Raw genomic sequence first — 113,019 nt, forward strand, 5'->3', positions numbered from 1 at the left:
CCTTGAACCCGATCGGAAACGACCGCTTCCCGGTCCGAGTCCGACCCACCGGCACACTGATCTCCACCACTCACTCCGTTCCCCACACCCCCACCAGCTGTCTCACGAACAGGCTGGCAGGGAGCGTGTGAACGAAGGTGATGTTTCACAATCGAGGTGTCTGCGTCAGCTTGTCAACTGCACGAGCGTACAACGCGGCGCTGGACGTTGCGCTCTGGTCAACCGTCGGACGATCGCGCTTTGATCTGCTCGTAGAAGGCCCGCATGTCCGGACCGATTTCGGCCAGCTCGATGCAGGGCACCCCGGCGTGCCCTGCATCGAGGTAGGCGAATCGCATCGCACCGCCCATGTCGCCCCGCTGGATCACCGCGTTGCCCGACTGTTCCGCGTCATCCACGGCGGCGTCGAAATCCGCAGGCTCGAAACAGATGTGGTGGATACCGGGGCCGCCGCCGCGCAGGAACTCGGTGTAGATGTTCTCGCCGCGTCGAGGCTCGATGAGCTCGAGTTGCATGTCGCCGATGTACGACAGTGAGATGTGCGCGGTGAAGTCGGCCGGTGCGTCACGGTAGGTGCAGCCGTCTCGGAACTCGATGTCTGGCATTCGGGTCCATTCGCCGGCCCCGCACAGGCGCGACAGCAGACGTTCGGTGGCTTCGATGTCCTCGACAACCCAGGCGGTCTGGGTGATCGGTCCCCACTGCGATGCGGTCATGCCCCACGGTACCGACCCGGGTGTGGCCGGTGACGTCACCCGAGGTGACGCAGGACCGCCGGTGTCCACGAGGGCCACGCCGCATCCCCGATCAGGACGCCCTGGGTGAACTCGGCGACGGGCAGGGGCGCCACCGCTGACGAGCTGTCGTACACGGTGGCCTCATCAGCGCGGGAGATCGCCTCGGCCGCAAGCGGCCAGAGACGACGATGACGGGCGATGATCTTCTCCTCGGGAACGGAGTGCCCTCCTGCCGCAACACGGTGCGCGACACGGAGGACCGACAGTCTCTCCGGAACCGCGAGTACATGGAGGATCACGGTGAAGCCGGCCGCGTGGGCGCGGCCGATGAGCTCGAGCTTGGACGGATGGGAGAAGACGGTCTCGGTGATGAACGAGCGTCCGTCGGCGATCATCCTGTCCCGCGTCGTTGCAGCGATCCGGGCAGCCTCATACGATTTCGCCTCGGAGTCATCCGGCCATCTCTGTCTGGCGATAAGATCGGCATTGATGAACGGGCTTCCGCGCAGCAACGGGCCGAGTGTCAGCTCGACGAATGTGGATTTGCCGGCCCCGTTCGGACCGATGACGAGATCGAGACGTCTCACTCCTCGTCGACGATCCGGGTTGTGCCATCAGGTCGGTACTCGATCATCCGGCCGTCGTCGTCGAGGGCGACCGTCGTGGTGCCGCGCTCCTTGAGTGTTTCGCGATAGTCCGCCGTGGCGAGGTGTTCGCCGACTCGAGCACGGATGGCCGCATTGAAAGCCCGGCCCTCGGGCTCCGTCAGGTCCGTGGTCGGTCGGTCGCCGTTCACCGCGGATTCGATTCGGGCAACGGACGCGGATTCGTGGGAGGTGAGCGCGCGGCCCACGCGGGCCCAGTACTCGAGCTGCTGGCGTCCGGTGCGGTGCTGTCGCCTGCCCTCGGCGATCGCACTCTCGACCAGATCGGCGTCGAAGCGGGTGACCTTGTCTGCTGAGCGGGTCATGATGCCTCCAGAGTGCGGTGTGCGCTCCACTGTAGCAATCTGCTACAGCGCCATGCGACCACACGAGGCGCGGGTGGGCTCAGCTGCGGACACGCCTCCTCGGCCGTTGCGGTTGCCGTTCGGCGACCGCTCGGGCCAGCGCCTCGCGGATCGCGCGCACCGCGGGATGCCCCGCGCGGCCGTCGCGGACGGCGGTGTAGAGGATGCGCAGCGGGTCGCCGGGGAGGCCGACGAGCTGAGTCCCCTCCAGATGGTCGGCGGCGATGAGGGCCGGGACGAACGCAACGGCGTGTCCGGTCCGGACGAGATGGGCGTGCAGCAGCGGGTCCGGTCCCTCGAACCGGACCCGCGGCTCGAAACCCGCACTGCGACAGACGACTCGTGCCCAATCCCCGCTGGCGCTGCCGGGCGGGTCCAGCGCCCACGGTGTGGAGGCGAGCTCGGCGATCGTCGTCGGCGCGGTACTCCACGGTCCGTCCGACGGGATGGCCAGGTAGATCGGGTCGGTGACGAGGTCGGTGCGGTCGGCGCCTTCGCGGACCGGATCGGGCAGTCCCGGGTACTCCTCGCCCAGGATGACGTCGAACTGACTCGACAGGAGTCCGCTGAACGCGGTGTCGACGTCGCGCATGGTGATCTCGACCTGAAGCGCCGGATGGCTCTGTTCGAGCAAGGTGAGCACGGCCGGAGCGATCTCGAGGACGACCGTCTGGAACGACGCCAACCGCAGTGTTCCGCGCACGCTCGGCTGCGCGGCGGCCAGATCGGCCTCGGCCCGTTCCAGCTGGGCGAGCACGATCTCGGTGTGGGCGACCAGGGCGAGCGCATCGTCGGTGAGCCGGACCCTGCGTCCGACGTGCTCGAGGAGTTGAACCCCGGTCTCACGCTCGAGCATCGACAGCTGCTGGGAGATCGCCGACGGTGTATACGAGAGCGCCTGCGCCACCTGTGCCAATGTGCCGCGCACATGCAGTTCGCGCAGAATCCTCAGCCGCGTCACATTGAGCATCGCCCACCTATCGATTGATTAGCAGAACTGATCATATAGCGGCAGAAACATTAACTGGACTGATTGACGGCACAGGTCGATCCTGGATGTATGAATCTCACGTCGCGCGCATCCGGTGGCAGCGGTCCCGCCGCCGCGATGATCTTGGGTTCGTGCGTGTCGTTGCAGTTCGGAGCGGCGATCGCCGTGCACCTGTTCCCGACGATGGGTTCCTGGGGTGTGACGGCTCTGCGGCTCGGTTTCGCGGCGATCATCCTGCTGATCGCGGTCCGACCACGATTCCTGCGTTGGACCGGTACGCAGTGGCGTTCGGTCATCTACTTCGGGGTCGCGCTCGCCGGCATGAACGGTTCGTTCTACTGCGCGATCGAACGCCTGCCCTTGGGTGCAGCGGTCGCGATCGAGTTCCTCGGACCCCTGCTGTTGTCGGCTGCGCTGTCACGCCGGGCGGTCGATCTCGCCTGGGTGTCGCTGGCGTTTCTGGGCATCGGTCTGCTCGGCGTCGAGAGTGTCACGCAGGCCGACTCGCTGGACCCTGTCGGCGTGCTGTTCGCCCTCATCGCCGGATCGTTCTGGGTGCTCTACATCCTCACCAGCGCGCGCGTCGGGCAGCAGGTGCCCGGGGCCGGCGGATTGGCGATGGCTCTGGTGCTCTCGTCGCTGTTCGTGCTGCCGATGGGAGCCTCCGGCGTGGCGCATGCCGCGACCGAACCGGGCCTACTGGCGTTGGCGTTGGGCGTCGCCCTGATGTCGTCGGTGATTCCCTACACACTGGAACTCGCTGCGCTGCGCCGACTTCCGCGCAACGTCTTCGGCATCCTGCTCAGCCTCGAACCCATCGTCGCCGCACTGGCCGGCTGGACTCTGCTCCATCAGCCGACCGGTCCGCTGCGCCTGGCGGCCATCGCGTTGGTCATCGTCGCGAGTATCGGGACTATCGTGACGGCGCCGAAGGCGGTGCGGGCGCGCGAGGACGCGGACGTGCTGGAACCGGTGTCGTAGGTGAGACGGGTCGGTTATCCGGGACGCGTCTGGTCTGCGCTGCGCCGCACACCTGCGCGACGGGTACCGGCGCCGCGGAAAGGAAACCCGACCCACCCGCGTTGCACGTCACATGACCACAACCGCCGAGTACGACCCCGAACTTCTCCGCATCGTCGCCGATCACAAGCAGTCCATCCTGATCACGCTGCGCAAGGACGGCCGCCCGCAGTCGTCGAACGTCGTGCACGTGTGGGACGCCGAGTCCGGCACGGCGTCGGTGTCGGTGACCGCCACGCGTGCCAAGTCCCGCAACGTCGAGCGTGATCCCCGCGTCAGCCTGCACGTACTGGGTGATGGCTTCTTCTCCGGTTATGCCGTCGTCGAGGGCATCGGGGAACTCACCCCGGTCGCTGCGGCACCGGACGACGAGACGGTGCAGGCGCTCGTCGACTACTACCGGACGTTCGGCGGCGAGCATCCCGACTGGGACGACTATCGGCGGACGATGGTCTCCGAACAGCGACGCCTGTTGCGGATTCGGCCGCAGAAGATCTATGGCATGACACGCATGCCCGGCTGATCGTCGCCTCGCGGCGACGGGACTGCGGCCAGGAGGGTCGGGGAGTGTCGGATCACGCCTCGGGGATGTCGAGCCCGAACTTCTCGCGCGTGATCTCCTCGGGCTCGGGGCCACCGCGAACCCCGGTGTCGAGGGCATCGATGGCGTCGAGCTCGTCGGCGTCGAGTTCGAAGTCGAAGACGTCGAAGTTCTCCGCGATCCGCGACGGCGTCACCGATTTCGGGATGACCTGACGACCCTGCTGCAGGTGCCAGCGCAGCATGACCTGGGCGGCGGACTTGTGGTGGTCGCGCGCGATCTTCGTGATCGTCGGGTCCTCGAGGGTCGAGCCGTGTGAGCCGTCACGGTAGAACGTGATCCCGCCGATCGGCGACCACGCCTGCGACACGATGCCGTGGGCGGCGTTCGCCTCCAGGAGCGCGGACTGCCGGAAGTAGGGATGCACTTCGATCTGGTTGATCGCCGGAACCACCGACGTGGCGTCGAGAAGACGTTCGAGGTGATCAGGCATGAAATTGCTGACCCCGATCGCCCGGACCTTGCCGTCGGCCAACAGACGCTCGAGCGCCTTGTAGGCGTCGATGGTCAGATCGAACTCGCCGGGAAGTGCCTGATGCAGGATCAGGAGGTCGATCTGTTCGAGATCGAGCTTGCCCGCCGCCTTGTCGTAGGCGTGCAGGGTGGAGTCGTAGCCGTAATCGGTGATCCAGACCTTCGTCTCGATGAACAGCTCGTCCCGATCGATGCCCGACCGTCGGATCGCGTCGCCGACGCCCCGTTCGTTGAGGTAGGCCGCGGCGGTGTCGATGTGCCGATAGCCGACCTCCAGCGCTGTCTCGACCGCGGTCGTCGTCTCCTCCGGTGGAGTCTGGTAGACGCCGAAACCCAATGCCGGGATGTGGATTCCATTGTTGAGTTCGATCTGCGGTATCGCCATGGGTTTCACGGTACGCCGGTGGGGAAGTCGGTAGGAGTGTCTATCGGGACGTGTACTGGCAGTACCTCCCACGGGCCCGCCGACGGATCTATCGTGTGAACTGCGGCAACGAAAGGATTTTCGACGATGACATGGACCGATGACGAACTGAAGCGAGTGGGCGACGCCGATGAATTGCAGGTCTCCTCGTACCGATCGGACGGCACGCTCCGGCCGTTCGTCACGATCTGGGTGGTGCGCACCGGCGACAACCTCTACATCCGGTCGGCGTACGGACGTGAGAACGGCTGGTACAGGCGGGCGGTGACCAGCGGCCGGGGTCAGATCCGGGCCGGTGGAGTGGAGAAAGACGTCACGTTCGTCGAACCGACCGAGGACGTGCACTCGGCGTTGGACGATGCGTATCACGCCAAGTACGACCGATACGGAGCCAAGATCGTGGGAACGGTCGTGGCTCCGCACGGCGTCGGGGTCACCCTTCGCCTCGATTCGGAGGACTGAACGCCGAACACCCTCGCGCGGCCTCTCACACTGCAGGCGGCGCCCCGGCGACGTCGTCGGTGATCCGCTCGCGCGACAGCAGGAACCAGCCCGCGATCGCGGCGAGCACGAGAGCGATTGCGGCACCATAGAATCCGACGGCGATGGCGTCGGCGGAACTGTGCAGGATCTCCGCCTTCGGGTTCAGGCTGTGGTGTGCGGCGACGGTTCCGGTGTGTTCGCGGGCGAGGACGACCGCGCCGATGATCGCGACACCCAGCGTGCCGCCTAGTTGCCGGATGGTCTGCACGATTCCCGAGGCCTGCGCGCGGTCGGCGGCGGTGACCCGGCCGAGCGCGTCGGTGTTGACGGGCGAGAAGATCAGGCCCAGGCCGAGTCCGGCGATGATCATCCCCGGCACCTGGATGCCGTACTCGAGCCGACTCAGCGACAACGCCCACAGCACGACGCCGACGGTGGCGATGAGCAGCCCGGTCAGCACCGGTCCGCGGACCCCCGATCGGTCGTACCAGCGGCCGGCGAGTTGGGCGCCGACGGCGATGGGGATGATCAGCGGCAGTGCGGCCACACCCGCCATGATCGGTGAGTACCCCAGCAGATCCTGGACATACAGCGTCGAGAACAGCACGATGGCCAGCAGTCCGAACTGCACCGCGAACAGGACGACGAGATTGCCGGAGAACGCTTTTCGCACGAACAGGCGCACATCGACGAGTGGTTCGTCGGACCGCGTCTGTGTCCACACGAAGAATCCGGTGATCACCACCCCGACGGCGAGTAGCCCTAGGGTGGTCGGCGATCCCCAGCCCCATTGACTCGACTGCTGGATCGCGTAGACCGACAGGGCGAGCCCGGCGATCATCAGTGCCGCGGAGATGGGTTGAATGCGCAGTGATGGCTGGCGGGTGTTGTCCGGTTTCGCCCGGGCGACGAGGACGAGCGCGAGCAGTCCGACGGGGACGTTGAGCCAGAAGACCGCGCGCCAGGTGACCCACTCGGTCAGTGCGCCACCGAGCAGCGGTCCGATCGCGAGGAAGATCTGACTGATTCCCACGTACACGGCCATCGCGCGACCACGTACCGACACGGGGAACGCGTCCATCACGATGGTCGCGCTGGCCGGCATCATCAGCGCCGCGCCGATGCCCTGGACGGCGCGGGCGATGATCATCCACTCCTCACCGAAGGAGCCGACCGGCGCCAATCCGCAGAACGCGGACGCGACGAAGAAGATGGTGACACCGAGTCGGAAGGTGGTGACGGGACCGATCTTCGCGCCGAGTTTCCCGCCGAGCGCGACCATGGCCGCCATCGCCAGGACGTAGGCGTTGACCACCCACTGCTGGCCCGACGCGGTGAGCGGCAACTCGCGCGTCATCGTCGGTAGCGCGACGGTCACCACGGTCTGATCGAGCATGATCATCGACAGACTGCCGGTCATCGCGACCAGGGTCAGCCAGGCGTGACGGGTCGCGCCCGTCGTCGTGGAGGTGGTGGTCACCGTGTCCTCGCTCTCGGTCGATCCCGTGACGATCGGTGTCGCGGGGTGATGGGATCAACCGAACAGCAGGACCCTCACAAACCGCTCACATCGACCATCATCGGCCAGATACGAGTCGCGCAAGGGGCGATCGAGCAGGTGACGCGGAGGTCAGAATCCTTCGGGCTCGCGCGGTGTGTACGGCGCCTCGAGTGCGGCGAGCTCGTCGGCGTCGAGCACGACGTCCAGAGAGGCGACGGCGTCGTCGAGGTGTGCCGCCTTGGTGGCGCCGACGATCGGTGCCGTCACCGCCGACTGCTGACGAACCCAGGCCAGGGCGACCTGCGCCCGGGAGACACCACGCCTGTCGGCGATCGAGGCGACGGTCTCGATGATCGTGCTGTCGGACTCGGCGTCCTGCCGGTACATACGGACGGTCATCGCGTCGGTCTCGCTGCGCGCGGTCGTCTCGCCTGCCGGTCGGGTCAGCCGCCCCCGCGCGAGCGGACTCCACGGAAGAATCCCGACGCCCTGGTCCAACGCGAACGGATGCATCTCGCGTTCCTCCTCGCGCTGGATGAGGTTGTACTGATCCTGCATGGAGACGAAACGCGTCCAGCCGTGCAGGTCGGCGGTGAACTGCATGGTCGCGAACTGCCAGGTCCACATGCTCGACGCGCCGAGGTAGCGGACCTTACCGGCCTTGACGACGTCGTGCAGCGCCTCCATCGTCTCCTCGATCGGAACGTCCGGATCGAACCGGTGGATCTGATAGAGGTCGACGTAGTCGGTGCCCAACCGGGCGAGGCTGGCGTCGATGGCACTCATGATGTGCTTGCGGGACAGCCCTCGCGAGTTGGGGCCGTCGCCGGTCGGGAAGAACACCTTGGTCGCGATGACCACCTCGTCGCGGCGCGCGAAGTCGGCGACCGCGCGTCCGACGATCTCCTCGCTGGAACCGGCCGAGTAATAGTCGGCGGTGTCGAGCGTGGTGATCCCGGCCTCGAGCGCCGCGCGGATCAGAGGTCGCGACGACTCCTCGTCGAGTGTCCACTCGTGCGGTCCGCGCCCGGGATCGCCGAAACTCATGCAGCCGAGGACGAGCTCGGAGACGGACAGACCTGAGGTACCCAGACGCTGAGAGTCCATGGCGCCCTTCCTGATCAGTGGCTACTTCTCGTAGCTGTAGAACCCGCGTCCGGACTTCTTGCCGAGGTAGCCGGCGTCGACCATGCGGCGCAGCAGGGGCGGCGGGGCCAGATGCGGCTCGGCGAACTCGTCGTAGAGCGAGTCGGCGGCGGCCAGGGTGATGTCCAGGCCGATGGTGTCGATCAAGGTCAGCGGACCCATCGGGTAGCCGCAGCCACCCTTCATCGCGGTGTCGATGTCCTCGGCCGAGGCATAACCGGAGTCGAGCATGCGGATCGCCTGGCACAGGTAGGGAATCAGCAACGCGTTGACGATGAATCCCGAGCGGTCTCCGGCGCGCACCGGGTTCTTGCCGAGCGTGTCCTTGACGTAGGCCGCGACCGCGTCGGCGGTGGCAGTGGCCGTGGTGAGCGTGGAGATGATCTCGACGAGCGGCATCACCGGGACGGGATTGAAGAAGTGCACGCCGACGACACGTTCGGGGTGCTTGGTCGCCGCGGCCACCTTGATGACCGGAATCGACGACGTGTTGGTCGCCAGGATCGCGTCCGGGCCGACGGCCGCATCGAGGCGGGCGAAGATCTCCTGCTTGAGTTCCAGGATCTCCGGCGCCGCCTCGATGACGAGTTCGCGGTCGGCGAGTTGGTCGTAGTCGACGGTGACGCGCAGGTTCGTCAGAGCGGCGTCGGCCTCGTCGGCGGTGATCTTGTTCCGAGCCGCCGCGCGGGACAGGGACTTCGACACCCGTTCGTATGCGGCGTCCGCGAATTCGGGCTTGGCCTCGACGATCACGACGTCACTGCCGGCCCGGATGCACACTTCTGCGATCCCGGCACCCATGGTGCCGCCACCGATCACACCGATCTTCTGCACGATCACACCTCCCACATGGTCTGACCGACACGGTAGTACGCATCGTGCGGTCCAGGCAGAATGGCCCCCATGATCCGCATGGCGACCATCGGTACCAGCACGATCACCCGCTCGTTCCTCGACGCCGCCGCCTCGGTGCCGGCCGTCGATGTGGTGACCGCGTACTCACGCGACGCAGGTCGGGCGGCAGAGTTCGCCGCCGACACCGGACTCGCGTCTTCCGCGTCCGATCTCGACGAGCTCCTGTCGTCGCCGGAGATCGATGCCGTGTACATCGCCTCACCGAACGGCGCGCACGGCACACAGGTGCGCCAGGCGATCGACGCGGGCAAGCATGTGCTCGTCGAGAAACCCGCGGTACCGACGAGCGCGGAGTTCGTCGATCTCGCCGACGCCGCGTCGTCGAAGGGCGTGGTCCTGCTCGAGGCCATGCGCAACTGTTACGACCCGGGGCTGTCCGATGTCGCCACACTCCTCCCGCAACTGGGGACCCTGCGGCGTGCGTCGTTGGCGTACTGCCAGCGGTCGGCTCGCTATGACAAGGTGCTCGCGGGCGAGCGGGTCAACATCTTCGACCCCGCGATGGCCGGCGGTGCACTGCTCGATCTCGGCGTCTACACAGTGGCGGCGATGATTGCGCTCTTCGGGGAGCCCGAGCGGGTTGTCGGGGCATCGATCCCGATCCCCGGTGGCGCCGACGGTGCCGGTGCTGCATTGGCGGTCTACGACGGCGGCTTCGTCGTCGACCTGTCGTACTCGAAGATCACCGCCTCCGATCGGGTCAACGAGATCCAGGGTGAACTCGGCACGCTGACGTTCGAGCACGTCGCCCAGCCGACTTCGGCGCGGGTGAGTCTGCTCGACGGCATGGTGAGTGACCACACCTTCGACGGGCCGTCGAACAACATGGTCCACGAGGTCCGCCGGTTCGCGGACCTCGTGGACACCTCGGGAGACGCCTCGGCCGATCATGCGCGGACGCTGGCCACTCTGCGTGTCGTCGAACGGATTCAGTCGGCGGTCTGAGCGGCGTCCTCTCCGGTCTCGCCGGGCTCATCGCGCTCGTCGGCCAGCAGACGTCGACGCGAACGGCGGAACGCCCAGACGACGACCACGAGGGCCACGGCCAGCAGCGGATAACCCATCGAGATCCGCGCGACCCCCAGCCAGCCGGTCGAGTCGGCGTCGTAGAGGTGGTCCTGCACGACGAACCGTGCGGTGAACATGACGGTGAGAGTGAGGGTGGCGATGTCGTGCGCACGTCGGACCGGCCGGTCGGTGCGCCACGGATGGTTGTTGCCGTGCAACGCATTCCACAGCAGTCCGGTCAACGGCCGACGTGCGACGACGGTTGCGGCGGTGATGACGGCACCGGCGAGACTCGCCCAGATACCGATCAGGAAGTAGCCGTCGGCGGAGCCGGTCGCCCCCGCCACGGCGCCGGCGGTCGCGACTCCGATCACTCCGCCGAGCGCGGTCATCAACGGTTCGCCACGGACCACGCGCATCACGGCTAGCACGATGGCGACGGTGATCGCGATGCCGATCGTGATCGGAAGCGGGGCAATGCTGTTGGCGACGACGAACACCACGACCGGGACGGTCGAGTAGATCATGCCGGTGGTGCCGCCGAGCTGGTCGAGGATCTGGTGGCCGAGGTCGCTCCCGCCGGTATCGGGGGTGGTGCGGTCGGTGGTGTCGTCGGGTCGGTTCACGTCGATCATGCGGTCCGTCCTCCCAGATGGCGAGCGAGGAAGCGCTCGATGGCGTGGTGCAGGGTGATCTGGTTCTCGGGGTTGACGAATCCGTGGCCTTCGTCGTCGGCGACGAGGTAGTCGACGTCGACCCCGCGGTCGCGCAGTGCGGTGACGATCGTGTCGGACTCGGCTTTCACCACCCGCGGGTCGTTGGCGCCCTGTGCGACCATCAGGGGCCGCACGATGTCATCGACCCGGCTGATCGGTGATCGTGCACGCATGTCCGCCGCCTGCTCCGGGATGTCCGGGTCGCCGACGTAGCGGTACCAGTTGTTCGCGATACCGGCGCCGAGGAACGCGGGTTGGGTGCGCATGAAGTTCTCGAGGTCGGAGATGCCGACGTAATCGACGGCGGCGGCGAAGACCTCGGGTGTGAAGGCGGCACCGACGAGCGCGGCGTATCCGCCGTAGGAGCCACCGAAGATAGCGACCCGGTCGCGGTCGGCATATCCCTGTGTGACCGCCCAGTCGACGGCGTCGAGCAGATCGTCGTGCATGGCGCCGGCGAACTCGCCGATCGCCGCCTGCGTATGCGCTCTGCCGTAACCGATGGACCCCCGGAAGTTGACCTGTAACACCGCATATCCGCGGTTCGCGAGCAGTTGCACGGTCTGCTGGTATCCCCACGAGTCGCGAAACCACGGTCCGCCGTGGACCAGGAGGACCATCGGGAGGTCGATCGGTTCGACGCCGATCGGCAGGGTCAGGTAGGACGGCAGGTCGAGTCCGTCGCGCGCGGTGATGGTCACCGGCATCATCGGGGCGAGCGCGTCCGGGTCGAGATGGGGAAACGGGCGGAACAGCTGTCGGCGTTCGCCCGTGCCGTGGTCGTACAGCCAGGTGACGCCGGGATCGCGGTCGTGGATGAAGCTGACGACCCACCGTCGGCCGTCCAGATCCGACGACAGTTCGCCGATGTCTCCATCGGACAGTGTCGCGAGTTCGGCCAGTACGTCGGCGAACTCGGGGTCGAGCGCGTGGATCACCTGCCGCTCGCCGAGGTAGCGCACCCCGATGAGCGCGTCGGTGGCGCGGTTCCGGATCAATGCGGAGGACATGCCCGCCACGGCGCGACGATCGGCGTCGAGCTCGAGCGTGGGATGGCTGTCGACCTCCGTCTCTTCTCCGGTGGCGAGATCGACACGGACCAGGCGGGTACGGTCGCGGCCGCGGTTGGAGCCGACCCACATGCCGGTGCCGTCGGGGGTCATCGTCGCGAGTGTGACGCCGTACGGGTTGTCGTCCCCGTCGTAGGAGGTGATCGGCGTCAGGGTGCCGGTGGTCGGGTCGCGGCGCGAGATCTCGAAGCGGCGGTCGTCGGTGATCGCGGTGCAGAACAGTTCGCGGTCATGGCCCGGTACCCAGGACTGCCCCACTCCGGGGCTCTCCGCCACGAGAGTGAGTTCGCCTGATGCCACATGGATCTCGTACAAGTCGAAGCGGCTCACGTCGCGGGCGTTGAGGAGCAGCGTCATCACGCCGGGCCGCCCGGACGCGGGTTCGAGAGCGAGTGCCCGTGCCCCGGGGTGCGGGGTGAGGTCGACCGCGGGAGCGCCGGGAGTGTCCAGGTCGACGCGGAACACGTGCCAGTTCTCGTCGCCACCGGTGTCCTGCAGATAGAGCAGCCACCGCGGATCGTCGGTCCACCGGTAGCTGAGCACACTTCGCGTGTCGTCGGCGGTGACGCAACGACTTTCGGCGATGGAGCCGGTCTCGTCGGGGTCGAGGTCCTCGATCCAGACGTTGAGCCGGTTGCGCCACGGCGCGAGGAAGGCGATCCGCGTGCCATCCGGTGAGATGGTCGCGCCGGTGCGGCGCGGCGGTGCGAAGAAGTCGTCGATGGTGATCCGCCGGGGCAAGGTGTTCGTGTGCTGTTCCATGCCTCCGACACTGCCCGGCACATGCCACGGCCAGTAGTACGCGCAGTCATCGATCGTCGATGACTTTCCGGCGTGACCCGTGATGACAAATGTCAGATGCCGAGGTCAGCGGTGCAGAGCCGGTCAGATCCAACCGAACTCGCGGGCTTTGCGTGCTGCCTCGTACCGATTGGACGCGTTCAGCTTTGCCATCGCCGACGACAGATAATTGCGGGTCGTCCCCGGCGAGAGGTGGGCGCGGGTCGCGATCTCGTCGACGGAGGCGCCGTCGAGGGCGTACTCCAGGACGTCGGCCTCACGCGCCGTCAGCACCGTCTCGCCCGCGCTGATGGCCTCCGCGGCGAGTTCGGGATCGACGTACCGGCTGCCGCCGTGCACCGTCGAGATGACCTCGGCCAGGGTGGCCGCCGACGCGGTCTTCGGCAGGAAGCCGCGAATGCCTGCGGCCAGGGCGCGCTTGAGATAGCCGGGTCGGCCATGGCTCGTCACGATCACGATCCCGGCGTCGGGAGTGATCTCGAGTAGTTTTGTGGCCGTGTCGATTCCGTCGATGCCGGGCATCTGCAGGTCGATCAGGGCGACCGCCGGGGCCTCGCCCGAATCGGCGCGGGTACGCCAGATGTCCACGAGTTCTTCTCCCGAACCGACGTGGGCGACGACCTCGATCGTCTCCTCGAGATCGAGCATCGTCGCCATCGCCGCCCGGATGAGCGTCTCGTCGTCGGCGAGCAACACCGGGATCATGTGTCCTCCCACTTCACCTCGAGCACGAATTCGTCGGCGGTGCACGACCGCTCGAGGCGGGCACCCACCTCCGCGAGCCGCTCGGCCAGGCCCCGGAGGCCGGATCGCTCATCGACCGCGTCGGCCGAGGCCGACGATACCCCGTTGTTCCTCAACGTCATTCCGGACGAGCCCATGACGAACGTGGCCGATGTCGCGGACGAGTGCTTCACGATGTTCGTGGTCGCCTCACGGACCACCCATGCGGCGACCTCGTGGAACTCGACGGGCACCGCCGACGGATCGCCCTCGACGACGAGCTCGCATCCGGCGGCGGACAGCAGTGAGCGTGCGCCGGCGACCTCGCCGTCGAGATTGATGTCGCGGTAGCCGCGGACCAAGGCGCGCATCTGTTCCATCGACTCGACGGCCAGGGTCTTGATCTCATCGATCTCGGTGCCTGCGCGGTCGGCGGCGCCGGCACGTAGAAGTGTCGATGCCAGTTCGCTTTTCACCGCGATGGCCGAGAATCCCCGACCGACGACGTCGTGCAGGTCGCGCGAGAATCGCAGACGTTCCTCGGCCACCTGCAGCTTCGCCTCGACGACCCGTGCACGCTCCAGGTCGTCGACGACGGTGAGCGCCCAGCGGGTCAACAGGGTGGTACCGACGAGGAAGGCGGCCACGACGAACGTGATCCCGGCGACCTGCAGCATTCCACGAGGACCTGCGGCGAAGGCCACCCCGGTCGCGACGCTGGTGCCCAGGGTGATCCACCAGCAGTGCCGGACGAACGGGACGATCGACAACGCGGCGAGCATCGCGACGTAGATGCCTGCGCTCCGGGCGGCATCGACGTCGGGGCCTGCCGACATCGCCCTGGCGGCGATCGCATAACCCACCCAGACCGCGACCAACAGTGCGGTGGCCGTCGGCAGCATCCATCGTCGCGGCCGGCCGCGGACGATGGTGGCGAACTCCGGCTGGGCCTCGACGGCGAGCAGGGCGGCGGCGCCGGCGATCAGCACGCCGGGCACCGCCCACGGTCGGGCGGTCGTGACGGCCAGGATGATGGCGACCCCGAGGATGGCGGACTGCAGCGTGAGACGGGTGTAGAGCCGGAACCGTTCAGGCCCGGTGAGCTCGCGCCACCAGCCCGTCACCGCCGTCACCCGCGATCGTCCCACCGGAAGCTCGTCGAGGTGAGGGCGAAAGCCAGAACCGACCATAGGACCAGTGTGGCAACCGGCTGGGCGATCTCGCCGAAGGTGCCCGCGAAGTCGAGGGCCGCGTCGCTCGACGATGCCGTCGCCGACGTTCCTGTGGTCCCCAGCGAGATCAGGTCGGATACCGCGGCGAACGGTGTCCAGCCGGCGACGCCGGCCAGTCCGTCGGGCAGGATCGAGCGGATCGATTCGAGTCCGATGGTGGCGAGCACCATCACCGGCAGCGACGTGATCTGGGCGGCCTCGGCGTTCTTCGTGACGGCGCTGGTCGCCAGCGCCAGCACCGAGAACACGATCACTCCGGCGATCAGGGCGACAGCGACCAGAATCGGGTTGACCGGTGCGGGCGCACCGAATCCGTACACGATGGCGGCGACGATCGCCGTGCCCGCGGCGGTCAGCAGGATGCCCGGTACGGCCGGGGCGGTGAGGATCTGCCAGTCGGCTGCCTCACCGGTACGGAGGCGCTTGAGCACACCTTCGCCGCGGCGCGTGGTGACCATCGACAGCACGGAGTAGTACTGCACGAACAACAGGGCGGCGTAGGCGAACAACTCCAGGGTGGTCGCGGCGAGAGTGGTGGTGACGTCCGCGTCGCGACGCGCGAGGAAGAAGGTGGCGAGTGGAATCCCGATGGGGAACACGGTGCCCATGGTGACGAGCGTCTTGTTGCGGCAGAACTGGCGGAACTCCGCGGTCGCGAGCGCGGTGAGCGGCCGACGTCGTGGGACGTCGACGGCGGTGGAGCCGGTGGTGGTGGGGCCGGTGGTGGTCATCGGTGTGCTCCGATCGGGTTCGCATGGGTGGTCGGTGTCGTGGCGATGCCGGCGGCATCTCTGTCGGCGTCTGCGTCCCCGGCGATGTCGAGGAACACCGATTCGAGAGAGGCCGCCCGCGCTTCGAGGCCCTGCAGGGCGACGCCGTGATCGCGTGCCCAGGTGAGGAGCGTGTCGAGGTGGGCCTGAAGGTGGTGGGTGGCGATGGTGACCCGCGCACCGGTGTCGATGACGGCGCCGGGGAAATCGGGCAGCACCAGGCCGGGATGATCGAAAGCGATCCTGGCCGGGTGGCCATCGACGATCTCGCGGAGGGTCCCGCGACGGGAGATCGCACCACGATGCATGATCGCGATGCGGTCGGCGAGCGCCTCGGCCTCATCGAGATAGTGGGTCGTCAACACCATCGTGACGCCGTCGGCCTTGAGGTCGGACAACAGCTTCCACGTCTGACGCCTGCTCTCCGGATCCAGACCGGTGGTCGGCTCGTCGAGGAAGAGCAGTCGAGGTTGGCCCAGCAGCGCGCAGGCGAGGTCGACGCGACGCTTCTCGCCGCCGGACAGCGAACCCACCCGCACGTGCGCGCGATCGGTGAGATCGACCTTGGCGAGCACGTCGTCGACCGTCGTGGGGCGTGAGCACGTGCCACGCCACATCTGCAGGGTCTCGGCGACGGTCAGTTCGGCGGGGAGCCCGCCGGACTGCAGCATGATGCCGACCTGCGGCCGGACCAGGGCTCGATCGCGGAGGGGGTCGAGCCCGAACACCTCGACCTCACCCGCGGTCGGTGCCGTCAGGCCCTCGAGCAGGTCGAAGGTCGACGTCTTGCCTGCCCCGTTGGTGCCGAGCAGGGCGAAGACCTCGCCCTCGCGGACGTCGATGTCGATGCCCCGTACTGCCTCGAAAGCCGAGCCGCCCTTGCCGTAGGTGCGCCGGAGCCCCGTGGCGGAGATGACCGTCGACTGATGTGTCGTGTGGGGTTCGAGGTCGACCTCGAACCTGGTGGCGTGTCTGTTTCGCATGCATCGAGCATCGTCGGACGGCATCGTGGGAGGTAGTGGGCGCAATCATGGATTCGTGCTGACAAATGTCACGGCTGGTGGGAGAACCCTTCGTGGCTTCGTCGCTGCGCTCCTCGCACCTCAGGGATCGGGGGGAGACGCTGCGCTCCTCGCACCTCAGGGATCGGGGGGAGACGCTGCGCTGTTGGCACTTCGGGGATCGGGTGGCCTTCCCCGGTTTTCGCTCCCTGAGGAGCGAGCTTGCGAGCGTCCATGCTCCCTGAGGAGCGAGCTTGCGAGCGTCACGAAGGGCCGGGACCAAATCGGGGGGACCCGTTGTTGGAAGGGGTGTCGCCGCAGCCAGCGGCGCCGAAGGAGGAAACGTGAGCAACGAGTACCGCAAGACCGACGAGGCCGTCCGCGGTCTCACCGACGCGCAGTACCGCGTCACCCAGAAGGACGGCACCGAGCCTGCCTTCCACAACGAGTACTGGGACAACCACGAGCCGGGCATCTACGTCGATGTCGTCTCTGGGCAACCCCTGTTCTCCTCGACCGACAAGTACGACAGCGGGACGGGATGGCCGAGCTTCACCCGTCCGATCGATTCCGATGCGGTGACCACGAAGTCCGACCGGACGCTGTGGATGCGCCGCACCGAGGTCCGCTCGTCGGGGGCCGACAGCCACCTCGGCCACGTGTTCGGCGACGGACCGCGAGAGGCCGGTGGACAGCGCTTCTGCATGAATTCGTCTGCGCTGCGGTTCATTCCGGCGGCCGATCTCGAGGCGGAGGGCTACGGCACCTACCGCACGCTGTTCGACACCACCGACGATCAGACCGACACCACGACCGAGAAGGATGCCTCATGACGACCGACACCGGACAGATCACTCGACGCCCCGGCACCGAGACCGCGGTCCTTGCCGGCGGGTGCTTCTGGGGAATGGAAGACCTCATCCGACGACAGCCCGGCGTGCTCGACACCCGGGTCGGATACACCGGCGGGTCCAACGATCACGCCACCTACCGCAACCATCCCGGTCACGCGGAGGCCGTCGAGATCGTGTTCGACCCGACGCAGACGTCGTACCGCGACATCCTGGCGTTCTTCTTCCAGATCCACGACCCCAGCACCAAGGATCGTCAGGGCAACGACATCGGCACCAGCTATCGGTCGGCGATCTTCCCGCTGACACCTGAGCAGGAGACCGTCGCGCGCGACACCATCGCCGACGTCGACGCGTCGGGTCTGTGGCCGGGCAAGGCGGTGACGACGATCGAGCCCGCCGGACCCTTCTGGGAGGCCGAGCCCGAGCACCAGGACTACCTGCTCAACTTCCCGAACGGGTACACCTGTCACTTCCCGCGGGCCGGCTGGGTCCTGCCGAAGCGCGAGGACGCCACTCGGTGACGATCGGCTCGCCGCCCCAGATCGGCGGCGGCGAGCACCCCGACTGCTTGTCGGGTGGGGGAGCCTGCCCGACGAGCGTTCAGGGCACCGGCGTAGGTGCCAGACTGTTCCCCCGCGGGATGGTGGCGCAGTTGCTACGCGTCGGTACATCGCCGAATCGCTCTGCCAGATACTGGAATGCCTGTGGCTCGAAGGCGGCGAACGCCTGCTGGTGTTTCAGGCCGTCGTACTGGGCGTAGGTGACATCGACTCCACGCGAACAGTATTTGTGCGCCAGCCCGATGACGTCGCCGGTGATCATCAGGGTGTCGCCGATGGCGTTGTAGTGGCCGACGGCCAGGAACAGGGGCGCGCGCGGCGTGCCCTGACTGCCCATGATGTTGTCGTTGATGGCACGCACCACCTGCGGGACGTCGAGCAGACCCGTGTAGGGCCTCCGGACCATGTCGGCACTGGTGAGTCCCGGGTATTTCGAGGCGAATTGGGAGATGCACAGGGCGCTCACCTGCTGCGCGGTCTGCTCACCTCGGGGAGACAGGAAGCTCGATGTGTCGAGTGCGTAGGTGCGCCGATAGGCGACGATCAGCGCCGGGATCACACCGGCCCAGTCGGGGCTGCCGTTGATGTAGGGCAGGTTGTGTGCGAGGTCGACGGGCAGACCGCCGGCGGCCACGCCGATGATGCGGAGTTCCGGAGCGTACTTCGGGGCGATCTCTGCGCCCCACTGCGTCGGGATCGAGCCGCCGGAGTAGCCGACGAGTCCGACCGGCGTCGACGTCGGTAGTCGGAGAAAGCGTTGGGCGGCACGGATTCCGTCGAGTGCGGCGTAACCGGACTGACGTCCGATCGTCCACTCCAGCTTCTCACCTTCGTAGTCGGGCACCACCACCGTGTAGCCGGCAGCGAGATAGCCTGCGATGACACCTTGTTCGGCGGTTGCGGTGCCGTTGGTGTAACCACCGGACAGCGTGTACGACGGATCGCACTGGGAACCGAGGGCGTCGTAGGCCATGTGGTACGAGACGAGCTTCGTCGGTCCCGGCGTAAGGGGTCGCAGGACCGTCGCGACGGTCGCCACACCCCGGCCGAACTGATCCGTCGTCCGGTAGAGGACCTGGCTGCCCGTGATCGGCGTGGTCAGCGTCGGCGTGCGGAACGACATGGGCCGCGACCGCAGCACCGTGCCCGGCGCGGTGCCGGTCAGCGAACCGCCGAAGCGGTAGAACGGATCGGCCGACGGTACGGGTGAACCCGGACCCGGATCCGCCCGGGACTCGGGCACATTCGCGGCGACGATCGCGGTCGTGACGAGGAGAACGGCGACGATGACGCGACGTATCCCGACGCGGAGGGCCGATGGCATACGGCAATTCAATCATCGTCGGTCACCGATGGCGGCCACTTCTCGCGGAGTTCTGCGACAGCAGGGTGGCCGTGTCGCACGATCGGTCGTATGGTGGGGAGATGAGCGAATCGAACAAGAGTTCGACGACCGGTGACGAGGACGTCCTCGGTGCCGGCGCCGGCAACACGACCGAGAAGGATCCCGACGACTGGGTCACCGGCGATGAGCCGATGACCGGTGCGCAGCGCAGCTATCTCGACACCCTCGCACGAGACGCGGGTGAGACGCTGTCGGCAGACCTGACCAAGGCCGAGGCCTCCGAGGAGATCGAACGCCTGCAGGCCAAGAGCGGCCGGGGCTGACCGACGCCTCAGATCACCGGCGTTTGGCGAGCCGGCGAGCAGTCCGGCGGCCGCCCCAGTGTCGGCGCCGGCGTGCGCGGCGCACCGCGGCGGCCCAGGCGATGCGGGACAGTGCGGCGGATTCTCGGATCAGCGTGCTGGGTTCGTTGGCAATGAGGTCGACCGCTTCGCGGCCTGCGATGGCTGCGACGTGTCGTTTCGTCGCGGCGTCGGCCTTGTCCGTGCTCCCGCAGTCGTAGGGCGGCTGAGGGTCGTATTCGATCATCAGCTGTGCCGCGCGGGCGATGTCGTCGCCGGCGACCTTGCCCACGAGCCACAACGCGGTGTCGATTCCGGCAGACACTCCGGCCCCGGTCACGATCTTGCCGTGGTGCACGATTCGTCGATCGGATACCGGCAGGGCACCGTACGCCTCGAGTGCGGCCATTGCCGACCAGTGGCTCGTGGCCGGTACCCCGTCGAGAATCCCCGCGGCCGCCAGGATGACGGAGCCGGTGCACACCGACGCAGTCCAGAGCGTGGTCGCATGTACTCGGCGCAGCCAGTCGAGGACCCGCTCGTCCTCGGCGATCGTGGCGGTGGCCGTGCCCGATCCGCCGATCAGGATGATGTCCGGCACCGGTGTCTCGTCGAAGGTGTGGGTCGCGGCCAGCACGAAGACGCCGCTGTCGGCGGTCACCGGTCCCTGGTCTGTCCAGACGAACCGGAGTTCGGCGCCGGGAATGAAGCGCAGCACCTCATAGGGTCCGACGATGTCCAGGGCGGTCATGCCCGGATAGACGACGATGGCGATCTGCATGGTGGTCTCCCCTTATGAAGCGTCAGATGAGTTCTGGGATGTCTGGGCGATCTGGAAGTGCTGGCGGTAGCGGCCGGGTGTGGTGTGGACGCGGCGGGTGAACGCCCGATGCAAAGTCTCCGGCCGAGAGAACCCGACGCGCTCGGCGACTGCAGGGATGAGGAGATCGGTCGTCGCGAGCAGTGTCTTCGCCGCTTCGACGCGCAGTGCCTCGACGAGAGTCGCGGGGGTGACCCCGACCTCGCGGCGGAACACCCGGGCGAAGTTGCGTGGACTCATGTCGACGCGCGCCGCCAAACGCTCGATCGTCAGATCCTCGGCCAGATGATCGGGAAGCCACCGCTGCAGCTCGACCAGCGCCGGTGTTCTCGCGGGTGGATTTCGCAGGTGCACACTGAATTGCGATTGCCCGCCGGTTCTGCGAAGGAACACGACCAGCCAGCCCGCGACGGCGTGAGCGAGGTCGGCGCCGTGGTCGGACTCCACGAGCGCCAGAGCGAGGTCGATGCCGGCCGTGACGCCCGCCGACGTCCAGCGATCGCGGTCGTGGACATAGATCGCGTCGGCGTCGACGTCGATCCGTGGATTCTCGGCGCGCAACGATTCGCACGCTGCCCAGTGAGTCGTCGCGCGGTAACCGTCGAGCAACCCCGCCCGTGAGAGCAGAACCGCGCCGGAGCACACCGATGTGGTGCGGCGTGCTCGCGCCGCGAGTTGTCGGAGATCGCCGAGAGTCGATGAATGATCCTCGGCGAATCGATAGACGCTCACGCCGCCGACGACGAGCAACGTGTCGATGTCCCCGCATTCGGCCGCAGCCCGGAACGACGTGTCAACACCGACGGTGATGCCGCTCTCCGATCGCACCGGGTGGCCGTCGTGCGACGCGAGGACGGTGCGGTACCCGGGTCCGCCGCCGAGCAGCGTGGCCGCCTGGAACACATCCGTCGGTCCGGCCACATCGAGCAGGGCGCAGCCGTCGAAAACGACCACGACCACCACACGGGACGAACCGACGACGTGCACACGATGATCGTCGTCGGACATCGAGGTGTCCGCAAGGACAAGGTTCTGACGATTTCGGCCATCACCAGGGTTCAAGCGGACGCGAAAACGCCGCCACCCGGGGTGGGAGTGGCGGCGTTCGCTCGAGGAAGGCGGTCGGCGTCAGTTCACGCCGACGACCTCCTTCGCGATCTCGGACAAGCGGGTCTCCGCTGCCGAGACGATGCGCTGGCGGTTCTTGTGCGTCTCCTCGTAGGCGAGCACGGTGCGGATGTCGGCGGGCTCGGTGAGGTCCTTCAGCGCGGCGGTCGCCTGGGTGACGTTGAGCTCTGCGTAGTCCTCGATGGGCAGTTCCTCGGGCTCGACGATCCCGGCGGCCTCGCGGACCTGATGGATGCCGTCGGCGACGCTCGATGCGCCGCTGTCGCGGGCGCTGTCCTCGACCGCCTCGAGTGCCGCGTCGCGACCCGCGGCGACGGTCCGTGCGGTCGTCTCACCGACGCTGACCACCGACTCTCCCGCGCGAGAGGCCGTGTCGGCGACCTCGTCGACGGCCTTGCCGACACGATCCCGCAGATCGTCGACGGCTGCCGGTGTCCGGCGGACCGCCTGCGCCACCCGGTCGATCCCTCGGGATGTCGCGATGGCGGGGAAGGTCAGGGCGCGTGCCGCCACGCCGCTGGCCCACTGGGACGGGCTGCGCCGCAACGCCGTCGGGCCGCCGAGGGCCTCCTCGGCGAGAACGGTGGTGATCCACTCGACCGTCTCGGTGTGGGCGTCGATGAGCCGGTCGGCCAGCGCCACCAGTTCGGTGTCCTTCTGACCGGTCGCGAGGGCCTTCAGATACATCGCACGTCCGGCGAGCTGCTGCTCGAGCGCGAGGTCACCGAGCAGCGCCTCGTCGAGTGGCTGTGTCTGTTCGGCCAAGCTCTTCACGGCGGCCCCGACGCGACCGATGATCGGGCGGACGACGTCGACGAGGCCGTCGCGGTCGCGCAACGCCTTTTCGATGTCGTGCGCGCGAGCGCGCCCCTTGTCCGCATTGCCGGCGAGTTCGTCGCGGATGGCGTCGGTGCGTGCCTGTCCCTGACGGATCTCTGCCGTCTGGATCTCGACATTGGTCAGCGCGAGAATCGCGCGAAGCTGTTGATGGATGGTGGTGGTGGAAATCGTCATCGGGAATCGCTCCCTTCGTAGACGGTCTGGCTTCCTACGCCCACAGCGTGCCCGCCACGACGACACTCAAACACCGTGTGCTGGAATTCCTGGGCTTATCGTTGAGAAAGGCTGTCGGAGTGCGACTTTGGCGATCTGTGTCGTGTGTCACACGCAAACCCCGCGTGTCGGCCGAGGTGGGTCCGTGCACGACGAGACCGCCCCACACTGATCGGTGCGGCGGTCTCGTCGTGTGAGAGGGACGGCCTCAGGCAGTGCGCCTCTCGGCGAGTGGCCGCTCGTAGCGGCGAATGAGGTGGGGCCCGGGGGCAGAGATCCCGAGGCCGTCGCGTGATTCAACCGGCTCGGTGCGGGATCTATTCCTCCCTGTGCGGACAGGAGCCGCGAGTCCGCCGGGGCACACCGGTCAGCACTGACCGCTACGCTGACCGCATGCGATGCGTGGTCGTGGGTGGGGGACTGGCCGGGCTGGCTTCGGCGGTGTGGCTCTCGGAGGCCGGTCAACAGGTGACGTTGCTGGAACGGAGAGGGTCGTTGGGTGGCAGGACGATCTCGATGCCGCTGGCCGCCGTCGACGACGTACCCGACAACGGTCAGCATGTTTTCGCCAGCGGATACCAGCACCTCATGCGCTACCTCGACAGTGTCGGAACGCGCGAGCACGTGGCCTTTCCCGGTCATATGACGATCCGTCTGCCGGGTGGCGACAGCCGACGGTCGGCATTCGGCGGTGTGGCCGGACTTCGCGCCGCACTCGGTGATCTGCCGGATGTCACCGGCCTCGATCGCCTACGGACCGCGCGGGCGCAGGTCACATTGATCCGTCAGGCGCTGAGGCAACCCGACTGGCTCGACGACGTCACCGCGGACGAATGGTTTCGCCGGATCGGGATGCCGCAGACCGCGCGGGACGCGCTGTGGGACGGCATCGTGATCGGACTGACCGGCGACAAGCCCGACATCTCGTCGGCGAAAGTGCCGGCCGACCTGTTGGTCACGGGAATCCGCCGTGCGCGGGAGACGAAGACGCCGATCTCGATCGGCTACCCGACCGTCGACCTGGACACGCTGTTCATCACGGGAGCCGAAAAGACCTTCGCCGACTCCGGTGTCGAGATCCGGCATCGAGCCGTCGTGTCATCGATCGACGTCGTCGACGGCGCAGTGGCCGGAGTGACGCTGGCCGACGGAGGGCACGTCCCGGCGGACGCGGTGATCTGCGCGGTCCCCGTGTGGAACGTGCGCGGGCTCCTCGATCAGGTGCCCGGCCACGACCGGATCTACGCGGCCTGCGACACCCTGACGCCGGTGCCGATCGTCAGTGTCAATCTCTACCTCGACCGGTCCATCGGGATGTCGGATTGGGGCGAGATCCTGCACGGCGGCGAAGGGGTCCTCGAACAGGTGTGGGATCGCCAGCGCATGCACGGTCGAGACTCGAGCGAGAACCACCTCTATTCGACGACCGTGTCAGCGGCCTACGAGCTCACGACGAAGTCCAACGCCGAGATCATCGACGAACAGATGGCGATGTTGCGGCGCTACTATCCGCGGGCCGCGGATGCACAGGTGATCCACGGCCACGTCGTCCGGATGCCGAAATCCACCTTCGCCCAACGTCCCGGCACGGCCGGAATCCGTCCGGACCAACGCACCGCGGTCCGTGGCCTCGCGCTCGCCGGTGACTGGACCCGCACCGACTGGACCACGACGATGGAAGGCGCTTGCCAGAGCGCCTCCCGCGCGGTCGACGTGATCGTGGAGTACGCGAAGTCTCGGTAAGGCACGGTCAGTGTGGGCACGGCTCTGTCCGGCGCAGTCTCAGTAGGGCACCACCACAAACCTCAGTAGGGCACCACCAAGAACGCGAGCACCATCACCTGCGGGATGAGTGCGCCGACGATGTCGATGGCGATCGGCCAGCGCCGAGTGCTCCGGATCGGGTCGTCGAGGATGTCGAGAACGTCGACGATCCGGATCGGATCGGCGGGTGCGGTGATGGTCATCGGGACTCCTGGGCGGGATCGTTGGTCTCGATCCACACAGTGCTGCCCAGGACTTGGAGCCCACTTGGTGTCCTGCTGAACCCCAGGTCACACCGGTGATCAGTGTTGCTGCTGGGTGATGTCCGTCCCGCGCGGCGTGATGGCGAACACCGCCGCCGCGACCGCGAGGAGGACGATCCCGCCGATCAGACTCGTCGTCTCCAAGGACTCGGTGAACGCCTCCGCGGACCGGTGGGCCAGTTCCACGGATCCGGTCTCCTGCGCGATGCCCATCGCCGATCCCAACGATTCGCCCGCCGCGTGCGCGAGTTCGCCGTCGACGCCGGGAAGGGGAGTCGAGGAGAGCGTTGATCGATAGAGCACCGATGCGATGCTGCCGAGAATCGCGACGCCGAGGACGTTTCCGAGGTCGTAGGCGGTCTCCTCCAGGGCGGCCGCGTTCCCTGCTTTGGCGTCGGGCGTTCCGGCCATGATCATCGCCGAGGCGATCGCCAACGATCCGATCCCGAACCCGACGAGCGCCTGCGCCGCCGCGATGAGACCGAACGGGATCGTCTCCGATCCGAGGTACAGCGACGCCATCCCGAGTCCCGCGACGGCGATCCCTCCCGCGAGCACCCGTCGGGCACCGATCCGGCGGGCCAGCGGCGCCGCGATCACCGACGACACCATGGCGGCACCGGCGATCGGCAACAGCCGGATGCCGGCCTGGATCGGGGTGTGGCCCTCGACGAGCTGCAGCCACTGGGCGAGCAACAGCAGGGCCGCGGCCAGCGCGAACATCGATCCGAGCGCGGCCAGGATGCCGGCGCTGAACGGCCGACGACGGAACAGTCGCACATCGAGAAGGGCGTCGGTGCGACGCAGGCATCGGCGGACGAAGACCGCCAGTACGGCCACCGCCGCCAGCAGCGCCAGCCAGGCGACCGGCGCGGTGAGGTCGGACTCCTTGGCGAACCGCTTGATCGACCACACCAGCAACACCATGCCCGTGATCGACAGGATCGCGCCGACGACGTCCCAGCGGGCCGGTGACGGATGCCTGGACTCCGGCAGGATCAGCCAGCCGGCGAGCAACGCCAGCGCCATCAGCGGAACGTTCACCAGAAACGCTGCGCGCCAGGAGAAGTACTCGAGGAGAACCCCGCCGGCGATCGGGCCGACCGCGGCGCCGAGGCCCGACACCGCGGCCCAGAGCCCCAGGGCGGTGGCGCGTTCGGCCGGGTCGGTGAACACGCTGCGCAGCAGAGACAGTGTGTTGGGCATGATCATCGCGCCGCCGATGCCGAGCAACGCGCGCACCGCGATCACCTCCCCGGGCGAATCCGCGACGAGGACGAGCGCAGACGCACCGCCGAACATGGCGAAACCGGTGAGCAGCATGCGCTTTCGACCCCACCGGTCGCCGAGAGAGCTCATCGACAACAACAGGCCGGCGAGGACCAGCGAGTAGATGTCGACGATCCAGAGCTGCTGGTCCGCGGTGGGGCGGAGGTCGCGCGCGAGGTCGGGGAGGGCGACGTTGAGGATGGTGAGGTCGACGGTGATGACCAGCAGGCTCGCCGACAGCACGGCGGCCGACGCCCAGCGCCGTCGATACGAGTAGCCGGTGTCGGGTGCGCTCGTCGTCGTCATCGGTCATCTCCTGGTTCGGTGAGCGCGGCCAAGGCCGTGGTGAGGTCGTCGACGTCCATCGGCGTGCCGTACAGCAGTGCATGCATGGAGACGCCGTCGGCGAACGCGGTCACGGCACGGGCCGCGCGTGCGCCGACGTGGGGCGAGAGGAGGGCGACCATGCCGTCCGACCAGCGCACCGCGAGGGGCCGCAGCTTCGGATCGACCGCGGCTGCCGAGATGAGGGCCATGTCGGCGCGGATCAGATGGTCTTGGGAGATGTAGTCGTGGAGGGCTCGGGCGAAGACGGCGGGAACCGGTCCGTGCTCGGCGAGGGTGTCGGACACCTCGGCGAGTCCGACGTCGATGTCGTGGGCGAGGTGTGCCAGCGCAGCGTCGCGCAGGTCGTCGAGGGTGGCGAAGTACTGCGTCGTCGATCCGAGCGGGACCTCCGCGCGATGTGCCACCAGCCGATGGGTGAGCCCGGCCGACCCGACCTCGAGGATCAGGGCGGCCGCGGCCTCGACAATCGTCCGGCGACGTTCCTCCGGGTTGCGGCGACGGGGTCGCGGCGTGTCCGACATGCTCATCCTCTCCTGTACATATGTACATGTACAAATGTACATCAAGGCGGCGCGATGTCGAGAAATCGGTCGCGATCAACGAAAGTCGCTCGCCCACAACAGTTGTTGCAATCGTCTGGGACGGTTGACCCGGTACCGTCGGCGATGTCAGAGTCGAATGCGGCGCTGTGAGAGCGACAACAGCGTTGCCATCCCCGCGGTCGTTATCCTCGGCGAGGATCTCGGCCCTTGAGGTCGAGGTCAGGACGCGTGAACACACAGTCGGTACGAGAAGATCAGGGATTCGGGGATTCATGAGATTCGGTTTCGCCATGCATGGGAGTCGTGGAGACGTCCAGCCCGGTGTCGCGGTCGCGCAGGCGCTCGCCGACCGCGGGCACGAGGTCACGGTCGCGGCACCCGAGGACATCGTGCCGGCAGTCGCACGAACCGGGTTGTCGGCGCGGGTGTTGTGCCCGGACAATTCGGAGTTGCTGCGCAGTCCGCTGGTGAAGCAACGCCTCAAGAGCAAGAACCCGTCGGTGCGGCTCAAGGCCCTCTCGGAGATCTCCGCATTCGGCGCGGACACCTCCGAGCAGGTGATGGGTGAGCTCGCGCAGGATGCCGATGTCCTCGTGACCGGACTGCTCGCGCAAGAACGTGCGGCCACGGTCGCCGAGGGCAACGACACTGCCTTCGTGCCGCTGCACTACTGCCCGATCCGGTCGAACGAGACGGTCGATGTCTTCGGGGCGCCGCGCTGGGCCCGCCGGGCGCTGTGGGCCATCGGCGACCACGTGAACTGGTGGACCGTCCGCGGCCGCGACAGCGACCTGCGCAGACGTCTCGGCCTGGCACCTGCCGGACAGCCATTGCCGCAACGACTTCACGCCGCGGGCACGCCGGAGGTCCAGGCCTACGACCCGGCACTGTTCCCGGGGCTGCCGAACGAGTGGGGACCCACCCGACCGTTCACCGGGGCGTTGCTGCCCGACGCGGGCACCCGTCGTCGTTTCAACGGCGACGACGGCCGGGCGACCGAGGCGGCGATCGTCTGGGCCGATGCGGGGCGCCCGCCGGTGTACGTCGGATTCGGCAGCATGCCTGTCGAGGCCGGCCGGATCGACGGGATCGTCGGTTCGCTGATCGGCTTCGGGCTGCGCGTCATCGCCCATACCTCGCAGGAGATCACCGCGCGCGACGACGTCCTGCACGTCGCCGACGCCCTCGACCATGAACAGCTCCTGCCGCACTGCCGTGGCGCAGTGCACCACGGCGGTGCCGGCACCACGGCGGCCGTCGCCCGCGCCGGGATCCCCGCCGTCGTCGGCTGGATCAGTGCCGACCAACCGATGTGGACGGCGGCGCTGCGGCAACTCGGCGTCGGCGATGGCCGCCGGCTGCGGCTGCTGGGTGCCAACGACCTGGCGATCCTGCTCGACGACGACGTGGCGGACGCCGCGGCCGCACTCGCCACCACCCTGACCCCGCCGGACGTCGCAGTCGCACGCGCGTGCGACGTGCTGGAGGCGGCGGCGAGCTGACCGTCGGCCGACTGCGCAGTGATCGGCGCGGGGTTTCTGCGGCCCGTGTCGATCGACCTCGGCCGATCGCGACGCGGGGCTAGGCTGGACTGTGTGGTGAGACCTGCATCACACAACCGATCGAGGGCACACCGTGCGATCGAGGTGACAGGAGATGGGCGAGCACGATCCGCAGACGACCCAGCGTGATGTCGCGCCCGACATCGCCGCAGAACTCGTGGCCGCGGGATTCGCCGATCCGGAACTGATCGGGCACGGCGGATTCGGCGCCGTCTACCGCTGTACCCAGCCCGGACTCGATAGGGCCGTGGCCGTCAAGGTCCTCACCGATCACCTGGATGAGGAGAACCTCGAGCGGTTCGTCCGGGAACAGCGTGCGATGGGCAGGTTGTCCGGCCATCCCCACATCGTGAACATCCTCGAGGTCGGTGCGACACCGGGTGGCCATCCGTTCATCGTCATGCAGTATCACCCGCACGACTCGCTGGACGCGCGCATCCGCAAGCACGGACCACTGGCTTGGCAGGACGTGGTCCGGCTGGGGGTGAAGGTGTCCGGTGCACTCGAGACGGCACACCGATCCGGCACGTTGCATCGCGATGTGAAGCCGGGGAACATCCTGCTCACCGAGTACGGTGAACCGCAGCTGACCGACTTCGGGATAGCCCGGATCTCGGGCGGATTCGAGACCGACGCCGATCTGGTCACCGGGTCACCGGCGTTCACCGCACCCGAGTTGTTGACCGGTTCGGTCCCGTCCGTCGCCTCCGACATCTACGGGCTCGGGGCGACCCTGTTCTGTGCGCTGACCGGGCACGCCGCTTTTGAACGACGCAGTGGAGAGCAAGTCGTGGCGCACTTCCTCCGGGTCGCGGCCGAGCCGGTGCCGGATCTCGGTGAGGCCGGTATCCCCGCACCGTTGTCGCACGCGGTGGAATGGGCGATGTCGCGTGAGCCCGGCGATCGCCCGACGACAGTGGCCGACTACGGGGAGGCGCTGCGCGACGTCCAGCGCCGGCTCGGTGTCGCCGTCGACGAGATGGCGCTGCCGCTCGCCGGGTCCGACGACCCGGTCGCGACCGTCACCGAGCGGCGCGTCCGATCCGGCGTCACCACCGCCCCGCCGACGCCGTCGACCAAGTTCCGTCCGCCGCTGCGCCCGAAGTCGCAGGTGCCGCGTTCGCGCCTGATGGACACGTTGCGTGCGGGCGAAGGACGGCGTCTCGTCCTCATCCACGCGCCCGCCGGATACGGGAAGACGACCGTCGCCACGCAGTGGGGCGAGGAACTGGTGCGCGACGGTGTGATCGTCGGATGGCTGACCGTCGACGCCGACGACAACGACCTCGCGAGATTCCTCGCCAACCTCGTCGAGGCGGTCCGACGGGTCGATCCCGTGGTCGTCGGCGACCTCGCCGACATGCTCGAGGAGCACGGCGCACGTGCGGATCAGTATGTGCTGACGACATTGATCAACGAGATCCACTCGCGGCACCAACGGGTGGCGCTGATCGTCGACGACTGGCACCGCGTCACCGACCCGGCGTCTCTCGCCGCGATGGACTTCCTGTTGGAACGCGGATGTCACCACCTGCAGATCATCGTCACCAGCCGCGCACGGTCCGGTCTGCCGGTCAGCCGGATGCGGGTGCGCGACGAGCTCGTCGAGATCGACATCGCCGGACTGTGTTTCGACGAGACCGAGGCACGGTCGTTCCTCGTCGACATCTCGGGTGTGGATCTCGATCGCGCCGAGGTGAACGAACTGTGGAACTCGACCGATGGATGGGTGGCCGCGCTGCAACTGGCCTGCCTCTCGTTGCGAGGATCGGACTCGCCGGCGGAACTGATCAGCCACATCTCCGGCCGACATCACGCGATCGGGGACTTCCTCGCGGAGAACGTGCTGTCCACGTTGGACTCCGATCTGCTGAACTTCCTGCTGGCCGTCGCACTGCCCGAACGGATCTGCGCCGGACTCGCCACAGCGCTCAGCGGTGAAGTACGCAGTCAGGCCATTCTGGAGGACATCGAGGAGCGAGACCTGTTCCTGCGCAGAGTAGATCAGGAAGGCGAGTGGTTCCGGTTCCATCCGCTGTTCCTGGACTTCCTCCGTCGACGGCTCGAACGCGATCAGCCGGAGTGGATCGTGTCCTCGCACCGCACGGCGTCGGAATGGTTCTCCGCCCGCGGCCTGCTCGACGAGGCGGTCGATCACGCCCTGGCCGCCGACGACACCGAGCGCGCGGTCGGCCTTGTCGAGGGCGGTGGCGGTCGGTTGATCGAGAACTCGCAGATGACGACGCTGCTCGGTCTCGTCGACAAGCTTCCGCCGGTGGCCGTCGTCACCAGTCCCCGGCTGCAACTGCTGATCGCCTGGGCGAATCTCCTTCTGCATCAGACCGATCGCGCGCACGCCGCGCTGGAGCGCGTCGACGTCGCCATCGACGACGGTCATCGGCTGTCGGAGTCGGAGGTCGCCGACATCCGGGTCGAGGCCGACGTCGCGGAGGCATGTACCCGGGCCACCGCGGACCGTCATCAACGCCTCGACGAACTCGTCGACGAATGTCTCTCCCGTCCAGATACATTGGCGCCTTTCGTGGTGTCGGCCGCGGCCAACGTCGCGACGATCAGCTCCACCTTCCGGTTCGACTTCGACAACGCGCACCGGTGGCAGGAGTGGGCGGCCCGCTATCACCAGCAGAACACCGGCCCGTACGGAGTCATGTACGGGCACGCCCTCGACGGCCTGGCCTCCTTCGAGCAGCTCGATCTCGACCGGGCCGAGGACTGCTTCCGCAATGCCCTGCGGGTCTCGGTGGGTGCTCGATCCGCCACCCGTTCGCAGGGTGCGCGCCTGGCCTGCGCCGTACTGGCCGAGGTGCTGTACGAGCGCGGTCAGCTCGAGGAGGCCACCACCCTGCTGGACGAGAGCTTCAAACTCGGTGCCGAGGAGGGGGTGATCGACATGATCAAGGCGCGCTACCTGATCGGAGCGCGACTGGCGCTGGCACGCGGGGACGTCGACATCGCAGCGGGGCTTCTCGACGACGGGATCGACGTCGCCGAGAGACTGCGTGCGCAGCGACTGCGTGCGTTCATCGAGACCGAGCAGGTCATCCAGGGGCTGCCCACGCGCAGGACCGTCGAGGCGAGGGTGCGTTTCGACGGACGATCCGCCGTCGGTACGGGGATCGCGGCCATCACCGCGCAGCTCGACGAGGAGACGGCGATGCGGTTACTCGCCCGCAGCGGCGCCGACTCCGGTTCGGACGAGCGGGATCTCGCGTGCCGGTGGGCGCGCGAGTGGGTCGAGCGACTCGAGGGGACCGGACGCGAGCGTGCCCGATTGCGCGCGGAGCGCGCACTGGCGGTGTGTCTGTCCGCCGCCGGGCACCGGACTGAGGCGCTGCGTCATGCCGGCAACGTCCTCGTCGTCTGTGCGCGGGTCGGCATGGTCCGCTACCCGACGGACGGGGGTGCCGTGTTCCGTTCACTGGTCACCGACATCCGGTCGGGAAGGTCAGGTGCGAACCCGGACTCGTCGCTGTTCGGCGTGCCCACCGACTTCCTCGATCGCGTCGTGCGGTCGCCGCGCTGACGACGTCCCTGTCCGTCGGGCGCTCACACCTGCGGGTTTGCCCCGTGATGCCATGGATGACAACCTCAGATGGGCGCCCCCGGCGGGGCGCACGACAATTCCACAGCGCACCGGCACGAGTGTCCTGCGCCGAGAGATCCCTTGCGGTTTTCGGTGTTTGATCGATTTCCGCCTGGGAACTCCCGACGCACGACATCGGATGCCCATGAGGGAAAGGATCAACGCAGATCGTGGTAACTCAAACAGCAACCCGTTCCGTCGACGTGTACCGCACGCGGCTCGCCGAGCACAGCCAGATCGAGCCGCGCCCGCATCCCGTCGTCTGGGGCAGCATGAACAACCCGGGACCACTGTCGAGCCCGGAACTCCGTCGCTACGACGAACGGGGGTATCACACAACGACATCCGTGCTCGACGACCGTGACATCACACGGTGTCTCGACGACGTGAACGCGATCACGGATCGTCTCGGGGAGGACGATCGGGTGATCCGCGAATCGACCAGCGGAGATGTCCGGTCGTTGTTCGCCGTTCATCACCTCAGCGACGTGGTCGCTGAGATCTGTTCTCGCGAAGACGTTGTCGGCGTGGCCCGACAGATCCTCGACGACGATGTGTACATCCACCAGAGCCGCGTCAACCTGAAGCCGGGCTTCGCCGGTGGGCCGTTCTACTGGCACTCCGATTTCGAGACCTGGCACGCGGAGGACGGTATGCCGTCGCCGCGTGCGCTCAGTGTGTCGATCGCGTTGACGCCCAACCATTCCTACAATGGTTCGCTGATGATCGTCCCCGGGTCACACAAACGATTCGTCAGCTGCGTCGGCGAGACCCCGGACGGCTATCACGAGGAGTCGTTGGTGTCCTATCGGCCGCCGTTCGGCACCCCCGAGGAGAGTGACGTCACCGAGCTCGCCGATGACCTCGGCATCGACACCATCACCGGTCCGGCCGGTTCCGCGCTGTACTTCGACTCGAATTGCTTGCACGCGTCGTCGGGCAACATCACCCCGTATCCGCGCAGCAACCTGTTCGTGGTGTTCAACGCGAAGTCCAACGCGTTGCATGATCCGTTCGGCGCCGCGTACCCACGGCCGGAGCATCTCGCCCACCGCTGACGCGGTGACCTGCTGACATCCGGGGGACGGCGCAACCGTCCCCCGGAAGGGGCTGTACAGGAGGTGCGGCCACCCTAAACTGGGTCAATGGTGGATACGTCGGCATCCGCCGGCGGCGGTGACGGATCGGGACGCATGGCCCGTCGAGAGGACGAGAGCGGCGATGGTGCGATCGGTGCGACGGCCGATGCGCTCTACGCCTTGATGTCGGACTTCGTCCGGCAGATCCCTCGCGACATCAGCATGACCGCGGTGTCCACCCTCGCGATGCTGCGCAGTCGCGGCCCACAGCGGGTGACCACGCTCGCCGGTGCGCAGGGTGTCGCCCAACCGACGATGACGGCGATGATCTCCACGCTGGAGAGAGCTGGATTGGTGGTACGACGGCACGACCCCGACGACCGTCGTGCCACCCTCGTCGAATTGACCGACGCCGGCGAGGCATACGTGGTCGATCGCAAACGCCGGAACATCGCGCGGATCGCCGATTACCTCACCGGTCTACCCGAGGAGCACATGTCGGCACTGGTGGCGGCGCTGCCCGCGCTGCACCGGCTGGATGCGCTTGCCCGACATCGCGTCTCGTGAGTGGTCTCGATACGCTCGCTCGTTCCTCGCGCGCTACTCGACCAGCGGATGCGTAGCTGCTCGTTCCTCGCGGGCTACTCGACCAGCGGCGGGTTCGGCGGGTCCGTGGGATCAGGCCTGTGCCGCCGGGGTCAGGTCGGTGGCGTCGGACTCGGCCTTGGCCGCGGCACGTTTGCGGGCGGCCGGGATCGACAGGGTGATCGCCACGCCGATGAACGCGGCGATCGCGCCGATGAGGAAGCACCACTGGAACGCCGAGTGGCTGGGCACCTCGACGGATCCGTAGCTCACTGTCGAACTGGTGAGCACCAGGGCCATCACCGCCGAGGCGCTCGTGGTGCCGATCGACCGCATGAGGCCGTTGAGGCCCACGGCAGCACCGGCTTCCTGCATCGGCACCGAACTCATGATCAGCGTCGGCATCGCGGCGTATCCGATGCCCACACCGGCCGAGCAGATCACCGAGGCGACCGCGAGTTGCCACGGCGCGTTCATCAGCAGGAACGCGCCGAAGTAGCCGAGGCCGAGAACCGCAGCGCCGATGGCCATCGTGAACTTGGCGCCGATCTTGTTGATCAGCGTGCCGGACACGGGTGCGAACACCAGCATCATCAGACCGCCCGGCGCCATCCACAGACCCGCGGCCAGCAGCGTCTGGCCGAGCCCGCCCATCGCCTTGGGGATCTCGAGCAGCTGGGGCATCACGACGGCCTGCGCCATCATGCCGAAACCGATCGCGATGGCGGCGACGTTGGTCAGCAGCACCGAGGGCCGGGCGGTGGTCCGCAGATCGACCAGCGGATCCGAGTGCCGGAGTTCGAAGACGCCCCACAGCAGCAGGATCGCGAGACCGCCGACGAGCAGTCCGAGCGTCGTGCCCGATCCCCATCCCCAATCGTTGCCCTTGGAGACGGCGATCAGCATGCCGGACAGGCCCAGGGCGAGGCCGACGGCGCCGACGATGTCGAAACGTCCGCCGTTGCTGTCGTCGACGTGGGGAACGAGGAAGGCGACGAGGAGCGTCACCACGACCGCGAGACCGGCGGCCACCCAGAACAGTGCGCGCCAATCGAAGGACTGGGCGACCCACGCCGACAGCGGCAAGCCGATGGCGCCGCCGACGCCGAGCGTCGCACTCATCGCGGCGACAGCCATCGAGGTCAGCTTCGGCGGGGTGACCTCGCGCATCAGGCTGATGCCGACGGGGATGAAGCCCATCGCCAGACCCTGCACCGCACGGCCGATGATCATCGGGATCAGCGAGCCGCCGAGTGCGCAGATCAGCGATCCGACGACGAGCAGCGCGGCGCTGCCCAGCATGATCCGCTGCTTGCCGAACATGTCGCCGAGTCGCCCGGCGATCGGCATGGCCACCGCAGCGGCCAGGAGCGTCGCGGTGATGACCCACGATGCGTTGGAGATCGAGGTGTTCAGCAGACGTGGGAGCTCGGGCTGGATCGGGATGACCAGGGTCTGCATGAGCGACGCCACGAGGCCGCCGAAACAGAGGACGGCGACGACGGCAACCGCGGCTCCGCTGTGCTCACCGTCGGTCAGTTCCTCGGCGACGGGCGTGTGGACCCGGTCGTCGGGCTGGTGGCTGCTCATGTGGCATCCTCTCGTTGTCGATGTGTAGCGTACATATGTACGATGCACATTCCAAACTTTGAGTAGATTGTCCGATATTCGGCAAGGGAGGACGTTGGGGATGTCGCACGCCGGGGATGCCTCGTTCTGGCCGTCGCCTGTCTATGGCGATCTGGCCGAGGAACTGCTGCGCTTCAGCCGACGAAAGACCAATGTGATCGACGGAGCGGTTCTCGAACTGTCGGCCTTCACGATCCTCTGGACGCTCGCCGACGGCCACCCGCGCACCCTGCGCACCCTGAGTGAGGAACTCGAACTCGACCAATCGACGGTGAACCGCCAGGTCAACGCGGCAATCAAACACGGGTATCTCGAGCGCTTCGAGGTCTCCGGACAGGTCAGTCGGCTCATCCGGCCGACGCGCGCGGGAGTCGAGGCCTTCGAGCACGACGGGCGGCTGCGCGCAGAGCGGCTCATCCAGGTGTTCTCCGATCTCGCGCCCGGTACGCCCGAGTCCCTGCTGCATGAGATGCGTGCCTTCAACGACGCGTACGAACGGACGACCGCACGGTCGGACGACCGCGCGAGAAGGCCGCAGGCGCTGTGACCGGCAGCGCGGACGCCCGCACCTATGCGGTGACGGGTGCGGCGTCGGGCATCGGCGCCGCGACGGTCCAACGGTTGCGCGCGGCCGGCCACACGGTGATCGGCGTGGATCTGCAGGACGTCGAGGTCGTCGCCGATCTGTCGACGTCCGAGGGCCGACGGCGGGCGGCGGATGCGGTCCTCGAACAGTGCGGTGGACGGCTCGACGGCGCGGTCATGGCGGCAGGGCTCGGTCCCCGTCGTGGCCGTGAACGGATGATCGCCGAGGTCAATGTCCTCGGCGTCACCGAGTTGCTGACCGCGTGGCGCCCGGCGCTGGCCGCTGCGGATGCCGCGAAAGTCGTTGTCTTCGGCTCGAATTCGACCACCACGACACCCTTCGTCCCGCGATCGGCCGTCCGGCGGCTCGTCGACGGCGACGTCACACGAGCGGTCCGTCAGATCCGTCGCCGCGGAGCACTGGCCGGACCGGTGGCCTATGCGGCGTCGAAGATCGCGGTCACCCGGTGGAGTCGCCGTACCGCAGTCTCCGACGACTGGACGGGCGCGGGCATCCGGCTCAACGTGATCACACCGGGGCCGGTGATGACGCCGCTGCTCCAGGCGCAGCTCGACAGCAACACCGGGTCACAGATCCGGTCGTTTCCGTTGCCGATACGCGAGTTCGGGACGTCGGATCAGATCGCCGACTGGGTGATGCTGATGCTGTCGTCGTCGGCGGACTTCCTGGTCGGCAGCGTCATCGTCGTCGACGGTGGTACCGACGCGCTGATCCGCACCGACGACTGGCCGCGGGCCCTTCCGATGCGCGCGGTTCCGCGATTCCTCTGGACCATGTACCGCGCGCCGCGTGCGGGACGGGTCGCGCAATACTGAGCCCAGACATCGTTCGGGCGCAGACGGCCGGAACGTTCGGATGAGGCAGATGAGGAGATCGGCATGACGAGTTTCCGCGAGGCCATCGATGCACGTGACATGGATGCGGTCGAGGCGATGCTCGCCGACGACGTGGTGTTCCGCAGCCCGGTCGCCTTCAAGCCGTACGAGGGCAAGGCCATCACCGCCGCGATCCTGCGCGCCGTCGTCGAGGTCTTCGAGGACTTCCATTACGTGCGCGAGATCGGCGCGGCCGGCGACGTCGACCATGCGTTGGTCTTCGAGGCGAAGGTCGACGGTCTCGCAGTCACCGGCTGCGACTTCCTGCGCTTCGACGAGAACGGCCTGATCGTCGACTTCATGGTGATGGTCCGTCCTCTCCGCGCCGCAGAGGCATTGGCCCGCGAGATGGGTGCTCGGTTCGAGGAGATCGCAAAGGTGGCGGCGCAGAACAGCTGACGCTCGCCTCTCCTGCTCGCCCCAGCCCGCCTCGCGCCGACCCTGCCCCTCGCCTCGCGCGGCCCTGCCACTCGCGCTGACCTCGCCCCTCGCGCCGACCCTGCCCCTCGCCGACCGTGCCCTGAATTTCGCCGAGTGGGTCCGGCCTGGGCACGATGGGCGAAATTCAGGACACGGTCGGCGCATGTCGGGATCACACCCGGCAGGACAACTCCATGGTGTCGGAGGCCTTGCCGGGGAAATTGACGCTCGTGTATCCGTTCTCCGGTGACCGGACGTGATCGAGATACGGTGCGGTGTCGGGTGCTTCGGTGTTGTCGGCGACGAGCAGCGCTCCCACCGGGATTCGCGGCTCGATGACCTGCAGCACCGGGAGGTACATCTCCTTCCAGCCATCCATGAGGACGAACCCGATCTCGCCGGGCACCGTGGTGAGCGTCTCTAGGGCGTCGCCGGCCAGGACGGTGATGACGTCGTCGAGGCCGACCTCGGCGAACGTCGCCGACGCGGCTGCGATCTTCTTGGAGCTCAGTTCGGTGGTGTACACCTGGCCGATACCGTTGTCGCGCACGGCGGCTGCGAGATGCAGCGTCGAGATCCCGTAGGACATACCGAATTCGACGACGACGGCGGGTCGCGTGGCGCGGATCAGCGAGTACATCAGACGCCCGGCCGTGGGGCTGATCGGAAGATAACGGTCCTCGGCGGCGTCGGCCCGCTCGGCCGCGCTGCCCAGCGGCTCGTGGCCGGTGCGGTCGCGTCGTGGGCGCGACTGATTCGCACGCTGTGCGTCGGCGGCATCGTAGAGGGCGGAGGTCTTCGCAGCGACCTCGCCGCTGTCGAGGCTCGTGGTCATACGACCACGCTAACCATCGGGGCTGACGATGCCCTGTGTGTTCACTGTGACCGCGTCCCGACCTCGCCTCGCGCCGACCCTGCCCCTTGCCGACCCTGCCCCTTGCCGACCCTGCCCCTCGCCGACCGTGCCCTGAATTTCGCCGAGTGGGTCCGGCCTGGGCACGATGGGCGAAATTCAGGACACGGTCGGCGAATCGGAGTCCAGATCCCGCCACCCGGCCAGTACACGATGGACCTGCTCGGCGCCGCACAGCGGATCGGGTGGGTCCGGCAACTCCGTCGGGTACAGCAAGAATGGTGTGCTCTGCGGTCCGCCCATCCCGCCGTGGGAGCCGACCTGTTCCTCGAAGGCGGCGACCTCGTCGGTCTCCGGCCAGTACGCGCCGCCGACCATGATGTCGGCGACGTTGTCGAAGGAATCGGTGCGACGGATCTTCTCGAGCGCATCAGTCCCGAAATGGCGCAACGGGTCGACACCGGTGACCGCTCCGCTGCCGACGTCCACGCTGCCGTCGGCGCCGTGCACCGACGACCCGCCGTCCGGATCGGCGACGAGCAGGAAGCCGATGCCGGGATGGCGGCGAAGTCCCTCCACCAGTCCGGGGTAGGCGTTCTCGATCTGCCCCGCATGTGCGCGTCCGCTGATGCTGGGAAAGCTGATGAGCCCGAGATTTCCGGAACCGAGTACGACCGCCTCGTCGGTGGGTGCGACGTTCTCCTCGTCGGCGGCCCCTGACCCGATACTCGCCGACGCGTAGAGCCGGCCCTCGCCATGTCCGGCCGCCGACGAGGAGTCGTCCGGTTCGGCGTGATCGCGGACCCCGCTGAGCCGCTGGACGACCTGTGCCAATGTCTCGCCGTACCGCCGACTGAATGTGGCGCCCTGACTCTGGCCGTGATCGGACAGGAACACCACCCGATAGTCGCGATCGGCCTGTTCGACGACGGCCAGGAGCAGCCGGATGGTCTCGTCGATCTTCGTCAGTACCGCAAGGGTTTCCGGGCGTGAGATACCCGAGTGATGTGACACCTCGTCGTAGCCGATGAGGTCGGCGTAGATGATGCTGCGGCCTTCGATCAGGTCACGGACGACCGCCGCGACCGTCACGTCGGTGGCCACGACAGTGGTGAAGGCGCGGACGAACGGATAGACCCCGCCCCGGGAGACGCGCGGACGGACGTCGCGCCGACGTTGACGCCACGACTGGCGTAGTTCCCGTTGGATCTCCGCGATCATCCGGACGACGGTGCGCAGGGCGCTCGACGGATCGAGAAAGTACGACCCGTATCCCGCACCCCCGCCCAGGCGCGCACCGCGCATGCGGCTGACGACGAGAACGTTGTCGTCGGCCCCGCCGGTGAACAGGTTCCCGCGGCTGGCGCCGTCGACGTCCAGCAAACCGGGTATGTCCGCGCGTTCGATCTCGCGGATCTCGTTGCTGCGCGGATTGCTGAACACCGCGATGGCGCCGGTCGACTTGTCGAGCCAGCGGAACGCGGGCACGTTGTGGTTCGACCCGTGCAGGATGCCGAGCTGCGACGCCCCGGTCTGACTGCTCCAGTCGGTGTGCCACGGGATCAGGCGATGGGTCTCGCGGACCAGCTTGGCCAGTGTCGGGGTGACGCCGTCGGCGATCGCCCGCCGCAGCACCTCGTGACCGAGGCCGTCGATCTGCAGACACAACAGACCCGGGGCCGCCGACGACACGCTCCGCCGTCGGCGGAACCGCTGTCGGCGCACCTGCATCAGGCGGTACGACGTATCGGACCGCGACGCGACGACACCGCCGACGACGGAGCTGAACAACGACAGCAGTGCCGCCATGATGAACAGGTCGACGGTCCGATGGACCGAGGCCACCGGCACCACGACCAGGGACAGCATCAACAGCAGACCCCCCGCCACGAAGACGAGGACGAACAGGACGACCGGACCGATCCACGACATCGCCCGCACGACGACAGGCCACAGGATCGCGTTCAGCAGTCCGAAGACGAAGGCGAGTGCGAGGGCTGCCGGCAGCGTCGTCGAGTGACCGTCGACGTCGACGGTGGACAGGGTCACCCCATCGAAGACGGCGTCGAGCACGAGCAGGGCCAGCGCGGACGTCAGCCACAGGATGACGAGCTCGATGACGATGCCGACGACTCGGGCGGTGCTGCGCATGGCGTCCTTCCACTTGCTCTGGGATGGTAATGGCATGGGCGGTGCCGAGGACGACCCTGTGTGCGCGCCGAGTGGTGTCCGCTGGCTCGGACATGCCTCCACCCTGATCCGCGACGCCGGTACGACCGTACTGACCGACCCCGTCCTCACGTCACGGGTCGTCCATCTCCGACGACGACGCGGGCGCACACCGGACGACCCGGCCGTCCGTTCGCCCGACGTCGTGGTGCTGTCACATCTCCACGCCGACCACACGCACCTGCCGTCGCTGCGCATGATCGCCGACGACGTCCCGATCGTCGTGCCGCGTCACGCTCCCGATGCCGTGCCCGCCCTGCGCGAGGTCGGCGGCCGGTTGATCGAGGTCACCTCGGGCGATGAGATCCCGATCGGTCGGGTGACGATCCGCGCGGTGCCCGCCGACCACGACGGCCGGCGGTGGCGTCGTGGACCGCACGCCTGCGCCGCGCTGGGGTATGTGGTGACCGGTGATGCGACAACCTATTTCGCGGGTGACACCGACATCTATCCCGATCTGGCGGAGTGGGTCGGCGACGTCGACCTCGCACTGCTCCCGGTCGGCGGGTGGGGACCGACGCTCGGTGCAGGACATATGGATCCCGGGAGGGCGGTGGTCGCCGCGGAGGAGATCGGTGCCGGCCACGTCGTGCCCGTTCATTTCGGCACCTTGTGGCCGATCGGCCTCGGACGTGTGCGGCCGGATCGGTTCTTCGCTCCCGGAGGCGAATTCGTGGACCGGGCGCGCGCCCGTGACATCATGGCCACCGAACTCGAGCCGGGCGGCGTACTGGAACTGCCGTCGGAGTGAGAGGCGCTGGTGTGACGGGCGCCGGTGTGAGGGGTGGCAGTGAGGTGTCCCCGGGTGGACCGTCACCCCCGGTGGATCACCCGGCCGCCGACGACGGTCGCGCAGATCTCCGCGGCAGCCGGGTCGTCGGCGAGTTCGGCGGGTGTCTGACGGGTGATCGTGAGGTCGGCGAGCGCCCCGACCTCGAGTCGGCGCGGCGCGGCAGGCTGATCGCCGGCACCCCAGAACAGCCGCAGTGCTGTCGTCGTCGACACCGTCTCCCCGACATCGCGCCCCGAATGGCACTGTGCAGCAGCGGCTATCGCCTGCCAGGGGTCGGGTCTGCCGAACGGCGCGTCGGTTCCGGCCGCGACTGCGATCCCCGCGTCGAGCAGACTGCCCAGCCGCCACAGATCCGGACGATCCTCGTCGGGCACGTCCGTGTCGTACTGGTCGGCGCGCTCGAGCGGGAAGTTCGGTTGGGTCACCACGATGATCCGCCGGCGACATAGCCACTCGAAACAGTCGGTCGGCGCGATCGCCCCGTGTTCGATCCGGTCACCGTCGAGTACACCGGCGTCGTCGAGCGCGGTCATCGTGACGATGAGTTGCAGGCGGGTCACACAATGCACGGCGACGGGTTGCCCGACAGCGTGCGATCTCCGGATCCTCTCGATGAGGTCCGGGAGGGTGGGCAGCCGGTCGTCGTCGAGCAGGATCTTCCTGGGTCCCAGGCTGAATCGGTCGGTGCCGGCGCACGACGATGCGGACTGGGTGGGCACGCTGAACGCGGGCATCGCGATGTCGGGATCGGCCATGCAGTGCACGCGTTGAATGATGTCGCCGGTCGCGACGGCCTGGGCGAGGCCGTCGACGGACGACTGCGACATCCCGGGTGTCGCGTCGGTGAAGCCCGTGACCCCACGCTCCGCCGCGGCCCGGCTCAGGGTCGTGAGATCGGGTGGGGTGGAGGGGAGTACCTCGCCGAGCCACTCATCCATCCGCCACAGACGTCCGGTGGCGGTGCCGTCCGGCGAGCGTTCGACACCGGGCAGCGTGCAGCTCTCGACACCGACGGCCCGGCATGCAACAGAGTTGAGCATCCAGAGTGCGCCGGAACGGTGTTGGATACGCAGCGGCCGATCGGGGACCATGGCATCGAGGTCGCCGCGGGTCAAGGATCCGGCCACCGACTCGTGATATCCGTAGCCGCGCAACCACTGTCCGGAGGGGGCGCGGAGGTCGGCCTCCCGCAGCAGATCTGCGAGATCTGTTCGCCGGCGTACAGTCGGCGGTCCCACGTGGACGGAATCCAGTGTCGCGGCGAGTGATCGGAGATGAATGTGATGATCGTGCAGTCCGGGCATGGCCCAACCACCGGAGGCGTCGACGACCTCCTCGTCGTGGCGGGGCCGCAGCGTCGGACCCACCTCGACGATCACTGCGCCGTCGCAGCGGATGTCGGTCTGCTCGCCATCGGGCCGGCCGGCGTGGCGGATCAGCACGGTCGACGACCCGGATCGGGCGGGGCCACCGGCACCGAGGCTCCCGTCGTCGTGCAGCACGCCGACCACGACGATCCCTCCGCTGTCACGTGATGCTCACCGGGACAGTCGAGTCCGGCCGCCGCGAACGCGCGGGCCGTGTCCACCATCGACACGTCGATCAGTTCCCCACCACCCGCGTAGGCGGAAGCCGCGACGGCGATGGCCGCGACCGCCCCGGTCAGCGGATCGGCGATGGCGTCGGCGCAGAACACCGGTCCGCCCTCGGATCGGCCGACCAGACCACCCGCGACCGCGGCATCGTCGCCGAAGTCGATCTGCATCGGCCGGGACCGGCCTCCCCCGGTGATGCTCACCCAGATCTGTCCGGTCGGATGCGGCACCTGATCGGGGGAGACTCCGAGTCGTTCGAGGGCGCGCGGACGTGACGCCTCGATCACGACATCGGCGCCGGTGAGCAACCGGGCCAGTTCTTCTCGACCGGCCGACGACGCGAAGTCGATACTGCGGAACTCCTGTCCGCGGTGGAGCCAGGCGAAGAAGTCGGGGTCGCCGACCCGGGCGCCGTCGGGGCGGTCGGTGCTCTCGACCTTGATGACGTGTGCACCCGCCCGGTGCAGCACCGCGCCACACAGCGGTCCCGCCCACAGGGCCGACAGGTCGACGACCGTCGCGCCCGCGAGCCTGATCGGGGTGGGATCGGCGATCCGAGTGACCCGAAACGGCAGCGGCGCTCGCGGGACGCCGGTGACGTCAGGTAGGTGTGCCGAGGCGATGCCGAGCATCTGGGCGCGCTCGACAACCGCGACCGACGAGGTCCGACGGACGTAGCCGGCGACGTCACGCCAGGCGTCACCGGTGCCGGCGTTCTCGGTCAGCGCGGGCACCGACGCGACGTCGTCGGGTCGGCTCAGCGAGATGGCGCACCAGCCGTCGGCCGAAGGGAGGAGCCGGGTCATCCCGCCCGCGGCGACCTGACCATTGCGTCGCAGTCCCCGCAACGCGGCCCGCCACGCGATGACACCGGCGGCGTCGAGGTCCACCGGAGTGCCGGTCAGCCCAGTCGTGATCGCCAGCTGGGCAGCGAGTTCCTCGAGCACTGCGAACGCCGGCGCGGGAGAGGCGTCCGGCGCGCCGTCGGAGGCCCCGGTGAGGGCCATCCCACCGCTCGCGGCCCAGGCGAGCACGGCGCACCCGGGCACGGCGTCGATCGAGGGCTCGCTGCGCGGCAGCGACGGCCAGTGCGCTCGTAGCCACCCGTCGACGATCTCTGCCGGCCCGCTCACGCGAAGATGGGTGGCAGTGCGAACAGGACGACGACGCCCCAGACCACGTGCGTGCAGATCGGTGCGAGTACGCCGTCGGTGCTGCGGCGCAGGATCGCGCACACCCAGCCCAGGATGATCGCCGCGAAACCGAGCATCACATTGCCACTCGCCAGCGTCGCGAATGTGTAGAGCACCGTGGAGATGACGACGGGGTGCAGTCGTTGCGCAGCGGAGTAGACGGCGCCGCGGAAGAAGATCTCCTCGGCGACGCCGTTGCCGAGGGTGATCACGGTGACCGCGACGAGACTGCCCGCGTCGCGGAAGGCGAGGACGTCGGTGACGAGACCGGCGAGTGCGGGGATCTCTCGGGTGATGAACGCGCCGACGACGAAGGCCGCACCGACGAGCACACCGACGGCGATCCCCAGTGATGCTGTGCCTGCGGTCGACGGGGTGCCTCGAAAAGCGAACCGTCCCACATGGATCGGCCCGGACAGGAAACCACCGACCAGCCAGGTCGCGGCCAGGGCGACGGTCAGTGGATAGAACGAGCTGTCGCCGGGCTCTGCGGTGAGGGAGAAGCCGAGGATCACCGCCCCGATGACGAGGAAGACGCCCACGACGACTCGCCGCCGCATCAGCCCGCCGTCGTGATCGCGGCGGGTGTCCGGTGCGGAGGTGAAAACTCGTCGGACGAGTACGTCGATGCTGTCGGTCATCCTGTCAGCAGGGATACCATGCCTCGGGCCCGTCGTGCAGCGGAGCCGATCACGGAATCGACGTGACGCCGGACTCGCATGAGGTCCCCGCCTGCCCAGGTCGGGTCGGTCTCGGCCAGATGGTGGACATCGGCGAGGTCGCACACCGGTCGTGGTGCAGGTGTGCGCACGGCCGCCGTCACCGCCGCCCGCATCGGGGTCAACCCGCCGTCGGGTTCGGGCACGAGATCGCGAATGGACTGCTCGGAGGCGTTCATCGGCTTGTTCAGCGAGGTCACCAGATCGGCGGTCAGCGAGGTCGGCACCGGCACGATCCGTCCGGCGACCTGCCCGGTCAGGCGGGTGCTGAGGTAGGGCAGGGGCAGCCGGATCCGTGGTTGCCTGATCGCGCGCAGATACTCGGTGAGAACCGAGTGGTAACGCGCACCGACATCGGGCCCGGAGATGTCGTAGGCGCCGGCCGGGATCTTCTGATCGGCTACCGCAGTCAGGTAATGCAGGACGTCACGGATGGAGATCGGGTCCATCGGGTTGTCGGTCCAACTGGGCTCGGGGATGACCGCGAGCCGGTCGGCGACGTACCGGATGATCTCGAACGACGTCGAGCCGGCGCCCAGGATGACCGCGGCCCGCAGCCACACCACCTCGGGGCCGTCGGGGAGATCGAGAGCGTCGGCGACGTCGGCACGGCTGCGCAGGTGCGGGGACAGATCGTCGCGATCACCGGTCGGTACGAATCCGCCCAGGTAGACGATGCGGGAGACGTCGGCGTCGCGCGCGGCGAGCGCCACGTTCTGTGCCGCCTTGATGTCGCCGCCGTCGAAATCGGACTGCCCGATCCCGTGCACCAGGTAGTAGAGCGCGTCGATCTCTCCCGATTTGAGCAGCGCGTGGCGCGTCGACACCGGGTCGTCGGCGTCCATCTGGATCGCGGTGACGTCGTCGTACCAGCTGAAGCGGCGGAGCGACCCGACGTCGCGGCTGCTCACCACCACATCGTGACCCTCACGCAACAGGGCGCAGACCAGCCGCGAGCCGACATAGCCGGACGCGCCGGTGACGAACAGCCTCATCAGTACCCCCCTGACACAGGACGAATTGGTCGTCTCATACCCCGACGGTACGGGCGGCAAACGCACCCGGCAGAACGACGGCGTCCCGTGCAACGTGATCGGGACGTCGATCACGGGCCGATAACACGCCGGGTGGGTGACATGATCGGGCCATGTTGATCACCGTGGACGACCTCACCGAGGCCATGCTGTCCGACAACCCGCCGGTCATCCTCGATGTCCGGTGGCAGCTCGGCGACGATCGTGGCCATGATCACTACCGTGAAGGTCATGTTCCCGGGGCGGTCTTCGTCGACCTCGATCGTGAACTGGCCGCGGCGCCCTCGCCGCAACGCGGTCGGCATCCGCTGCCGGACATCGCCGACCTGCAAGCGGCGGCGCGGCGGTGGGGGATCGACGACCGTTCGCCGGTCGTGGCCTACGACGCCATCGGAAATCTCGCGTCCGCGCGCGCGTGGTGGCTGCTGCGCTGGGGCGGCCACTCCGACGTGCGGCTGCTCGACGGCGGGCTCGGTGCCTGGCGGGACGCCGGCTTGCGTCTGTCGTCCGGCGACACCACGCCTCGCACCGGGTCGGTCACGCTCACTCCGGGGCACCTTCCGGTCGCCGAGATCGACGAGGTCGCCGCAACATCCGCTCGTGTCGTCGACGCCCGTGCGGCCGAACGCTATCGCGGCGAGGTCGAGCCAGTTGATCCGCGCGCCGGTCACATCCCGGGGGCGATCAGTGTGCCGACCGCGGGCAACATCGGTGCCGACGGGCGATTCCTCCCGGCCGACGACATCCGGAAGCGATTCGCGGACAATGGAATCGGCGACAGTGACGAGGTGATCGCCTACTGTGGATCGGGTATCAACGCGGCCCACGAGATCGCGGCGCTGGAGATCGCCGGCATCCGCGCAACCCTGTTTCCGGGCTCGTGGTCGCAGTGGTCGTCGGACCCGGACCGTCCCGCTGCGACCGGGTCGGAGTCCGCTGGTTGAGCCCTCGTGCGAGCTTGCGACCGGGTCGGATTCCGCTGGTTGAGTGGCGTCGTGCGCGCCGGGGAGTCCGGGTCGGTGTGGGGTGTTTCGTCTGCTGGTTGAGTGGCGTCGTGCGCGCCGGTGAGTCGGGTCGGTGTGGGGTGTTTCGTTCGCTGGTTGAGTGGCGTCGTGCGCGCCGGTGAGTCGGGTCGGTGTGGGGTGTTTCGTTCGCTGGTTGAGTAGCGTCGTGCGAGCTTGCGAGCCCGCCGCGTATCGAAACCACCACCCAACCACACACCGAAACCTGAGTACCGTGGCCATCGGGACGACATCCGACGACCGAAGGAGGTTGGACATGGCACGGACAGTGCTGTTCGTCATGACCGGATCGAATCGATGGACCCTCAAGGACGGGACCACGCACCCGACCGGCTTCTGGGCCGAGGAGGCGGTTGCGCCGCTCGAGATCTTCCGGGACGCGGGCTTCGACGTCACGATCGCCACTCCGGGTGGGGTGCGACCTCCCGTCGACGAGGGGAGTCTCTCCGCCGAGAGCGCGGGGTCGGAGGAGGCCGCGACGCATTTCCGGGACGTCATCGAGAGCGCGCCGGAGTTCCAGAATCCGATCGCGCTGTCGGCGGTGAATCTCGCCGACTACGACGCGGTCTTCGTGCCCGGCGGCCACGGACCCATGGAGGATCTCGCCGTCGACGCCGACGCCGGCACGATCCTCACCGCGGCCAAGCAGGCCGAGGTGCCGCTGGGCATCGTGTGTCACGGTCCGGCGATCCTGCTGTCGGCGGTCGACACCAACGGGCAGAGTCTGTTCGCCGGCCAGACGGTGACCGCGTTCACCAATGCCGAAGAGCAGCAGGCCGGACTGGCCGATCAAGCGCCGTGGCTGCTGCAGGACCGTCTCACCGACGCCGGCCTGAAGGTGATCGCCGACGAACCATGGGCGCCGCACGTCGAGACCGACGGCTCGCTGTTCACCGGACAGAACCCGGCGTCGTCTGCACCTCTGGCGACCGCCCTCGTCGAACGACTCGGAAAGGTGAACTGATGTCTCGTCCACCCCTGCCCGACGGGGCGAAAGAGCTTCTGGCCAAGCCGAATCCGTCGGTGATGGCGACGCTGCGCAAGGACGGCGCGCCGGTGACCGCCGCGACGTGGTACCTCCTCGACGGCGACCACGTCCTGGTGAACCTCGACAATCAGCGTGCCCGTCTCGGCCACCTCCGGCGCGATCCGCGGGTGACGCTGACCGTGCTCGCCGACAACTGGTACACCCACGTGACGCTGATCGGCCGGGTCGTCGAGCTCCGCGACGACGTCGACCTCGCCGACATCGACCGCATCTCCCGTCACTACACCGGCAACGACTACCCGGTCCGCGACAACCCGCGCACGACGGCGGTCATCGAGGTCGAACGTTGGTATGGCTGGGGAGAACTCAAGGACAACGACCAGCCGTCGGGCTGAGTGGCGACCTACAGTCCAGCGCGTTCCAGCGCTTCGTCGAACTCCTCGGCGGCGGCCTTCTCGCCTTTGCCCGCGGCCAAGGCGCGCTGGTAGACGGCGAGCAGGTCGTCGCCGTGTGCCGCGTAGCGTCGCGCCCACCGTTCGCCCTCGGCGCGCCAGTAGCCGATGATGTCGTACTGGTCGCGGTCCCAGCCTCGTACATTGCGGAGGTGTTTGCGGACCGCGCGCGATTGCGCCGCTTCGCCCGCGTACCAGCAGTAGCCGTGTCCGGCCGGTACGTCGAGGCCGGCGACGGCATCGCCGAGAACGCTGGGGGACAACCCGTTTCCGCTGCCGACCAGTGGGATCACGCGGGTGTCGCCGGAGAACCCGACGTACTCGAGGTCGTCGTGCTCGGCGACCTCGACGACGGCGGTGACCGATTCCGGCCGCGGGTGCGTGCCGAGAATCCGGGCCAGTGCGGGCAACCCGCTGAGGTCGGCGACCAGGAGGTGCCAGTCGGCGGCGGGGTCGGGTCGATACCAGCCGCGCGCGTAGGCCATCGTCACCTGGTCGCCGGGTCGCGCGGCCTGCGCCCACTCGGTCGCCGGGCCACTGTCGTGGACGACGAAGTCCACGGACATCGTGCCCGCCCGGTGGTCGACCTCCCGGACGGTGAGGGTGCGTCCCTCGGGAGCCGGGTCGACGTCGTGGAACGCCCAGACCCCGTCGACCTGGGTCATCTCCGGGGGCGTGGATCGGCCGGGTGTGGGGAAGTAGATGCCGACGACCTCATCGGGCAGATCCGGCAGTCCGAGGCGTCGGAGGTCGGGAACCTCGAACCGGACCCGCCGCAACCGCGAACCGACATCCACTGTGGCCGTCACCTGTGCGAAAGAGAAACTCATGACGACACCACGCTACGTGGGCGGTCGGTGGCGCGCGCGGAGCGACGTCCGCTCTGACGTGACCCTCATGCGGAGTCTCGGTCGGTGACGCATGACATAGGGCGCGTCTGGCCGTCGGGTCTACCCTCAGTTCATGTCGAACAACGACCCCGCACCTGCGCGCCCGACGAGAGTTGTGATCGCCGGTGGCAGTGGATCATTGGGGCAGCGCATCGCCGACGATCTGTCGAGTCGGGACATCGACGTCACGATTCTGACCCGGTCGCCCGATGGCAGTTCACCGCATCGACAAGTCGGGTGGGACGGACGGACCGTCGGTGCATGGTCCGCTGTACTCGACTCCGACGAGCCGACCGCTCTGATCAACCTCGCCGGCAAACTCGTCGACTGCCGTCCGACCGAGAAGAACATCGCCGCGCTGCGGCGCAGCCGCGTCGAACCCACCCGGGCGCTCGTGTCGGCGGCGGATGGGCTCAGGAAACCGCTCGCGCGGTGGATACAGGCCGGCACAACCGCGATCTGGAGTGATGCCGGCGATGTGTGGTGCACTGAGGACACCCCGATCCCTGAGGGACTGCCACAGATGACCGGTGTCGCGGTGCCGTGGGAGAACGCCGCCGCCGGCGCGAACGCCGATCATTCGATCATCCTGCGGACATCGATCGTCCTGGACACGGATTTGCCTGCACTGCAACGTCTGACGACGCTGACGAAACTCGGACTCGGCGGGCGGGTGGGTACCGGTCAGCAGTGGTTCAGCTGGATCCACCGCGATGACTGGCTCGCGATCGTGCGGGCCGGCCTCGGGCTCGACCCCGAGGTAACGCTGCCCTCGGGGGTCGTCGTCGCGGCGACGGACAATCCGGTGCGGAACGTCGACCTGATGGCGACCCTGCGCCGTCGATTGCATCGACCGGCAGCGCCACCGACTCCGGCCCCGCTGCTCAGATTGGGGGCCGTCGTGCTGCGGACCGATCCGCAGCTCGGGCTGACCGGTCGTCGAGCACGGTCCCGCGTACTCGGTGAGCGCGGCTTCGTCTTCCGATATCCGGAACTCGACGGCGCACTGGCCGACCTGATCGGCTGATCCGTGTGGCGATTCGGAGCGGTCGCACCCCCCGACGACAGCCACCCTCGGTTCGAAACATCACCGTGCTTTCGAACCACGGTGATGTCACGAAGTCCGGGTGGCTGTCGGGCGACGGCGCGAAAAGTGACACACCGCTCCCGTTTCCGCTGGTCAAATCGGGCACTCGATGAGTTCGCACCATATCCGCGATCCCCGGCCGTGGCGGGTCTAGCGTCGAAAGGATGAAGGGCAAGAACGGCGTGTTCCGCACCAAGGACGTCGAGACCGTCATCCACCAGAATGACGACGGCAACGTGACCGAGGGTGGCCGTCTCCGAAAAGCGCTGCGCGCCCGCGACCTGATCGGGTTCGGCGTCGGCATGGTGATCGGCACCGGCATCTTCACGCTGACGGGCCTCCAGGCGAAGAACAGTGCCGGGCCGGCGATCATGATCTCGTTCGTCGTGGCCGGGGTGATCGCCCTGTTTGCCGCATTCTGTTATGCCGAACTGTCATCCGCGGTGCCGACGGCCGGCTCGTCGTACACCTATGCGTACACGACACTCGGCGAGATCATCGCCTGGATCATCGGCTGGGACCTCATCCTCGAGTTCGCACTCGGTGCCGCAGTGGTCTCGCGTGGATGGTCCGGCTATCTGCAGGAGGCGCTCCATCTGCCGACTGAGTTCTTCGGCGAGTCGTCGTCGGTGAACCTCGGCGCCGTCGCCATCGCGCTCGTTCTGGGAATCGTTGCGACGGTGGGCATCAAGGAGTCCGGGTGGGTCACGAACGCATTGGTGCTCCTGAAGGTGTCGATCTGTGTGTTCATCATCGTCGTCGGGGTGTTCTTCATCAAGGCGGCCAACTACTCGCCGTTCATCCCGCCCGCGGAGCCGACCGGAGGAGAGGGCGGCCTGCGACAACCGCTCTGGCAGTGGGCGACCGGTGTCGACGCCACCGCGTTCGGTGTGGCCGGAGTGCTGTTTGCGGCCGCCGTGGTCTTCTTCTCCTACAGTGGATTCGAGATCGTCGCCAATCTCGGTGAGGAGACCCGCAACCCGGCACGGGACATGACCCGCGGACTTCTCGGGACGCTGGTGCTGTGCACCGTGCTCTACGTCGGCGTGTGCTTCGTCCTGGTGGGGATGGTCAACTACGCCGACCTCAGTGAGGGCGCACCGCTCTCGGATGCGTTCAACCAGGTGGGACTGAGTTGGGCAGGCGTCCTCGTGGGAATCGCGGCGATCTGCGGCCTGACGTCGGTGATCCTGGTCGACATCGTCGGGATGTCACGCATCGGCTTCGCATTGTCGCGCGACGGCCTGATCCCGCACTCGCTCGGGCGTATCCATCCTCGATGGAACACGCCCTACCGCATCACGATGCTCACCACCGCCGTCGTGGTGTTGCTGGCCGCGTTCGTGCCGCTGTCGGCGCTGGCCGAGATGGTCTCGATCGGCACGCTGTTCGCGTTCCTGGTCGTGTCGGTGGCGGTGCCGATCCTCCGCCGGACCCGTCCGGAGATGAAGCGGCCCTTCCGGGTCCCGTGGTCGCCGTTCCTGCCCATCGTGTCGGCGGTGTGTTGCGCCGGACTCATGGCGAATCTGGCCATCGAGACCTGGCTGCGGTTCGTGGTGTGGCTCGCGCTCGGGCTGGCCGTCTACGTGTTCTACGGACGGTCGCATTCGGTCCTGGGGAAGTCCACTCCGGCACCCGCCCCGACACCGTCGTCGGACCCCGTCTGAGTCGCACTCCTCCGAGGTTTCGAACCGCCGCGCACAGAACCATGTCGCCGGCGGTGCCATCGTCGGACACTGTCTGCATGAGCGCATCATTTCGCCTGCGGACCGTTCCCGCGGGACCCGTCGACTCGGCTGCTCTCGTCGACTACGAGGTGCAGTGGTACCGGCACGGCGGCGGTTCCGATCGGGACATCGCCGACATGTTCGGGCTCTCTGCCCGGGAGTACTTCGGTCACCTGCTGGGTGCCTTGGAAACCCATGCCGCCCATCTGCCGCCGACAACGGTGACCGGCATCCGTTCGGTCGCCCGCAGACGGCTCTGGCTCGCGTCGTGACGGCACCTGACGGGTGGGCACTCGATGGGCCGGCACTCGACGACATGGGCTGGCGGCAGCAGGCTCGCTGCGGCGAGGAATCTGCGCACCTGTTCATCGTCGACAATCGTGAGTCCAAGAATCAGCGGACGCACCGTGAGGCCCTGGCGAAGGTGCTGTGCCGGAGTTGCCCGGTGTCCTCCAGATGTCTGGAGTATGCGATCGGTGCGGGCGAGGAGCAGGGAATCTGGGGAGGACTCGGCGTCGCCGAGCGGGAGGCGCTGGTCCGCGCACGCGACTGCCGAGCCGACCGTCGATCGGCCTGACTCACCGGCACCTCGCCGTCTAGCACACCGCGAGGACGTCGACGAACTTTCTGTTCAGTGGGCGAGAAAGGGTGGCGAGGAGTCTGACTTCGGCGTTTGATGTGAGGGTTGTCGAACGACGAGGAGTGATGCATGAGCGGGGTTCCCGTGCTCAGCAGCGATGATGCCGTCGCGGTCGCCGCAGAGCTCGGTGAGGTCTTCGCGAAGGGCGCGGCCGATCGGGACCGCGACAAGATCCTGCCCACCGAGGAGATCGGCCGGCTCGCCGCCGGCGGACTCCTCGCCATCACCGTGCCCACCGCGTTCGGCGGCGCCGGACTGCAAGCGAGCACCGTCGCCGAAGTGTTCCGTCTCATCTCCAAGGGAGACCCGAACATCGGGCAGATCCCGCACAGCCACTTCGTGTTCGTCAATCAGCTACTGCTGCAGGGCACCCGCGACCAGCAGGCGCGCATCCTCCCGGAGGTCCTCGCCGGAGCGACCCTCGGCAACGCGCAATCCGAGCGCGGAACCAAACACATCCGCGAGTACACGACCACCTTGCGCCGAGATGGCGACGCCTGGCGACTCGACGGCACCAAGTTCTACTGCACCGGTGCGCTGTTCGCCGACTGGATTCCGACGCTGGCCCACCTCGGTGAGGACGGCCCGCTGCACGTGGCCTGGGTGCGCCGCGACGCGGACGGTGTGGAGGTCGTCGACGACTGGGACGCGCTCGGTCAGCGGACCACCGCCAGCGGCACGGTGCGTCTCACCGACGTGCTGGTCACCGACGACCTCATCACCGACTTCTCGGTCACCTTCACCGGTCCCACGACCTATGGTGCCTTCGCGCAGCTCCTGCATTGTGCGATCGATGCGGGGATCGCCCGGGCGGCACTGGAGGACGCCGCGGAGTTCGTGACAACCAAGAGCCGGCCCCACCCGGACGCCGGTGTGGAGAGCGCCGCCGACGACCCGTTGGTCGTGCATGCGTTCGGCGAGATGGAACTCGCCGTCCGCGGCGCCGAAGCCTTGCTCGCGGAGGCCGGACGTGCCGTCGACCACGCCGACGCGAACCTCGACGAGGCGACTGCCGCGGCGGCCACGCTGGCGGTGGCGGCAGCGCGCGCGGCGACGACGAAGACCTCGGTCGACGTCGCGAGCCGACTGTTCGAGGTGGCGGGCACCCGCTCGGCCGTGGCCAAGGAATCGCTCGACCGGCACTGGCGCAACGCGCGTACCCACACCCTGCACGACCCGGCATCGTGGAAGGTGCAGCACCTCGGCCGCTGGGCGGTCGACGGAACCCTGCCACCACGGACCGGACAGCTCTGACAACGACGAAGGAAGTAAAAGAGTCCATGAGCGCCTTGAAGTTCCACTGGTTCCTGCCGACCAACGGAGGCGACGGCCGCCACGTCGTCGGGGGCGGGCACGGTGTCTCCGCGGGCACCGGGGGACGTCCGGCGTCCGTCCCGTACCTCGGTCAGATCGCCCGCAGCGCCGAGCAACTCGGCTTCGAGGCCGCGCTGACGCCCACCGGCGCGTGGTGCGAGGACGCCTGGATCTCCACCGCGATGATCAGCAGCCTGTCGGAACGACTGAAATTCCTGGTGGCATTCCGCCCCGGCGTCATCGCGCCGTATCTCGCCGCCCAGATGTCGGGCACGTTCCAGAACCTCTCCGGCGGAAGGCTTCTCCTCAACGTCGTCACCGGCGGTGAGGATCACGAGCAGCAGATGTTCGGCGACTTCCTCGGCAAGGAGGAGCGATATGCACGCGCAGACGAGTTCCTGGAGATCGTCCGGCGGCTGTGGACCGGCGACACCGTCACGTTCGAGGGAAAGTACCTGTCGGTGAACGACGCAACTCTGCAGCACATCCCGGATCCGCTGCCCGAGATCTACTTCGGCGGGTCGTCGGCGGCGGGGATCGCGGTCGCGGCCAGGCACGCCGACGTCTATCTCACCTGGGGTGAGCCGCCGGAAGCGGTGGCCGAGAAGCTCGACAGGGTCCGCAAGGCCGCAGCCGACGTCGGTCGGGAACTGAAGTTCGGCATCCGGCTGCACACCATCGCGCGGGACACGTCCGAAGCGGCGTGGGCCGAGGCCGACCGGCTGCTCGAACACATCTCCGACGACGAGATCGCCCGTATCCAATCCGGTCTCAAACGTAGTGCCTCCGAAGGTCAACAGCGAATGCTCGAGCTCAACAAGGGTTCCAAGGACGGCCTCGAGATCCACCCGAACCTGTGGGCGGGGATCGGCCTGGTCCGCGGTGGCGCCGGAACCGCGATGGTCGGCTCCCACACGGAGATCGCCGATCTCATCGAGGCGTATCACGCGGTCGGGATCGACGAGTTCGTGCTGTCGGGATACCCGCACCTCGAGGAGTCGTACTGGTTCGGTGAAGGAGTGCTGCCCGAGTTGACGCGTCGGGGGCTGTGGGAGCATCCCGCGCCCGTCGTCGGGCGGGCCGCGGTGCCGTTCGGCGCTGCCGCACCGGCCGCCCGGGTGGCGGCATCGTGAGCGGCGTGACCACCGCCGTCGTCGTCGGAAATCCCAAACCGGCCAGTCGGACACTCAGCGCCGCAACGTATGTCGCCAACCAGCTCACCGGGGCGGAGCCGGACCTGGTGGTCGACCTCGCCACGCTGGGGACCGCAGTGCTGGACTGGTCCGACGAGACGGTCGCCGGCCTCGTCGGGCAGGTGGGCAAGGCCGACCTCGTCGTGTTCGCGAGCCCCACCTACAAGGCCGCCTACACCGGTCTGCTGAAGCTGTTCCTCGACCGGTTCGCCGGGGGAACGGGGCTGTCCGGCTTGGCTATTCCACTCATGCTCGGCGGTAGCCCTGCGCACTCCCTCGCGCCCGAACTGGCCTTGCGTCCGGTGCTCACCGAGATCGGCGGGACCGTGCCGGGTCGCGGACTCTATGTGGTGGACTCCGCGTTCGACGACCCCGACGCCTACGCCGACTGGCTCGCGGCGACGACCCCCGTCGTCACGGCCGTGCTGGGAGCGCGCCGATGAGCAACCTCTGGACCAATCAGGATCTCGATCCGACCCAGCTGCGCAAGGCCTTCGGTGTGTTCCCGACCGGTGTGGTGGCGGTCGCCGCGGAGGTCGACGGGCAGCTCACCGGCCTGGCGGCGAGCTCCTTCACCAGTGTCAGCCTCGATCCACCGCTCGTCTCGTTCTCGGTGGCCAACACGTCGAAGACCTGGCCGGATCTGCGTCGTGCGGCGCACCTCGGGGTGACCATCCTCGCCGACCATCATGGCGACGTCTGCCGACAGCTCGCGGGACCGGTCGATCAGCGCTTCGACGGGGTGGCGATCAAGGCGTCCGACGTCGGTGCGGTCACGCTCGACGAGGGTATCGCCCGATTCGACACGACCATCTATCGCGAGGTGGAGGCCGGTGACCACATCATCGTGTTGCTCGAGTTGCACGCCGTCGAACATCCCGACGCCGGTAACCCGCTGATCTTCCACCGGAGTGCATTCGGGCGTCTGGCGGTCTGAGGTCCGGCGGTCTGACAGAGCCACCCCGGATGTGCGAAACCACCTGATCCACAACCGCGGTGGTGTTCGACAATCGAGGTGTCTGCCACGCGTCGGCTTGCGCCATCGCCGAACCGGTCAGTCGTCGGCCCGATGAAGTTCGAGGACGCTGATCTCCGGCGGGGCGCCCACGCGAACCGGCGGGCCCCACGCCCCGGCGCCGCGTGTGGTGTAGAGGGTGGTGTTCCCGATCGTGTCGAGGCCTTCCACCGATGGTTGCTGCAATGGCACCAGATACCGGATGGGCCAGATCTGCCCGCCGTGCGTGTGACCCGACACCTGCATGTCGACGCCGAGGTCGGACGCCTCGAGGGCCTGACGCGGTTCGTGCGCCAGCAGCAGGACGAACCGCTGCGGATCCCGGCCGGCCAGAGCCGCGGGGAGGTCGGGTTCGTAGGGTTCGGGTGCGGTGTAGTCCTGGATGCCGGCGATATCGATGGTCGCGCCGTCACGTTCGATCTCGACCCGCTGGTTGCGCAGCGTGCGGACGCCGAGCCGCTCCCACTCGTCGAGCCAGGCGCCACCGTCGTCGGAGTAGAACTCGTGGTTGCCGCTGACGCCGAACACGCCGAGCGGAGCCGACAGCCCGGCCAGCGGGGCGAGGTCGGCGCCGACGTTGGGGATCGTCCCGTCGGTGAGGTCACCGGCGATCACGATCAGGTCCGGACGCTGGGCGTTCACCTCGTCGACGACCTTGCGGGTGAACGACGCCGATCGTGCCGGTCCGACATGGAGATCCGAGATCAGCACGACCCGAGTGCCGTCGAACCCGTCCGGTAACCCGGCCAGATTCACCTGCTGCGTCACGATCTGTGGCCGAGCCGCCTCGAACACGCCGTAGGTGGTGGTCGCCAGCGCACCGACGACGACCACGGCGGTCGCGACACGCACGAACGTTTTCCGCGGCCGGTCCGTGCCCTCCCCGGAGATGTTGCGGCTGCGGTTGACCAGCCGGTTGAACAGCCGCAACACCAGCGAGATGACCGCCACGATCGCCAGCCCGAGAACGAGGTAGAGCACGGCGGCCATCCAGGTGAGGCCGATGAACGCCGGGATGCGGAACCAGGTCGGATCGAGGATGCGGCCGGTCGCGACGCCGATGAGGGTCAGTGCCCACAGCACGACGAGAAGCACGTCGGTCACCACCGACCACGGGCGCGGCAGACCGGTCGCCCGGACCAGCCGTCGGTGGAGCCAGAAGGTGATGAGCGCGAAGAACAACGCCGCGAACAAGAGCATCGACACCACGTCGACGGTAATCGGTCGCGGGATCGGTGACGGTACTCGCAGGTCAGGGGGTTAGGACGAGCGACAGGACCGTGACCAACGGCGCGAAGGAAGCGCAAAACCACGCCCCTTCGTGACGCTCGCAAGCTCGCTCCTCAGGGAGCGGGTGACGACTGCCGGTCATGCGGGCTCAGGGAGCGGGTGACGACTGCCGGTCATGCGGGCTCGGGGAGCGGGTGACAACTCCCGGTCATGCCGGCCGCCGATCACGCGGCAGGATCAACCATGCGGCGACACTGGCCGCCACGAGGAAGAGGGCGCCGACGGCGAGCCCGATCTGGTAGCCGTCACGCGCGACGGTGGAGTGCGCGGCGATCGTCACCAGGACGGCGAGGCCGATCGTGCCGCCGAGCTGTCGGGAACTGTTGAGAACGCCCGAGGCGACCCCGGCGTCACCGGGGTCGACACCGGCGGTCCCGGCCGCACCGACGAGCACCATCGACCCGCCGATGCCGGTCGCCGCGAGCAGGGACGGCAGCAGGATGCCGGTCCAGAAGTCGAATTCAGCGGGCATGCGCGCGAACACGGCAAGCCCCGCGGCGCCCAGCAGCCCGAGCAGGGCGATCGAGTGGCGGACGCCGATGCGCGCGGTCAGCTTGCCCGACACCACGATGCCGACCCCGACGAAGACGCAGAACGGTAGGAACAGCACGCCCGTCAGATCGGGCGACACGTTCCACACCGTCTGGATGTAGAGCGAGCAGAAGTAGAAGGCGGCCAGCTGTCCGGCCGCGAGCATGAATCCGAATACGTTGGCGCCCAGAATACTTCGTGTCGCCAGGACGCGCGCCGGCATCAGCGGATGGCTGCCGAGTCGCTCGACGACGCCGAAGGCGATCAGCAGGACGACGGCGACCGCACCGCCGATCAGGGTGCGGGCCGATCCCCATCCATGATCACCGGTGGACGACACCGCGTACACAAGCGCTGCGACGCCGCCGGTCACCAGCAGTCCGCCGGTGAGATCGAGGCGGGTTCGCTCGCCGCGCGGGGTGCCCCGGGGTACGCCGCGCAGAGCTGCGATGAGGGCGACGGCGACGATGGGCACGTTCACGAACATGACGGCGCGCCAGTTCCACCAGTCGGTCAGGACACCACTGGCGACGACGCCGACCGCACCGCCGACCGCGCCTGCACCGCCCCACAGGCCCATCGCCTTCCGGCGGCGAGCCGGATCGGCGATCGTCGTCACGAGGGCGAGTGATGCGGGAGCCAGCAGTGCGGCGCCCAGTCCCTGCACGGCGCGGGCGGCGACCAGGACACCGGGGGTCGTCGCGAATCCGCCGACCACGCTCGCCACAGCGAAGACCGTCACCCCCACGAGGATGACCGCACGCCGACCCCAGACATCGCCGAGGCGACCACCCACCAGCATGAAGCCGGCGAAGCACAGCAGGTAGGCATTGACGACCCATTGCAGCCCGGCCTCGGTGAAGCCGAGATCACTCTGCATGGCAGGCAGGGCGATGTTGACCAGCGACATGTCGAGTGCAACGAGGAACTGCAGCGCGAAGACCGTCACCAGGAGCGCGGTGACACGGCTTCGGTTCGGGGTGGTGGTGATGGTCAACGACAACCTTCCGCTCGTACTTGTACGAATTGGTACGCGTACGAAATGTACTCCATGTCGTATGTCGAGCCAAGCCCTCGTGATGTATGCGTCAAGATGGATGGATGCCACCGACCCCGTCCCTGCAGCGCGACGACATCGTGGATGCGGCGATCCGCATCCTCGAACGAGACGGCGTGGACGGACTGAGCATGCGGCGCCTGGCGGTCGAGTTGGGGTCGAAACCGATGACCCTGTATCACTACGTCCCGAACAAGTCCGTGCTGTTGTCGCTGGCGTTGTCGGACATCGCGGCGCGGATACCGTGGCAGTCGCCGACCGGACCGCCGCGGACGCGGATGGTCACGATCGTGATGGACATGTACGACAAGCTGGGCGCTATCCCCTGGGTGGTCGCGATCCTGCGTCTGGGCACGAACGTGGGCACACCCGCCCTGGCGCTGGCGGACGAGTTCTTCGCCGCCGCATCCGAGATCGGTCTCGACGACCAGGACACCCTCGATCTCTGGCGGTCCACGTGGTATCTGGTCGTCTCCGAATTGCACTGGCAGGACGTGATGAGTCGCCGGGGCGCCGACGATCGCTCGTGGTACGAGACCATCGATCCCGCCGAGGTGGCCGACATGCCCCAGGTCTCTGCGCTGCTGCCGAGGTGGGGCGAGCTGTCGCGGGCGTTCGACCTCCACCGCGCCGTGGAGGCGCAGATCGACGGGGTTGTGGCCAGGGTCCGTGGGTGAGGGTGGCGGTCAGACCGTCGGTGCGAGTTCGGCGAGTCTCGGCAGGACGACGTCGCGCCATCCGGGGCCCATCCGTTCGAACGCCGCGGCCATCCGCGTGTCGTCGAGGTCGAAACCCGAATGTTCCAGCAGCAGACGGGTTCCGTGCCCCTCGGGGTGCAGCGACCAGGTGAGCGTCCAGTTCTCGGTGAACGTGTAGACGAAGCGCGACGGCCGCTCGGCCTCGAGGACGCGGCACGGTTGCGCACCGAATCCCGGCATCTCCAAGGTGAATTCGTGGCCGACGACCGCGGCGATGTTCCCCGGCGCCCACCATCGCGCCACCAGCTCGGGTTCGGTCAGGGTGCGCCAGACGGTCTCCGGGGACGCCGCGATGAACTGATCCACGCGAATGGTGGAACGGTGGGTGGTCATGTGTCGAGATCCTCTGCGATGTCGGCGATGTGGGACAGTCGGTGCCGCCAGAACCGTTCGAACGGGTGCAACCAGTCGCTCAGCTCGGCGAGCGGTTCGGCGGTCAGGTGATAGATGCGTCGGCGTCCGTCGGCGCGATCGGCCACGAGGCCCGCCTCCCGGAGCACGGTCAGGTGTTCGGTGACCGACGAGCGACTGAGCTCGAACTGCGATGTCAGCTCTCCGGCCGCCGTCGGCTGTTCGGCCACGAGCTCGAGCAGTCGACGGCGGACGGGATTGGCCAGGGCCAGGAAGACGCGATCGTCGGACATGGCGACAAGTTATGTCGGAAACTTCCGACATGTCAAGCGGCGTCCCTGGAACGAACACGGCCGGAAGCGTCGAAACGTCGTCGGCCTGCGCATTCGGCCGGTACCGTCCGTACCATGAAGCATCTTCTCCGTGGTCTCGTCGGGTTGGTCGCCGTGCTCTCGATAGGTGGCCTCGTGCCTGCGGTCGCGGGGGCGACGCCCTCCTCGGGAATCTCGGCCGTCACCCTGGCGGAGGGTGACATCCCCGCCGGCCTGTTGCCGTTCGTCCCCGACGGTGTCCACGTCGCGGTCCGCGAGATCACGATCGAGCCCGGCGGCACCACGGGCTGGCACTACCACGACGGCGATCTCGTCGGCCTGGTGCGGGCGGGCACGCTCACCCATCCCGGCGCCGACTGCAAGCCGGTCATCTACAACACCGGCCAGATCATCAGAGAGCCGCACGGCCAGGCGAATACGCATGTCGGGCGCAACCTCGGCTCGACGCCGGTGATCCTGGATGTCCTGTACCTCATCCCACTCGGCAAGCCGCTGTTCGAGGATGCGCCGGCTCCGGGGTGTGACACCCCCGCGTCTTGATGGCATGGCTCTCCGAGCCGCGTCGGGTGGTCGCGAGCCTGGCCCTGGGAATTGCCGCCGTCGCGGTTCTCCACGGCCTGGGTGGCTTTCCGTCCGGTCTCTCTTTCGTCGACGCCGGCGTCTTCGGTCTGCTCGCGTATCTCGTTGCGTACCTGGTGATCACCGTCGCCGCATTCTCGCGGGCCTCGACGCCCGAGATCCACGACTGGGCGCGACGGGAGAACCGTGGCACCGTCCTGCAGCGGTATGTCCTCGGGACCGCGCCGGGGCCGGGGGTGTCGCTGTTCATCGCGGCGGCAGCCCTTGCCGTCGCGATGATCTGGATGCCGGGGCATGGCGGGACCACCCTCGCCGAATCGCCGCGCATCGGTGTGGCGGTGGCGTTGATCATCGTGGCCTGGCTGTGCGTGGTCGTGTCCTACGCGGTGACCTTCCACGCGGATGACTTCATCGACGAGGGCGACACGGGACTCGATTTCCCGGGTGACAGCGATCCCGATTGGGTCGACTACGTGTATTTCTCGGTGGCCGTGATGACCACCTTCGGGACGACGGACGTCTCGGTGACGTCGCGCGAGATGCGACGGACGGTGACGGCCAATGCGGTGATCGCGTTCGTGTTCAACACCGTGATCATCGCGGCGGTGGTGTCGGCGCTGACGGGTTGAGGCGACGGAGCAGGATCGTCGCGCCGAGGGCGATCGCCCAGATCACGACGATCACGATGGTCAGTCCGAGCCAGTAGTCGCGGTCCAGGACACTGGAGTTGGCGGCGCCGTCGTCGGCGGGTCGCGGCAGGATCACCGGAAGTGCTAGCAGCACGACGACATTGGTGAGGGCGAGCGCGATCAGGACGGATCTGCTCCACCATGGCGGCAGCCACCGTCGCAGCACCCACGAGACGGCGAGGGCGACGGGGGCGAGAACCGCGTCGTGCAGGAACAGTCCCACGGCCAGCCAGATCACGATCGAGATCTGGTCGGCCGTCGAGAATCCCCACATCAGCGATACCCCGTAGGCAACGGCACCCACGCCGATGACGACGAGGGCGACGCGCACTAGTCGCTCCACCATCACAACACCTCGATCCGCGAGACCCACTTGGTCTGCATGACTCCGGGGAGGTCGGGTGCGATGAGCCGGCACGGATACCCGTGGTCGAGGTCGAGGGTGTTGCCGTTGAGGCGCAGTGCGAGGAGCGTGAGCGGATCGTGCGACTGCGCCACCGGGAGGGTGCTCACGCCGTACTGTCCGCGTTCGAGTGAGATGACGCGGACCGCGGCGCCGCCCTGTATGTCGACGAGGGCGGCCAGGTCGACGAGTCGGACCCCGGCCCAGGTCGCGAGCGCGCTCCACCCCTCCACGCAGGCGATCGGGAGTTGGACGGTGTGCTGGGGGAGGGCGGCCAGCTGGGCGAGTGTGAGGACGGTGGTGCGGCCGCCGCCGGCCACCGTGAGGCGGAAGTCGCCGCTCGATGCCGCGTCGACGACCTGCGCCGCCTGCGCGGTCCGGTTCACCGGCAGTCCCTGCGGACCGTCGCCGCTGCGCGGCGCCAGAAATGCGATCCGGCGCAGTGGGGTCACGGTCTGGCCGGCGAAGGCCACCGCGCTCAGGCCGGCGGCGATCCCGGTGACGGCCAGGAGTCCTCGCCGCGTCAGGACGGGTCCTCGGTCGCGTGGTGACGCGGAAACAGTTGCGATGTCGGATGTCTCGTCGATAGGGCCGCTGAGCGCCGTGCGGATCACGGGGAGCTTGACCGCGATGTGCACGGCGAGTGCACCGATCACGACATAGGCCATCGCGTGATGCGTAGTGGTGAAGAAGAACTTCCACGGGTACCACTGCGCGATGTTGAGCAGTCCGGTCATCAGCTGGAAGATGGTCGCCGACACCAGGACCGCGATCGATGCGCGTTCCAGGACACGTACCGGGGAGCCGAGCAGTGGTTTCTCGAAGAGCTTCGGGTACACGACGGCGAGTTTCGCGAGCAGCAGCGGGATGGCGACGCAACCGGAGATGACATGGACGCCCTGGGTGATGCGGTAGATCCACACCGGGCGGGAGACCCATGCGAACCACGACGGCGGATGCTGGATGCCATGACTGAGCAGTCCGGTCGCGAAGCAGATGGCGACACAGACGCCCAGCGCCAGTCCGATCCGCGCGGTGACGCGAGGACTGCGTAAGCCCGTGTCCGGCAGGCTGTCCTGATCAGGTGGCACCTCCCCGCGGGTCGTCATCGGTGGGACATCTCCACGACCTGACGGCCCGATTCCTCCCACGTACGACGCACCGACAGGCCGCTGGCGTGTGCGACGTCCTCGGCACCGAGGAGCCCGATCCGGGCCCACGGGAACCACGACCCCGTGACCTCGCTCGTCTCCACCCGCACCATCTCGCGCTCGACGTGCTCGACGGCGGGATCGATCTCCACCAGGATGGTGCCGCCGGGTCGCACGATCTCGCCCGCCCGGGTCAGGACCCGAGTCGGATCACCGCCGATGCCGACATTTCCGTCGATGACGAGCGCGGTGGTCCAGCGTCCCTCGCCCGGAAGAGGCTCGTGGATGTCGCGCTGCAGGACGGCGCGACCGCGGCGCCGCGCCATGGTCACCGCGACGGCCGAGCTGTCGACACCGAGGGCGATCATGTCCCGCGCCGTCAACGCGTCGAGCAGTCGGCCGGGTCCGCAGCCGAGGTCGATCGTGGACCCGACGCAATGGTGTGCCACGGCGGCGTCGAAGCGCAGGTCGGCGGCATCGACGTCGACGGCGCACCATCGGTTCACCGGCCAGTGCTCCACCGAGCCGTCGGAGTGTCGCAGACGGCAATCGCCGGAGGTGAACACGGCGTCGAAGGGATCGGAGCCGAGTGGCTGGGCGTCGACGCTCATCGGACGGATCGCTGTCCGCTGGCGACCGCAAGAGGCGTCTCCTGGTCCAACAGGGCTGCGGTACGGGCGAACTCGCTGTCGGCAGGGCACATCCGGACCACCCGATCGACGTCTCCGGGCTCATCGACATCGGACAACGTGTCGAGCGCGACGACGTCGAGACCGTAGTCGCGTAACGCGGAGCGTGTACGGACCCCGGTGTCGGGACGGGACATCGGGATGGTGGCCAATGTGCGGGAGCCACGGGCGAAGACGGTTCCGAATGCCCACCAACCGCCGTCCGCGGCGTCGCCGAGGACGCAGCGATCGCCGGCCGGATCGAGTTGGTCGAGCGCCTCCGCAAGCTGGTCGACACCCACCTGCGGTGTGTCCATACCGATCTGGACGACACGATCCATGCCGAGGGCCGCGGTGGTGACGTGCGCATGGACCAGGCGCTCGGCGAAGGACTCGCCACGTTGGCAAAATACCGTGCACCCGTCCAGTTCGGCCTGCAGTTCGTCGCGTCGGACCGCGGCGCGGAGATCACCGGTCTGGGCCACGACCACGGTGACACCCGTGGCCCGGCGTGCGGTCCGGAGGGTGTCGAGGAGGCCCGCAGCCGCGAGATGTGCTGCGCCGCAAAGGCCGTATCGAGGTGCGAGACGGGTTTTCGCCACGCCGGGGACAGGTGCCTTCGCCACGATCAGGATAGCTGCGCCTCTCATGACAGCACCGCGACGAAATCGCGTGCGGCGCGGGCGGAACCGCGGAGCGAACCGGACACTTTCGACTCCCCGGCGGTGCGCGCCGAGTACGCGACGTCGACCTCGGTCACCCGCAATCGGTGTTGTGCCGCGCGAAGGAGCAGTTCGACCGGGTAGCCACTCCGCCGGTCGTGAACGTCGAGATCGATCAGCACCTGCCGACGGATCGCCCGCATCGGTCCGATGTCGTGGACAGGGAGGCCGTATCGGTGACGGAGATACCAGGCGACACCGAGTGAGCCGGCCCGGGCGTGGATCGGCCACACAGTATTCCCGACCGGACGGCGCCGACCCGCCACGAGGTCTGCGTCCATGGCCAGTGGGGCCAGCAGTGATCGCAGGTCACCGGGATCCATCGAACCGTCGCCGTCGAGCGTGCAGATCACGTCACCGCTCGCGGCGAGCACCCCGGCCGTCACCGCCGATCCGTATCCCGGCCGGGATTCGGCGATCACCCGCGCGCCGGCACGCCGGGCGAGTTCCGCTGTGTCGTCGTCGGACCCGTTGTCGACGACGACGCACTCCATGCCGTCGGGCACCCGCGACACGACATCGCGGATCGAGCCCGCCTCGTTGCGACACGGGATGATGACGGAGACGTCGGACATGTTCACCTCTCTCACGCTAGGTGCGGGGAGGTGTGGGGTGTAGGGGTGCAGTGATGACGGAAGTGTGACATCGGGTCACCAGACCTCCACTTCGGCGGCGATCACCAATACCGTTGCCGTATGGCCGAAACCATCACCGGCGAGCCTGCGACGCAGCCTGCGCAGATGGACGACGTCGACGATGTCCGTGTCGTTCGTGACCTGGTGAGCGTCGCGATCGCGGCGGGTCTCGTCGCCGCGGCGATCGTGGTGCCGTTGGTCGTCGATCCGTCGCTCATGGCCCGGATCTTTGTGCGTACTCCGCCACTGCTGGCCAGTTGGCTCCCGCACACCGGGCCGGGGACGATCCCCGCGATCGTCCTTGCCGTCGCCGCGGTGGTGGTGATGCCGGCTGCGGCGCAACGACTCTCTTTCGGCGCATTAACCGTCGTGACGTGGATGTGGGCGCTGGGATGGACCATGTCGCTGGCACTCGTCGACGGATGGCGCCGCGGTGTCGCCGGACGACTCGTGCGGCCCGACGAGTACCTGGCCGAGGTACCCGGAGTCCACGGGGTCGGCGAGATGTTGCGGACGTTCTCGAGCCGAATCCTGGACGGCCAACCGGATTCGTGGACCACGCATGTCTCGGGCCATCCACCGGGCGCGTTGCTCACGTTCGTCACCCTGGACCGGATCGGGCTCGGCGGCGGCGCCTGGGCCGCGATCTGGTGCGTCGTCGTGGGCACGAGTGCGGCCGCCGCGGTCCTCATCACGGTGCGTCGCATCGGACGCGAGGACTGGGCGCGCCGGTGTGCGCCGTATCTGGTCCTGTTCCCGGGATGGGTGTGGGTGGGTGTGTCCGCCGACGGCTACTTCATGGGCGTCGCGGCCTGGGGAGTCTGCCTGATCGCGGTGTCGGCCACTGCTTTCGGTGGCCGTGCCGTCGCGGCCGCGGCGGGAGCGGGCCTGTTGCTGGGGTTCGCGATCTTCCTCAACTACGGGCTCGTCCTCATCGGTGCGGTGGTCCTCGCCGTGCTGATCGCGACGCGTACGGTCCGTCCGGTGCCCTGGGCCTGCGCTGCCGCACTCGTGGTGGTGGGTGCCTTCTGGGCGGCCGGATTCTGGTGGTTCGACGGCTACACGCTCGTCGTGGACCGCTACTACCAGGGCATCGCCAGTGAGCGTCCGTTCGCCTACTGGGGGTGGGCCAATCTCGCGGCCACGCTGTGCGCGCTGGGACCGGCGGTCGCGGCGGGACTCGGCCGTCTCGGACGGCGTGGGGTGTGGCAGTGCGCGGTACGTGAGTGGCGGCTGTGGCGGTACACGCCGGTGCTGCTCGTCGTCGGTGGCCTGGTGGCGATTCTCGCCGCCGACCTGAGCGCGCTCAGCAAGGCCGAGACCGAGCGGATCTGGCTGCCCTTCTCGCTGTGGGTGCTGGTGTCCACCGGACTGCTCCCGCGTCGGTACCAGCGTTTCTGGCTGATCGCGCAGGCCGCGGTCGCCCTCGTCATCAACCACCTGTTGCTAACCTATTGGTGAGTGAGAGCTGGTCGATGGTGCACATTCTGGTAGCCGACGACGACGTCGTCGTCGCGGACGTGGTCCGACGGTATCTGCAGCGGGACGGTATGGACGTCACCGTGGTCGACACCGGGTCGAAGGCACTCGAGAAGGTCGGCGACGGAACGGTCGACCTGGCGATTCTCGACGTCATGATGCCGGAGGGCGACGGCATCAGCGTGTGCGAGCAGATCCGGCGCGGTGTCCACGCCGAACTCCCCATCATCATGTTGACCGCGCTCGGAGAAGAAGAGGACCGCGTCGCCGGGCTCGAGTCCGGCGCCGACGACTACGTGGCCAAACCGTTCAGTCCCCGCGAACTCAGTCTGCGCGTGCAGTCGGTGCTGCGCCGGGCCACCGCCGCCCATCCGGTGCATCACACCGAGATCCGCGACGGCAACATCCGCGTCGACCCCGCGTCGTGTGCCGTCACCGTCGACGGCCGGGAGATCTCGACGACGAAAAGGGAATTCGATCTGCTCATGTACTTCCTCGGTCACCCCGGGGTGGTGTTCACCCGGGAAGAGTTGCTCGATCACGTCTGGGGATGGACGTTCGGGGACATCTCGACGGTGACGGTGCACGTGAAGCGGCTGCGCGCCAAGCTCGGAACGGCGGCCCGCATCGAGACGGTGTGGGGTCGCGGATACCGGTGGAACACTGCCGGCGACGGACCCGGGGCGGACACGGCATGACCGCCGAGAACCTTCGAATCCTCGGCGTTGCCCTGATGATGACCGCCCCGATAGCAGCCGTCGGCGCAGGCGTCATCTACCTGATCCGCGGTATGTCGCTGCGTGTCAACATGGTTGCGATCATCCTCGTCCCGATGATCTCGACCTTCGTCGCCGTGTACGGCGTCAGCGGGTTCATGTTCACCGAGGACAGTTCGCGGGTGGCCGCGGTCCTGGCGGCGGTCGCCCTGGTGACCGCCCCGCTGGCATTCCTCCTGGGGCACCTGCAGGCGAAACGCACGGTGTGGGAACGACAGATGCGAGACCAGGAGCGGGCCGCCGAACGATCGCGCCGCGAGCTGATCGCATGGGTGAGTCACGATCTGCGGACCCCGCTGGCCGACATCAAGGCCCTGGCCGAGGCGTTGGCCGATCAGGTGGTCACCTCGCCGGCGGAGGTGGGTGAGTTCGCCCGCGAGATCGACACGAACACCGTACGGCTGTCGCAGATGGTCGACGACCTCTTCGAGATGTCGCGAATCCACTCGGGCGCACTCGCCTTGGAACTCGAGCCGGTCGATGTGCGGGAGGTCGTCGACGAGGTGACGACCGCGTTGGGTGGGGCGACCCGCCGCGCTGCGGTGTCGCTGACCGTGATGGCACCGGCGGAACCGGTCACGGCCACCGCGAGTTCGACGGCTCTGTCGAGGGTGTTGACCAATCTGGTGATCAACGCGGTCGCCCACACCCGGCGAGGCGGATCGGTGGAGGTCATCGTCTCCGGGACCGTCGCCACCGTGTCGATCGCCGTCGAGGACGACGGTGTGGGGATTCCCGAGGAAGACCTGCCGCGCATCTTCGAGGTCGCCTACCGCGGTACCTCGTCACGGACCCCGGTCAACGGGGAGGGACTCCCGGTCGGATCGGGGATGGGCCTGGCGATCGCCCGCGGTCTGATCGATGCCCATGCCGGCGAGATCATCGCGTCGAACACCGAGCGCGGCAGCCGATTCGAGGTGATTCTGCCCGTGGTCCGGCCGCGGAGTGTCCCCACCCGGTCAGCCGGCGTTCGCTGACTCCCGCAGCGGTGCCGAGGCGAACTCGCCCAGCCCCTGATCGGGCGCGATCCGCGCCGCGAACCCCAGTACGTCCCGCGCCTTGGCCGGGTCGGCGACGATGTGCCGGATGTCCCCGGCCCGCAACTGCCCGGTGTACACCGGTTCCGGACCGCCCGTCGTCCGCGAGAGGATGTCGGCGACCGCACCGATCGTGACGGGTTGTCCGGAACAGACATTCACCGCAGAGAAGCCCTCGATCCCCGACGACACGGCGGCGAGGTTGGCCTCCGCGATGTCGTCGACGTGGATGAAGTCGCGCATCTGCCCGCCGTCCTCGAACACCAGCGGTGCCTCGCCGGCGGCGAGGCGCGAGCGGAAGATCGAGGCGACCCCGGCGTACGGGGTGTCCCGCGGCATACCCGGCCCGTAGACATTGTGATAGCGCAACGCGATCACCGACCCGCCGGTGGACAGCGCCCACGCGTGCGCATAGTGCTCTTGGGCGACCTTGCTGGCGGCGTAGAGGCTCTGCGGCAGAAGAGGCGCGTCCTCGCCGGTCAACTCCCAGCTGATCGGCCGGCCGTCGGGGGATCGATACTCGAAGTCGCCCATGCGCGCGTCCTCGGCTCGGCGCGTGGGGATCTCGTGGACCGGATCGCCGTCGGCGGTCAGCAGTCTTCCGGGCCCGTAGACCACCATCGACGACGCCAGGACGAGGCGGCGGCATCCCGTGCGGGTCATGGCGGCGAGTACCGCGGCGGTACCGAGGTCGTTGTGCCGCGCGTAGAGCGGGGCGTCCGAGGCGTCCACACCCATCCCGACCATCGCCGCCTGGTGGCAGACGACGTCGACGCCGTCGAGGAGGTCGGCGAGGGCCGCCGTGTCCGTCACGTCGATCGGGGTGACCCCGTCGGGGGGCTGTGCTGAGAATCCATGTGCCTCCGGGATCATCGCGTCGACCGCGATGACCTCGAATCCGCGCTGCCGCAGCAGATCACGGATGTGGGAGCCGATGAATCCGGCGGCCCCGGTGAGCATCACCCGGGGCACGTCGCCTCCTTCAGTGCGAGTTCGACGTCGTGATCGCCGGTTGCGCACTCGCATCCGTCGTCGGGGTCGATCGAACGGAGCGCGGAGACGAGCAGTGCCGCGAACGACGGGAGGTTGCGGGCGAACTCCGCGAACACCTCGTCGGCGGTCACCCCGGTCCCGACGGACACGCCTGCGTCGAGGTCGGTGACCAGACATGCGGTCGCGTAACAGATCTGCAGCTCCCGGGCTAGAACGGCCTCCGGGTGGCCCGTCATGTTGATCACCGACCATCCTTGAGCCGCGTACCACCGACTCTCCGCGCGGGTCGAGAACCGGGGGCCGTCGATCACCACGAGCGTGCCACCGTCCCGGACCGTCGACGACCCCTCGACCATGGCCGCACGGAGGGCGGGACAGTACGGGTCGGCGAACGACACGTGGATCGGCTGCTGCGACGTCGCACCCACTCGATCGAAGAATGTCTGATCACGGCCACTCGTCCGGTCGACAAGCTGATCGGGCACCACCACGGTGCCGGGGCCGTACCCGGGTTCCAGACTGCCGACGGCCGAGGCACTGACGAGTTTGCGTACGCCGAGCTCGTGCATCGCCCAGAGGTTCGCGCGGTAGGGGAGCCGGTGGGGCAGATACTCGTGCGCCACGCCGTGGCGGGGCAGGAACACGATCCGGCGACCGTCGAGTCGGCCGACGGTCAGCGGCGCAGACGGATCGCCGAACGGGGTGGTCAGGCGATGTTCGGAGACATCGGTGAAGGAACTGTCCTCCGCCAGCCAGGTGTAGAAGCCGGAACCACCGATGACCCCGATCGCGCCGTCGGGGTGCTCGTCGAGATCATCCATGCCTCCATCGTGGGCGCTGGGTCCGGTGCGGAACAGGGGTCGCCGGGCTCGGTCATACTTTCGTCACCGGTCCGAGGTGAATCGCCCCGCCCCCTCGGTTGCCGCCCACGTGCCCAGCAGGTGCAGCGACTCCTCCGCGACGGATCCGGGCACAGCGGTGTAGATGGTGAGGGTGAGTCCCGGATCGTCGGGCAATTCCATCGCCTCGTAGCCCAGTTCGATGTCGCCGATCGCACGGTGATGAAAGGTCTTGGTCCCGGAGATGTGTCGCCGCACGTTGTGGGCGGCCCATCGCGTGCGGAACTCGTCGCTGTTCATCGACAGCTCGCCGATGAGCTGGGCGAGGTCCGGATCGTGGGGGAAGCGTGCGGATTCGGTCCGGAGAATGGCGACGTTGGTGTCGGCGGCCCGCACCCAATCCGTGTACAGCTCGTGTGCGCCCGGATCGAGAAAGATGAAACGCGAATGATTCACTGGGCGTTCCCGGCCGCGGTACATCTCCGAATACAGCGCGCGGGCCAAGTGATTGGCGGCCACCATGTCCTGGGCCGGGTTGCGGATGAACGCCGCTGCGCCGGTGATGGCGTCGAGCATCGTCTGCAACCCGTCCCGAACGGTCCCCGGACGGGATCGCGCCGGTCTCCGGCGGCGTGGTGACGGGGAGGCGGCGCGCGCCAGGTCGAAGAGATGTTCGACCTCCGCGTCGTCGAGTTCGAGCGCGCGGGCCAGAGCGGACAGGACCGAGTCGGACGCACCGGCAAGATCGCCGCGCTCGATGCGTGAGTAGTACTCGACGCTCAGGCCGGCCAGCGTGGCGACCTCGCTGCGCCGCAGGCCGGGCACACGACGATTCGACCCGGCGGGCAGACCGACCTGCTCGGGTCGAAGTCTGGCCCGCCGGGACGTGAGGAAGTCGCTGATCTCCGCCCTGTTGTCCACCACCTGACCCTACGACGGCCTGTCCCGCCCAGGGGTGCCCTGCGAGTACACCCCTCGACAGGGCCTTTCCCGACGTGCCGACAGGCGGTTGCATGGATCATGTGCCGGTTGCGACGCGTCCGGACGATGAGAGGAGAACGTGTGCGTGGAGTGATTCTGCAGGGCCCCGGTGAGGTCATCGTCGAGCATCGCGACGACCCGACGATCGTCGAACCGACGGACGCGATCATCCGGGTGACGGCCGCCTGCGTGTGCGGATCGGATCTGTGGCCGTATCGCGGCATCGAGAACGTCGGCGATCCCGCCCCGATGGGACATGAATACGTGGGTGTCGTCGAGCAGATCGGCGAAGCGGTGACAACGGTGACTCCGGGAGACTTCGTGGTCGGGTCGTTCTTCGCCTCCGACAACACCTGCGAGATCTGTCGGTCCGGCTATCAGAGTTCCTGCGTACACCGTCAGCCCATGGGGGCGATCGGCTCCCAGGCCGAACTGCTGCGGGTGCCGCTGGCCGACGGGACCTTGGTGGCGACACCGGGGATGCCGGACGACGATCTGATCCCCAGCCTGCTGGCCGCCTCCGATGTGCTCGGCACGGGCTGGTTCGGTGCCGTGGCCGCCGAGGCCGGATCCGGCAAGACGGTCGCCGTCGTCGGCGACGGCGCGGTCGGCCTCCATGCCGTACTCGCGGCGCGTCAACTCGGCGCCGAACGGATCATCGCGATGAGCCGCCACGAATCGCGTCAGGCCTTGGCCCGCGAGTTCGGGGCGACCGACATCGTGACCGAACGCGGCGACGACGGCGTCGACCGGATCAAGGAACTCACCGACGGGCTCGGCGCACATTCGGTCATCGAGGCCGTCGGTACGCAGGAATCGATGATGCAGGCGATCCGCTCGACCCGGCCGGGCGGACACGTCGGCTACGTCGGCGTCAGCCACGACGTGGAGTTGCCGGGGCAGGAACTCTTCTTCTCCCACGTGCACCTGCACGGCGGCCCGGCCCCCGTCCGACGGTTCCTACCCGAACTCATCGATCTGATCTGGAATCGAAAGATCAACCCCGGCCGCGTGTTCGACCTCGAGCTGTCGCTCGACGACGCCGCCGAGGGCTACCGTGCCATGGATGAACGCCGCGCCGTCAAGGCGTTGCTGCGCCCCTGACGGTCGCTCGTGACCATCGTCCGTGACCGGCCCGACGAGAGGACATCTCATGCAGATCACCCGTAGTTCCACCAGTACGCAGAAGGGTCCCGCTGACTGGTTCACCGGCGATGTCTACATCGACGCCGTCGCGGCGGCACCCGCGCCGTCGCGGATCTCGGCGAACCTGGTGCACTTCATGCCGGGCGCCCGCACCCATTGGCACCGCCATCCGCTCAGCCAGACCGTGTTCGTCACCGAAGGCGTCGGTCTCTGTCAGCGGCGCGGCGGTCCCGTCGAGGTCATCCGGCCCGGCGATCGGGTGCTGTTCGAGGCCGACGAAGAGCACTGGCATGGCGCGACGGCGGACCGGCTGATGGTGCACCTGGCCATCAACGAGGCCGACGACGACCACGACGCCGTGCAGTGGCTCGACCCGGTCACCGATGTGGAATACGGCGCGACCCCGTCGTCGGACGTCGGCTGACGCTTCTGTCAGTGTTTCGTACGTCGGCTCCCGGCGTGCCAGTCCTCCTGGGTACCGACGTCGTCGACATCCACGCCGAACGCCCTGAGCTGGGGTTTCTCTCGGAGGCTGCGTTTGAGCTCCGCGAAGCCGGGGAAGCGTGCGAGCGCGACGACGTGATCCCACAGTTCGGCGGCGTCGTCGTCCTTCGGCAGTCTGCTGATGACCGGCCCGAAGAAGGCGACGCCCTCCGGCGGCTCGAAATGAATGATCGGTGTGCCCACGTCCCGGCCGGTCAGGGTGAGCGCCTCGTCGGTCTCGGCCCGGATCTCGTCGTCGAAGGACTCGTCGTCCAAGGCGGCCACATGGTGTGTCGGCAGACCGAGGTCGTCGAGGATCGGTGCGAGGAAGGCGTCGGTTCCCCGGTGATCACGGTTGTCGACCATGTACGTACCGGTGTGCGCTTCGAAGATACGGTTCCCGAACGCTTCGTACAGGGGACCGACGGCCGACCGGCCGTGCTCCCGCCGGACGGCGGCTGCCGCTCGGAGCAGTCGCAGTCCTGCGCTGTGCCCGGCTTCGTACTCGGGTGGGAAATGAGACGCATAGTCGATGTGCGCGTTGAGCAATCGCAGTGAGATGAAGCGCCAGTCGACGGTGTAGTCGCGCTGCGCCTGTACTTGTCGGACCCACTTGCTGGTCATCCAGGCGAACGGGCACACCGGATCGAAGTAGAAGTGGATGTCGTAGTCGGTCATCAGATCCTCCGCCCTGTCACGTCCACTCTCGCACGGCTACTCGCGCGGCCACGGCAGATGGATGTAACACTTCGCCCGTCGAACCGGATAAATCGGTCATCGCCTCACGAAGGGATATCCGGATGCGTACAGCGGGATCTGTCGAGCCGCGATCGGTGAGTCCGCGATCTCTGGCACCGGGAGGCCCGGTGCGAAGGATCGGAGCGATCGCGATCGCCGCCGCGGCGACGGCGGCTGGAATCGGTCTGGGGTCAGGGCAGGCGCACGCGGCGCCCATCCCCGTCTACCAGATCCCGGCGACGGCGGTCGCCGTCAGCGGATTGGTCGTTCCCGGGCCCTACTTCGCCCAAGTCACCGCGGCCACAACGCGAGTGCGCGGCGAGACGGCGTTCGCGGCGCCGGCGAGCCCGTCGATCTGTTCGAGCTCCGCGGCCGGCGCGCTCGTCCGCATCAATCACCTCAATGTGGCCACCGGACAACGGGGCACGACGACCGTCAAACCGTGCCCGTATTACCTCAATCCCACGCCCGTGGTCTCGACGGTTCGGACCGGTAGCGGTCCGATCGTGGTGACCGTCCAGGTGACCGGTTCGGCGGCGTATCCGAACGCCGGACAACCCTCGTTGCCCGGGGTGGGCACCTACACGGCACCCTGACGGCCGCGGGTCGCCGCGTCGAACAAGGACCACAGTTCCTGCGACTCGTGCGTGACATCGGCGCCCGCGCGGATGCGCACGAGCGCAGCGTCGAGTGCGGATCGGATGGTCGCGGCCATGATCGTCGGGTCGAGGTCGCGGAACTCACCCGACCTGCTGCCGGCGATCAGGATGTCCTGCACGTCGGTGAGTTCGGTCCGGTGCTCGCCGCGGTCTTCCCTGGGCATCTCCGGCGACCGGTAGATGGCCGAGAGCGCCGCCATCGCCGCCGGATACTGCGCGTAGAACTCCACGCTCCCGACGATGAACTCCCGCAGCGAGTCTCGTGCAGTCGGTGCATCCTGGACGCGGTCGCGCATCACGTCGACGGCGAGACCGTAGACGTGGACGACCACGGCGTCGAGCAGTGCACGACGACTCGTGAAGTGATAGGTGACCACACCTCGCGTGATCCCCGCGCGCTCGGCGATCCGCGAGATGGTTGCCCGCTCAGCGCCGACGTCGGCGATGACGTCGATCGCCGTGTCGATGAGTTGCGTTCGGCGAGCGCGATGAATGAAGGTGTCGTTGTCGGCTCGCGTGGATGGCATCGTTCTCCGGGGCAGAGGTTGTCGGGTCCAGGGGTCAGGGCTCGGCGACTCAGAGCCAGAAACCGCAATGATGGTCGGCGGCGTAGTCGGCCTCGTGCGTCTCCGACGTCCCGAACTGCAGCACCCGGGTGGTGTCGTCGTCGGCGGGCGTGACGTCGGGGCCACCGTCGATCCGCGGTGTCCCGTCGTGCGCGAATGAGCTCCAGTAGTCGATCATCTGGTCGGCGATCTGTCGTTGTCGCGGTGTGATGAGCAGATCCATCCCGCCCAGGTCGAAATAGTAAGGCGTGTCGGTGGCGTGGGCCGCTCCTTGCGGGATCGTGGTGATCTGGTTGACATTTGGAGCCGTGTCATCGGCGAACTCGTAGATGTAGGTGGGCACGTGGGTGCTCATCAACCGCGCGCCCTCCAGTGTCGGGCACGACCAGACGGCGTCGGTGGTGACCGTCGACCAGGCGATGGGCGCACTCGGGAAGCGGCTCAGCGGATATCGTGACAGCACTTCTGATGCTCGTGGGCCGAACGCTGTCCGAATCAGATCGGGGTAGTTCTGAGGGGTCACGGCATCCGGTCGGGCCATGAGCAGGCCGCCGACGAAAGATCGTTGCTCATCATGGTTTCCGCCGGTGATCACGGGAATCCGATGCTGATCACCTCGTCTGATGACCTGCGCCGGATCGTCGGGGAGGAGATCTGTACCGAACGTCAGGTTGTCGGAGAACTCGTCGTTCTCACGGAGTAGCTGGTCGGCGGGTAAGCGACGGAGACAGGTGACGGCATCATCGCCGCCGCAGCCCAGACGTTGGGCCGCAGCCACACTCGTCGCCTGGTTGTCGGCACGTGACGTGTACGGCGTGTGGGCGGGGACGCCGGGATAGAGGGCGCCGTCGGGCCAGCGCAGCATGCAGTTCCCGGATGCCATGACGGCCTTGTCGAACAGACCCTTCGTCGCGGGCGACGTCAAGGCCGCGCAGGCCGACATCGCGCCGGCCGACTCACCGAACACCGTCACGTTGTCGGGGTCTCCGCCGAATGCCGACGCATTGGACCGGACCCAGCGCAGACTCTCGATCTGATCGGCGAGACCGAAATCGCCTCCACCCGTCATGCCGGGCATCCCCAGATAGCCGAAGACTCCCAGCCGATAGTTGACCGTCACCACGATGACGTTCCCGCGATCGGCGAGACGTTGTGCGTCGTAAGAACTCCCGGCGCCGGAGGTGTAGCCGCCGCCGTGCCACCACACCATGACCGGAAGGTGCGTGTCGGCGTCGCTCTGGCGAGGTGTCGTCACGTTCAGGGTGAGGCAGTCCTCCGACGGCGCCGGATGGTCGCCGGGAACCGGCAGATTCTGAGGGCATGGGCTGCCGGCCCGAGATGCGTCGACGTCGGCGTCCGGTGTCGCCACCGCCCGGGGCAGAGTCCAGCGGTGCTCTCCGGTCGGGGGTGCCGCGTATGGGACGCCGAGAAACGTGCGGCCGGTGTCCGTGGCGGATCCGTGCAGGTGGCCGCTCGTGGTCGCCACTGTCGCGGAGGAGGGGTCCACTTCTGGCTCGGGTGTCGTCGAGCATCCCGCCATGACGCACAGGGTCACGAGGAGTGCGAGAACGGGCGCTCGGGTGGTGGTCGGGCTGAGGTTCGCAGGTGTCGGCCTCATGGTTGCCAGTGTAGGCAAAAATTTCGCATCTATGGGAAATTATGCTTTATTGCCTGGACCGCACGCCGCGAGGACACGGGGTACCCGTACCTGTTGGAGTGGTCTGACCATCGCAGATGTTCCTGGTCAGGACCGATTTTTTGATGCGTGTCGTTCGCGCGACGTACTTCTCGACGCCGCCGGTATCGCCGATCCGCATGGCGGCTCTACGGTCGCTCCAACTCGATCCATCGACCCGAAGGTGAGCTGACGATGCGGGATTCGAGATCCATGACATATCTGGTGCGTGCCCTGATCGTGGCGATGGCCGTGATGCTGATCGGATCGCTGTCGGCGGCGCAGGGAATCGCCGCGTCGCCGAACGGCACCGGCGGAGGGCAGTCATCGCAGTCGGGAGATGCGAAGAGCGGGCGCAACAAGCCGTCGACCTCATCGCCGGACCGGGGCGGCCAGGCCCGAAAGATCGAGCCGAAGGCCTCGCCGCCGGCTCCGCGGCAGAGCGCACCCAGTTCGCCGGGCTCGCAGGGTTCGCCGGGCACCGGCTCGCCCGGGGGGACTCGAGCGAAGCCGGTCACGCCGCAGAAGCCACGCTCCTCGATTCCGAAGCCCGATCGCAGTCCGCACAAGTACTCGCCGAACACCAAGGCGCCGCAGACAACGCACAAGGATCCGTCGGATCGCAACAAACGCGACCGCGACAAGCCCGACCGCCCGACCGGGCCGCGCGAGAACCGAGGTCCCAACAAGGTCACCCCGAAGACCAAGGCTCCCAACGGCAACGACAACACCAGTGACCGCAACCAGGGCCGCGACAGTCGCGAGCCCGGAGACAGCCGGCGCGACAAGAGCGAACCACAGCGATCGGATCCGTCCGCCCCTGATCGTGATCGGAGTCGGGCTCCCGAGAAAGCAGAGCCACGCCAACCGGTTCCGCCGACGCGCGAGTCGACCCCGGAGGATTCCGACGATCCCGACCGCACCCCGGACACCGGGGACTCCCGCGGCGAGAAGTCTCCCGAACAGTCGACGCCGGAGCGTGACCAGAACCCGCCCGCAGCGATCCTGTCGCCGCCGCAGAAGAAGGCGGACCCCGCCGAGCCGTCGCCCAGATCGCCGAACATCACCGGCAACCCGGACCCGGAGAACGGGGGTGCCCAGCCGAACGCGCCACCGAATCCGCCTGCGCAGCCTCAAGGGTGGCGGGAGTGGTACGGCCTGTTCAGCGGGATCGAAAAGATCCTGGAGGGTGGCGCCTGGGTCATCGACCAGTTCTTCGGAGACGACGATGACAGCCCGGCTCCCGCGGAACCCCCGGCCGAGGAGTCGCCCGCTCCTAAGGCGACCCCGGCTCCCGACGCGGAGCCTGCACCGACCGAGTCCGCGCCGACCGAGTCGGCACCGCCCAGCCCGTCGCAGCAACCGGCGCCTCCGGCGACCACCGCCCCCTCGTCGCCTGCCCCGACGGCTCCTGCCCCGACTGCCCCGGTACCGACCACACCGGCACCGCCGACCACCCCTGCGCCTGCGCAAGAGGACCAGACCGACGGCGGCAGTGGACGATGGGTTCCGGAGTCGACCAACGGATGGTCGCAGGAGACCAAGGACTATCAGGAACAGGTCACCGGGCGTCCGCCCGGCACGACCTACGAGATCCCGTCGAAGGACGCTCCGTCCGGCAAGGTGAGTGTCGACGGAGTCACCCCCGCGACTGACGGCGCCAAGGAGAAATGGACCGAGGCCAAGTACCACCGGCCCGACGTCGTCTACGACAAGGACGGCAACCTGCAGCCATGGTCGAAAGAGGCGAAACAGATGCCGGAGCAATTGGAACGGCAGTATCGAGCAGCCGAGGAGCATGACGCCGAAGTGGAGTGGGTGGTTGCCGACGAGAGGCAGGCTCGCGACGTACAGAAGGTCATCGATGAGGAGGGCTACGGCGACCGGATCTCGGTTCGGATGGAAGCCCCGCAGAAGAAGTAGGGTGCGTGGTCATGAGCGCGATCGACTTCATCGGCGGCTGGGGCGGAAGGGCGCAGTCCTACGACGAGATCGTTAGCGCCGCCCGGCGGATGCTGACAGCGATGCCGGCCGACCCGGCCGGCCGGTGGGTACGGTTCGTCGAACGGCCGGGCAGCCAGCTCATGGACGCCGTGACGGTCGACGTCGACGACAGCGCGTCGCTGGGCGCCGCCGTCGAACTGATCAGCAGGCGTGGCGACAGACACGAACTGCGGATCAGTCGGCAGGCCGGACCCGAGGACGTCCCGATCTCGGTGCGCGTGAAGGCCGGTAGCGAACATTCCGACAATCGCATCGTGATCAGCGTCGAACTCCCGGAACCGGATGCAGCGACGCTGATTCCCGGGTACATGAGCGCGATGATCTCGGCTTGGAATCCCGACTGGCTCAAGGCCGGCACGTACGAGTTCCACGTGGCCCAGAAGGACATCGGTCTGCAACCCACGGAGATCGCTTTCGGCTGGCGGACCTACCTCGCCGACCTGGTGCCGTTCGACCCTGCGGTCGCCGTCGAGGCGGGCGTGACGGTGACGGCGGTCGACGGCGGACGGTACGTCACTCTCGCAGGTACGCCGGTGGACCCCGACCTCGACCAGGCTGCGGTGGTGCGGCGGGCGCTCGGATACGGGTAGTTTGCAGGCGGCGCTCTCGTGACCGCCGTATGCACCAGCAGGTCAGGAGGGTGGGGGCGACAACTATTGTCGCCCCCACCCTCTCCCGCCGCTCTGATATCGCGCCCGCCGGGCGTCCCGATCACTGCAACGTCCTGCGGCGCTGCATGTTCGGCCGAGAGGCAGCTCAGGACCTGTCGCGCGGGGTACAAACAGATGATGACCGACACCGCCGTCATCGAGATCAGCCGCGACCGCAATCCGTTCGCCCAGGACGGGGTGGCGCGAGACGATTCCGGGACTTTGTACTACACCGATGTACCGGCGACACTCATCGACGTCCTGTGCGATCGGGCGACCGCGCGGCCCGACGACGAGGCCGTCGTCGAGCTCGGTGGACGCCGACTGACCTACGGAGAACTGTGGCACGCCGCCGCACGAGTCGCCGGCGGTCTCCGGGCGGACGGGGTCGCGACCGGGGATCGGGTGGCGGTGCGTTATGCGGCCGGCGCCGACTGGGTGCTCGCCTACTGGGGCACCTTGCTGTCGGGTGGCATCGTCGTCGCGGTCAACACCCGATCCGCCGAACCCGAAGTGGCGTACGTGCTCGAGGACGCGGGCGTCACCGTGGATCTGGCTCCGGGCACTCCGTTGCCCGACGGTGAACCCTTTGTCGTCGACACGGTGACCGCCGACGATGTCGGCGCACTCTTCTACACTTCCGGGACCACCGGACGCCCCAAAGGTGTCCCCACCACGCACAAGGCCTTTGTCACCAACGCGGAGAACATGATCCGTTGTTCCGGGATCTCGCGAGACGTCGGCGCGGACTATCGCACCCTGATCTCGGTGCCGCTGTTCCACGTGACCGGCTGCAACTCACAGCTCCTGGTCGCCGCCTACGTCGGCGGGACGTCGGTGATCATGCCTCAGCTCGACGTCGCGGGTCTGCCGGACGTCATCGTCGGAGAGCGGATCGGGTACGTCATCACGGTCCCGGCCGTGTACAACCTCCTGCTGCGCCACCCGGCCTTCGCGGACGCGGATGTGTCCGGCGTCCGGGTAGTCGGTTACGGGGGTGCGCCGGTCGCGCCGTCGACGGTGCAGCAGATCAAGGCGGCGTTCGGAGAGGCCACCGCGATGAACGGGTACGGCATGACCGAGACCGCCTCGCTGATCACCGTGCTTCCGGATCGGGACGCGGTCGATCACGCCGATTCGGTGGGCTATGCGGTGCCATCGGTGGACATCGGCATCGTGCCGCTCTCCGACGACACGACGATCGGCGAGCTTGTCGTGCGTGGAGCCAACGTGACGACCGGTTACTGGGCGCGTCCGGACGCCGACGCCACGACCATCATCGACGGCTGGCTGCACACCGGCGACGTGGTCCGGGTGGACGACGCCGGGCGTGTGCACGTCGTCGACCGGATCAAGGACATCATCAATCGTGGTGGCGAGAACGTCTCGAGCATCGAGGTCGAGGCCGTGCTCCTCTCCGCGCCAGGCGTCGTCGATGCCGCGGTGATCCCCGTACCCGACGAGGTGATGGGCGAGAAGGTCGGCGCGGTCCTGGTCTCCGAGTCGGGTGACCTCGACCTGGATGCGGTGCTCCGACACTGCCGGGAGAACCTCGCCGACTTCAAGATCCCGCAGTTCGCCCAGGTGTCGAGTGAGGCGCTGCCGCGTAACGCGGGCGGCAAGCTGCTGAAGAACCGACTCCGCGGCGAGGTGGAGTGGGGTGACCCGCTGCGGTAGGTGGGTCGGTGTGCAGTCAGTCGCCTCCGTGGGCCGTGCAGTTCAGGAACAATGTGGGGTGCACGTGCAAGGACAACTGCGCCGCACAGACGCTGGGCACACAGGAGGATCGACCATGGCAGATTCGGACGACTGGAACGCACAGATCATCAAGGAGTTCCGTGAGAACAACGGCAAGGTGGGCGGGCCGTTCGAAGGCGCGCCGATGGTGCTGCTGCACCACACGGGGCGCAAGTCCGGCAAACAGAATGTGACGCCGCTGATGTACATGCCCGCCGACGGCGACTCGATGTACATCTTCGCGTCGAAGGCCGGGGCGCCCACGCACCCGGCGTGGTACTACAACCTCACCGACTCCGGCAGCGCTCGCGTGGAGCTCGGCGACGACGAGTACGACGTGAAGGTCACCGAGGTGACGGGCGAGGATCGCGACCGCATCTACGGCGAGCAGGCCAGCCGCTATCCGGGATTCGCCGAGTACGAGACGAAGACGGCGGGGATCCGCACCATTCCCGTGCTGGCGCTGCGGCGCGCGTGAGGCTTTCGTAGGTTCTTCTCGGCGCCCGGGAACATTCTCGCGGACTCGTCGCATCCAATCGGTGTTCGGCCAGGAGGCCGACAGACCTGAATCCGATCGAAGGGACCGACGATGATCATCGCAATCTACAACCTGGGTGTCGCCATCTGGAACCTCGTCGTCAGCATCGTCTGACGCAACGCAGACCGATCTGCGACCAGTGCCCGCCGACCGTTCTCCGGTCTGCGGGCACTGTTGTGTTCTGCGGCCCATCGCTCGGCGGTTAGCGTGAAGTGGACCAGATGGCAGACCGGGCAAGGCAACCGAAACCGGGCAAGGCAACCGAAGGAGACTGTGGCGTGAGCGAGCAATTCGAGGTGACGCGTCTGATCGCAGCCGACAGGGCGGAGATCTTCGCGCTCCTGTGCTCCCCGGAAGGCCACGTCGCCATCGACAGCTCCGGGATGTTGCAGAGCTCCGACGGCGACCCTGTACGCGCGGTGGGGGATGAGTTCGTCGTCCACATGGATCGGGAATCCCTCAACGACCTCCCCATGGGCAAGTACGACGTGCGCGTCATCATCACCGGGTTCGACGACGGCCGCTGGATCGAGTGGACCATCGCCGGAACGGTCCGGCCACCGCTCGATCACCGCTACGGATACCGGTTGGAGACCGTCGACGAAGGGACGCGCGTGACCTCGTATTACGACTGGAGTCGGGTCCACGAGAAGATGCGCGGGCGGTTTCCGATCATCCCGGAGGCGGGTATCCGCGCGACGCTCGGGATTCTGGCGCGGACGGTGGAGTGAGGGGTGGGTACAAGTTGCGATCCACTACTGTGATGTACATCACTCTCAATCCCAAGGTTGAGCGGAATACGCTCAACTCTGGATGCGCTGAACATGCCGTGGGCTCAGACTTGAGCCTTATGGACTAAAGAGCGTTAACAGAGAGAAAGGTACACGCGAGTGGACAGCTTCAATCCGACCACCAAGACACAGGCGGCGTTGAGCGCTGCCGTGCAGGCGGCGGCCGCTGCGGGCAACTCCGACGTGCGCCCGGCTCACATCCTGGTGGCCCTGCTCGATCAGTCCGACGGCATCGCCGCACCGCTGCTCAAGGCGGTCGGGGTGGATCCGTCGACGGTTCGCGCACAGGCCCAGGGACTGGTGGACCGTGCCCCGACGGTGGCCAGCGCGAGCGCGCAGCCGCAACTCTCCCGCGAGTCGATCGCGGCGATCACCGCAGCTCAGCAGCTGGCCGGTGAACTCGACGACGAGTACGTCTCGACCGAGCACGTTCTCGTCGGCCTGGCGACGGGCGACTCCGACACGGCCAAGCTCCTCGCCAATGTGGGGGCGACCCCGCAGGCACTGCGCGAGGCCTTCGTGTCTGTGCGCGGCAACGCGCGGGTCACCACCGCCGATCCGGAGCAGACCTATCAGGCGCTCGAGAAGTATTCGACCGATCTGACCGCGGCCGCCCGCGAGGGCAAGCTGGACCCGGTCATCGGTCGCGACACCGAGATCCGTCGTGTGGTGCAGGTGCTCTCGCGCCGCACCAAGAACAACCCGGTGCTCATCGGTGAGCCCGGCGTCGGTAAGACGGCGATCGTCGAGGGTCTGGCCCAGCGGATCATCGCCGGTGATGTGCCGGAGTCGTTGCGCGGCAAGACCGTCATCTCCCTGGACCTGGGGTCGATGGTGGCCGGCGCGAAGTACCGGGGTGAGTTCGAGGAGCGGCTCAAGGCCGTCCTCGACGAGATCAAGGGATCGGCCGGACAGGTCATCACCTTCATCGACGAGCTGCACACCATCGTCGGCGCCGGCGCGACCGGCGACTCCGCGATGGATGCGGGCAACATGATCAAGCCCATGCTGGCCCGCGGTGAACTGCGGCTGGTCGGCGCCACCACGCTGGAGGAGTACCGCCAGTACATCGAGAAGGATGCGGCCCTGGAGCGCAGGTTCCAGCAGGTCTACGTCGGGGAGCCGTCGGTGGAGGACACCATCGGCATCCTGCGCGGACTCAAGGACCGCTACGAGGTGCACCACGGCGTGCGCATCACCGACTCCGCTCTGGTGTCGGCGGCGACGCTGTCCGATCGGTACATCACTTCACGATTCCTGCCGGACAAGGCCATCGACCTGGTCGACGAGGCCGCATCCCGGCTGCGCATGGAGATCGACTCGCGACCCGTCGAGATCGACGAGGTCGAGCGCATCGTGCGTCGACTCGAGGTCGAGGAGGTCGCCCTGGAGAAGGAGACCGACGCGGCCTCGAAGGAGCGGCTGGAGAAGCTGCGCGGCGAACTGGCGGATCAGAAGGAGAAGCTCAACGAGCTCTCGGCCCGCTGGCAGTCGGAGAAGACGGCCATCGACGCGGTCCGCGACGTCAAGGAAGAGCTGGAAAGGCTTCGCGGAGAGGCAGACCGGGCCGAGCGTGAGAGCGATCTCGGACGGGCGGCCGAACTGCGGTACGGGAAGATTCCCGCGCTGGAGAAGGAACTGGCGGCCGCGCTGGAGAAGACCGGCACCGATCCCGGCCAGGACGTGATGCTCCAGGAGGAGGTCGGCCCCGACGACGTCGCGCAGGTCGTGTCGGCGTGGACCGGTATCCCTGCGGGACGCATGCTCGAGGGTGAGACCGCCAAGCTGCTGCGGATGGAAGACGAACTCGGACACCGGGTCATCGGACAGAAGGATGCGGTACAGGCGGTGTCCGACGCGGTGCGTCGTGCGCGGGCCGGCGTCGCCGACCCGAACAGGCCGCTGGGATCGTTCCTGTTCCTCGGACCGACGGGTGTCGGCAAGACCGAGCTCGCGAAGGCGTTGGCGGAGTTCCTCTTCGACGACGAGCGCGCGATGGTCCGCATCGACATGAGTGAGTACGGCGAGAAGCACAGCGTGGCACGGCTGGTCGGTGCCCCTCCGGGTTACGTCGGGTACGAGTCCGGCGGACAGCTGACCGAGGCCGTACGGCGACGTCCGTACACGGTGGTGCTGTTCGACGAGGTCGAGAAGGCGCACCCGGACGTGTTCGACGTGCTATTGCAGGTGCTCGACGAAGGTCGGCTGACCGACGGCCAGGGCCGAACGGTCGACTTCCGCAACACCATCCTCATCCTCACCTCGAACCTCGGTTCCGGTGGCGACAAGGACCAGGTGATGGCGGCCGTCCGCGCAGCCTTCAAGCCGGAGTTCATCAACCGGCTCGACGACGTCGTGATCTTCGACGCGCTGAGTCCGGAGGAACTGGTGTCCATCGTCGACATCCAGCTCGCGCAGCTGGGCAAGCGCCTGGCGCAGCGCCGACTGGAGCTCGAGGTGACACCGAAGGCCAAGGAATGGCTGGCCGAGCGTGGCTTCGATCCGCTGTACGGTGCCCGGCCGCTGCGCCGCCTGGTGCAGCAGGCGATCGGCGATCAGCTCGCGAAGGCGTTGCTGGCCGGCGACATCCACGACGGCGACGTCGTTCCGGTGAATGTCACCACGGACGGAGAGTCGTTGGTGGTCGGCTGATCTGGTGACCAGAATCGTCCCCGAGAGTGCGGTCCGAAGGGTATTCCCTCGGAGTCGCTCCTCGGGGACGATTGCTGTCGTCAGACGCCGGTGGTGCCGTCGATGCGCTCGCGAATCAGGTCCGCGTGACCGCAATGGCGGGCGTACTCGGCGATCATGTGCAGGTAGAGCCACCGGAGGGTGACCTCCCCGCCACGAAACGTGCTCGTGTCGTGGAGTTCTCGAGTCGCGCAATTCTGACGGGCCCGCGCGACCTCCGCCTCCCAGACCTCGACGGCGGCGCGGTACGACGAATTGTCGGTGAGGGCGAAACCGCCGTCATGTCCCGCGGAAGCGTTCTCGTCGGCGCGAATCGGACCGATGTCCTCGCCGACCAGGACGCGGCGAAACCAGTTCCGCTCCACCTCGGCCATGTGCTGGATCAGCCCGAGCAGGGTGAGTTCAGACGGTGCGACGGAGGCCGTCCGCAACCGCGAGTCGTCGAGACCATCGCATTTCTGCGCGAGGGTGGCGCGGTAGAAGTCCAGCCAGCCCGCCATCGTGGCTCGTTCGTCGTCGTTCATCGGCGGTACCGGTCGGGGGATGGTCGTCATGGCGTCGATGGTGGCATTCGACGCCGACAACGCGAAGCCGACCCGGACCGGCATAGTGGAGACATGACCGACACACCAGGCGCCCCGAACGATCCCGACCTGCCCAGCGACCGCGAGGAGAATCGCTCGGTCTGGGAACGTCAGCCACAGGACGAGATCGGCGAGACCGACCGCATCGCCGAGGAGAAGAAGGTCTACGAAGCCGCTGCGGACTCCAACGACCCGAACGAGGGCGACCACGCCGTCGGCGGGAGCGAGGGGACCGCGGACGGGCAGTGAGCGGTGGTCTCGATACGCCGCCTCGCTCCGCTCGGTGGCTACTCGACCAGCAAGTGCGGAGGGCCTCGCTCCGCTCGGTGGCTACTCGACCAGCAGTGCGGAGGGACTCGTCCTCGTGGTGACTCGACCAGCAGTGCGGGGTGGCTACTCGACCGACGCCCGTTCCGCCGCGGCCCGGTACAGCCATCCGGTGACGAGCGCGCCGGGGTCGACGACACCGCGCGCGTTCTCGCCGACATAGCTCGCTCTGCCCTTGGATGCCGTTGTGTGGCGGGTGGATTCGGCCCCCGCTTCCGCGTCGTCGGCGACCTCTGACAAGGACTTGCCGTCGTCGAGGGCGTTGGACGCGGGCGCCAACGCGTCGACCATCGTGTTGTCGCCGACGTCGGCGCCGCCGAGCTCCTGGATCTCGGCCAGCGCTGCGGCGGTTCCGTCGCGCAACGCGGTCGAGAACTCGTCGGATGTCGAGAACGCCGTCGCGAGTTGACGGAACAGGACCCCGAAGACCGCCCCGGACGTTCCGCCGGCCCGCACCAGGAACGAGGTGCTGATCGCTCGCAGGACGTCGGCGTCGGAGCCACGAACCGGCAGGTCGAAGTGGTCGAGTGCCGCTGTCATGTTTGCGCCGAAGTCGCCGTCGCCGGCCTGCTGATCGAGTGCTGTCAGGTCGTCGATCGCGTCACGGATGCGCCGGATGAACGCCGACAGCCACGGCGATTCGGGTCCGTCGTCGGCGGCGTCGCGGGGTTCGGCGAAGGTGACCTCGGAGACCCGCGCCGGACCTCGCCCGACGTGAGCCGGCCACGCCGGTGCGGCCGTGTCTGCGTCGAACAGTTCGAGCGTCTCCTCGTCGAGTCGGACGAGGGTGATCGAGAAGCCGGCCATGTCCAAGGCGGTGACGAAGGTGCCGACCATCGAACGCTCGACGATGACATCCCGCGCGTCGAGATTCGACACCACTTCGCCGAACGCGAGCGACAGCTCCAGCGGATGCGCCGAGCCCAGCCCGTTGACCAGGCAGAGCACCCGCTCACCCGAGGTCAGGGCGAGGGAGTCCACGATGCGATCGAGCATCCGTCCCACCAGCTCCGAGGCGCCCACGCGCGTGGTGCGGTCCTCTCCGGCCTCACCGTGGATGCCGACGCCGAACTCCATCTCGTCGGTATCGAGATCGAACGTGGGGCCGGCCGCGCCCGGGATCGTGCACGCGCGGTAGGCGACGGCGAAGCTGCGTGCATTCTGCGCCGTACGGCGTCCGATCTCGGCGATGTGTGCCAGGTCGTCACCGCGCGCAGCCGCTGCGCCACAGACCTTTTCGACGACGATGGTGGCACCGGTCCCGCGACGACCCGGACCCGACTCCGACTCGGTGGCCACGTCGTCGTCGACGAGCACATGATCCGTCGCCACCTCGTCGCGCAGCAGGTGGCGGGCGATCCGGAAGTTCATCACGTCGCCGGTGTAGTTCTTGACGATGTGCAGGACCCCGTGACCCTGGTCGGCCCATCGCGTTGCACCCGCGACCTGCAGCGCATTGGGCGAGGTGAACACGAGACCCGGACAGGCCGCGTCGAGCATGCCGTCGCCGATGAGGCCCGCGTGCATCGGCTCGTGACCCGAGCCGCCGCCCGAGATGACCCCGACCCGCGGTGTCTCCGGTGCTTGTCGGCGATGCAGGAATCCGGGATCGGGCTGCCATGCGATCGACGGATTGGCCGCGAGGAATCCGCGCAGCGCATCGGTGATGAAGGTGTCCGGGGAGTTGAGGACGTACTCGTGCGGGGTCACGATTCCAGGGTAGGGGTGAGGGAGGTTTCGATACGCGTCGTGCTCGCTGCGCTCGCGCGTCGCTACTCAACCGGCGGGAACGGTGTGCTGCTGCGCTCGCGCGTCGCTGCTCAACCGGCGGGAGCGTGGCTCACTCACGCCGACAGCGGCGCGACGTGGACGCGAAGGCGACGTAGTCCGTCGCGGATTCGGGACTTGACGGTCGGTAGTGCGACGTCGAGGCGCTCGGCCACCTCGCGATACGAGAGTCCTTGGAAATAGGCCAGTTCCACCGATTCGCGTTGCAGGTCGGTGAGCACGCCGAGTCCGTCGCGGACGACGCGGTCGCGTTCGCGGGCCTCGACGATCTCCCCGACGTCATCTCCGGGCGGGTGGTTCGTGGTGATCCCGTACATGGTCGAGCGCCGATGGGACGCGGCCTCGGATCGGACCCGGTCGACGGCGCGCCGATGGGTCATCGTGATGAGCCACGACAGCGCGGATCCGGAGCGTGGGTCGAAGCCTGCGGCCGACCGCCACACCTGGAGGTACACCTCCTGCGTCGCCTCTTCGCTGTACCCGGCGTCGCGCAACACCCGCAGCGCCATGCCGTAGACCCGGTCGCAGGTGAGGTCGTAGAACCGGGCGAACGCAGCCTGGTCGTGCGCAGCGATCCGGGCGAGGAGATCGGCGAGTTCACGCATGGGGTCAGCCGGTGCGCACAGATCCGACGGGAGTGGTCGGTCGAGAACTGTCATCTGTCCACCCGTCTCGTATCCTCAAGCGCTCACGCAGGATTCTCACCGTCTTCGCGTACCCCGACGTTATCCGCGGGAAACCCGGGTCTGCCGTGTCACCAGGGCAGGTGCGATGTGATCGCAACTCGGATAACGGGACGATAACGGCATGAGTGGGCGTTGGGGGCGTGCGTCTCCGCCACCCGACTGAGCTGGTTCAGTCGCCGAGTCGCCGATCCAGATTGATGGCGGCACTGATCAGCGAGAGATGGGTGAACGCCTGCGGCAGATTGCCGAGTTGCTCCCCGGTCAGGCCGATCTGCTCGGTGTAGAGGCCGAGATGGTTGGCGTGGGTGAACATCTTCTCGAGCGCGAGTCGGGCATCGGCGAGCCGACCCGACCGGGTCAGGGCCTCGACGTACCAGAAGGTGCACAGCGAGAACGTGCCCTCCGAGCCGTCGAGTCCGTCGTGGCCGTCGGAGGTGTCGTACCGGAACACCAGCGTGTCGCTGACGAGGTCCTTCTCGAAGGCGCGCAAGGTGCTCTGGAACCGATCGTCGGTGGGCGCCAACAACTTCACGGCAGGGATGAGGAGTAGCGATGCGTCGAGCCGATCGGAGTCGAGGGTCTGGACGAACGCACCGAGCTCGTCGTTCCAACCGCGGTCCATGATCTGGGCGAAGATCTCGTCGCGCGCCCTCATCCATCCGGCGATGTCTCCGGGCAGTCCGCGCTGCCGCGTCATCCGGATCATCCGTTCGAGCGCCACCCATGACATGAGCCGTGAGAAGACGTAATCCTGTGGTTCCGAACGGACTTCCCAGATGCTGCGATCCGGCTGATCCCAGTTGTCGACGAGCCACCCGGCCACCTCACACAGCTGCGACCAGGATTCGTAGGAGATGCCGGGACCGTATTTGTTGTACAGATACACCGAGTCGACGAGTTCGCCGTAGATGTCGAGCTGCAACTGGCCGGCGGCGGCATTCCCGATCACGACCGGCGACGATCCGCGGTATCCCTCCCAGTGGTCGAGCACGGTCTCCTCGGGCGGCGGGTCCCCGTCGAGGGTGTACATCAGCCGCAGCGGGCCGATGTCGACGGCGTCGTCGTCGTCGCCGTCGTTGTCGGCATGGTTGTCGAACCGGCAGGTCAACCACTCCATGAACGATGCCGCCTCGTCGAGGAACCCGAGACGCAGCAACGCGTACAGCGTGAAGGCGGTGTCCCGGATCCACACATAGCGGTAGTCCCAATTGCGTTCTCCGCCGATGTCCTCGGGCAGCCCGGTCGTCACGGCGGAGACGACCGCGCCGGTCGGCTCGTGGGTGAGCAGTTTGAGGGTGAGCGCGGAACGGTGCACCATCTCCCGCCATCGACCGGTGTAGGTCGACTGTGAGATCCACTGCTGCCAGAACGCGACGGTTGCCGAGATGACGGCGGGGTCGCTGTCGTGGCCGTAGCAGTCGTCGCTGATCGGCTCGGGTGCGGCGACGATCGTGGTGCATTCACCGGTCGTCAGAGTGAATGTGGTCTCGGCGTCACCGTCGTCGACCTTCTCCCACTCGGTCTCGGATGCCACATGCAGATCGAGACCGTCGGTGCTGAACACGAGGGTTCCGGCACCGGAGAGATCGAGGGTGTGCTCGGCGCGGCCGTAGTCGAATCGCGGGCTCATCCGCACTCGGAATCTGACGTCACCGCGGATACAGGTGAAACGCCGGACGATCCGGGTGCGGTGATCCGGATCGTGCGGTCGCGCGATAGGCATGAGGTCCTGCACCTCGGCGACGCCGTCGTCGCTCATGAAGCGCGTCACCAGCACATTGGAGTCGGGAAGATAGAACTGTCGGGTCGTGACATCTCCGTCGAGCTGTTCGACGGTCCACGATCCGCCCTTCTCGGCGTCGAGCAACGAGCCGAACACGCTGGGCGAGTCGAAACGTGGGCAGCAGAACCAGTCGATGCGACCGTCGATCCCGATGACCGCGGCGGTGCGCAGATCACCGATCACGCCGTGGTCGGCGATGGGCAGGTAGCCGGAACCGGTGTCCTCGCTCGTGGTACTTCCGTCGCAACGGGCGCTCATACTCGCACGGTACGTGCGTTCGGGACGGTGGGTGGGTGGCCGATATCGATGCGGAGACCGATTCGTGATCCGCGACGACGATTCGGTTGCGATGTCGATGCGGTGTCGATCGCCCTGCGGCTGCCCGGCGCGTGCGACGGTGTTGACCCTGACACCGTGTGAGGCAGGAGTGTGATCGTGTCATGTTCACCATCGGAGATTTCGCCACGATGGGTCGGGTGTCGGTACGAATGCTCCGGCACTACGACTCGATCGGTCTGCTGTCGCCGGCGCGCGTCGACGAATTCAGCGGCTACCGCTACTACGAGGCGGAGCAGTTGCGTCGCCTCAACCGCGTGATGGCGCTGAAGGATCTGGGCTTCACGCTGGCCGAGGTCGGTCGCATCATCGACGCCGACGTCGACACCGCCGAACTGCGCGGCATGTTGCGCCTGCGCAAGGCGCAGGTGGAGGCGCAGATCGCCGTCGAGTCCGATCGACTCGGCCGCATCGAGGCGAGACTCCGGATGATCGAGAGGGAAGGCACCATGAGCACCACATCCGTTGTCGTCAAGTCCGTTGCCCCACTGAGGGTTGCGACCGTGTCCGGGCACGCCGAGAGCAACAACAGCGAGGACGTCGGGCCCGTCATCCAGGGTCTGTTCGGGCGTTTGTTCGCCGCGCTGGGCGCCGCAGGGGTCGAACCCGCCGGACCGATCGTCGCCACCTACGCACCCACCGCCGACGGCGGACTCGCCGTGACGGCGGCGTGCACCGTCGGCGACGACGTGGTCGTCGACGGCCTGGAGATCGTGACGCTGGACGGCATCGACGCCGTTGCCTCCTACATCCATCACGGCGAGATGGTCGACATCGGCGAGGGCTACCAGGCCCTGGCGACCTGGATCGAGGACAACGGCCACCGGACCGACGGAACCGCGCGGGAGGTCTATCTCGTCAGTCATCCCGAGCCCGAGGAGCGCTGGCAGACCGAACTGCAGATGCCGATCACCTAGTCCTCGGCAGATGTCGGGGGCCCGCGATACTGTGCGGTGTCCCGTTCGAGCCAGGAGCGCCGCATGTCGTTTGTGATCACCGGTGACGACGGCCTGACCAGATGCGGTTGGGCCGGCGTCGAACCGGAGACCTCCTACCACGACGAGGAGTGGGGATTCCCCCTCCACGGCGATGACGCCTTCTTCGAGCGGGTGGCGCTCGAGGGATTCCAGTCCGGATTGAGCTGGCGCACGATCCTCACCAAGCGCGAGAACTTCCGCGCCGCGTTCGCCGCTTTCGACATCGAGAAGGTGGCCCGGTTCACCGACACCGACGTGACACGCCTGCTCGGCGACGCGGGGATCATCCGGCACCGGGGCAAGATCGAGGCGGTCATCAACAACGCGCAGCGCGCGGCGGAGCTGATCGAGGACGAGGGATCGCTGCCGGCCTACTTCTGGCGCTATGAGCCCGCGGTCGCACCCGAACCGCAGTCGCAGACGACCTCGCCGGAGTCGATCGCGCTGTCGAAGGACCTCAAGAAGCGCGGCTGGAAGTTCGTCGGGCCGACGACGATGTTCGCCCTCATGCAGGCCAGTGGGATCGTCAACGACCACGCGGTGGAGTGTGTGACACGGGCGCGTGTGTCGGATGCGCTGGCAGTCCATCGTCCGGGTGAGTCGTCACCCCGCTGACCTGCGCAGACGATGACGTTGCCGCGGTAACACAAACGTCATCTCGCACCAATTGTTGACAATCCGACAATGTGTCATCATTCCTGCATGAAACCGGTGGACAGTGCCGACCTGCCTGCAGGAGTGACGGCGTTGGTGCCCCAGCAGCAGGTGGGGATCGGGATGGTGTGTCCGTTCGACATGGCGCTCGACCGCGAACTCTGGCGGTGGATGCCGAACTCGGCGTCGATCTACTTCACCCGCACGGGCTTTCTCGACGCGCCGGTCGATGTCGACCTGTGCCGCGACCTCAACAACCACGCCGAGATCGCGGCCGCGGTCCGAAGCGTCACCGCCGTCGGTCCCCGTGTCGTCGGATATGCCTGTGCGTCCGGCAGCTTCGTCTACGGGATGACCGGGGCGAAGGAACTGTCGAAGTGCATGTTGTCGGCGGGTGCCGAGGCCGCGGTCACCACCTCGGAGGCGTTGGTCCGGGCGCTCGACGTGATGGGTGTCGAACGGATCGCTGTGGCGACGCCGTACACCTCGGCGTTGACCGGGTTGCTGTGTGACTTCCTCGGCGAGGCGGGGCGGACCGTGGTGTCGAACGCCGGTCTCGGACGCGATCACGAGATCTGGACGATCCCGTACGCGGTGACCTGCGATCTCATCCGCTCGGCCGACCACCCGGATGCCGAGGCGATCTTCGTCTCCTGCACCAACCTGTGGACCTACGAGATCCTCGGGATGATGGAGGCCGAGTTGGGCAAACCCGTGCTGTCGGCGAATCAGGTCACGGCCTGGGCGACGTTGTCGGAGGCGGGACTGGTCGCCGAATCACTGCCGCACACCGGCGGGCAGTCGCTGTTCTCTCGTGTGGCCTGACTCTCGCGTAGCCTGACGGACATGTCCGCCACGAGTGCGCCCTTCGGAGAAGCGACCGACGCCAAGTACGTCGAGCTGACCACCTTCCGCAAGGACGGGACGCCGAAACCGACGCCGATCTGGGCCGCGCTCGACGACGACGGCCGTCTCGTCGTGTGGACCGAGGCGGAATCGTGGAAGGTCAAGCGGCTGCGCAACAATCCGCGGGTCACCGTCCAGGCGTGCGACGCGCGTGGCAAGAAGACCCACGGCGCCGTCGTCGAGGGGACTGCGGAGATCCTCGATGCTGCGGGAACCGAGCATGCTCGCCGGCTCATCGGACGCAAGTACGGGCTACTCGGCAAGCTCCTGGTGAAGGCGTCGGTCATCCGGCGCGGCAAGAGCGGCACCGTCGGGATCGCCATCACGCCTGCCGACCCCGCCTGATCCGGCTCAGTCGACCAGCTCGGCATAGCAACGCGCCCAGACACTCTCGTGCTCGACCGGCCTATCCGACCGGTGCGGAGATCGGTGTCGGCGCGCCGGAGCAGGTCGACGGTACGCAGTAGGCGGTCGCACTCGATCGCCGACGACGGGCCTTCGCACTCGCCGGTCCACACCGTCATGTGATGGACGAGTCGTCGCGTGGGCGCGGCGGCAGCGGCCGATCGTGCGATGACCAGGGCGGTGATCCCAACGCTCACGGGAATCGACACCGCGGGACCGACGCCGGTCGTGACGAACGCCGTCCAGATGGTGAGCCACAGCAACAGCCCCCAGATCGGCGCGGTCATCCAGATGCGCAGGCAGGCCCGCTCGTGATCGTTCGTCCCGGGCGGGAACACGCTCAGGCGGTACTGCACCCAGTGACGCGCATACCCGACACGCAGCATTCCCCACGTGTCCGGACCGGTCAGGAGACGATCCCACAGTCGGGGTGCACGGGTGATGGTCGTCAGTGTCATCCGTCCGGGGTGTCCCGCCGTTGCATCGCTCATGGTTCCGGCGTACTCCGATTCGACCGGCTCACAACAGTTCTCGACAGGATCTCGACGCCGTTCGCGACGATCTTGACGTCATCTTGACGATGGGCGAGGGCGGTGCAAAAGGCGTGACAAGACTTCGACGAACGGCGTATGGATCGCGTTAAGAACGCCGACGATGCCGTTTTCCCGGAGTGATCCTGTGTTGTGTCGTGCGGTGAGCGCTGCGTGGCGCAGGCGTGACCGGACGCGGTTGTGATCGGACGCCGGCGTGTTCGGAAATCGGAGGGATCTGGAGTGGAAGTGGCTGACGTGCTGTACCTGCTTGCCGCCGTTGCGGGGTTTGTCGTGTGCCTCGTGACCGTGCGTGCCATCGATTCGAGGACGAACCGATGACCGCGGACGGCGTGACGAACATCGTCCTGATCGTGCTCGCTGCGGTCGTCGTCGTGTTTCTCCTGACGGCTCTCGTCTTCCCGGAAAGGTTCTGACAGTGTCCGTGACATCTGCCGGCCTTCTGCAGCTGGCACTCGTGGTCATCGTGCTGGGCGTGCTCTATGTCCCCCTCGGTGACCACATGGCGCGGGTCTACGACTCGAGACGTGATCTCGTCGTGGAGCGCTGGTTCTATCGGGTCGGCCGGATCGATCCCCGCCGCGAGCAGACCTGGGTCGGCTATGCGCTGGCCGTCCTCGGTTTCTCATTGGTCTCCTTCGTGTTCCTCTACGTGCTGCAGCGCCTGCAGGGTGTCCTGCCGTGGTCGGACGGGAAGTCGGGAGTGGCGCCGGGGATGGCGTTCAACACGGCGATCTCGTTTGTCACCAACACGAACTGGCAGTCGTACTCACCCGAGGTCGTGATCAGCAATCTCACGCAGATGCTCGGACTCGCGGTCCAGAACTTCGTCTCTGCCGCAGTCGGACTGGCAGTGGCGATCGCCGTGATCCGGGGCATCGTGAACCGGCGGGGCAGTGGGGAGATCGGCAACTTCTGGGTCGATCTGGTTCGCGGGGTCATCCGGATCCTGCTGCCGCTGAGTTTCATCGTCGCACTGATCCTGCTCACCCAGGGCGTCGTGCAGTCCTTCCGCACCGGATTCGACTTCACCACCCTGACCGGGCAGGGCGCGCACAGCGTCGTCGGCCCGTTCGCCTCGCAGGAGGCCATCAAGGAGATAGGTACCAACGGTGGAGGTGCCCTGTCGGCGAACTCCGCCCATCCGTTCTCCAACCCGACTCCGCTGTCGAACGTCGTCGAGATCATCGCGTTGCTGCTCATCCCGGTCTGTCTGACCAGGACGTACGGCACACTGGTGCGTGATCGGCGCCAGGGTCTGACGTTGCTCGCTGTGATGGCCGCCATCTGGGCCGCGATGCTGACGATCGTCTGGATCTTCGAATCCCGCACCGACGGTGTCGCCGCGCGGGCAGCGGGCGCGATGATGGAGGGCAAGGAGCAGAGGTTCGGCATTCCCGCCTCCGCCTTGTTCGCGGTATCCACCACCGGAACCTCGACCGGTGCAGTCAATTCCGCGCACGACAGCTTCTCGGCCGCCGGCGGGGGTGCGGTGATCTGGAATATGCTCCTGGGTGAGGTCGCGCCCGGAGGGGTGGGCGCCGGGCTGTACAGCATCCTCGTCATGGCTGTGATCACGGTGTTCGTGGGCGGGCTCCTGGTCGGGCGGTCGCCGGAGTTCCTCGGCAAGAAGATCGGTCAGAGCGAGATCACCATGGCTGCGCTGTACGTCTTGGTCATGCCGGCACTGGTGCTCGCCGGGACCGCCATCTCCGTGATCCTGGGTTCCACGACGGGTTTTCAGGGCAACAGCGGCGATCCCGGGACGCCGGGCTCGATCCACGGCTTCAGCGAGGTCCTGTACGCCTATGCGTCGGCGGCCAACAACAACGGCAGTGCCTTCGGCGGCCTGACGGTGACGAGTGACTGGTTCCAGGTGTCGTTGGGCATCGCGATGTTGCTCGGCCGATTCCTGCCGATCGTGTTCGTCCTCGCGCTCGCCGGCCTGCTGGCGAAACAGCGACCCCGGGTTCGGGAGGGCGCGGTGGGGTCGGCGGTCGGCATCGGTCCGGAAGCCGTTGAGGATTCACGTGGTTCGAGTTCGGTGGCCATCGCGGAACGCGCCGAGGCCAGAACCGCGGCCGCAGTGGATGATCCATCCACGCTCCCGACCCACGGACCGATGTTCGGTGTGTTACTCGTCGGCACCATCCTGTTGGTCGCCGGACTCACCTTCTTCCCGGCCATGGCGCTGGGACCGATTGCAGAGGCTGTGTTGTGACAGTGCATGATTCGCAGAGGGCCCTTCGCGACGCTCGCAAGCTCGCTCCTCAGGGACCGGGGGATGATCGCAAGCTCGCTCCTCAGGGACCGGGGGATGCTGGCACGCTTCCCGATCGATCGCTGAGGAGCGGAGCGCCAGCGGAGCCCGCCGATCGATCCCTGAGGAGCGGAGCGCCAGCGGAGCGTCACGAAGGGTCGGACGACGCTGGCACGCTTCCCGACCGATCCCTGAGGAGCGGAGCGCCAGCGGAGCGTCACGAAGGGTCGGACCTCGTGGCCACCGGTGCGTTCGATGCACGCGCGCTGATCACGTCTCTGCCCCAGGCGATCCGGAAACTGACCCCGCGTGCGCAGGCGCGCAATCCGGTCATGTTCGTCGTGTATCTGGGTGCCGTGGTGACCACGGTGCTCGCGGTCTGGCAACCGTCGTGGTTCGCGTGGGCGGTCGCGGCGTGGCTGTGGTTCACCGTGGTGTTCGCCAACCTGGCCGAGGCGGTGGCCGAGGGTCGGGGTCGGGCGCAGGCAGACAGCCTGCGGAAGGTGAAGCGCGACAGCGTCGCCCGCCGCATCGCCGACGACGGATCGATCACCGAGATCGCGGGCAGTGAACTCCGCGTCGGCGACGTCATCGCGGTCGAGGCCGGCGAGGTGATCGCCGGCGACGGGGATGTGATCGAGGGGATCGCCACCGTCGACGAATCGGCGATCACCGGCGAATCCGCGCCCGTCGTACGGGAATCCGGCGGCGACCGATCGGCGGTGACCGGTGGCACCGTCGTGCTCTCCGACCGCATCATCGTCAGGATCACCACGGCGCCCGGGGAGACCTTCGTCGACCGGATGATCGCCCTCGTCGAGGGTGCCTCACGCAAGAAGACCCCGAACGAGATAGCGCTCGACATCCTGCTCACGAGCCTGACGATCATCTTCCTCCTGGCGGTCGTCGCGGTCGGTCCGATGCAGCAGTACGCCGGTCAGTCGCCCGATCCGATCAAGCTGATCGCGCTGCTCGTGTGCCTCATCCCGACGACCATCGGCGCCTTGCTGTCGTCGATCGGCATCGCCGGCATGGATCGCCTGGTGCAGCGCAACGTGCTCGCCATGTCGGGTCGTGCGGTCGAGGCGGCCGGCGACATCGACACCCTGCTGATGGACAAGACGGGCACGATCACGTTCGGTAATCGCCGGGCCACGGACCTCATCGGTGCGCCGGGGGTGTCCACCGACGAACTCGCCGCCATCGCCTACCGATGCAGTCTCGCCGACGACACGCCGGAAGGGCGGAGCATCGTCGACCTGTGTCTGGAGTCCTACGACGTCGAGCCGGTCGACGACACGCTGCGGGAGGCCACCCGATCGAACGTCCACCCCGAGTTCACGACGGTGCCCTTCACCGCGGAGACCCGGATGAGCGGCGTCGACCGCATGGGTCGCGACGGCACCGTAGCCGAGTACCGCAAGGGTGCCGCCGATGCGGTCGCGCGGTGGGTGGCCGCCCATGGGGGTACCGTTCCGGAATCGGTCCTCGACGAGGTCGAACGGGTGTCGTCGGGCGGTGCGACGCCACTGGTGGTCGCGGTGCGCGGTGCCGTCGGCGGGGAATCGGTTGCCGTCGGTGCGAAGCAGGTTGCCGCCGACGGGGAAGAGGTTGCCGTCGGCGACGGCGTGCGGGTGCTCGGGGTGATACAGCTGTCCGACGTCGTGAAACCCGGTATGGCCGAACGCTTCGCACAGATGCGTGCGATGGGCATCCGCACCGTGATGGTGACCGGCGACAACCCGCTCACCGCACAGGCGATCGCGGCCGAGGCGGGTGTCGACGACTTCGTCGCCGAGGCGACTCCGGAGGACAAGCTGGCCCTGATCCGCAAGGAGCAGTCCGGTGGGCGACTCGTCGCGATGACCGGTGACGGGACCAACGATGCGCCGGCCCTCGCACAGGCCGACGTCGGGCTCGCGATGAACACCGGCACCTCGGCCGCCAAGGAGGCCGGCAACATGGTCGACCTCGATTCCGACCCGACCAAGCTGATCGACGTGGTGGCCATCGGCAAACAGCTGTTGATCACCCGGGGCGCGTTGACGACGTTCTCACTGGCGAACGACCTGGCGAAGTACTTCGCCATCCTGCCCGCCCTGTTCAGCGTGATCTATCCGCAGCTGGACGCCTTGAACGTCATGCGGCTGCACTCGGCGCAGTCGGCCATCGTGTCGGCGGTCGTCTTCAACGCGCTGATCATCGTCGCGCTGATCCCGTTGTCGCTGCGCGGTGTCCGCTATCGGCCGTCGTCGGCATCGCGGCTGTTGGGACGCAATCTGCTGGTCTACGGCATCGGAGGTGTGATCACGCCGTTCCTCGGAATCTGGCTGATCGACCTGGTGGTGCGCTTTCTCCCGGGAATGGGGTAGGGAACTGATGAACACGCTCTTGTCCGGTTTTCTCCGTCAATGTGTGGCCGCCGTCGGTGTGCTGCTCGCGCTGACCGTCGTGCTCGGCGCCGCCTATCCGGCCGCTGTGTGGGCGGTGTCGCGGATCGGCAGCGCATCCGCGGAGGGCTCACAGACCCACGATGCGCGCGGCTGCGAGGTGGGCTCCTCGCTCATCGGGATCGATCCGCAGGTGCCGGCAGGCCAACCGGATCCGTATCTCCACGCGCGGGTGATCGGGTCCGCCGATGACCCCATGGCCCCCGGCGATCCGTCGGCGTCGGCGGCGAGCAACAAGGGACCCAACAACGAGGATCTGCTCGCGTGGATCGAACAGCGGCGCACGACGATCGCCGAGCGGGAGAGGGTCTCAGCGTCGGCCGTCCCCACCGATGCCGTCACGGGGTCCGGCTCGGGACTCGATCCCGACATCAGTCCGGAGTACGCGCAGTTGCAGGTGCCGCGTCTGGCACGCGAGAACCAGAAGTCGCCCGCGGAGATCGAGAGGATCATCGACGAGCACACCAGTGGTCGGCAGCTGGGCTTCCTGGGGCAGCCGCGGGTGAACGTCCTCGAGGTGAACCTCGCACTCGGACATACGGTGCCCTCGTGCCCGTGATTGCGCTCGGCCGCAACAACGGCGGATACACTGGTCGACATGGCCGCGGCAGGTGACACCCGGGGGCGACTGGAGGTCTTCCTGGGATGCGCGCCGGGCGTGGGCAAGACGTATGAGATGCTTGCCACCGCCCGGCTGCTCGTCGACGAGGGCGTCGATGTCGTTGTCGCCGTGGTGGAGTCGCACGGGCGGGTCGCCACGGCCGCACTGGTCGAGGGATTCGAGGCCATCGATCGTCGCCGCGTCGAGTATCGGGGGACGGTCCTGGAGGAGATGGACCTCGATGCCGTCCTCGCCCGGAGACCTCGCGTCGCGCTCGTCGACGAACTCGCCCACACGAACGCCCCCGGGTTACCGAATGCGAAGAGATGGCAGGATATCGAGGCCCTGCGGGACGCCGGCATCGACGTGTTGTCGACGATCAACATCCAGCACCTGGAGAGCCTGAACGACGTCGTCGCCCAGATCACCGGTGTCACACAACGTGAGACCGTTCCCGACGACGTCGTCCGCGCAGCCGACCAGATCGAGCTCGTCGATATCGCACCCGAAGCGCTACGGCAGCGACTCGCGGCGGGAAAGGTGTATCCGGGGGGCCGGATCGACGGCGCACTGTCGAACTACTTCCGGCAGGGCAACCTGACCGCTCTCCGGGAACTGGCGCTGCTGTGGCTGGCCGATCAGGTCGACGACAACCTCGCCGATTACCGCGCGGCACATGCGATCACCGATACCTGGGAGGCACGAGAGCGGGTGGTGGTCGCCATCACCGGTGGGCCCGAGTCGGCGACGCTCTTGCGCCGGGCGAGTCGTATCGCGTCGCGGTCCAGCGCGGAACTCGTTGTCGTACACGTCGTCCGTGGCGATGGGCTCGCGGACAACGTGCCGATCGACATGGACGCCCTGCGGCAGCTGGCGGCAGGTTTCACCGCGAAGATCCACACCGTCGTCGGCGACGACATCCCGACGGCACTGCTCGACTTCGCCCGCGGGGTCAACGCCACCCAGCTCGTGCTCGGCACCTCGAGGCGGCCGCGGTGGCAACGGATCTTCGACGAAGGTGTCGGAGCGAACGTGGTGCGTGAGAGCGGACGGATCGACGTCCACATGGTGACCCATGACGAGACGCGCAAGCGCAATCGACTCGACATCCGCGAGACCCGATTCCATCGCCCGTTGAGTTGGGCGGCCGCGATCGCGGTGCCCGCCGTGGTGGCCTGCGTTCTGGCCTTTCTCGACCGTTGGCTCGGCTTCGCCAGTGAGTCCGCGCTGTTCTTCGTCGCGGTTCTGGCGGTGTCCCTGCTCGGCGGCATCGGTCCGGCCGCGCTGTCGGCGGTGGTCTCGGGGCTGTTGCTGAACTATTTCTTCACCGACCCGCGTTTTACGTTCACCATCAACGAGCCGGACAACCTCATCACCATCCTGGTCATGCTGGTGATCGCGATAGCCGTTGCCGCACTCGTGGACTCGGCCGCGATCCGTCGGATGCAGGCGCAGCGTGCCGGTCGGGACGCCGAACTCCTGTCATTGTTCTCCAGTGCTGTTCTCGGCGGGGCGGACGTCGATTCCCTGCTCGAGCGGGTGCGGGAGACCTACGACCAGCAGGGGGTCGTGCTGGTACGGAAACCGGAACGGGGTCCGGCACAGCCCGTGTCGTCGGTCGGGCCGCAGGCGCCCACCTCCGAGACCGCGGCAGTCACCGTGTGCCCGGTTCCCGACGGTCGATTCGAATTGTGGTTGACCGGACCGAAACTGAGCGGACGTGACCGTCGCGTGCTCACCACCGTCGCCACCCAGGCGGCGGGTGTCGTTCAGCGCCATCGACTCGAAGCCGAGGCCGCAGAGGCCCAGGCGATCGCCCAGGCCGACGAGCTGCGTCGCGCGCTTCTCGCAGCGGTCAGCCACGATCTGCGGACACCGCTCGCGGCGGCCAAGGCGTCGGTGTCCAGCCTGCGCAGCACGGACGTCACCTTCAGTGCGGAGGACACCGCGGAGCTCCTGGCCACGGTCGAGGAGTCGGTGGATCAGCTCGCCGCACTCGTCGGTAACCTCTTGGACTCCTCTCGGCTCGCCGCGGGTGCGGTCCGGCCCGAGCTCCAGCGGACCTACCTCGCGGAGGTGGTCCACCGCGCGATGGCGGCCGTGTATCGGCGCGACCCGACGACGCCGAACGTCGCCGTCGAACTCGGGCAGGCGTGGGTGTACACCGATGCGGGTCTGCTCGAACGCGCGTTGGCCAATCTGATCGACAATGCCGTCCGCCACGGCGGGGGAGAGGTGACGGTCGCTTCGCGGGTGGGTGTCGAAGGCGATTCTGTCGGCCCCGATGACGGGGCCGACGACCAGCGCTGCATCATCACGGTGACCGACCATGGCCCTGGCATCCCGATCGACGAGCGCGACCGAGTGTTCACGGCGTTCCACCAGTACGGCGACCAGAACGGTGCGAGCTCGGGCGTCGGCCTCGGACTGTCGGTGGCGAGAGGGTTCGTGGTGGCCCTCGGCGGCACATTGGAGGCCGTGGAGACCCCCGGTGGGGGCACGACGATGGTGGTCGACCTCCCGATGTCGCCGGACCGGGCCGATGCCGGAGGCCTCCGATGAACATCCGGGTGCTCGTCGTCGACGACGAGCCGCAACTGCTGCGCGCTCTGCGGATCAACCTGAACGCGCGCGGATTCGCCGTGACCACGGCGGCCACCGGCGCCGACGCACTCGCTGCGGCCTCGCGGACCAACCCGCAGGTCGTCGTCCTCGATCTCGGTCTCCCCGACATCGATGGACTCACCGTGCTCGAGGGTCTGCGCGGATGGACCAACGTGCCGGTGATCGTGTTGTCGGCGAGGACGGATGCGGCCGACAAGGTCGCCGCACTCGACGCGGGTGCCGATGACTACGTCACGAAGCCGTTCGGGATGGAGGAGTTCTTGGCGCGGTTGCGTGCCGCGGTCCGTCGAGGTTCGTCGACGCCGGAGAAGCTCGAGTCGCCCGTCGTCGACGCCGGGATGTTCGTGGTCGACCTGTCGGCGAAGTCGGTGACCCGCGACGGAGAATCCGTCCACCTCACCCCGACCGAGTGGGGCATCCTCGAGATCCTCGTGCGCAACGAGGGAAAGCTCGTGGGACAGCGGGAGATCCTGCACGCGGTGTGGGGGCCCACATACGTCACCCAGACGAACTATCTCCGTGTGTATCTCGCGAGCCTGCGACGCAAACTCGAGGACGACCCGTCCCGTCCCAAGCATCTGCTCACCGAAGCGGGGATGGGGTACCGATTCGTGCGGTGACGCCGAACGGTTCTTCCCCCGGCTCTGTTTTCGTCCGCCGGATGCAGTGCAACCGGGGGACGAACGCAGAGCCGGGGGAAGAACGGTGGGGATTCGCGGGGGCGTCAGCTGATCTTGCGGCGGTACGTCCGCATCGCGATGGCGTAGGCGACGACGAGGATGCCGACGCACCAGCCCAGCGCGATCCAGATGTCGCTGCCCACCGGCTGCTGGGCGAACAAATCGCGGATGGCGTTGACGATCGACGTCACCGGTTGATTCTCCGCGAACGCCCGCACCGGACCGGGCATCGAGTCGGTCGGCACGAACGCCGAACTGATGAACGGCAGGAAGATCAGCGGATACGCGAACGCACTCGCCCCGTCGGCCGACTTCGCGGTGAGGCCTGGGATCACCGCGATCCAGGTGAGCGCCAGCGTGAACAGGACGAGGATGCCGAGGATCGCCAGCCACGCCGTGAGACCGGCACCGGAGCGAAATCCCATCAACAGCGCGACTCCGACGACAACGACCACGGAGATCAGATTCGCGACGAGCGAGGTCAGCACGTGGGCCCAGAGCACCGATGATCGTGCGATCGGCATCGACTGAAATCGTTCGAAGATACCGCCTTTCATGTCGAGGAAGAGGCGAAAAGCCGTATACGAGATGCCCGATGCGATGGTGATGACGAGAATGCCGGGGAGCAGATAGTCGACGTAGTCGCCCTGTCCGGTGTTGATCGCCCCGCCGAGCACGTACACGAACAGCAGCATGAACGCGATCGGCATGAGTGCGGTGGTGATGATGGTGTCCACGCTGCGCATGATGTGACGCAGCGAGCGACCCAACAGTACCGAGGTGTCGCCGACGAAGTGGGTGGCGGTGGTCATCGTTGTTCCTCTCGCGTGCCGCGCGATGCTGCCGCATCGTCGGTGGTGGTCAGGTGGTCGCCACCGACCAGAGCGAGGAAGATCTCCTCGAGGGTCGGTTGCTTCTCGACGTACTCGACGGTCGCCGGCGGCAGCAGGCGTTTGAGCTCGGCCAGCGTGCCGTCGACAATGATCCGGCCTTCGTGCAGGATCGCTATACGATCGGCGAGTTGCTCTGCCTCGTCGAGGTATTGCGTCGTCAGCAGCACGGTCGTGCCGTGGTCGGCGAGCTCCTGCACCGCCTGCCACACCTCGATCCGCGCCTGCGGATCGAGACCGGTCGTCGGCTCGTCGAGAAAGATGACCGGCGGATTTCCGATGAGACTCATCGCGATGTCGAGTCGGCGCCGCATGCCGCCGGAGTAGGTCGACACCTTGCGTGCGCCCGCGTCGGTCAGGGAGAACCGGGCGAGCAGGTCGTCGGCGATCTGTCCCGGGTTGCGCTGATGGCGCAGCTTGGCGACCAGGACGAGATTCTCACGGCCGCTGAGGATCTCGTCGACCGCAGCGAATTGTCCGGTCATGCTGATCGACTCGCGCACCTCTCCGGCGTGGGTGGCGACGTCGAAACCGTTGACGTCGGCGGTGCCGGCGTCGGCCCGCAGGAGCGTTGACAGGATCTTCACCACCGTCGTCTTGCCCGCCCCATTGGAACCGAGCAGGGCGAAGATGCTTCCGGGTGCGACGTCGAAGTCGACACCGCGCAGCACGTGGAGGTCCTTGTAGGACTTCTGTAGCCCACGCACCGTGATCGTGGGTCGGGTGAGCGTCGTCATTGTTCTTGTCCTCTCGGTGAGTCGGTGCCCGTCGCGGTTCCGGTCGCGTTGTCGATCGCAGTGATGAGGCGGCGTTGCTCACGCTGAATCCACTGTCCCTCGGGGTAATTGCGGAGGAATTCGTCGGCGAACTCGACGGGATCGTCGCCGACCACCTCGCGGATCGGAGTCTGGTCAGCCACGCTCTGCTCGAAGAGATCCGCGAGGTCCTCGAGCATCGAGACGAGGTTGTCGCCGTCGCCGGGCCCGAAGTGCATGAAGTATCGCTCGAGCGCCTCGATGGCGGTGAGATAGTTGGCGGGCAGTTGCTTCACGCGGGCCTTGTACTGCTTGTAGCGGCGCTTCTCGGCGATCATCTTGTTGACGAACATGGTCATCGTGCTCCTTTGGCGAGGTGGGTGAGTCGTTCGGAGAGGAAATCCCATGTCCTCCAGAACTCGTCGAGGTAGTCACGCCCGGAGGCGTTGAGCGAATAGACCTTTCGAGGTGGCCCCTTCTCGGAGGGGACCTTCTCGACGTCGACGAGGCCGCGCTTCTCGATGCGCACCAGCAGTGCGTAAACGGTGCCCTCGGCGATCTCGGTGAAGCCCTGTTCCCGAAGGCGTGCGGTGATCTCGTACCCGTACGCGGCCTGTGCGGCCAGGATCGCGAGAACGATGCCTTCGAGCGTGCCCTTGAGCATCTCGGTCATCTGTTTGCCCATGGAACACCTCCTTGTCTGCGGTACTCGGTGGGTGGTACTCAGTGTTGATGACTACTGGTAGATAGTAGCACTGAGTACTGGAAGCGCAAGGGTGTCTGAGCCGGCACTTTTCGCGAAAGAGGCGCGGCCTCGGGCCAATCGGACCCGAGGCCGCGCCTGGCGTCATCGACCTCGCGGTCAGCTGCTCGAGATCGCCCGCCGAACCGAGAACAGGTGGCCGAGCCCGTCGGCGGTGATGTCGACACCCAGAAGTTGCAGGCCCTGCCAGATGGTGACCTGATTGGCGGTCAGGATCGGCTTTCGAACCGTCGCCTCCAGGTCCGCGATCCATCCGATTGTGTGTAAGGCAGTGTCGGGCAACAGAATTGCCTGCGCGGCGTCGGAGTCGACGGAGCGAACCATCTCGAAGAGATTGTCGCCGTCGACGGTACCGGCCTCGGTGGCGGTTCCGATGTCGTGCGCGGCGGCAGAGGCCACGGAGATGCCGGCATCACGGAGGAACACGGAGAAGCCGTCGGCGACCGGTGCGGGGTAGGTGGCCGCGATCGCCACCGAGGTGATGTCCAGGGCGCGGCAGGCGGCGGCGAACGCCAGCGACGTCGACGACACGGGCAAGCCCGTCGCCTCCGACACCGAGGCGACCTGCTGGTGGGCTCCCTCCCACCCGTAGAGGAAGCTCCCGGACGTACATGCCCACATGAGGGCGTCGGGTTCGTGTCGTTGCGCCGTACGCGCACCGACGAGCAGTCGGGTGCCCGTGCCCACCGCACGCATGGCCTCGACGGTGTGATCGTCGGACTCTACGTCGGTGATGACCACCGGAAGTGCCACGGCGCCGCTCAACGCGCTCTCCGCCAGTGGATAGTCATCCTCGGCCGCGTGGCCCGGATACAAAAGTGCGATGGTCGGCGTTCTGGTTGTCACGTCCTTACCTCCCGAGTAGATTGTCAACAATCTACCAACAGCTGCCACTCTTGCCGAAGGGAAGTGATGGAGACGACCGCACGCTGGCGCAGCGCCGTCGACCTGGCGATCGACTACGCCTCCGGTGCCTTGTCGCCGGTCGATGTCACCGCCGAGATCCTCGATGCGATCACCGCCGAGAACAAGGCCATCAACGCGTATTGCCTGGTGGACGAGGACGCGGCGATGGAATCCGCGCGCGCCTCGGCCCGGCGGTATGCAGCGGGTCGGCCTCTCGGTCCGCTCGACGGTGTGCCGGTCAGCATCAAGGATCTGCTCCTGACGGCCGGCTGGCCCACCCTTCGTGGATCCGAACTGATCAACCCCGGTGACATGCAGTGGGACGTCGACGCCCCCGCGGTGGCCCGCCTCCGGGAGGCCGGGGCCGTCCTCCTCGGCAAGGTGACGACCCCCGAGTTCGGCTGGAAAGGCGTGACGGACAGCTTGCGCCACGGTGTGACCCGCAATCCGTGGGACACCGACCGGACATCGGGCGGGTCGAGTGGTGGCAGCGCGGCGGCGGTCGCCGCAGGGCTCGGCGCCCTGTCGGTCGGAACCGACGGTGGTGGATCGATCCGTATTCCCGCATCCTATTGCGGCATAGTCGGTCTCAAGCCCACCTTCGGTCGGGTGCCGCTGTACCCCGCCAGTCCGTTCGGGTCGCTCGCCCACGCCGGCCCGATGACGCGCACCGTCGCCGATTGTGCCGTGATGCTCGACGTCCTGAGTGGCTTCGACTCGCGCGACTGGTGGGCGATGCCTGCTCCGGCCGCTCGTGCGGCGGACGTCCTCGCACAGCGTCCCCGCGACCTGACGGGAACCCGGATCGCCTACAGTGCGGATCTCGGATTCGGCTCGAACAGCGTTGGTGTGCAACGCAATACCGAAGCTGCGGTGGATGTCCTCCGTGGACTCGGTGCGCAGGTCACCGAGGTCGACATCGAGTGGCAGGATCCGGCGTGGGCCTATCACATCCTGTGGTTCAGTGGTGCCGAAGCGGTCGTGCGCGCATTCGGTCCGGGCGCGACGGAGAAGATCGACCCAGGTCTGGCGCGGGCACTTGTGCGACATCGCGACTTCAGTGCGGCCGACTACCTCGATGCCACGGCCCTGCGGATGTCGATGGGGGTGCAGATGGGCAAGCTCCACGAGTCGTTCGACGTTCTGGTCACCCCGACCATGCCGACGGTGGCCTTCGAAGCGGGAGTTGATGTTCCGGCGGAATCGGAGAGCCAGGACTGGACGTCGTGGACACCGTACTCGTACCCGTTCAACCTGACCGGCCAACCGGCACTGACGGTTCCCAGTGGCTTCGACGGCGGGGAAGCCGGACGCCCCGCTCTGCCGACCGGACTGCAGTTCGTCGGCGCGCGTCATCATGACGACACGATCCTGCGCATCGCCGCGGCGTACGAGGCCGCAGCACCGTTCACGACCCTCGACTCGATCACGAAAGGTTCTCGATGACCGACCGGTACATCTCTGTCAGTCTGCAGCAGCGCGGCGTGAAGGCCGTCGCGAAACTGCTCGACGACGAGGCTCCGCGGACCGCGAACGCGGTGTGGGAGGCGCTGCCGCTCGGCGGCCAGGTTTACCACGGCAAATTCGCACGTAACGAGATCTACACGCTCCTGCCGTCGTTCGCGGATGCGGAACCGGGCCCGGAGAACACCACGATCACGCCCATCCCGGGCGATTTGTGCTACTTCACTTTCGACGGTGTGCTGACCAATCCCGCCTACGGATACGAGGCGGGGTCCGCCCCTGGAGAGCACCAGCTCCTCATCGATCTCGCGGTCTTCTACGGGCGCAACAATCTGCTGGTCAACGGCGATGTCGGGTGGGTTCCGGGCAACGTCTTCGGGACCATCGTCGACGGCTTGAGCGAGTTCGCCGCGGCGTGCAATGACGTCTGGATGGGTGGGGCTCGAGGCGAAGTACTGTCCTATGCGCGTGAATGAGGGTAAGAAAAAGGGGTAATGTCGATGAGTGTTTCGCACGAGAGCAGCCAAAGGCGGAAGAGAATTCTGACGCCGCTGGTGCAGGAATCGACACCTGCGATCATCGCGCGGAAGTTGCACGACGCCATTGCGAGCGGCGACTTCCCGCCGGGTTCGCAGTTGACCGAATCCGGCCTGGCCGCCGACCTCGGGGTCAGTCGCGGACCACTGCGGGAGGCCATGCAACGTCTGACGGCAGAAGGTCTGCTGGTCAGTCACCGCAACCGCGGCTTGTTCGTGGTCTCGATGGACGACGACGACATCCGGGACATGTACGTGGCGCGCACGGCGGTGGAGCGGGCAGCGGTCGGACAGGTCATCGTGCGAGGCGAACACACGGCAGTCGACGACCTCAACGACGCGGTCGCCGCCATGCGCGAGTTCATCGACGAGCCCAACGGGGCCGAGATGGCCGAGGCCGACATGCTGTTCCATCAGACGCTGGTGGACCATGCGCACAGCCAGCGCCTTTCACGCCTGCACGAGACGATTCTCGTCGAGACGCGAATGTGCCTGCGAGCAATGCGGGGAACCTATTCCTCGGGAAAGGATCGCATAGACGAACATCAGACATTGGTGGACGCCATCGCGGCGGGGGACGCGCCGGCGGCTGACAGATTGATGATCGAACACATGAGGGACGGTCTGCACCGACTTGTCGGTGACGAACCGTCGGAAGCCGCGTCGACTGCGTGATGCGCGTCGTCCGTGATGAAAAAGCCGTCACGGAGCTTCCAGGCGATCTTCTCCACTGATGTGAGTTGAGCTAGAAGACAACTGGCCGAACAACATCCAGGATGGCACAGATGACTGAAGCAGCCTCACCCGCGAGTTTCGAACAGCTCGCCCCTGATCCGGAGTCACCGGAGGGGAAATCCATACTCCGCAAGGCGATCGGCGCGTCCGCGATCGGTAACGCCACCGAATGGTACGACTACGGTGTCTACGCAGCCGCCACGACCTATCTCACGCAGGCGTTCTTCCCCGGAGATCTCGGGACGATCGGCACCATGCTGGGATTCGCGATCTCCTTCGTCCTCCGACCTCTCGGCGGCATGATCTGGGGACCGATCGGCGACCGTATCGGACGTAAATCCGTTCTGGCGATGACGATCCTGTTGATCTCCGGCGCCACCGCCCTCATCGGTGTACTGCCCACGCACGCCGTCGCCGGTGTCTGGGCTCCCATCCTGTTGATCGCGCTGCGCGTGGTCCAGGGCTTCTCGACCGGTGGTGAATACGGCGGTGCCGCAACGTTCATGGCGGAGTACGCGCCGGACAAGAAGCGCGGAAAGTACGGCTCCTTCCTCGAGTTCGGCACTTTGGCCGGCTTCAGTGCCGGTACCGCGATGGTGCTGCTGCTCGAACTCCTGCTGAACGACGAGCAGATGCAGACCTGGGGCTGGCGTATCCCGTTCCTGATCGCGCTGCCGCTCGGCCTGATCGGGCTCTACCTGCGGTCGCAGATGGAGGACACCCCGGTGTTCCAGGAGTTGGAGCAGGAAGACGAGATCGTCGGAACGGCCTGGACGCGATTCAAGGATCTGCTCAGCAACTACTGGAAGCCGATTCTCATCATGTTCGGCATGGTGATCGCCCTGAACGTCGCCAACTACACGTTGCTCGCGTATCAACCCACGTATCTCAAGGACACCATCGGCTTGTCGGATTCGTCGGGCTCGACGGTGGTCTTGATCGGTCAGCTGGTGATGATGGTGATGATCCCGTTCTTCGGGCGGTGGTCGGACAGCACGGGCCGTAAACCGATGTGGTGGGGGTCGCTCATCGGACTCTTCGTGCTCTCGCTGCCGCTGTACTGGCTGATGGGGCAGGGCTTCGCATGGGCGATCATCGGATTCGTCATCCTGGGCCTGCTCTACATCCCACAGCTCGCAACCATCTCGGCGACGTTCCCGGCGATGTTCCCCACCCAGGTGCGCTATGCGGGATTCGCGATCTCCTACAACGTGGCCACGGCGGCGTTCGGTGGTACCGCGCCGCTGGTGAACGATGCCGTCGTGGAGAGCACCGGATGGAATCTGTTCCCCGCGGTCTACATGATGGGCGCCTGCGCGATCGGCATGGTGGCCATGGTGTTCCTGAAGGAGACGGCCGGTGTCTCACTGCGCGGGACGGAAATCCCCAGCAAGGAGAACGACTTCCGGATGCTGCAGGAGGCGACTGTCGCCGGTAAGTAGTCGGATGGGTTGAGCGGAGCGAGATCTCGATACACCGGGCTCGCTCCGCTCACTCGGTTACTCGATCGGCGGTCGGGGACCGGGCTCGCTCCGCTCGCCTTCCGCTGGTCGAGTAGCGGCGAGGAACGAGTGGCGTATCGAGACCCCTCAGCTCGGGAGATGCAGAGCCGCGTGGACCGTACGGCGTATCGAGACCCTCAACTCAGGAGATCCAGAGCCGCGAGGAACGAGTGGCGTATCGAGACCCCTCAGCCCAGGAGACGCAGCGCCGCGAGTGCGTAGGTGCGGGCGGCGGATTCGAGGTCGGCGATCGCGACCGATTCGTTCGGCTGGTGGGCCTCGGCGTTGATGTTGCCGGGGCCCAGCACGATCGACGGGACACCCAGATCCCGACTGACGAACCCGCCGTCGCACGCCGCGCTCCATCCTCCGACGGAGGTGGTGCGCCCGGAGTCGGTGACGGCGGAGACCGCGGTGGTGACCAGCGGGTGGTCGGCGGCGGTCGCGAATCCGGGCATCTCCATCGTGACCCGGACGTCGACGATGATGCCGTCGGTGTCGATGGCGGAGTCGCGGATCGCCGCACGCAATTGCGCGGCGATCGTCTCCGCGCTCTCGTCGGGCACCAGCCGACGGTCGATGCCGAGATTGCACATCGGTGCGACGACCGAGATCCCCTGTCCGCCTGCGATGGTGCCCACGTTCCAGGTGCCGGAGCCGAGCAGGTCGTCGGCGGTCATGGCCAATTGCTGGTGGTCGAATCGGATGAGATCGATGATCGACGCGGCCGCTTCGATGGCACTGCGGCCGTCGGCGGGGCGGCCGGAATGTGCTGCGCGGCCGGTGATGTCGATCTCGAGATAGGAAGCGCCGCGGCAGCCACGGACGACCTGCAGGTCGGTCGGCTCGGCGACGATGCACCCGGCGAAGGTGTGTTCGGGTGCGCGGGTGACGAAGTCGCGCACGCCGATACCGTGTTCCTCCTCGTCGACGGTGCACACCAGTTGCACTGGGCCGGACAGTTCCACGCCGTAAGCCGATGCGTGCGACAGCGCCTGCATCGCCGCGACGACGGCGGCCAGCCCGCCCTTCATGTCGGTGGTGCCCCGGCCGACGATGCGGCCGTCGGCCATCCGGGGCCGATACGGATCAGACGTCCATCCCGGGCCCGCCGGCACCACATCGGAGTGGCCGAGGAACATCAGTCCCGGTCCGTCGCCGGCGGGCAGGGTGGCCACCAGATTGGGACGTTCCGGCGCCACGTCGTGCGTACCGACGGTGAAGCCGGCCGAGCGGCAAGCCTTCTGCAGCACGTCGACCGCGGCGGCCTCGGTGCCGCCGGGATTCTCGCTCGGCGCCTCCACCAGCGATGCGGTGAGCATCGCCACGGTGTCGGCGCTGATGTGGGACAACACGCCGGCCTCGGCTTCGGTCAGCGACACCGCATCACCTTTCATCCGACGGTTCCTCTCCTGAGGTGCCCCGGACGCGGAGCACCCTCACGGGGTTCGAGCCATTTTCTCAAGACTAGTCGTCAGCCGTCGGATGCCCTCGTCGATGCGGTCGGGGGTGCTCGACGCGAAGCACAGACGCAGCGCGTTGCGGAAGCGACCGCCGGGGGACAGGGCCGGTCCCGGGATGAAGGCGACGCCGTCGGCGAGCGCCACCTCGAACAGCTCGCGGGTGTCGATCTCGGCGAACTCGTCGCGCAGGGTGACCCAGAGGAAGAAGCCGCCCTCGGGGTCCGTCGTCTCCACACGATCGCCCAGGTGCCGACGGATCGAGTCGATCATCGCCTCCTTGCGCTCGCGGTAGAGGGTGCGGATGCCGGCCAGGTGCTCCTCGAGACCGCCCCGTGCGATGTACTCGGCGACGATGTGCTGATTCGGCACATTGGTGCAGGTGTCCATGGCCTGCTTGCCGTTGATGAGCAACTGACGCAGTGACGGGTCGGCGTCCACCCACCCGACTCGCCATCCGGGGGCCAGGATCTTCGAGAAGGTCCGCACCGAGAACACCAGCGGGTCCTGTGGACTCAACGTCTGGAACGTGGGGATGTCGGTGCCGGCGAACCGCAGAAGACCGTACGGGTCGTCGTCGATGATGACCGCGCCCCACTGATGGGCGAGGCGCAGGAGTTCGCGGCGCCGCTCCTCGGACAGGGTGACGCCCGACGGGTTCTGGAACGTCGGAATGGTGTAGATCGCCTTGGGCGTCTGATGGGTGTGCGCGACGAGGTCCTCGAGCGTGTCGACCTGCATACCGTCTTCGTCGGTCGGCACCTCGAGCAGCTGTGCGCCGTAGGAGAGGGCGGTGGCGCTGCCGTTGGTGTACGTCGGAGACTCGACGATGACGAGGTCCCCGGGATCGACGAAGAGCTTGCAGGCCAGGTCGAGACCCTGCATGCCGCCGGTGGTGATGACCAGACGTTCGTGACTGGACGGGTCCGGTGTGGTGGCCAGGTAGTCGACGAGCAGCTGCAGCAGGCGTGGCTCGCCCTCGGTGGCGCCGTAGGTGAACGACGAATTGTCGAGGATCTCGCCGGCGATCTGCCGGAACTCATCGGCGGGGACGGCCTCGTCGGCCGGCGAGCCCATCGCGAATCGCACGATGTCGTGGGACTGGGAGGCCAGCAACGACGTCGACGAGTCGATCATCGATCCGACGAGGTCCTTGGCCCGCCCTGCCAGCGGCAGGGTGGGTGCGGATCGTCGGAGGTCGTGGGTGGGTTCGGTGGTGGCGGTCATGTCGTTCACCTCTCTCGTCGGGTGGGCCCTTCGTGACGCTTCGCTCCTCAGGGATCAGGATTGACGCTTCGCTCCTCAGGGGCCGGCTACAGGGCTATTTGCGGATCAGTTCGCGTGGGAAGCCGGTGAAGGTCTCCACGCCGGTCGGGCTCACCCGGACCGATTCGGAGAGCTCGAAACCGTAGTCGTCCATCCACATCCCGCA

113 protein-coding genes and 1 pseudogene (1 of these 114 only partly in view) are annotated in these 113,019 nt (G+C 67.5%); 57 read left to right on the plus strand and 57 right to left on the minus strand.

Going from position 1 to position 113,019, the window contains the following annotated elements:
* Positions 1–218 precede the first annotated feature (218 nt).
* The 4 genes from EEB19_RS15405 to EEB19_RS15420 all read right to left on the minus strand — a co-directional run bounded on the left by EEB19_RS15405 (position 219) and on the right by EEB19_RS15420 (position 2,716).
* Complete coding sequence (locus tag EEB19_RS15405) at positions 219–716, minus strand: VOC family protein (RefSeq protein ID WP_187587783.1); 498 nt, start codon at positions 714–716, stop codon at positions 219–221.
* Positions 717–751: 35 nt separating this feature from the next.
* A complete protein-coding gene (locus tag EEB19_RS15410) occupies positions 752–1,324 on the minus strand; it encodes a zeta toxin family protein (RefSeq protein ID WP_187587785.1) in 573 nt (190 codons plus the stop codon).
* Positions 1,321–1,707, minus strand: a complete 387-nt coding sequence (locus tag EEB19_RS15415; RefSeq protein WP_187587787.1) for a hypothetical protein — start codon at positions 1,705–1,707, stop codon at positions 1,321–1,323. Before EEB19_RS15415 ends, EEB19_RS15410 begins: the two co-directional genes overlap by 4 nt.
* A gap of 79 nt (positions 1,708–1,786) precedes the next feature.
* Positions 1,787–2,716 (minus strand): LysR family transcriptional regulator, encoded by a 930-nt coding sequence (locus tag EEB19_RS15420; RefSeq protein ID WP_187587789.1) that lies wholly within the window; start codon positions 2,714–2,716, stop codon positions 1,787–1,789.
* A gap of 90 nt (positions 2,717–2,806) precedes the next feature.
* Here EEB19_RS15420 and EEB19_RS15425 point away from each other — a divergent pair, with 90 nt between their 5' ends.
* Entirely contained in the window at positions 2,807–3,718 is a 912-nt protein-coding gene (locus EEB19_RS15425) for a DMT family transporter (RefSeq protein ID WP_187587791.1), read from the plus strand.
* A gap of 112 nt (positions 3,719–3,830) precedes the next feature.
* Positions 3,831–4,280: a PPOX class F420-dependent oxidoreductase gene (locus tag EEB19_RS15430; RefSeq protein ID WP_187587793.1), complete on the plus strand. Its 450-nt coding sequence runs from the start codon at positions 3,831–3,833 to the stop codon at positions 4,278–4,280.
* A gap of 52 nt (positions 4,281–4,332) precedes the next feature.
* Here EEB19_RS15430 and EEB19_RS15435 read toward each other — a convergent pair whose 3' ends face one another.
* On the minus strand, positions 4,333–5,217 hold the full coding sequence (locus tag EEB19_RS15435) for an aldo/keto reductase (protein WP_187587795.1): 885 nt from the start codon (positions 5,215–5,217) through the stop codon (positions 4,333–4,335).
* Between the two features lie 126 nt (positions 5,218–5,343).
* Here EEB19_RS15435 and EEB19_RS15440 point away from each other — a divergent pair, with 126 nt between their 5' ends.
* Entirely contained in the window at positions 5,344–5,718 is a 375-nt protein-coding gene (locus EEB19_RS15440) for a DUF2255 family protein (protein ID WP_187587797.1), read from the plus strand.
* Positions 5,719–5,743: 25 nt separating this feature from the next.
* Here EEB19_RS15440 and EEB19_RS15445 read toward each other — a convergent pair whose 3' ends face one another.
* The 3 genes from EEB19_RS15445 to EEB19_RS15455 all read right to left on the minus strand — a co-directional run bounded on the left by EEB19_RS15445 (position 5,744) and on the right by EEB19_RS15455 (position 9,220).
* Complete coding sequence (locus EEB19_RS15445; RefSeq protein ID WP_187587799.1) at positions 5,744–7,219, minus strand: MFS transporter; 1,476 nt, start codon at positions 7,217–7,219, stop codon at positions 5,744–5,746.
* A 150-nt stretch (positions 7,220–7,369) separates the two neighbouring features.
* The gene (locus EEB19_RS15450) at positions 7,370–8,347 is read right to left on the minus strand and encodes an aldo/keto reductase (protein ID WP_187587801.1); all 978 of its coding nucleotides are present in this window, start codon (positions 8,345–8,347) and stop codon (positions 7,370–7,372) included.
* A gap of 21 nt (positions 8,348–8,368) precedes the next feature.
* A complete protein-coding gene (locus EEB19_RS15455; protein ID WP_187587803.1) occupies positions 8,369–9,220 on the minus strand; it encodes a 3-hydroxybutyryl-CoA dehydrogenase in 852 nt (283 codons plus the stop codon).
* A 69-nt stretch (positions 9,221–9,289) separates the two neighbouring features.
* On the opposite strand from EEB19_RS15455, the gene EEB19_RS15460 reads away from it, so the two are divergent.
* On the plus strand, positions 9,290–10,246 hold the full coding sequence (locus EEB19_RS15460) for a Gfo/Idh/MocA family protein (protein ID WP_187587805.1): 957 nt from the start codon (positions 9,290–9,292) through the stop codon (positions 10,244–10,246).
* On the opposite strand, the gene EEB19_RS15465 is transcribed toward EEB19_RS15460, so the two are convergent.
* The 6 genes from EEB19_RS15465 to EEB19_RS15490 form a co-directional block, all read right to left on the minus strand.
* Positions 10,231–10,944 (minus strand): DUF3159 domain-containing protein, encoded by a 714-nt coding sequence (locus EEB19_RS15465; protein ID WP_187587807.1) that lies wholly within the window; start codon positions 10,942–10,944, stop codon positions 10,231–10,233. The genes EEB19_RS15460 and EEB19_RS15465 overlap by 16 nt on opposite strands.
* A complete protein-coding gene (locus EEB19_RS15470) occupies positions 10,941–12,857 on the minus strand; it encodes a S9 family peptidase (protein ID WP_187587809.1) in 1,917 nt (638 codons plus the stop codon). The genes EEB19_RS15465 and EEB19_RS15470 overlap by 4 nt, the downstream gene beginning before the upstream one ends.
* A 123-nt stretch (positions 12,858–12,980) precedes the next feature.
* The gene (locus tag EEB19_RS15475) at positions 12,981–13,601 is read right to left on the minus strand and encodes a DNA-binding response regulator (RefSeq protein ID WP_187587811.1); all 621 of its coding nucleotides are present in this window, start codon (positions 13,599–13,601) and stop codon (positions 12,981–12,983) included.
* A complete protein-coding gene (locus tag EEB19_RS15480; protein ID WP_262365696.1) occupies positions 13,598–14,752 on the minus strand; it encodes a sensor histidine kinase in 1,155 nt (384 codons plus the stop codon). Before EEB19_RS15480 ends, EEB19_RS15475 begins: the two co-directional genes overlap by 4 nt.
* Entirely contained in the window at positions 14,749–15,582 is an 834-nt protein-coding gene (locus tag EEB19_RS15485; protein ID WP_187587815.1) for an ABC transporter permease, read from the minus strand. The genes EEB19_RS15480 and EEB19_RS15485 overlap by 4 nt, the downstream gene beginning before the upstream one ends.
* Positions 15,579–16,604: an ABC transporter ATP-binding protein gene (locus EEB19_RS15490; RefSeq protein WP_187587817.1), complete on the minus strand. Its 1,026-nt coding sequence runs from the start codon at positions 16,602–16,604 to the stop codon at positions 15,579–15,581. The genes EEB19_RS15485 and EEB19_RS15490 overlap by 4 nt, the downstream gene beginning before the upstream one ends.
* Positions 16,605–16,966: 362 nt before the next feature.
* Between EEB19_RS15490 and msrB the strand changes: the two genes are divergently transcribed.
* Entirely contained in the window at positions 16,967–17,455 is a 489-nt protein-coding gene (gene msrB, locus EEB19_RS15495) for a peptide-methionine (R)-S-oxide reductase MsrB (protein WP_187587819.1), read from the plus strand.
* Positions 17,452–17,997: a peptide-methionine (S)-S-oxide reductase MsrA gene (gene msrA / locus EEB19_RS15500; RefSeq protein ID WP_187587821.1), complete on the plus strand. Its 546-nt coding sequence runs from the start codon at positions 17,452–17,454 to the stop codon at positions 17,995–17,997. Before msrB ends, msrA begins: the two co-directional genes overlap by 4 nt.
* Positions 17,998–18,076: 79 nt before the next feature.
* Here the strand turns inward: msrA and EEB19_RS15505 are convergent, their stop codons facing one another.
* On the minus strand, positions 18,077–19,360 hold the full coding sequence (locus EEB19_RS15505) for a lipase family protein (RefSeq protein WP_187587823.1): 1,284 nt from the start codon (positions 19,358–19,360) through the stop codon (positions 18,077–18,079).
* Positions 19,361–19,461: 101 nt separating this feature from the next.
* Between EEB19_RS15505 and EEB19_RS15510 the strand changes: the two genes are divergently transcribed.
* The gene (locus tag EEB19_RS15510; protein ID WP_187587825.1) at positions 19,462–19,704 is read left to right on the plus strand and encodes a DUF3072 domain-containing protein; all 243 of its coding nucleotides are present in this window, start codon (positions 19,462–19,464) and stop codon (positions 19,702–19,704) included.
* Between the two features lie 13 nt (positions 19,705–19,717).
* Here the strand turns inward: EEB19_RS15510 and EEB19_RS15515 are convergent, their stop codons facing one another.
* From EEB19_RS15515 to EEB19_RS15525, 3 genes are all read right to left on the minus strand, one after another.
* Complete coding sequence (locus EEB19_RS15515; protein ID WP_187587827.1) at positions 19,718–20,503, minus strand: DJ-1/PfpI family protein; 786 nt, start codon at positions 20,501–20,503, stop codon at positions 19,718–19,720.
* A gap of 12 nt (positions 20,504–20,515) precedes the next feature.
* On the minus strand, positions 20,516–21,550 hold the full coding sequence (locus EEB19_RS15520; protein WP_187587829.1) for a GlxA family transcriptional regulator: 1,035 nt from the start codon (positions 21,548–21,550) through the stop codon (positions 20,516–20,518).
* A gap of 120 nt (positions 21,551–21,670) precedes the next feature.
* The gene (locus EEB19_RS15525; RefSeq protein ID WP_187587831.1) at positions 21,671–22,684 is read right to left on the minus strand and encodes a ferritin-like domain-containing protein; all 1,014 of its coding nucleotides are present in this window, start codon (positions 22,682–22,684) and stop codon (positions 21,671–21,673) included.
* Between the two features lie 432 nt (positions 22,685–23,116).
* On the opposite strand from EEB19_RS15525, the gene EEB19_RS15530 reads away from it, so the two are divergent.
* The gene (locus EEB19_RS15530; protein WP_187587833.1) at positions 23,117–24,466 is read left to right on the plus strand and encodes an FAD-dependent oxidoreductase; all 1,350 of its coding nucleotides are present in this window, start codon (positions 23,117–23,119) and stop codon (positions 24,464–24,466) included.
* Between the two features lie 62 nt (positions 24,467–24,528).
* Here the strand turns inward: EEB19_RS15530 and EEB19_RS15535 are convergent, their stop codons facing one another.
* The 3 genes from EEB19_RS15535 to EEB19_RS15545 form a co-directional block, all read right to left on the minus strand.
* Positions 24,529–24,690 carry a hypothetical protein gene (locus EEB19_RS15535; protein ID WP_187587835.1) on the minus strand — a complete coding sequence of 54 codons (162 nt, stop codon included), beginning with the start codon at positions 24,688–24,690 and terminating at the stop codon, positions 24,529–24,531.
* Between the two features lie 99 nt (positions 24,691–24,789).
* The gene (locus tag EEB19_RS15540) at positions 24,790–26,325 is read right to left on the minus strand and encodes an MFS transporter (protein ID WP_187587837.1); all 1,536 of its coding nucleotides are present in this window, start codon (positions 26,323–26,325) and stop codon (positions 24,790–24,792) included.
* Positions 26,322–26,894, minus strand: coding sequence for a TetR/AcrR family transcriptional regulator (locus EEB19_RS15545; protein ID WP_262365697.1), 573 nt, complete (start codon positions 26,892–26,894; stop codon positions 26,322–26,324). The genes EEB19_RS15540 and EEB19_RS15545 overlap by 4 nt, the downstream gene beginning before the upstream one ends.
* A 287-nt stretch (positions 26,895–27,181) precedes the next feature.
* On the opposite strand from EEB19_RS15545, the gene EEB19_RS15550 reads away from it, so the two are divergent.
* The 4 genes from EEB19_RS15550 (at position 27,182) to EEB19_RS15565 (ending at position 33,721) form a co-directional block, all read left to right on the plus strand.
* Positions 27,182–28,411 carry a glycosyltransferase gene (locus EEB19_RS15550; RefSeq protein ID WP_187587839.1) on the plus strand — a complete coding sequence of 410 codons (1,230 nt, stop codon included), beginning with the start codon at positions 27,182–27,184 and terminating at the stop codon, positions 28,409–28,411.
* A 154-nt stretch (positions 28,412–28,565) separates the two neighbouring features.
* Positions 28,566–32,015: a serine/threonine-protein kinase gene (locus EEB19_RS15555; protein ID WP_187587841.1), complete on the plus strand. Its 3,450-nt coding sequence runs from the start codon at positions 28,566–28,568 to the stop codon at positions 32,013–32,015.
* Positions 32,016–32,245: 230 nt separating this feature from the next.
* Positions 32,246–33,133, plus strand: a complete 888-nt coding sequence (gene thpD / locus EEB19_RS15560) for an ectoine hydroxylase (RefSeq protein ID WP_187587843.1) — start codon at positions 32,246–32,248, stop codon at positions 33,131–33,133.
* Positions 33,134–33,220: 87 nt separating this feature from the next.
* Positions 33,221–33,721, plus strand: coding sequence for a MarR family winged helix-turn-helix transcriptional regulator (locus EEB19_RS15565; protein ID WP_262365698.1), 501 nt, complete (start codon positions 33,221–33,223; stop codon positions 33,719–33,721).
* Positions 33,722–33,832: 111 nt separating this feature from the next.
* On the opposite strand, the gene EEB19_RS15570 is transcribed toward EEB19_RS15565, so the two are convergent.
* Complete coding sequence (locus EEB19_RS15570; RefSeq protein WP_187587845.1) at positions 33,833–35,329, minus strand: MFS transporter; 1,497 nt, start codon at positions 35,327–35,329, stop codon at positions 33,833–33,835.
* Between the two features lie 100 nt (positions 35,330–35,429).
* Between EEB19_RS15570 and EEB19_RS15575 the strand changes: the two genes are divergently transcribed.
* The 3 genes from EEB19_RS15575 to EEB19_RS15585 all read left to right on the plus strand — a co-directional run bounded on the left by EEB19_RS15575 (position 35,430) and on the right by EEB19_RS15585 (position 37,249).
* A complete protein-coding gene (locus EEB19_RS15575; RefSeq protein WP_187587847.1) occupies positions 35,430–35,915 on the plus strand; it encodes a MarR family winged helix-turn-helix transcriptional regulator in 486 nt (161 codons plus the stop codon).
* Positions 35,912–36,790 carry an SDR family oxidoreductase gene (locus EEB19_RS15580; RefSeq protein WP_187587849.1) on the plus strand — a complete coding sequence of 293 codons (879 nt, stop codon included), beginning with the start codon at positions 35,912–35,914 and terminating at the stop codon, positions 36,788–36,790. Before EEB19_RS15575 ends, EEB19_RS15580 begins: the two co-directional genes overlap by 4 nt.
* Before the next feature lie 63 nt (positions 36,791–36,853).
* Entirely contained in the window at positions 36,854–37,249 is a 396-nt protein-coding gene (locus EEB19_RS15585) for a nuclear transport factor 2 family protein (protein ID WP_187587851.1), read from the plus strand.
* Positions 37,250–37,442: 193 nt separating this feature from the next.
* Here the strand turns inward: EEB19_RS15585 and EEB19_RS15590 are convergent, their stop codons facing one another.
* On the minus strand, positions 37,443–38,105 hold the full coding sequence (locus EEB19_RS15590; protein WP_187587853.1) for an O-methyltransferase: 663 nt from the start codon (positions 38,103–38,105) through the stop codon (positions 37,443–37,445).
* Between the two features lie 177 nt (positions 38,106–38,282).
* Positions 38,283–40,274 (minus strand): phage holin family protein, encoded by a 1,992-nt coding sequence (locus EEB19_RS15595; RefSeq protein ID WP_187587855.1) that lies wholly within the window; start codon positions 40,272–40,274, stop codon positions 38,283–38,285.
* Positions 40,275–40,308: 34 nt separating this feature from the next.
* Here EEB19_RS15595 and EEB19_RS15600 point away from each other — a divergent pair, with 34 nt between their 5' ends.
* Entirely contained in the window at positions 40,309–41,103 is a 795-nt protein-coding gene (locus EEB19_RS15600; RefSeq protein ID WP_187587857.1) for an MBL fold metallo-hydrolase, read from the plus strand.
* Between the two features lie 62 nt (positions 41,104–41,165).
* On the opposite strand, the gene EEB19_RS15605 is transcribed toward EEB19_RS15600, so the two are convergent.
* The 4 genes from EEB19_RS15605 to EEB19_RS15620 are packed head-to-tail and all read right to left on the minus strand — an operon-like array spanning position 41,166 to position 45,647.
* The gene (locus tag EEB19_RS15605) at positions 41,166–42,656 is read right to left on the minus strand and encodes an amidohydrolase family protein (protein ID WP_222929945.1); all 1,491 of its coding nucleotides are present in this window, start codon (positions 42,654–42,656) and stop codon (positions 41,166–41,168) included.
* The gene (locus tag EEB19_RS15610) at positions 42,581–43,873 is read right to left on the minus strand and encodes a CoA transferase (protein ID WP_187587859.1); all 1,293 of its coding nucleotides are present in this window, start codon (positions 43,871–43,873) and stop codon (positions 42,581–42,583) included. The genes EEB19_RS15605 and EEB19_RS15610 overlap by 76 nt, the downstream gene beginning before the upstream one ends.
* A complete protein-coding gene (locus tag EEB19_RS15615) occupies positions 43,870–44,574 on the minus strand; it encodes a CPBP family intramembrane glutamic endopeptidase (protein ID WP_187587861.1) in 705 nt (234 codons plus the stop codon). Before EEB19_RS15615 ends, EEB19_RS15610 begins: the two co-directional genes overlap by 4 nt.
* Positions 44,571–45,647 carry an NAD(P)H-binding protein gene (locus tag EEB19_RS15620; RefSeq protein WP_187587863.1) on the minus strand — a complete coding sequence of 359 codons (1,077 nt, stop codon included), beginning with the start codon at positions 45,645–45,647 and terminating at the stop codon, positions 44,571–44,573. The genes EEB19_RS15615 and EEB19_RS15620 overlap by 4 nt, the downstream gene beginning before the upstream one ends.
* Before the next feature lie 152 nt (positions 45,648–45,799).
* On the opposite strand from EEB19_RS15620, the gene EEB19_RS15625 reads away from it, so the two are divergent.
* From EEB19_RS15625 to EEB19_RS15635, 3 genes are all read left to right on the plus strand, one after another.
* Positions 45,800–46,630 (plus strand): sulfurtransferase, encoded by an 831-nt coding sequence (locus tag EEB19_RS15625; protein WP_187587865.1) that lies wholly within the window; start codon positions 45,800–45,802, stop codon positions 46,628–46,630.
* Between the two features lie 334 nt (positions 46,631–46,964).
* Positions 46,965–47,672 carry a type 1 glutamine amidotransferase domain-containing protein gene (locus EEB19_RS15630; protein ID WP_187587867.1) on the plus strand — a complete coding sequence of 236 codons (708 nt, stop codon included), beginning with the start codon at positions 46,965–46,967 and terminating at the stop codon, positions 47,670–47,672.
* Complete coding sequence (locus tag EEB19_RS15635; protein ID WP_187587868.1) at positions 47,672–48,091, plus strand: PPOX class F420-dependent oxidoreductase; 420 nt, start codon at positions 47,672–47,674, stop codon at positions 48,089–48,091. The genes EEB19_RS15630 and EEB19_RS15635 overlap by 1 nt, the downstream gene beginning before the upstream one ends.
* Positions 48,092–48,099: 8 nt before the next feature.
* Here the strand turns inward: EEB19_RS15635 and EEB19_RS15640 are convergent, their stop codons facing one another.
* Positions 48,100–48,978, minus strand: a complete 879-nt coding sequence (locus EEB19_RS15640; protein WP_187587870.1) for a siderophore-interacting protein — start codon at positions 48,976–48,978, stop codon at positions 48,100–48,102.
* 133 nt (positions 48,979–49,111) lie between these two features.
* Here EEB19_RS15640 and EEB19_RS15645 point away from each other — a divergent pair, with 133 nt between their 5' ends.
* The 8 genes from EEB19_RS15645 to EEB19_RS15680 all read left to right on the plus strand — a co-directional run bounded on the left by EEB19_RS15645 (position 49,112) and on the right by EEB19_RS15680 (position 55,936).
* The gene (locus tag EEB19_RS15645) at positions 49,112–50,065 is read left to right on the plus strand and encodes an epimerase (protein ID WP_187587872.1); all 954 of its coding nucleotides are present in this window, start codon (positions 49,112–49,114) and stop codon (positions 50,063–50,065) included.
* Positions 50,066–50,289: 224 nt separating this feature from the next.
* Positions 50,290–51,792: an APC family permease gene (locus EEB19_RS15650; protein ID WP_187587874.1), complete on the plus strand. Its 1,503-nt coding sequence runs from the start codon at positions 50,290–50,292 to the stop codon at positions 51,790–51,792.
* Between the two features lie 77 nt (positions 51,793–51,869).
* Positions 51,870–52,124 (plus strand): DUF3263 domain-containing protein, encoded by a 255-nt coding sequence (locus EEB19_RS15655; protein ID WP_187587876.1) that lies wholly within the window; start codon positions 51,870–51,872, stop codon positions 52,122–52,124.
* Positions 52,121–52,429 (plus strand): WhiB family transcriptional regulator, encoded by a 309-nt coding sequence (locus EEB19_RS15660; RefSeq protein WP_187587878.1) that lies wholly within the window; start codon positions 52,121–52,123, stop codon positions 52,427–52,429. The genes EEB19_RS15655 and EEB19_RS15660 overlap by 4 nt, the downstream gene beginning before the upstream one ends.
* Positions 52,430–52,561: 132 nt before the next feature.
* Positions 52,562–53,746 carry an SfnB family sulfur acquisition oxidoreductase gene (locus EEB19_RS15665; protein ID WP_187587880.1) on the plus strand — a complete coding sequence of 395 codons (1,185 nt, stop codon included), beginning with the start codon at positions 52,562–52,564 and terminating at the stop codon, positions 53,744–53,746.
* A gap of 26 nt (positions 53,747–53,772) precedes the next feature.
* Positions 53,773–54,939: an LLM class flavin-dependent oxidoreductase gene (locus EEB19_RS15670; protein ID WP_187587882.1), complete on the plus strand. Its 1,167-nt coding sequence runs from the start codon at positions 53,773–53,775 to the stop codon at positions 54,937–54,939.
* Between the two features lie 5 nt (positions 54,940–54,944).
* A complete protein-coding gene (locus EEB19_RS15675) occupies positions 54,945–55,442 on the plus strand; it encodes an NADPH-dependent FMN reductase (RefSeq protein ID WP_187587884.1) in 498 nt (165 codons plus the stop codon).
* Complete coding sequence (locus tag EEB19_RS15680; protein WP_187587886.1) at positions 55,439–55,936, plus strand: flavin reductase family protein; 498 nt, start codon at positions 55,439–55,441, stop codon at positions 55,934–55,936. The genes EEB19_RS15675 and EEB19_RS15680 overlap by 4 nt, the downstream gene beginning before the upstream one ends.
* 117 nt (positions 55,937–56,053) lie before the next feature.
* On the opposite strand, the gene EEB19_RS15685 is transcribed toward EEB19_RS15680, so the two are convergent.
* Positions 56,054–57,214, minus strand: coding sequence for a metallophosphoesterase (locus tag EEB19_RS15685; protein ID WP_187588003.1), 1,161 nt, complete (start codon positions 57,212–57,214; stop codon positions 56,054–56,056).
* 238 nt (positions 57,215–57,452) lie between these two features.
* Complete coding sequence (locus tag EEB19_RS15690; RefSeq protein WP_187587888.1) at positions 57,453–58,838, minus strand: MFS transporter; 1,386 nt, start codon at positions 58,836–58,838, stop codon at positions 57,453–57,455.
* Positions 58,839–58,936: 98 nt separating this feature from the next.
* On the opposite strand from EEB19_RS15690, the gene EEB19_RS15695 reads away from it, so the two are divergent.
* Positions 58,937–59,569 (plus strand): TetR/AcrR family transcriptional regulator, encoded by a 633-nt coding sequence (locus EEB19_RS15695; protein WP_187587890.1) that lies wholly within the window; start codon positions 58,937–58,939, stop codon positions 59,567–59,569.
* A 9-nt stretch (positions 59,570–59,578) separates the two neighbouring features.
* Here EEB19_RS15695 and EEB19_RS15700 read toward each other — a convergent pair whose 3' ends face one another.
* Both EEB19_RS15700 and EEB19_RS15705 read right to left on the minus strand, forming a co-directional pair.
* On the minus strand, positions 59,579–59,983 hold the full coding sequence (locus tag EEB19_RS15700; RefSeq protein WP_187587892.1) for an SRPBCC domain-containing protein: 405 nt from the start codon (positions 59,981–59,983) through the stop codon (positions 59,579–59,581).
* On the minus strand, positions 59,980–60,294 hold the full coding sequence (locus EEB19_RS15705) for a helix-turn-helix transcriptional regulator (RefSeq protein ID WP_187587894.1): 315 nt from the start codon (positions 60,292–60,294) through the stop codon (positions 59,980–59,982). The genes EEB19_RS15700 and EEB19_RS15705 overlap by 4 nt, the downstream gene beginning before the upstream one ends.
* Before the next feature lie 114 nt (positions 60,295–60,408).
* On the opposite strand from EEB19_RS15705, the gene EEB19_RS15710 reads away from it, so the two are divergent.
* Both EEB19_RS15710 and EEB19_RS15715 read left to right on the plus strand, forming a co-directional pair.
* Complete coding sequence (locus EEB19_RS15710; RefSeq protein WP_187587896.1) at positions 60,409–60,873, plus strand: cupin domain-containing protein; 465 nt, start codon at positions 60,409–60,411, stop codon at positions 60,871–60,873.
* On the plus strand, positions 60,873–61,541 hold the full coding sequence (locus EEB19_RS15715; RefSeq protein ID WP_187587898.1) for a DUF1345 domain-containing protein: 669 nt from the start codon (positions 60,873–60,875) through the stop codon (positions 61,539–61,541). Before EEB19_RS15710 ends, EEB19_RS15715 begins: the two co-directional genes overlap by 1 nt.
* Here EEB19_RS15715 and EEB19_RS15720 read toward each other — a convergent pair.
* Genes EEB19_RS15720 through EEB19_RS15740 form a run of 5 tightly spaced genes read right to left on the minus strand, consistent with a single transcriptional unit; the run spans position 61,507 to position 65,120 of the window.
* On the minus strand, positions 61,507–61,947 hold the full coding sequence (locus EEB19_RS15720) for a hypothetical protein (protein WP_187587900.1): 441 nt from the start codon (positions 61,945–61,947) through the stop codon (positions 61,507–61,509). The genes EEB19_RS15715 and EEB19_RS15720 overlap by 35 nt on opposite strands.
* Complete coding sequence (locus EEB19_RS15725; protein ID WP_187587902.1) at positions 61,947–63,113, minus strand: molybdopterin-dependent oxidoreductase; 1,167 nt, start codon at positions 63,111–63,113, stop codon at positions 61,947–61,949. The genes EEB19_RS15720 and EEB19_RS15725 overlap by 1 nt, the downstream gene beginning before the upstream one ends.
* Positions 63,110–63,766, minus strand: a complete 657-nt coding sequence (locus tag EEB19_RS15730) for a bifunctional 2-polyprenyl-6-hydroxyphenol methylase/3-demethylubiquinol 3-O-methyltransferase UbiG (RefSeq protein WP_187587904.1) — start codon at positions 63,764–63,766, stop codon at positions 63,110–63,112. Before EEB19_RS15730 ends, EEB19_RS15725 begins: the two co-directional genes overlap by 4 nt.
* Complete coding sequence (locus EEB19_RS15735; protein WP_187587905.1) at positions 63,763–64,473, minus strand: DUF2064 domain-containing protein; 711 nt, start codon at positions 64,471–64,473, stop codon at positions 63,763–63,765. The genes EEB19_RS15730 and EEB19_RS15735 overlap by 4 nt, the downstream gene beginning before the upstream one ends.
* Positions 64,470–65,120: a glycosyltransferase family 2 protein gene (locus EEB19_RS15740; protein WP_187587907.1), complete on the minus strand. Its 651-nt coding sequence runs from the start codon at positions 65,118–65,120 to the stop codon at positions 64,470–64,472. Before EEB19_RS15740 ends, EEB19_RS15735 begins: the two co-directional genes overlap by 4 nt.
* Before the next feature lie 120 nt (positions 65,121–65,240).
* On the opposite strand from EEB19_RS15740, the gene EEB19_RS15745 reads away from it, so the two are divergent.
* From EEB19_RS15745 to EEB19_RS15755, 3 genes are read left to right on the plus strand one after another with little or no spacing between them, the layout of a single operon-like run.
* Positions 65,241–66,641 carry a hypothetical protein gene (locus EEB19_RS15745; protein ID WP_262365699.1) on the plus strand — a complete coding sequence of 467 codons (1,401 nt, stop codon included), beginning with the start codon at positions 65,241–65,243 and terminating at the stop codon, positions 66,639–66,641.
* A 14-nt stretch (positions 66,642–66,655) separates the two neighbouring features.
* Positions 66,656–67,357, plus strand: coding sequence for a response regulator transcription factor (locus tag EEB19_RS15750; protein ID WP_187588007.1), 702 nt, complete (start codon positions 66,656–66,658; stop codon positions 67,355–67,357).
* On the plus strand, positions 67,354–68,412 hold the full coding sequence (locus EEB19_RS15755; protein ID WP_187587909.1) for a sensor histidine kinase KdpD: 1,059 nt from the start codon (positions 67,354–67,356) through the stop codon (positions 68,410–68,412). The genes EEB19_RS15750 and EEB19_RS15755 overlap by 4 nt, the downstream gene beginning before the upstream one ends.
* On the opposite strand, the gene EEB19_RS15760 is transcribed toward EEB19_RS15755, so the two are convergent.
* From EEB19_RS15760 to EEB19_RS15770, 3 genes are all read right to left on the minus strand, one after another.
* A complete protein-coding gene (locus tag EEB19_RS15760; RefSeq protein WP_262365704.1) occupies positions 68,395–69,432 on the minus strand; it encodes an NAD-dependent epimerase/dehydratase family protein in 1,038 nt (345 codons plus the stop codon). The genes EEB19_RS15755 and EEB19_RS15760 overlap by 18 nt on opposite strands.
* Complete coding sequence (locus EEB19_RS15765) at positions 69,432–70,286, minus strand: S-methyl-5'-thioadenosine phosphorylase (protein WP_187587913.1); 855 nt, start codon at positions 70,284–70,286, stop codon at positions 69,432–69,434. Before EEB19_RS15765 ends, EEB19_RS15760 begins: the two co-directional genes overlap by 1 nt.
* Positions 70,287–70,349: 63 nt before the next feature.
* Positions 70,350–71,225, minus strand: coding sequence for a helix-turn-helix domain-containing protein (locus EEB19_RS15770; protein WP_187587915.1), 876 nt, complete (start codon positions 71,223–71,225; stop codon positions 70,350–70,352).
* Between the two features lie 141 nt (positions 71,226–71,366).
* On the opposite strand from EEB19_RS15770, the gene EEB19_RS15775 reads away from it, so the two are divergent.
* The gene (locus EEB19_RS15775) at positions 71,367–72,389 is read left to right on the plus strand and encodes a zinc-dependent alcohol dehydrogenase family protein (protein ID WP_187587917.1); all 1,023 of its coding nucleotides are present in this window, start codon (positions 71,367–71,369) and stop codon (positions 72,387–72,389) included.
* Between the two features lie 49 nt (positions 72,390–72,438).
* A complete protein-coding gene (locus tag EEB19_RS15780) occupies positions 72,439–72,855 on the plus strand; it encodes a cupin domain-containing protein (protein ID WP_187587919.1) in 417 nt (138 codons plus the stop codon).
* Between the two features lie 8 nt (positions 72,856–72,863).
* On the opposite strand, the gene EEB19_RS15785 is transcribed toward EEB19_RS15780, so the two are convergent.
* A complete protein-coding gene (locus EEB19_RS15785) occupies positions 72,864–73,592 on the minus strand; it encodes a hypothetical protein (protein ID WP_187587921.1) in 729 nt (242 codons plus the stop codon).
* Positions 73,593–73,780: 188 nt separating this feature from the next.
* Between EEB19_RS15785 and EEB19_RS15790 the strand changes: the two genes are divergently transcribed.
* Positions 73,781–74,248 (plus strand): hypothetical protein, encoded by a 468-nt coding sequence (locus EEB19_RS15790; protein ID WP_262365700.1) that lies wholly within the window; start codon positions 73,781–73,783, stop codon positions 74,246–74,248.
* Here EEB19_RS15790 and EEB19_RS15795 read toward each other — a convergent pair.
* Together EEB19_RS15795 and EEB19_RS15800 are read right to left on the minus strand one after the other, a co-directional pair.
* The gene (locus EEB19_RS15795; protein WP_187587923.1) at positions 74,233–74,838 is read right to left on the minus strand and encodes a TetR/AcrR family transcriptional regulator; all 606 of its coding nucleotides are present in this window, start codon (positions 74,836–74,838) and stop codon (positions 74,233–74,235) included. The two genes, EEB19_RS15790 and EEB19_RS15795, sit on opposite strands and share 16 nt — an antisense overlap.
* Positions 74,839–74,887: 49 nt before the next feature.
* Positions 74,888–76,495 carry a carboxylesterase/lipase family protein gene (locus EEB19_RS15800; protein ID WP_187587925.1) on the minus strand — a complete coding sequence of 536 codons (1,608 nt, stop codon included), beginning with the start codon at positions 76,493–76,495 and terminating at the stop codon, positions 74,888–74,890.
* A 270-nt stretch (positions 76,496–76,765) separates the two neighbouring features.
* Here EEB19_RS15800 and EEB19_RS15805 point away from each other — a divergent pair, with 270 nt between their 5' ends.
* The 6 genes from EEB19_RS15805 (at position 76,766) to clpB (ending at position 84,924) form a co-directional block, all read left to right on the plus strand.
* A complete protein-coding gene (locus EEB19_RS15805) occupies positions 76,766–78,475 on the plus strand; it encodes a Tox-REase-5 domain-containing protein (protein WP_187587927.1) in 1,710 nt (569 codons plus the stop codon).
* An 11-nt stretch (positions 78,476–78,486) separates the two neighbouring features.
* Positions 78,487–79,146 (plus strand): hypothetical protein, encoded by a 660-nt coding sequence (locus EEB19_RS15810; RefSeq protein ID WP_187587929.1) that lies wholly within the window; start codon positions 78,487–78,489, stop codon positions 79,144–79,146.
* Between the two features lie 198 nt (positions 79,147–79,344).
* Positions 79,345–80,883, plus strand: a complete 1,539-nt coding sequence (locus EEB19_RS15815) for a class I adenylate-forming enzyme family protein (RefSeq protein ID WP_262365701.1) — start codon at positions 79,345–79,347, stop codon at positions 80,881–80,883.
* A gap of 115 nt (positions 80,884–80,998) precedes the next feature.
* Positions 80,999–81,421 (plus strand): nitroreductase/quinone reductase family protein, encoded by a 423-nt coding sequence (locus EEB19_RS15820; RefSeq protein ID WP_187587934.1) that lies wholly within the window; start codon positions 80,999–81,001, stop codon positions 81,419–81,421.
* A gap of 338 nt (positions 81,422–81,759) precedes the next feature.
* Positions 81,760–82,212: a polyketide cyclase gene (locus tag EEB19_RS15825; protein ID WP_187587936.1), complete on the plus strand. Its 453-nt coding sequence runs from the start codon at positions 81,760–81,762 to the stop codon at positions 82,210–82,212.
* A 159-nt stretch (positions 82,213–82,371) separates the two neighbouring features.
* On the plus strand, positions 82,372–84,924 hold the full coding sequence (gene clpB / locus EEB19_RS15830) for an ATP-dependent chaperone ClpB (protein ID WP_187587938.1): 2,553 nt from the start codon (positions 82,372–82,374) through the stop codon (positions 84,922–84,924).
* Positions 84,925–85,004: 80 nt separating this feature from the next.
* Here clpB and EEB19_RS15835 read toward each other — a convergent pair whose 3' ends face one another.
* A complete protein-coding gene (locus EEB19_RS15835) occupies positions 85,005–85,517 on the minus strand; it encodes a DinB family protein (protein WP_187587940.1) in 513 nt (170 codons plus the stop codon).
* 63 nt (positions 85,518–85,580) lie between these two features.
* Here EEB19_RS15835 and EEB19_RS15840 point away from each other — a divergent pair, with 63 nt between their 5' ends.
* Positions 85,581–85,796 (plus strand): hypothetical protein, encoded by a 216-nt coding sequence (locus EEB19_RS15840; RefSeq protein WP_187587942.1) that lies wholly within the window; start codon positions 85,581–85,583, stop codon positions 85,794–85,796.
* Between the two features lie 144 nt (positions 85,797–85,940).
* Here EEB19_RS15840 and EEB19_RS15845 read toward each other — a convergent pair whose 3' ends face one another.
* From EEB19_RS15845 to EEB19_RS15855, 3 genes are all read right to left on the minus strand, one after another.
* A complete protein-coding gene (locus EEB19_RS15845; protein WP_187587944.1) occupies positions 85,941–87,584 on the minus strand; it encodes a dihydroxyacetone kinase family protein in 1,644 nt (547 codons plus the stop codon).
* A 134-nt stretch (positions 87,585–87,718) separates the two neighbouring features.
* Positions 87,719–88,267 (minus strand): ECF RNA polymerase sigma factor SigK, encoded by a 549-nt coding sequence (gene sigK / locus EEB19_RS15850; RefSeq protein WP_187588011.1) that lies wholly within the window; start codon positions 88,265–88,267, stop codon positions 87,719–87,721.
* 250 nt (positions 88,268–88,517) lie between these two features.
* Positions 88,518–90,389 (minus strand): glycoside hydrolase family 15 protein, encoded by a 1,872-nt coding sequence (locus EEB19_RS15855; protein WP_187587947.1) that lies wholly within the window; start codon positions 90,387–90,389, stop codon positions 88,518–88,520.
* Between the two features lie 182 nt (positions 90,390–90,571).
* On the opposite strand from EEB19_RS15855, the gene EEB19_RS15860 reads away from it, so the two are divergent.
* The 4 genes from EEB19_RS15860 to EEB19_RS15875 all read left to right on the plus strand — a co-directional run bounded on the left by EEB19_RS15860 (position 90,572) and on the right by EEB19_RS15875 (position 93,349).
* Positions 90,572–91,384 carry a MerR family transcriptional regulator gene (locus EEB19_RS15860; RefSeq protein ID WP_187587949.1) on the plus strand — a complete coding sequence of 271 codons (813 nt, stop codon included), beginning with the start codon at positions 90,572–90,574 and terminating at the stop codon, positions 91,382–91,384.
* A gap of 63 nt (positions 91,385–91,447) precedes the next feature.
* Positions 91,448–92,059: a DNA-3-methyladenine glycosylase I gene (locus tag EEB19_RS15865; RefSeq protein WP_187587951.1), complete on the plus strand. Its 612-nt coding sequence runs from the start codon at positions 91,448–91,450 to the stop codon at positions 92,057–92,059.
* Between the two features lie 87 nt (positions 92,060–92,146).
* A complete protein-coding gene (locus tag EEB19_RS15870) occupies positions 92,147–92,923 on the plus strand; it encodes an Asp/Glu/hydantoin racemase (protein WP_187587953.1) in 777 nt (258 codons plus the stop codon).
* A gap of 21 nt (positions 92,924–92,944) precedes the next feature.
* Positions 92,945–93,349, plus strand: a complete 405-nt coding sequence (locus tag EEB19_RS15875) for a PPOX class F420-dependent oxidoreductase (protein ID WP_187587955.1) — start codon at positions 92,945–92,947, stop codon at positions 93,347–93,349.
* A gap of 116 nt (positions 93,350–93,465) precedes the next feature.
* On the opposite strand, the pseudogene EEB19_RS27190 reads toward EEB19_RS15875, so the two are convergent.
* Positions 93,466–93,900: pseudogene (locus EEB19_RS27190) on the minus strand (DUF6611 family protein); the annotation flags it as partial.
* Positions 93,901–94,277: 377 nt separating this feature from the next.
* On the opposite strand from EEB19_RS27190, the gene EEB19_RS15885 reads away from it, so the two are divergent.
* From EEB19_RS15885 to EEB19_RS15910, 6 genes are all read left to right on the plus strand, one after another.
* Complete coding sequence (locus EEB19_RS15885; protein ID WP_187587959.1) at positions 94,278–94,376, plus strand: potassium-transporting ATPase subunit F; 99 nt, start codon at positions 94,278–94,280, stop codon at positions 94,374–94,376.
* Between the two features lie 2 nt (positions 94,377–94,378).
* Complete coding sequence (kdpA, locus tag EEB19_RS15890) at positions 94,379–96,181, plus strand: potassium-transporting ATPase subunit KdpA (RefSeq protein ID WP_187587961.1); 1,803 nt, start codon at positions 94,379–94,381, stop codon at positions 96,179–96,181.
* A gap of 230 nt (positions 96,182–96,411) precedes the next feature.
* Entirely contained in the window at positions 96,412–98,592 is a 2,181-nt protein-coding gene (gene kdpB, locus EEB19_RS15895) for a potassium-transporting ATPase subunit KdpB (RefSeq protein WP_187588013.1), read from the plus strand.
* A 7-nt stretch (positions 98,593–98,599) separates the two neighbouring features.
* A complete protein-coding gene (locus EEB19_RS15900; protein WP_187587963.1) occupies positions 98,600–99,229 on the plus strand; it encodes a potassium-transporting ATPase subunit C in 630 nt (209 codons plus the stop codon).
* 39 nt (positions 99,230–99,268) lie between these two features.
* On the plus strand, positions 99,269–101,833 hold the full coding sequence (locus EEB19_RS15905; protein ID WP_187587965.1) for a sensor histidine kinase KdpD: 2,565 nt from the start codon (positions 99,269–99,271) through the stop codon (positions 101,831–101,833).
* Positions 101,830–102,516 carry a response regulator gene (locus EEB19_RS15910; protein WP_187587968.1) on the plus strand — a complete coding sequence of 229 codons (687 nt, stop codon included), beginning with the start codon at positions 101,830–101,832 and terminating at the stop codon, positions 102,514–102,516. Before EEB19_RS15905 ends, EEB19_RS15910 begins: the two co-directional genes overlap by 4 nt.
* 104 nt (positions 102,517–102,620) lie before the next feature.
* Here the strand turns inward: EEB19_RS15910 and EEB19_RS15915 are convergent, their stop codons facing one another.
* The 5 genes from EEB19_RS15915 to EEB19_RS15935 form a co-directional block, all read right to left on the minus strand.
* Positions 102,621–103,388: an ABC transporter permease gene (locus tag EEB19_RS15915; RefSeq protein ID WP_187587970.1), complete on the minus strand. Its 768-nt coding sequence runs from the start codon at positions 103,386–103,388 to the stop codon at positions 102,621–102,623.
* Positions 103,385–104,203, minus strand: coding sequence for an ABC transporter ATP-binding protein (locus tag EEB19_RS15920; protein WP_187587972.1), 819 nt, complete (start codon positions 104,201–104,203; stop codon positions 103,385–103,387). Before EEB19_RS15920 ends, EEB19_RS15915 begins: the two co-directional genes overlap by 4 nt.
* On the minus strand, positions 104,200–104,580 hold the full coding sequence (locus tag EEB19_RS15925) for a DUF1048 domain-containing protein (RefSeq protein WP_187587974.1): 381 nt from the start codon (positions 104,578–104,580) through the stop codon (positions 104,200–104,202). The genes EEB19_RS15920 and EEB19_RS15925 overlap by 4 nt, the downstream gene beginning before the upstream one ends.
* Complete coding sequence (locus tag EEB19_RS15930; protein ID WP_187587976.1) at positions 104,577–104,906, minus strand: PadR family transcriptional regulator; 330 nt, start codon at positions 104,904–104,906, stop codon at positions 104,577–104,579. The genes EEB19_RS15925 and EEB19_RS15930 overlap by 4 nt, the downstream gene beginning before the upstream one ends.
* 177 nt (positions 104,907–105,083) lie before the next feature.
* A complete protein-coding gene (locus tag EEB19_RS15935; RefSeq protein WP_262365702.1) occupies positions 105,084–105,830 on the minus strand; it encodes a maleate cis-trans isomerase in 747 nt (248 codons plus the stop codon).
* Between the two features lie 66 nt (positions 105,831–105,896).
* Here EEB19_RS15935 and EEB19_RS15940 point away from each other — a divergent pair, with 66 nt between their 5' ends.
* The 4 genes from EEB19_RS15940 to EEB19_RS15955 all read left to right on the plus strand — a co-directional run bounded on the left by EEB19_RS15940 (position 105,897) and on the right by EEB19_RS15955 (position 110,067).
* Complete coding sequence (locus EEB19_RS15940; RefSeq protein WP_187587978.1) at positions 105,897–107,336, plus strand: amidase; 1,440 nt, start codon at positions 105,897–105,899, stop codon at positions 107,334–107,336.
* The gene (locus EEB19_RS15945; protein ID WP_187587980.1) at positions 107,333–107,830 is read left to right on the plus strand and encodes a DUF3830 family protein; all 498 of its coding nucleotides are present in this window, start codon (positions 107,333–107,335) and stop codon (positions 107,828–107,830) included. The genes EEB19_RS15940 and EEB19_RS15945 overlap by 4 nt, the downstream gene beginning before the upstream one ends.
* 24 nt (positions 107,831–107,854) lie before the next feature.
* Positions 107,855–108,565: a GntR family transcriptional regulator gene (locus tag EEB19_RS15950; RefSeq protein ID WP_262365703.1), complete on the plus strand. Its 711-nt coding sequence runs from the start codon at positions 107,855–107,857 to the stop codon at positions 108,563–108,565.
* Positions 108,566–108,675: 110 nt separating this feature from the next.
* The gene (locus EEB19_RS15955; RefSeq protein WP_187587983.1) at positions 108,676–110,067 is read left to right on the plus strand and encodes an MFS transporter; all 1,392 of its coding nucleotides are present in this window, start codon (positions 108,676–108,678) and stop codon (positions 110,065–110,067) included.
* A 248-nt stretch (positions 110,068–110,315) separates the two neighbouring features.
* Here the strand turns inward: EEB19_RS15955 and EEB19_RS15960 are convergent, their stop codons facing one another.
* The 3 genes from EEB19_RS15960 to EEB19_RS15970 form a co-directional block, all read right to left on the minus strand.
* Complete coding sequence (locus tag EEB19_RS15960) at positions 110,316–111,524, minus strand: M20 family metallopeptidase (protein WP_187587985.1); 1,209 nt, start codon at positions 111,522–111,524, stop codon at positions 110,316–110,318.
* Positions 111,525–111,566: 42 nt separating this feature from the next.
* Positions 111,567–112,814, minus strand: coding sequence for a PLP-dependent aminotransferase family protein (locus EEB19_RS15965; RefSeq protein WP_187587987.1), 1,248 nt, complete (start codon positions 112,812–112,814; stop codon positions 111,567–111,569).
* 94 nt (positions 112,815–112,908) lie between these two features.
* On the minus strand, positions 112,909–113,019 hold the 3' portion of the coding sequence (locus EEB19_RS15970; RefSeq protein ID WP_187587990.1) for a M24 family metallopeptidase. 1,083 nt of this gene lie beyond the right edge of the window; 111 of the gene's 1,194 nt are visible here — the last part of the coding sequence; its start codon lies beyond the right edge, outside the window; its stop codon occupies positions 112,909–112,911.

It is taken from the genome of Gordonia sp. OPL2, assembly GCF_003797825.1.
GTDB lineage: Bacteria > Actinomycetota > Actinomycetes > Mycobacteriales > Mycobacteriaceae > Gordonia.

Coding starts and splice junctions, on each gene's coding strand:
- EEB19_RS15740 (WP_187587907.1), bottom strand. CDS start 65,120: ATGTCCGACGTCTCCGTCATCATCCCGTGTCGCAACGAGGCGGGCTCG.
- EEB19_RS15465 (WP_187587807.1), bottom strand. CDS start 10,944: ATGATCGACGTGAACCGACCCGACGACACCACCGACCGCACCACCCCC.
- EEB19_RS15960 (WP_187587985.1), bottom strand. CDS start 111,524: ATGAAAGGTGATGCGGTGTCGCTGACCGAAGCCGAGGCCGGCGTGTTG.
- EEB19_RS15655 (WP_187587876.1), top strand. CDS start 51,870: ATGAGCGCATCATTTCGCCTGCGGACCGTTCCCGCGGGACCCGTCGAC.
- EEB19_RS15755 (WP_187587909.1), top strand. CDS start 67,354: ATGACCGCCGAGAACCTTCGAATCCTCGGCGTTGCCCTGATGATGACC.
- EEB19_RS15435 (WP_187587795.1), bottom strand. CDS start 5,217: ATGGCGATACCGCAGATCGAACTCAACAATGGAATCCACATCCCGGCA.
- EEB19_RS15630 (WP_187587867.1), top strand. CDS start 46,965: ATGGCACGGACAGTGCTGTTCGTCATGACCGGATCGAATCGATGGACC.
- EEB19_RS15710 (WP_187587896.1), top strand. CDS start 60,409: ATGAAGCATCTTCTCCGTGGTCTCGTCGGGTTGGTCGCCGTGCTCTCG.
- EEB19_RS15515 (WP_187587827.1), bottom strand. CDS start 20,503: ATGCAGATCGCCATCGTCGTCTATCCGGGCATGACCGCCCTGGACATC.
- EEB19_RS15635 (WP_187587868.1), top strand. CDS start 47,672: ATGTCTCGTCCACCCCTGCCCGACGGGGCGAAAGAGCTTCTGGCCAAG.
- EEB19_RS15695 (WP_187587890.1), top strand. CDS start 58,937: ATGCCACCGACCCCGTCCCTGCAGCGCGACGACATCGTGGATGCGGCG.
- EEB19_RS15700 (WP_187587892.1), bottom strand. CDS start 59,983: ATGACCACCCACCGTTCCACCATTCGCGTGGATCAGTTCATCGCGGCG.
- EEB19_RS15645 (WP_187587872.1), top strand. CDS start 49,112: ATGTCGAACAACGACCCCGCACCTGCGCGCCCGACGAGAGTTGTGATC.
- EEB19_RS15820 (WP_187587934.1), top strand. CDS start 80,999: ATGGCAGATTCGGACGACTGGAACGCACAGATCATCAAGGAGTTCCGT.
- EEB19_RS15795 (WP_187587923.1), bottom strand. CDS start 74,838: ATGCCATCCACGCGAGCCGACAACGACACCTTCATTCATCGCGCTCGC.
- EEB19_RS15590 (WP_187587853.1), bottom strand. CDS start 38,105: ATGACCACGAGCCTCGACAGCGGCGAGGTCGCTGCGAAGACCTCCGCC.
- EEB19_RS15650 (WP_187587874.1), top strand. CDS start 50,290: ATGAAGGGCAAGAACGGCGTGTTCCGCACCAAGGACGTCGAGACCGTC.
- EEB19_RS15595 (WP_187587855.1), bottom strand. CDS start 40,274: ATGCGCAGCACCGCCCGAGTCGTCGGCATCGTCATCGAGCTCGTCATC.
- EEB19_RS15800 (WP_187587925.1), bottom strand. CDS start 76,495: ATGAGGCCGACACCTGCGAACCTCAGCCCGACCACCACCCGAGCGCCC.
- EEB19_RS15705 (WP_187587894.1), bottom strand. CDS start 60,294: ATGTCCGACGATCGCGTCTTCCTGGCCCTGGCCAATCCCGTCCGCCGT.
- EEB19_RS15485 (WP_187587815.1), bottom strand. CDS start 15,582: ATGACCACCACCGGCCCCACCACCACCGGCTCCACCGCCGTCGACGTC.
- EEB19_RS15535 (WP_187587835.1), bottom strand. CDS start 24,690: ATGACCATCACCGCACCCGCCGATCCGATCCGGATCGTCGACGTTCTC.
- EEB19_RS15780 (WP_187587919.1), top strand. CDS start 72,439: ATGCAGATCACCCGTAGTTCCACCAGTACGCAGAAGGGTCCCGCTGAC.
- EEB19_RS15720 (WP_187587900.1), bottom strand. CDS start 61,947: ATGGTGGAGCGACTAGTGCGCGTCGCCCTCGTCGTCATCGGCGTGGGT.
- EEB19_RS15735 (WP_187587905.1), bottom strand. CDS start 64,473: ATGAGAGGCGCAGCTATCCTGATCGTGGCGAAGGCACCTGTCCCCGGC.
- EEB19_RS15745 (WP_262365699.1), top strand. CDS start 65,241: ATGGCCGAAACCATCACCGGCGAGCCTGCGACGCAGCCTGCGCAGATG.
- EEB19_RS15685 (WP_187588003.1), bottom strand. CDS start 57,214: ATGCTCTTGTTCGCGGCGTTGTTCTTCGCGCTCATCACCTTCTGGCTC.
- EEB19_RS15565 (WP_262365698.1), top strand. CDS start 33,221: ATGGTGGATACGTCGGCATCCGCCGGCGGCGGTGACGGATCGGGACGC.
- EEB19_RS15570 (WP_187587845.1), bottom strand. CDS start 35,329: ATGAGCAGCCACCAGCCCGACGACCGGGTCCACACGCCCGTCGCCGAG.
- EEB19_RS15470 (WP_187587809.1), bottom strand. CDS start 12,857: ATGGAACAGCACACGAACACCTTGCCCCGGCGGATCACCATCGACGAC.
- sigK (WP_187588011.1), bottom strand. CDS start 88,267: ATGCGTGAACTCGCCGATCTCCTCGCCCGGATCGCTGCGCACGACCAG.
- EEB19_RS15670 (WP_187587882.1), top strand. CDS start 53,773: ATGAGCGCCTTGAAGTTCCACTGGTTCCTGCCGACCAACGGAGGCGAC.
- EEB19_RS15955 (WP_187587983.1), top strand. CDS start 108,676: ATGACTGAAGCAGCCTCACCCGCGAGTTTCGAACAGCTCGCCCCTGAT.
- EEB19_RS15865 (WP_187587951.1), top strand. CDS start 91,448: ATGTCGTTTGTGATCACCGGTGACGACGGCCTGACCAGATGCGGTTGG.
- EEB19_RS15440 (WP_187587797.1), top strand. CDS start 5,344: ATGACATGGACCGATGACGAACTGAAGCGAGTGGGCGACGCCGATGAA.
- EEB19_RS15905 (WP_187587965.1), top strand. CDS start 99,269: ATGGCCGCGGCAGGTGACACCCGGGGGCGACTGGAGGTCTTCCTGGGA.
- EEB19_RS15530 (WP_187587833.1), top strand. CDS start 23,117: ATGCGATGCGTGGTCGTGGGTGGGGGACTGGCCGGGCTGGCTTCGGCG.
- EEB19_RS15785 (WP_187587921.1), bottom strand. CDS start 73,592: ATGACCGACTACGACATCCACTTCTACTTCGATCCGGTGTGCCCGTTC.
- EEB19_RS15460 (WP_187587805.1), top strand. CDS start 9,290: ATGATCCGCATGGCGACCATCGGTACCAGCACGATCACCCGCTCGTTC.
- EEB19_RS15765 (WP_187587913.1), bottom strand. CDS start 70,286: ATGGATGATCTCGACGAGCACCCCGACGGCGCGATCGGGGTCATCGGT.
- EEB19_RS15940 (WP_187587978.1), top strand. CDS start 105,897: ATGGAGACGACCGCACGCTGGCGCAGCGCCGTCGACCTGGCGATCGAC.
- EEB19_RS15430 (WP_187587793.1), top strand. CDS start 3,831: ATGACCACAACCGCCGAGTACGACCCCGAACTTCTCCGCATCGTCGCC.
- EEB19_RS15540 (WP_187587837.1), bottom strand. CDS start 26,325: ATGACGACGACGAGCGCACCCGACACCGGCTACTCGTATCGACGGCGC.
- EEB19_RS15555 (WP_187587841.1), top strand. CDS start 28,566: ATGGGCGAGCACGATCCGCAGACGACCCAGCGTGATGTCGCGCCCGAC.
- EEB19_RS15750 (WP_187588007.1), top strand. CDS start 66,656: ATGGTGCACATTCTGGTAGCCGACGACGACGTCGTCGTCGCGGACGTG.
- EEB19_RS15925 (WP_187587974.1), bottom strand. CDS start 104,580: ATGACCATGTTCGTCAACAAGATGATCGCCGAGAAGCGCCGCTACAAG.
- EEB19_RS15665 (WP_187587880.1), top strand. CDS start 52,562: ATGAGCGGGGTTCCCGTGCTCAGCAGCGATGATGCCGTCGCGGTCGCC.
- EEB19_RS15545 (WP_262365697.1), bottom strand. CDS start 26,894: ATGAGCATGTCGGACACGCCGCGACCCCGTCGCCGCAACCCGGAGGAA.
- EEB19_RS15875 (WP_187587955.1), top strand. CDS start 92,945: ATGTCCGCCACGAGTGCGCCCTTCGGAGAAGCGACCGACGCCAAGTAC.
- EEB19_RS15945 (WP_187587980.1), top strand. CDS start 107,333: ATGACCGACCGGTACATCTCTGTCAGTCTGCAGCAGCGCGGCGTGAAG.
- EEB19_RS15510 (WP_187587825.1), top strand. CDS start 19,462: ATGAGCGAATCGAACAAGAGTTCGACGACCGGTGACGAGGACGTCCTC.
- EEB19_RS15915 (WP_187587970.1), bottom strand. CDS start 103,388: ATGACCACCGCCACCCACTTCGTCGGCGACACCTCGGTACTGTTGGGT.
- EEB19_RS15860 (WP_187587949.1), top strand. CDS start 90,572: ATGTTCACCATCGGAGATTTCGCCACGATGGGTCGGGTGTCGGTACGA.
- EEB19_RS15870 (WP_187587953.1), top strand. CDS start 92,147: ATGAAACCGGTGGACAGTGCCGACCTGCCTGCAGGAGTGACGGCGTTG.
- EEB19_RS15525 (WP_187587831.1), bottom strand. CDS start 22,684: ATGACGATTTCCACCACCACCATCCATCAACAGCTTCGCGCGATTCTC.
- msrA (WP_187587821.1), top strand. CDS start 17,452: ATGACGACCGACACCGGACAGATCACTCGACGCCCCGGCACCGAGACC.
- EEB19_RS15425 (WP_187587791.1), top strand. CDS start 2,807: ATGAATCTCACGTCGCGCGCATCCGGTGGCAGCGGTCCCGCCGCCGCG.
- EEB19_RS15520 (WP_187587829.1), bottom strand. CDS start 21,550: ATGTCCGACGACGATCATCGTGTGCACGTCGTCGGTTCGTCCCGTGTG.
- EEB19_RS15600 (WP_187587857.1), top strand. CDS start 40,309: ATGGGCGGTGCCGAGGACGACCCTGTGTGCGCGCCGAGTGGTGTCCGC.
- EEB19_RS15475 (WP_187587811.1), bottom strand. CDS start 13,601: ATGATCCCGGTGTTGCTCGCCGACGACGAGACGCTCATCCGGGCGGCG.
- EEB19_RS15900 (WP_187587963.1), top strand. CDS start 98,600: ATGAACACGCTCTTGTCCGGTTTTCTCCGTCAATGTGTGGCCGCCGTC.
- EEB19_RS15415 (WP_187587787.1), bottom strand. CDS start 1,707: ATGACCCGCTCAGCAGACAAGGTCACCCGCTTCGACGCCGATCTGGTC.
- EEB19_RS15805 (WP_187587927.1), top strand. CDS start 76,766: ATGACATATCTGGTGCGTGCCCTGATCGTGGCGATGGCCGTGATGCTG.
- EEB19_RS15405 (WP_187587783.1), bottom strand. CDS start 716: ATGACCGCATCGCAGTGGGGACCGATCACCCAGACCGCCTGGGTTGTC.
- EEB19_RS15575 (WP_187587847.1), top strand. CDS start 35,430: ATGTCGCACGCCGGGGATGCCTCGTTCTGGCCGTCGCCTGTCTATGGC.
- EEB19_RS15760 (WP_262365704.1), bottom strand. CDS start 69,432: ATGCTCACCGGGGCCGCCGGATTCATCGGCTCCCACATCCGTGATCTG.
- EEB19_RS15840 (WP_187587942.1), top strand. CDS start 85,581: ATGACCGACACACCAGGCGCCCCGAACGATCCCGACCTGCCCAGCGAC.
- EEB19_RS15550 (WP_187587839.1), top strand. CDS start 27,182: ATGAGATTCGGTTTCGCCATGCATGGGAGTCGTGGAGACGTCCAGCCC.
- EEB19_RS15885 (WP_187587959.1), top strand. CDS start 94,278: ATGACCGCGGACGGCGTGACGAACATCGTCCTGATCGTGCTCGCTGCG.
- EEB19_RS15815 (WP_262365701.1), top strand. CDS start 79,345: ATGACCGACACCGCCGTCATCGAGATCAGCCGCGACCGCAATCCGTTC.
- EEB19_RS15920 (WP_187587972.1), bottom strand. CDS start 104,203: ATGACGACGCTCACCCGACCCACGATCACGGTGCGTGGGCTACAGAAG.
- EEB19_RS15490 (WP_187587817.1), bottom strand. CDS start 16,604: ATGCGAAACAGACACGCCACCAGGTTCGAGGTCGACCTCGAACCCCAC.
- EEB19_RS15615 (WP_187587861.1), bottom strand. CDS start 44,574: ATGACCGACAGCATCGACGTACTCGTCCGACGAGTTTTCACCTCCGCA.
- EEB19_RS15585 (WP_187587851.1), top strand. CDS start 36,854: ATGACGAGTTTCCGCGAGGCCATCGATGCACGTGACATGGATGCGGTC.
- EEB19_RS15855 (WP_187587947.1), bottom strand. CDS start 90,389: ATGAGCGCCCGTTGCGACGGAAGTACCACGAGCGAGGACACCGGTTCC.
- EEB19_RS15730 (WP_187587904.1), bottom strand. CDS start 63,766: ATGAGCGTCGACGCCCAGCCACTCGGCTCCGATCCCTTCGACGCCGTG.
- EEB19_RS15835 (WP_187587940.1), bottom strand. CDS start 85,517: ATGACGACCATCCCCCGACCGGTACCGCCGATGAACGACGACGAACGA.
- EEB19_RS15625 (WP_187587865.1), top strand. CDS start 45,800: ATGTTGATCACCGTGGACGACCTCACCGAGGCCATGCTGTCCGACAAC.
- EEB19_RS15930 (WP_187587976.1), bottom strand. CDS start 104,906: ATGGGCAAACAGATGACCGAGATGCTCAAGGGCACGCTCGAAGGCATC.
- EEB19_RS15810 (WP_187587929.1), top strand. CDS start 78,487: ATGAGCGCGATCGACTTCATCGGCGGCTGGGGCGGAAGGGCGCAGTCC.
- EEB19_RS15725 (WP_187587902.1), bottom strand. CDS start 63,113: ATGACGACCCGCGGGGAGGTGCCACCTGATCAGGACAGCCTGCCGGAC.
- EEB19_RS15640 (WP_187587870.1), bottom strand. CDS start 48,978: ATGAGTTTCTCTTTCGCACAGGTGACGGCCACAGTGGATGTCGGTTCG.
- EEB19_RS15965 (WP_187587987.1), bottom strand. CDS start 112,814: ATGACCGCCACCACCGAACCCACCCACGACCTCCGACGATCCGCACCC.
- EEB19_RS15505 (WP_187587823.1), bottom strand. CDS start 19,360: ATGCCATCGGCCCTCCGCGTCGGGATACGTCGCGTCATCGTCGCCGTT.
- EEB19_RS15950 (WP_262365703.1), top strand. CDS start 107,855: ATGAGTGTTTCGCACGAGAGCAGCCAAAGGCGGAAGAGAATTCTGACG.
- EEB19_RS15715 (WP_187587898.1), top strand. CDS start 60,873: ATGGCATGGCTCTCCGAGCCGCGTCGGGTGGTCGCGAGCCTGGCCCTG.
- EEB19_RS15620 (WP_187587863.1), bottom strand. CDS start 45,647: ATGAGGCTGTTCGTCACCGGCGCGTCCGGCTATGTCGGCTCGCGGCTG.
- EEB19_RS15420 (WP_187587789.1), bottom strand. CDS start 2,716: ATGCTCAATGTGACGCGGCTGAGGATTCTGCGCGAACTGCATGTGCGC.
- EEB19_RS15910 (WP_187587968.1), top strand. CDS start 101,830: ATGAACATCCGGGTGCTCGTCGTCGACGACGAGCCGCAACTGCTGCGC.
- EEB19_RS15450 (WP_187587801.1), bottom strand. CDS start 8,347: ATGGACTCTCAGCGTCTGGGTACCTCAGGTCTGTCCGTCTCCGAGCTC.
- EEB19_RS15680 (WP_187587886.1), top strand. CDS start 55,439: ATGAGCAACCTCTGGACCAATCAGGATCTCGATCCGACCCAGCTGCGC.